This is a genomic window from Paenibacillus glacialis (assembly GCF_001637205.1).
Lineage (GTDB): Bacteria > Bacillota > Bacilli > Paenibacillales > Paenibacillaceae > Paenibacillus_AQ > Paenibacillus_AQ glacialis.
Genome location: NZ_LVJH01000007.1, coordinates 115,343 through 230,685 on the forward strand (window position 1 = coordinate 115,343; position 115,343 = coordinate 230,685).

General features: G+C 40.6%; 126 protein-coding genes, 5 pseudogenes, 2 riboswitches and 1 other annotated feature (2 of these 134 running past the window's edge). Of the genes and pseudogenes, 124 read left to right on the forward strand and 7 right to left on the reverse strand.

Translation table 11 applies throughout. The features are described 5' to 3' along the window. Positions 1–228 carry the 3' portion of an endonuclease Q family protein gene (locus PGLA_RS05910; RefSeq protein ID WP_068530174.1) on the forward strand. The gene continues 987 nt to the left of window position 1, outside the view, so only the last 228 of its 1,215 coding nucleotides appear in the window; the start codon falls outside the window, past its left edge; its stop codon occupies positions 226–228. Between the two features lie 72 nt (positions 229–300). Then, positions 301–927 carry a stage II sporulation protein M gene (gene spoIIM / locus PGLA_RS05915; protein WP_068530177.1) on the forward strand — a complete coding sequence of 209 codons (627 nt, stop codon included), beginning with the start codon at positions 301–303 and terminating at the stop codon, positions 925–927. Positions 928–1,185: 258 nt separating this feature from the next. Here spoIIM and PGLA_RS05920 read toward each other — a convergent pair. Further along, positions 1,186–1,623 (reverse strand): annotated as a pseudogene (locus tag PGLA_RS05920) (carboxymuconolactone decarboxylase family protein). A gap of 273 nt (positions 1,624–1,896) precedes the next feature. On the opposite strand from PGLA_RS05920, the gene PGLA_RS05925 reads away from it, so the two are divergent. The 5 genes and pseudogenes from PGLA_RS05925 to PGLA_RS29670 all read left to right on the forward strand — a co-directional run bounded on the left by PGLA_RS05925 (position 1,897) and on the right by PGLA_RS29670 (position 3,870). Further along, the gene (locus PGLA_RS05925) at positions 1,897–2,310 is read left to right on the forward strand and encodes a DUF6855 family protein (RefSeq protein ID WP_068530180.1); all 414 of its coding nucleotides are present in this window, start codon (positions 1,897–1,899) and stop codon (positions 2,308–2,310) included. A gap of 246 nt (positions 2,311–2,556) precedes the next feature. Beyond that, positions 2,557–2,785, forward strand: a pseudogene (locus PGLA_RS05930) (hypothetical protein). Further along, on the forward strand, positions 2,782–3,372 hold the full coding sequence (locus PGLA_RS05935; protein ID WP_245699734.1) for a TetR/AcrR family transcriptional regulator: 591 nt from the start codon (positions 2,782–2,784) through the stop codon (positions 3,370–3,372). The pseudogene PGLA_RS05930 and the gene PGLA_RS05935 overlap by 4 nt, the downstream one beginning before the upstream one ends. Continuing rightward, positions 3,372–3,743 carry a DMT family transporter gene (locus PGLA_RS05940; protein WP_068530186.1) on the forward strand — a complete coding sequence of 124 codons (372 nt, stop codon included), beginning with the start codon at positions 3,372–3,374 and terminating at the stop codon, positions 3,741–3,743. The genes PGLA_RS05935 and PGLA_RS05940 overlap by 1 nt, the downstream gene beginning before the upstream one ends. Positions 3,744–3,804: 61 nt before the next feature. Beyond that, positions 3,805–3,870, forward strand: coding sequence for a phage terminase small subunit-related protein (locus tag PGLA_RS29670; protein WP_084410833.1), 66 nt, complete (start codon positions 3,805–3,807; stop codon positions 3,868–3,870). 356 nt (positions 3,871–4,226) lie between these two features. On the opposite strand, the pseudogene PGLA_RS26590 reads toward PGLA_RS29670, so the two are convergent. Beyond that, positions 4,227–4,885 (reverse strand): annotated as a pseudogene (locus PGLA_RS26590) (IS110 family transposase); the annotation flags it as partial. 374 nt (positions 4,886–5,259) lie between these two features. Here PGLA_RS26590 and PGLA_RS05950 point away from each other — a divergent pair. Then, positions 5,260–5,793 (forward strand): hypothetical protein, encoded by a 534-nt coding sequence (locus PGLA_RS05950; protein WP_161487849.1) that lies wholly within the window; start codon positions 5,260–5,262, stop codon positions 5,791–5,793. Between the two features lie 324 nt (positions 5,794–6,117). On the opposite strand, the gene PGLA_RS05955 is transcribed toward PGLA_RS05950, so the two are convergent. Beyond that, on the reverse strand, positions 6,118–6,279 hold the full coding sequence (locus PGLA_RS05955) for an aspartyl-phosphate phosphatase Spo0E family protein (protein ID WP_145939493.1): 162 nt from the start codon (positions 6,277–6,279) through the stop codon (positions 6,118–6,120). A gap of 545 nt (positions 6,280–6,824) precedes the next feature. Between PGLA_RS05955 and PGLA_RS05960 the strand changes: the two genes are divergently transcribed. From PGLA_RS05960 to glpK, 39 genes and pseudogenes are all read left to right on the forward strand, one after another. Continuing rightward, entirely contained in the window at positions 6,825–7,031 is a 207-nt protein-coding gene (locus PGLA_RS05960; RefSeq protein ID WP_068530196.1) for a hypothetical protein, read from the forward strand. Further along, positions 7,031–7,315 carry a LexA family transcriptional regulator gene (locus tag PGLA_RS05965; RefSeq protein WP_068530199.1) on the forward strand — a complete coding sequence of 95 codons (285 nt, stop codon included), beginning with the start codon at positions 7,031–7,033 and terminating at the stop codon, positions 7,313–7,315. The genes PGLA_RS05960 and PGLA_RS05965 overlap by 1 nt, the downstream gene beginning before the upstream one ends. Positions 7,316–7,797: 482 nt before the next feature. After that, positions 7,798–8,262 (forward strand): ferric iron uptake transcriptional regulator, encoded by a 465-nt coding sequence (gene fur, locus PGLA_RS05970; protein ID WP_068530202.1) that lies wholly within the window; start codon positions 7,798–7,800, stop codon positions 8,260–8,262. A 169-nt stretch (positions 8,263–8,431) separates the two neighbouring features. Further along, on the forward strand, positions 8,432–8,668 hold the full coding sequence (locus tag PGLA_RS05975) for a DUF4227 family protein (protein WP_068530205.1): 237 nt from the start codon (positions 8,432–8,434) through the stop codon (positions 8,666–8,668). Between the two features lie 117 nt (positions 8,669–8,785). Continuing rightward, a complete protein-coding gene (gene xerD, locus PGLA_RS05980) occupies positions 8,786–9,694 on the forward strand; it encodes a site-specific tyrosine recombinase XerD (RefSeq protein ID WP_068530208.1) in 909 nt (302 codons plus the stop codon). Between the two features lie 111 nt (positions 9,695–9,805). Continuing rightward, positions 9,806–10,996 (forward strand): phosphopentomutase, encoded by a 1,191-nt coding sequence (gene deoB, locus PGLA_RS05985; RefSeq protein WP_068530211.1) that lies wholly within the window; start codon positions 9,806–9,808, stop codon positions 10,994–10,996. Between the two features lie 19 nt (positions 10,997–11,015). After that, positions 11,016–11,840 carry a purine-nucleoside phosphorylase gene (locus PGLA_RS05990; protein ID WP_068530214.1) on the forward strand — a complete coding sequence of 275 codons (825 nt, stop codon included), beginning with the start codon at positions 11,016–11,018 and terminating at the stop codon, positions 11,838–11,840. 318 nt (positions 11,841–12,158) lie between these two features. Beyond that, positions 12,159–13,340: a D-alanyl-D-alanine carboxypeptidase family protein gene (locus PGLA_RS05995; protein ID WP_145939506.1), complete on the forward strand. Its 1,182-nt coding sequence runs from the start codon at positions 12,159–12,161 to the stop codon at positions 13,338–13,340. A gap of 92 nt (positions 13,341–13,432) precedes the next feature. Further along, positions 13,433–13,786, forward strand: a complete 354-nt coding sequence (gene spoIIAA / locus PGLA_RS06000; protein ID WP_068530219.1) for an anti-sigma F factor antagonist — start codon at positions 13,433–13,435, stop codon at positions 13,784–13,786. After that, a complete protein-coding gene (gene spoIIAB / locus PGLA_RS06005) occupies positions 13,783–14,244 on the forward strand; it encodes an anti-sigma F factor (protein WP_068530221.1) in 462 nt (153 codons plus the stop codon). The genes spoIIAA and spoIIAB overlap by 4 nt, the downstream gene beginning before the upstream one ends. A gap of 11 nt (positions 14,245–14,255) precedes the next feature. Continuing rightward, positions 14,256–15,011, forward strand: coding sequence for an RNA polymerase sporulation sigma factor SigF (gene sigF, locus PGLA_RS06010; protein WP_068530224.1), 756 nt, complete (start codon positions 14,256–14,258; stop codon positions 15,009–15,011). A gap of 161 nt (positions 15,012–15,172) precedes the next feature. Next, positions 15,173–15,341, forward strand: a riboswitch (cyclic di-AMP (ydaO/yuaA leader). Between the two features lie 137 nt (positions 15,342–15,478). Further along, positions 15,479–16,414, forward strand: a pseudogene (locus tag PGLA_RS06015) (amino acid permease); the annotation flags it as partial. A gap of 222 nt (positions 16,415–16,636) precedes the next feature. Continuing rightward, positions 16,637–17,155 (forward strand): RNA polymerase sigma factor, encoded by a 519-nt coding sequence (locus tag PGLA_RS06020; protein WP_068530226.1) that lies wholly within the window; start codon positions 16,637–16,639, stop codon positions 17,153–17,155. Beyond that, positions 17,139–18,776 (forward strand): DUF4179 domain-containing protein, encoded by a 1,638-nt coding sequence (locus PGLA_RS06025; RefSeq protein WP_068530231.1) that lies wholly within the window; start codon positions 17,139–17,141, stop codon positions 18,774–18,776. The genes PGLA_RS06020 and PGLA_RS06025 overlap by 17 nt, the downstream gene beginning before the upstream one ends. 174 nt (positions 18,777–18,950) lie before the next feature. Next, positions 18,951–19,598 (forward strand): stage V sporulation protein AA, encoded by a 648-nt coding sequence (locus tag PGLA_RS06030; protein ID WP_068530235.1) that lies wholly within the window; start codon positions 18,951–18,953, stop codon positions 19,596–19,598. After that, positions 19,598–20,017 (forward strand): stage V sporulation protein AB, encoded by a 420-nt coding sequence (locus PGLA_RS06035; RefSeq protein ID WP_145939507.1) that lies wholly within the window; start codon positions 19,598–19,600, stop codon positions 20,015–20,017. Before PGLA_RS06030 ends, PGLA_RS06035 begins: the two co-directional genes overlap by 1 nt. Before the next feature lie 24 nt (positions 20,018–20,041). Continuing rightward, entirely contained in the window at positions 20,042–21,640 is a 1,599-nt protein-coding gene (locus tag PGLA_RS06040; protein WP_068530242.1) for a spore germination protein, read from the forward strand. Between the two features lie 125 nt (positions 21,641–21,765). Next, entirely contained in the window at positions 21,766–23,097 is a 1,332-nt protein-coding gene (gene lysA / locus PGLA_RS06045; RefSeq protein WP_068530245.1) for a diaminopimelate decarboxylase, read from the forward strand. Between the two features lie 226 nt (positions 23,098–23,323). Then, entirely contained in the window at positions 23,324–23,761 is a 438-nt protein-coding gene (locus tag PGLA_RS06050) for a peptidylprolyl isomerase (protein WP_068530251.1), read from the forward strand. Positions 23,762–24,021: 260 nt separating this feature from the next. After that, a riboswitch (FMN riboswitch) is annotated at positions 24,022–24,196 on the forward strand. 289 nt (positions 24,197–24,485) lie between these two features. After that, positions 24,486–25,583, forward strand: a complete 1,098-nt coding sequence (gene ribD / locus PGLA_RS06055; protein WP_068531309.1) for a bifunctional diaminohydroxyphosphoribosylaminopyrimidine deaminase/5-amino-6-(5-phosphoribosylamino)uracil reductase RibD — start codon at positions 24,486–24,488, stop codon at positions 25,581–25,583. A 29-nt stretch (positions 25,584–25,612) separates the two neighbouring features. Continuing rightward, positions 25,613–26,278: a riboflavin synthase gene (gene ribE / locus PGLA_RS06060; protein WP_068530255.1), complete on the forward strand. Its 666-nt coding sequence runs from the start codon at positions 25,613–25,615 to the stop codon at positions 26,276–26,278. Between the two features lie 301 nt (positions 26,279–26,579). Next, positions 26,580–27,821 carry a bifunctional 3,4-dihydroxy-2-butanone-4-phosphate synthase/GTP cyclohydrolase II gene (locus PGLA_RS06065; RefSeq protein WP_068530259.1) on the forward strand — a complete coding sequence of 414 codons (1,242 nt, stop codon included), beginning with the start codon at positions 26,580–26,582 and terminating at the stop codon, positions 27,819–27,821. 27 nt (positions 27,822–27,848) lie between these two features. Continuing rightward, positions 27,849–28,316 carry a 6,7-dimethyl-8-ribityllumazine synthase gene (ribH, locus tag PGLA_RS06070; RefSeq protein ID WP_068530261.1) on the forward strand — a complete coding sequence of 156 codons (468 nt, stop codon included), beginning with the start codon at positions 27,849–27,851 and terminating at the stop codon, positions 28,314–28,316. Positions 28,317–28,385: 69 nt separating this feature from the next. Then, a complete protein-coding gene (locus PGLA_RS06075; protein ID WP_068530264.1) occupies positions 28,386–29,177 on the forward strand; it encodes a segregation/condensation protein A in 792 nt (263 codons plus the stop codon). After that, positions 29,146–29,748 (forward strand): SMC-Scp complex subunit ScpB, encoded by a 603-nt coding sequence (scpB, locus tag PGLA_RS06080; RefSeq protein WP_068530266.1) that lies wholly within the window; start codon positions 29,146–29,148, stop codon positions 29,746–29,748. Before PGLA_RS06075 ends, scpB begins: the two co-directional genes overlap by 32 nt. Before the next feature lie 145 nt (positions 29,749–29,893). Continuing rightward, the gene (locus PGLA_RS06085) at positions 29,894–30,580 is read left to right on the forward strand and encodes a DUF2953 domain-containing protein (protein WP_084410786.1); all 687 of its coding nucleotides are present in this window, start codon (positions 29,894–29,896) and stop codon (positions 30,578–30,580) included. 340 nt (positions 30,581–30,920) lie between these two features. Next, the gene (locus PGLA_RS06090) at positions 30,921–32,075 is read left to right on the forward strand and encodes an S-layer homology domain-containing protein (protein WP_068530272.1); all 1,155 of its coding nucleotides are present in this window, start codon (positions 30,921–30,923) and stop codon (positions 32,073–32,075) included. A gap of 176 nt (positions 32,076–32,251) precedes the next feature. Further along, on the forward strand, positions 32,252–32,731 hold the full coding sequence (ytfJ, locus tag PGLA_RS06095; RefSeq protein ID WP_068530275.1) for a GerW family sporulation protein: 480 nt from the start codon (positions 32,252–32,254) through the stop codon (positions 32,729–32,731). Positions 32,732–32,876: 145 nt separating this feature from the next. Further along, entirely contained in the window at positions 32,877–34,049 is a 1,173-nt protein-coding gene (locus PGLA_RS06100; RefSeq protein WP_068530278.1) for a D-alanyl-D-alanine carboxypeptidase family protein, read from the forward strand. A 52-nt stretch (positions 34,050–34,101) separates the two neighbouring features. Beyond that, a complete protein-coding gene (locus tag PGLA_RS06105; RefSeq protein WP_068530281.1) occupies positions 34,102–34,737 on the forward strand; it encodes a nucleoside recognition domain-containing protein in 636 nt (211 codons plus the stop codon). A 6-nt stretch (positions 34,738–34,743) separates the two neighbouring features. Beyond that, positions 34,744–35,277 (forward strand): spore maturation protein, encoded by a 534-nt coding sequence (locus PGLA_RS06110; RefSeq protein ID WP_068530285.1) that lies wholly within the window; start codon positions 34,744–34,746, stop codon positions 35,275–35,277. A gap of 107 nt (positions 35,278–35,384) precedes the next feature. Further along, positions 35,385–35,726 carry a hypothetical protein gene (locus tag PGLA_RS06115; protein ID WP_068530288.1) on the forward strand — a complete coding sequence of 114 codons (342 nt, stop codon included), beginning with the start codon at positions 35,385–35,387 and terminating at the stop codon, positions 35,724–35,726. Positions 35,727–35,746: 20 nt separating this feature from the next. Continuing rightward, positions 35,747–36,487: a pseudouridine synthase gene (locus PGLA_RS06120; protein WP_068530291.1), complete on the forward strand. Its 741-nt coding sequence runs from the start codon at positions 35,747–35,749 to the stop codon at positions 36,485–36,487. 125 nt (positions 36,488–36,612) lie between these two features. Continuing rightward, complete coding sequence (locus PGLA_RS06125; RefSeq protein WP_068530293.1) at positions 36,613–37,140, forward strand: redoxin domain-containing protein; 528 nt, start codon at positions 36,613–36,615, stop codon at positions 37,138–37,140. Beyond that, the gene (gene resB / locus PGLA_RS06130; RefSeq protein ID WP_068530296.1) at positions 37,137–38,828 is read left to right on the forward strand and encodes a cytochrome c biogenesis protein ResB; all 1,692 of its coding nucleotides are present in this window, start codon (positions 37,137–37,139) and stop codon (positions 38,826–38,828) included. Before PGLA_RS06125 ends, resB begins: the two co-directional genes overlap by 4 nt. Next, a complete protein-coding gene (gene ccsA, locus PGLA_RS06135; protein ID WP_068530299.1) occupies positions 38,825–40,060 on the forward strand; it encodes a cytochrome c biogenesis protein CcsA in 1,236 nt (411 codons plus the stop codon). The genes resB and ccsA overlap by 4 nt, the downstream gene beginning before the upstream one ends. 178 nt (positions 40,061–40,238) lie before the next feature. Next, a complete protein-coding gene (locus PGLA_RS06140; protein ID WP_068530302.1) occupies positions 40,239–40,955 on the forward strand; it encodes a response regulator transcription factor in 717 nt (238 codons plus the stop codon). 1 nt (position 40,956) lies between these two features. Continuing rightward, the gene (locus tag PGLA_RS06145; protein ID WP_068530304.1) at positions 40,957–42,393 is read left to right on the forward strand and encodes an ATP-binding protein; all 1,437 of its coding nucleotides are present in this window, start codon (positions 40,957–40,959) and stop codon (positions 42,391–42,393) included. A 156-nt stretch (positions 42,394–42,549) separates the two neighbouring features. After that, positions 42,550–44,058, forward strand: coding sequence for a glycerol kinase GlpK (gene glpK / locus PGLA_RS06150; protein WP_068530308.1), 1,509 nt, complete (start codon positions 42,550–42,552; stop codon positions 44,056–44,058). 75 nt (positions 44,059–44,133) lie between these two features. Here the strand turns inward: glpK and serA are convergent, their stop codons facing one another. Then, positions 44,134–45,726, reverse strand: coding sequence for a phosphoglycerate dehydrogenase (gene serA, locus PGLA_RS06155; protein ID WP_068530311.1), 1,593 nt, complete (start codon positions 45,724–45,726; stop codon positions 44,134–44,136). Between the two features lie 199 nt (positions 45,727–45,925). Beyond that, positions 45,926–46,155: a binding site (T-box leader), on the reverse strand. Positions 46,156–46,306: 151 nt separating this feature from the next. Further along, positions 46,307–47,221 (reverse strand): hypothetical protein, encoded by a 915-nt coding sequence (locus PGLA_RS06160; protein WP_068530315.1) that lies wholly within the window; start codon positions 47,219–47,221, stop codon positions 46,307–46,309. 58 nt (positions 47,222–47,279) lie between these two features. Between PGLA_RS06160 and PGLA_RS06165 the strand changes: the two genes are divergently transcribed. Genes PGLA_RS06165 through PGLA_RS06175 form a run of 3 tightly spaced genes read left to right on the forward strand, consistent with a single transcriptional unit; the run spans position 47,280 to position 49,047 of the window. Beyond that, a complete protein-coding gene (locus PGLA_RS06165; protein ID WP_068530319.1) occupies positions 47,280–47,879 on the forward strand; it encodes a CPBP family intramembrane glutamic endopeptidase in 600 nt (199 codons plus the stop codon). Beyond that, entirely contained in the window at positions 47,876–48,214 is a 339-nt protein-coding gene (locus PGLA_RS06170; protein ID WP_068530323.1) for a hypothetical protein, read from the forward strand. The genes PGLA_RS06165 and PGLA_RS06170 overlap by 4 nt, the downstream gene beginning before the upstream one ends. Then, complete coding sequence (locus PGLA_RS06175) at positions 48,214–49,047, forward strand: metallophosphoesterase (RefSeq protein ID WP_068530326.1); 834 nt, start codon at positions 48,214–48,216, stop codon at positions 49,045–49,047. Before PGLA_RS06170 ends, PGLA_RS06175 begins: the two co-directional genes overlap by 1 nt. A gap of 332 nt (positions 49,048–49,379) precedes the next feature. On the opposite strand, the gene PGLA_RS06180 is transcribed toward PGLA_RS06175, so the two are convergent. Further along, the gene (locus PGLA_RS06180; RefSeq protein ID WP_425415356.1) at positions 49,380–50,267 is read right to left on the reverse strand and encodes a polysaccharide deacetylase family protein; all 888 of its coding nucleotides are present in this window, start codon (positions 50,265–50,267) and stop codon (positions 49,380–49,382) included. A 92-nt stretch (positions 50,268–50,359) separates the two neighbouring features. On the opposite strand from PGLA_RS06180, the gene PGLA_RS06185 reads away from it, so the two are divergent. From PGLA_RS06185 to PGLA_RS06460, 58 genes and pseudogenes are all read left to right on the forward strand, one after another. Next, complete coding sequence (locus tag PGLA_RS06185) at positions 50,360–50,713, forward strand: hypothetical protein (protein ID WP_145939494.1); 354 nt, start codon at positions 50,360–50,362, stop codon at positions 50,711–50,713. Between the two features lie 192 nt (positions 50,714–50,905). Continuing rightward, a complete protein-coding gene (locus PGLA_RS06190) occupies positions 50,906–51,520 on the forward strand; it encodes a genetic competence negative regulator (protein ID WP_068530332.1) in 615 nt (204 codons plus the stop codon). Between the two features lie 38 nt (positions 51,521–51,558). Next, positions 51,559–52,254, forward strand: coding sequence for a glutamic-type intramembrane protease PrsW (gene prsW, locus PGLA_RS06195; protein WP_068530335.1), 696 nt, complete (start codon positions 51,559–51,561; stop codon positions 52,252–52,254). A 166-nt stretch (positions 52,255–52,420) separates the two neighbouring features. Then, positions 52,421–52,570, forward strand: a complete 150-nt coding sequence (locus PGLA_RS28330) for a hypothetical protein (RefSeq protein WP_169810186.1) — start codon at positions 52,421–52,423, stop codon at positions 52,568–52,570. 230 nt (positions 52,571–52,800) lie between these two features. Next, complete coding sequence (gene ypeB, locus PGLA_RS06200; RefSeq protein ID WP_068530338.1) at positions 52,801–54,150, forward strand: germination protein YpeB; 1,350 nt, start codon at positions 52,801–52,803, stop codon at positions 54,148–54,150. 114 nt (positions 54,151–54,264) lie between these two features. Next, entirely contained in the window at positions 54,265–54,936 is a 672-nt protein-coding gene (locus PGLA_RS06205; RefSeq protein ID WP_245699736.1) for a flagellar brake protein, read from the forward strand. A 71-nt stretch (positions 54,937–55,007) separates the two neighbouring features. Then, complete coding sequence (locus PGLA_RS06210; RefSeq protein ID WP_068530342.1) at positions 55,008–55,226, forward strand: hypothetical protein; 219 nt, start codon at positions 55,008–55,010, stop codon at positions 55,224–55,226. Positions 55,227–55,336: 110 nt separating this feature from the next. Further along, entirely contained in the window at positions 55,337–56,044 is a 708-nt protein-coding gene (gene cmk / locus PGLA_RS06215) for a (d)CMP kinase (protein WP_068530345.1), read from the forward strand. Beyond that, positions 56,041–56,631, forward strand: a complete 591-nt coding sequence (locus PGLA_RS06220; RefSeq protein ID WP_068530348.1) for a lysophospholipid acyltransferase family protein — start codon at positions 56,041–56,043, stop codon at positions 56,629–56,631. The genes cmk and PGLA_RS06220 overlap by 4 nt, the downstream gene beginning before the upstream one ends. Positions 56,632–56,732: 101 nt before the next feature. Next, positions 56,733–57,770 (forward strand): annotated as a pseudogene (gene rpsA, locus PGLA_RS06225) (30S ribosomal protein S1); the annotation flags it as partial. A 210-nt stretch (positions 57,771–57,980) separates the two neighbouring features. After that, entirely contained in the window at positions 57,981–59,303 is a 1,323-nt protein-coding gene (gene der, locus PGLA_RS06230) for a ribosome biogenesis GTPase Der (protein ID WP_068530351.1), read from the forward strand. An 11-nt stretch (positions 59,304–59,314) separates the two neighbouring features. Next, positions 59,315–59,941 carry a glycerol-3-phosphate 1-O-acyltransferase PlsY gene (gene plsY / locus PGLA_RS06235; protein WP_068530355.1) on the forward strand — a complete coding sequence of 209 codons (627 nt, stop codon included), beginning with the start codon at positions 59,315–59,317 and terminating at the stop codon, positions 59,939–59,941. Continuing rightward, positions 59,934–60,974, forward strand: a complete 1,041-nt coding sequence (locus tag PGLA_RS06240; RefSeq protein ID WP_068530358.1) for an NAD(P)H-dependent glycerol-3-phosphate dehydrogenase — start codon at positions 59,934–59,936, stop codon at positions 60,972–60,974. Before plsY ends, PGLA_RS06240 begins: the two co-directional genes overlap by 8 nt. A 75-nt stretch (positions 60,975–61,049) precedes the next feature. Next, positions 61,050–61,325 (forward strand): stage VI sporulation protein F, encoded by a 276-nt coding sequence (locus PGLA_RS06245; RefSeq protein WP_068530360.1) that lies wholly within the window; start codon positions 61,050–61,052, stop codon positions 61,323–61,325. 83 nt (positions 61,326–61,408) lie between these two features. After that, complete coding sequence (locus tag PGLA_RS29675; RefSeq protein ID WP_425415344.1) at positions 61,409–61,711, forward strand: DUF2768 domain-containing protein; 303 nt, start codon at positions 61,409–61,411, stop codon at positions 61,709–61,711. Between the two features lie 47 nt (positions 61,712–61,758). Then, entirely contained in the window at positions 61,759–62,064 is a 306-nt protein-coding gene (locus PGLA_RS06255) for a 2Fe-2S iron-sulfur cluster-binding protein (RefSeq protein WP_068530362.1), read from the forward strand. Positions 62,065–62,307: 243 nt separating this feature from the next. Beyond that, the gene (locus tag PGLA_RS06260) at positions 62,308–62,904 is read left to right on the forward strand and encodes a nucleotidyltransferase family protein (RefSeq protein ID WP_211269505.1); all 597 of its coding nucleotides are present in this window, start codon (positions 62,308–62,310) and stop codon (positions 62,902–62,904) included. Positions 62,905–62,922: 18 nt separating this feature from the next. Then, positions 62,923–63,282 carry a 2Fe-2S iron-sulfur cluster-binding protein gene (locus PGLA_RS06265; RefSeq protein ID WP_068530369.1) on the forward strand — a complete coding sequence of 120 codons (360 nt, stop codon included), beginning with the start codon at positions 62,923–62,925 and terminating at the stop codon, positions 63,280–63,282. Positions 63,283–63,337: 55 nt separating this feature from the next. Further along, positions 63,338–64,057 carry a hypothetical protein gene (locus PGLA_RS06270; protein ID WP_068530372.1) on the forward strand — a complete coding sequence of 240 codons (720 nt, stop codon included), beginning with the start codon at positions 63,338–63,340 and terminating at the stop codon, positions 64,055–64,057. A 382-nt stretch (positions 64,058–64,439) separates the two neighbouring features. Beyond that, the gene (gene spoIVA / locus PGLA_RS06275) at positions 64,440–65,918 is read left to right on the forward strand and encodes a stage IV sporulation protein A (RefSeq protein WP_068530375.1); all 1,479 of its coding nucleotides are present in this window, start codon (positions 64,440–64,442) and stop codon (positions 65,916–65,918) included. Between the two features lie 211 nt (positions 65,919–66,129). Continuing rightward, positions 66,130–67,200 carry a sugar ABC transporter substrate-binding protein gene (locus tag PGLA_RS06280; protein ID WP_068530378.1) on the forward strand — a complete coding sequence of 357 codons (1,071 nt, stop codon included), beginning with the start codon at positions 66,130–66,132 and terminating at the stop codon, positions 67,198–67,200. 26 nt (positions 67,201–67,226) lie between these two features. Beyond that, positions 67,227–68,750, forward strand: a complete 1,524-nt coding sequence (locus tag PGLA_RS06285; RefSeq protein ID WP_068530381.1) for a sugar ABC transporter ATP-binding protein — start codon at positions 67,227–67,229, stop codon at positions 68,748–68,750. After that, complete coding sequence (locus PGLA_RS06290) at positions 68,740–69,726, forward strand: ABC transporter permease (RefSeq protein WP_068530383.1); 987 nt, start codon at positions 68,740–68,742, stop codon at positions 69,724–69,726. The genes PGLA_RS06285 and PGLA_RS06290 overlap by 11 nt, the downstream gene beginning before the upstream one ends. 172 nt (positions 69,727–69,898) lie before the next feature. Next, entirely contained in the window at positions 69,899–70,171 is a 273-nt protein-coding gene (locus tag PGLA_RS06295) for an HU family DNA-binding protein (RefSeq protein ID WP_068530386.1), read from the forward strand. A 109-nt stretch (positions 70,172–70,280) separates the two neighbouring features. Then, positions 70,281–70,505: a trp RNA-binding attenuation protein MtrB gene (mtrB, locus tag PGLA_RS06300; RefSeq protein ID WP_068530390.1), complete on the forward strand. Its 225-nt coding sequence runs from the start codon at positions 70,281–70,283 to the stop codon at positions 70,503–70,505. Positions 70,506–70,607: 102 nt separating this feature from the next. Next, positions 70,608–71,147, forward strand: coding sequence for a hypothetical protein (locus PGLA_RS06305; protein ID WP_068530391.1), 540 nt, complete (start codon positions 70,608–70,610; stop codon positions 71,145–71,147). A 115-nt stretch (positions 71,148–71,262) separates the two neighbouring features. Then, positions 71,263–72,132, forward strand: coding sequence for a heptaprenyl diphosphate synthase component 1 (locus PGLA_RS06310; RefSeq protein WP_068530394.1), 870 nt, complete (start codon positions 71,263–71,265; stop codon positions 72,130–72,132). 10 nt (positions 72,133–72,142) lie between these two features. Continuing rightward, entirely contained in the window at positions 72,143–72,901 is a 759-nt protein-coding gene (locus PGLA_RS06315; protein ID WP_068530397.1) for a demethylmenaquinone methyltransferase, read from the forward strand. A gap of 1 nt (position 72,902) precedes the next feature. After that, entirely contained in the window at positions 72,903–73,775 is an 873-nt protein-coding gene (locus PGLA_RS06320) for a UbiA-like polyprenyltransferase (RefSeq protein ID WP_068530399.1), read from the forward strand. Further along, positions 73,772–74,377, forward strand: a complete 606-nt coding sequence (locus tag PGLA_RS06325) for a UbiX family flavin prenyltransferase (protein WP_068530402.1) — start codon at positions 73,772–73,774, stop codon at positions 74,375–74,377. The genes PGLA_RS06320 and PGLA_RS06325 overlap by 4 nt, the downstream gene beginning before the upstream one ends. A 2-nt stretch (positions 74,378–74,379) precedes the next feature. Next, positions 74,380–75,246 carry a menaquinone biosynthesis protein gene (locus tag PGLA_RS06330; protein WP_068530405.1) on the forward strand — a complete coding sequence of 289 codons (867 nt, stop codon included), beginning with the start codon at positions 74,380–74,382 and terminating at the stop codon, positions 75,244–75,246. Beyond that, positions 75,243–76,214: a polyprenyl synthetase family protein gene (locus tag PGLA_RS06335; protein WP_068530408.1), complete on the forward strand. Its 972-nt coding sequence runs from the start codon at positions 75,243–75,245 to the stop codon at positions 76,212–76,214. The genes PGLA_RS06330 and PGLA_RS06335 overlap by 4 nt, the downstream gene beginning before the upstream one ends. Before the next feature lie 94 nt (positions 76,215–76,308). After that, positions 76,309–76,752: a nucleoside-diphosphate kinase gene (gene ndk / locus PGLA_RS06340; RefSeq protein WP_068531321.1), complete on the forward strand. Its 444-nt coding sequence runs from the start codon at positions 76,309–76,311 to the stop codon at positions 76,750–76,752. Continuing rightward, positions 76,749–77,576, forward strand: coding sequence for a CheR family methyltransferase (locus PGLA_RS06345; protein WP_425415357.1), 828 nt, complete (start codon positions 76,749–76,751; stop codon positions 77,574–77,576). Before ndk ends, PGLA_RS06345 begins: the two co-directional genes overlap by 4 nt. Before the next feature lie 94 nt (positions 77,577–77,670). Then, positions 77,671–77,835, forward strand: coding sequence for a hypothetical protein (locus PGLA_RS28335; RefSeq protein WP_169810187.1), 165 nt, complete (start codon positions 77,671–77,673; stop codon positions 77,833–77,835). Positions 77,836–78,011: 176 nt separating this feature from the next. Further along, complete coding sequence (aroC, locus tag PGLA_RS06350) at positions 78,012–79,181, forward strand: chorismate synthase (RefSeq protein ID WP_068530410.1); 1,170 nt, start codon at positions 78,012–78,014, stop codon at positions 79,179–79,181. 2 nt (positions 79,182–79,183) lie between these two features. Then, positions 79,184–80,290: a 3-dehydroquinate synthase gene (gene aroB / locus PGLA_RS06355; RefSeq protein ID WP_068530414.1), complete on the forward strand. Its 1,107-nt coding sequence runs from the start codon at positions 79,184–79,186 to the stop codon at positions 80,288–80,290. Continuing rightward, a complete protein-coding gene (aroH, locus tag PGLA_RS06360; RefSeq protein ID WP_068530416.1) occupies positions 80,283–80,657 on the forward strand; it encodes a chorismate mutase in 375 nt (124 codons plus the stop codon). The genes aroB and aroH overlap by 8 nt, the downstream gene beginning before the upstream one ends. 340 nt (positions 80,658–80,997) lie before the next feature. Beyond that, positions 80,998–82,551: an anthranilate synthase component I gene (gene trpE / locus PGLA_RS06365; RefSeq protein ID WP_068530419.1), complete on the forward strand. Its 1,554-nt coding sequence runs from the start codon at positions 80,998–81,000 to the stop codon at positions 82,549–82,551. A 245-nt stretch (positions 82,552–82,796) separates the two neighbouring features. After that, positions 82,797–83,879, forward strand: a complete 1,083-nt coding sequence (gene trpD, locus PGLA_RS06370; RefSeq protein ID WP_425415358.1) for an anthranilate phosphoribosyltransferase — start codon at positions 82,797–82,799, stop codon at positions 83,877–83,879. Next, positions 83,869–84,678 carry an indole-3-glycerol phosphate synthase TrpC gene (gene trpC / locus PGLA_RS06375; protein ID WP_068530423.1) on the forward strand — a complete coding sequence of 270 codons (810 nt, stop codon included), beginning with the start codon at positions 83,869–83,871 and terminating at the stop codon, positions 84,676–84,678. Before trpD ends, trpC begins: the two co-directional genes overlap by 11 nt. Position 84,679: 1 nt before the next feature. Next, positions 84,680–85,366, forward strand: coding sequence for a phosphoribosylanthranilate isomerase (locus PGLA_RS06380; RefSeq protein WP_068530427.1), 687 nt, complete (start codon positions 84,680–84,682; stop codon positions 85,364–85,366). Beyond that, positions 85,363–86,559, forward strand: a complete 1,197-nt coding sequence (gene trpB, locus PGLA_RS06385) for a tryptophan synthase subunit beta (RefSeq protein ID WP_068530429.1) — start codon at positions 85,363–85,365, stop codon at positions 86,557–86,559. Before PGLA_RS06380 ends, trpB begins: the two co-directional genes overlap by 4 nt. Continuing rightward, positions 86,556–87,362 carry a tryptophan synthase subunit alpha gene (gene trpA, locus PGLA_RS06390; protein WP_068530433.1) on the forward strand — a complete coding sequence of 269 codons (807 nt, stop codon included), beginning with the start codon at positions 86,556–86,558 and terminating at the stop codon, positions 87,360–87,362. The genes trpB and trpA overlap by 4 nt, the downstream gene beginning before the upstream one ends. 27 nt (positions 87,363–87,389) lie before the next feature. Then, positions 87,390–88,487, forward strand: a complete 1,098-nt coding sequence (gene hisC / locus PGLA_RS06395; RefSeq protein WP_068530436.1) for a histidinol-phosphate transaminase — start codon at positions 87,390–87,392, stop codon at positions 88,485–88,487. 31 nt (positions 88,488–88,518) lie between these two features. Next, complete coding sequence (locus PGLA_RS06400) at positions 88,519–89,616, forward strand: prephenate dehydrogenase (RefSeq protein WP_068530439.1); 1,098 nt, start codon at positions 88,519–88,521, stop codon at positions 89,614–89,616. 786 nt (positions 89,617–90,402) lie between these two features. Next, positions 90,403–90,996 carry an RNA polymerase sigma factor gene (locus PGLA_RS06405; RefSeq protein ID WP_068530442.1) on the forward strand — a complete coding sequence of 198 codons (594 nt, stop codon included), beginning with the start codon at positions 90,403–90,405 and terminating at the stop codon, positions 90,994–90,996. Continuing rightward, positions 90,993–91,595, forward strand: a complete 603-nt coding sequence (locus PGLA_RS06410; protein WP_068530446.1) for an anti-sigma factor family protein — start codon at positions 90,993–90,995, stop codon at positions 91,593–91,595. The genes PGLA_RS06405 and PGLA_RS06410 overlap by 4 nt, the downstream gene beginning before the upstream one ends. A 32-nt stretch (positions 91,596–91,627) precedes the next feature. Then, positions 91,628–92,221, forward strand: a complete 594-nt coding sequence (locus PGLA_RS06415; protein WP_068530449.1) for a histidine phosphatase family protein — start codon at positions 91,628–91,630, stop codon at positions 92,219–92,221. Between the two features lie 307 nt (positions 92,222–92,528). After that, on the forward strand, positions 92,529–93,659 hold the full coding sequence (locus PGLA_RS06420) for a hypothetical protein (RefSeq protein ID WP_068530452.1): 1,131 nt from the start codon (positions 92,529–92,531) through the stop codon (positions 93,657–93,659). Between the two features lie 59 nt (positions 93,660–93,718). Beyond that, complete coding sequence (locus tag PGLA_RS06425; RefSeq protein WP_068530455.1) at positions 93,719–94,225, forward strand: gamma carbonic anhydrase family protein; 507 nt, start codon at positions 93,719–93,721, stop codon at positions 94,223–94,225. Positions 94,226–94,249: 24 nt separating this feature from the next. Beyond that, complete coding sequence (locus tag PGLA_RS06430; protein WP_068530458.1) at positions 94,250–94,429, forward strand: IDEAL domain-containing protein; 180 nt, start codon at positions 94,250–94,252, stop codon at positions 94,427–94,429. A gap of 73 nt (positions 94,430–94,502) precedes the next feature. Next, positions 94,503–94,949, forward strand: a complete 447-nt coding sequence (locus PGLA_RS06435) for a DUF2487 family protein (protein WP_068530461.1) — start codon at positions 94,503–94,505, stop codon at positions 94,947–94,949. A 167-nt stretch (positions 94,950–95,116) separates the two neighbouring features. Continuing rightward, positions 95,117–95,662, forward strand: coding sequence for a Rieske (2Fe-2S) protein (locus PGLA_RS06440; protein ID WP_068530465.1), 546 nt, complete (start codon positions 95,117–95,119; stop codon positions 95,660–95,662). Between the two features lie 16 nt (positions 95,663–95,678). Further along, positions 95,679–96,350: a menaquinol-cytochrome c reductase cytochrome b subunit gene (qcrB, locus tag PGLA_RS06445; protein ID WP_068530469.1), complete on the forward strand. Its 672-nt coding sequence runs from the start codon at positions 95,679–95,681 to the stop codon at positions 96,348–96,350. A gap of 18 nt (positions 96,351–96,368) precedes the next feature. Next, positions 96,369–97,241: a menaquinol-cytochrome c reductase cytochrome b/c subunit gene (locus tag PGLA_RS06450; protein ID WP_068530473.1), complete on the forward strand. Its 873-nt coding sequence runs from the start codon at positions 96,369–96,371 to the stop codon at positions 97,239–97,241. A gap of 195 nt (positions 97,242–97,436) precedes the next feature. Then, a complete protein-coding gene (locus tag PGLA_RS06455) occupies positions 97,437–98,075 on the forward strand; it encodes a DUF1405 domain-containing protein (protein ID WP_068531326.1) in 639 nt (212 codons plus the stop codon). Positions 98,076–98,164: 89 nt separating this feature from the next. Then, positions 98,165–99,013 (forward strand): sporulation protein YpjB, encoded by an 849-nt coding sequence (locus PGLA_RS06460; protein ID WP_068530476.1) that lies wholly within the window; start codon positions 98,165–98,167, stop codon positions 99,011–99,013. Positions 99,014–99,071: 58 nt separating this feature from the next. Here the strand turns inward: PGLA_RS06460 and PGLA_RS06465 are convergent, their stop codons facing one another. Continuing rightward, complete coding sequence (locus PGLA_RS06465; protein WP_068530480.1) at positions 99,072–99,941, reverse strand: YitT family protein; 870 nt, start codon at positions 99,939–99,941, stop codon at positions 99,072–99,074. 185 nt (positions 99,942–100,126) lie between these two features. On the opposite strand from PGLA_RS06465, the gene PGLA_RS06470 reads away from it, so the two are divergent. The 16 genes from PGLA_RS06470 to PGLA_RS06545 all read left to right on the forward strand — a co-directional run. Further along, positions 100,127–100,456, forward strand: a complete 330-nt coding sequence (locus PGLA_RS06470) for a nucleotide pyrophosphohydrolase (protein WP_068530482.1) — start codon at positions 100,127–100,129, stop codon at positions 100,454–100,456. Between the two features lie 51 nt (positions 100,457–100,507). Then, positions 100,508–101,047: a tetratricopeptide repeat protein gene (locus PGLA_RS06475; protein WP_068530485.1), complete on the forward strand. Its 540-nt coding sequence runs from the start codon at positions 100,508–100,510 to the stop codon at positions 101,045–101,047. Positions 101,048–101,067: 20 nt separating this feature from the next. After that, positions 101,068–101,871: a 4-hydroxy-tetrahydrodipicolinate reductase gene (gene dapB, locus PGLA_RS06480; RefSeq protein WP_068530489.1), complete on the forward strand. Its 804-nt coding sequence runs from the start codon at positions 101,068–101,070 to the stop codon at positions 101,869–101,871. Between the two features lie 18 nt (positions 101,872–101,889). Next, complete coding sequence (locus PGLA_RS06485) at positions 101,890–102,312, forward strand: methylglyoxal synthase (RefSeq protein ID WP_068530491.1); 423 nt, start codon at positions 101,890–101,892, stop codon at positions 102,310–102,312. Continuing rightward, positions 102,309–103,001: a bacillithiol biosynthesis deacetylase BshB1 gene (bshB1, locus tag PGLA_RS06490; RefSeq protein WP_068530494.1), complete on the forward strand. Its 693-nt coding sequence runs from the start codon at positions 102,309–102,311 to the stop codon at positions 102,999–103,001. Before PGLA_RS06485 ends, bshB1 begins: the two co-directional genes overlap by 4 nt. A 104-nt stretch (positions 103,002–103,105) precedes the next feature. Next, positions 103,106–104,284: an N-acetyl-alpha-D-glucosaminyl L-malate synthase BshA gene (bshA, locus tag PGLA_RS06495; protein WP_068530497.1), complete on the forward strand. Its 1,179-nt coding sequence runs from the start codon at positions 103,106–103,108 to the stop codon at positions 104,282–104,284. Positions 104,285–104,358: 74 nt separating this feature from the next. Then, positions 104,359–105,642 carry a CCA tRNA nucleotidyltransferase gene (locus PGLA_RS06500; protein ID WP_245699738.1) on the forward strand — a complete coding sequence of 428 codons (1,284 nt, stop codon included), beginning with the start codon at positions 104,359–104,361 and terminating at the stop codon, positions 105,640–105,642. Continuing rightward, positions 105,632–106,606 (forward strand): biotin--[acetyl-CoA-carboxylase] ligase, encoded by a 975-nt coding sequence (locus PGLA_RS06505; RefSeq protein ID WP_145939495.1) that lies wholly within the window; start codon positions 105,632–105,634, stop codon positions 106,604–106,606. The genes PGLA_RS06500 and PGLA_RS06505 overlap by 11 nt, the downstream gene beginning before the upstream one ends. A gap of 324 nt (positions 106,607–106,930) precedes the next feature. Continuing rightward, the gene (gene panB, locus PGLA_RS06510; protein ID WP_068530504.1) at positions 106,931–107,803 is read left to right on the forward strand and encodes a 3-methyl-2-oxobutanoate hydroxymethyltransferase; all 873 of its coding nucleotides are present in this window, start codon (positions 106,931–106,933) and stop codon (positions 107,801–107,803) included. Beyond that, entirely contained in the window at positions 107,800–108,696 is an 897-nt protein-coding gene (gene panC / locus PGLA_RS06515; RefSeq protein WP_068530507.1) for a pantoate--beta-alanine ligase, read from the forward strand. Before panB ends, panC begins: the two co-directional genes overlap by 4 nt. Continuing rightward, the gene (gene panD / locus PGLA_RS06520; RefSeq protein WP_068530510.1) at positions 108,689–109,072 is read left to right on the forward strand and encodes an aspartate 1-decarboxylase; all 384 of its coding nucleotides are present in this window, start codon (positions 108,689–108,691) and stop codon (positions 109,070–109,072) included. The genes panC and panD overlap by 8 nt, the downstream gene beginning before the upstream one ends. Positions 109,073–109,200: 128 nt before the next feature. Continuing rightward, entirely contained in the window at positions 109,201–109,830 is a 630-nt protein-coding gene (locus PGLA_RS06525) for a tetratricopeptide repeat protein (RefSeq protein WP_068530513.1), read from the forward strand. Positions 109,831–109,962: 132 nt separating this feature from the next. Continuing rightward, positions 109,963–112,824 carry an ATP-dependent DNA helicase DinG gene (gene dinG / locus PGLA_RS06530; RefSeq protein WP_068531329.1) on the forward strand — a complete coding sequence of 954 codons (2,862 nt, stop codon included), beginning with the start codon at positions 109,963–109,965 and terminating at the stop codon, positions 112,822–112,824. Between the two features lie 37 nt (positions 112,825–112,861). Further along, positions 112,862–113,536 carry a redox-sensing transcriptional repressor Rex gene (locus tag PGLA_RS06535; RefSeq protein ID WP_068530516.1) on the forward strand — a complete coding sequence of 225 codons (675 nt, stop codon included), beginning with the start codon at positions 112,862–112,864 and terminating at the stop codon, positions 113,534–113,536. Then, a complete protein-coding gene (locus tag PGLA_RS06540) occupies positions 113,502–114,812 on the forward strand; it encodes an amidohydrolase (RefSeq protein WP_068530519.1) in 1,311 nt (436 codons plus the stop codon). Before PGLA_RS06535 ends, PGLA_RS06540 begins: the two co-directional genes overlap by 35 nt. A 23-nt stretch (positions 114,813–114,835) precedes the next feature. Beyond that, positions 114,836–115,343: the 5' portion of a cell wall elongation regulator TseB-like domain-containing protein gene (locus PGLA_RS06545; RefSeq protein ID WP_068530521.1), read on the forward strand. 5 nt of this gene lie beyond the right edge of the window; the window shows 508 of its 513 coding nt (coding positions 1–508); it begins with the start codon at positions 114,836–114,838; its stop codon lies off the right edge, out of view.

Consider the following 115,343-nt stretch of genomic DNA (forward strand, 5'->3'; position numbering starts at 1 on the left):
CATTACCAAGTTCCGTTAGAGTTCATCCCAAGACTTGGGAAAGCTAAAATGGCTTCGTTGCTACGTGTTTTCGGAACGGAAATGAACATTCTTCATCAAGCGAATGAACAATCGATAGCTGAAGTAGTAGGGTTAGAAATGGCCAAAGACATCATTATGGCGAGGAATGGTGAACTCAACCTCGTCTCTGGTGGCGGGGGCACTTACGGCAAAGTAAAACGGACTTGATTGGACAAGTCATAGTTTGTATACGTCTCTCATAACCTATACATATGTGATAGGAAGGGAGACTTCTGTAAGATGCAATCGCTACGCCATTCCTTTAAAGATCAGACCATGCTTTTTATTTTTGTAGGTGTTTTATTCCTCGTCGGGGTTATTTTTGGAGCCTTGATGGTTAATGCACTTTCTTTAGAACAGCAACAAGATCTGGCAAGATACTTAGGTAATTATTTTGTAACGGTGGACCAAGGTAGTAGTGAAATTGAACAGGTTACGTATTGGAACATCGCTTTACTTCATTTGAAGTGGGTCGGACTAATCTGGATATGTGGGTTATCTGTAATCGGTCTACCTGGCATATTAATATTGGATTTTCTAAAAGGCGTACTCATCGGTTTCACGGTCGGATATTTAGTGGGTCAGTTCTCATGGAAAGGTCTTCTATTTGCTCTCGTATCCGTTGCTCCTCACAATCTACTTGTGATTCCGGTCTTAGTCCTTTGTAGCGTGGCAGCGATTTCCTTTTCGCTCCATATTATTAAGAATAGGGTATTGATGCACCGGCACGGGAATCTCACACGTCCTTTTGCTAATTATGTCATGTTGACTGTAGTGATGGGGGCGTTAATGCTAGGGATAGCATCGTTTGAAACCTGGGTAACTCCGGCGATGATGAGATGGGTTACACCGATGTTGATTCAATAACATTGATATCATTGATATTAAAGAGTTTATTTGATGCTACCCATCATGGAACATCACGAGAAAATCACATTCTCTGCATTTATACGAGATTAAGGATGTTGCCGAAGTGTATTTTAACTTTCTCGGTGGCATTTTTTTTCATTTTATCAGTAACATGGGTGTAGAATTTTAGAGTAACATAAGTGTGTCTGAAATATGTGGAGTTGATTTGTTTTAAGTGCCTTTAACATTTCGATAATGCTCTTGGGTTCGGTTTAACTAATGTGTAGTAAAAGCTGTATTACCCATTGCAATAAAAATTCTATTCCAACTGTTGATTTGATTGATGATTAGAACAAGGTCAACATATTGTTTCTCGTAATATTGTTCACGTACTCGCTTATATAAGTCTTCAGGAACTCTTTTGGTAGGGATTAGAGTAATATGCTCAGATAGTTCGAGAGCAACCTTCTCTTCAGGTGTATAAAAAGTACATTCATTCCAAGCGTTTAAACAATAAATTCGTTGTTCGGGATCACCATTTTACGAGCATCGGATGTATGCGTATCTATGCAGAAGGCACAACCGTTAATTTGAGAGTTTGATAAGTTCTCTTGTAGTTCGATTAATTGTAGACTTCTTGGTGTACATCTCCATATCCATCATAATTTTCATACCATCAGGTGCAACATCATAGTAGGAAATTCTTTGACTCATAAGGCAAGACTCCTTTCACTTTAATTTACCACTATTATAGCTTTATACGAACGTGTGTACTAACTTTTTATTTGACATTCACAATGAAGAGAAATTTCACTTGCAAAGTGTAGTTAGTAGCTCCGCAGTACGAAGATATAGCACAATGCCAAGGGGATAAATTTATATAAGGTGTACTTCTTATGGAAATGACTATTGGATGGCGCTATATTAGTTAGGCGGAGTGCTATTGTATATTGTATATTGGACTTGGAAAGCCAAAGGAGAGATGGTATGTCAACATTAGAGGGAACAAGAGAAAATCCTTGGAAACTAAAAACACCTCCTCAAACATCTGATTATGAAATGTTTAAGGACGAAAAAGATGGAAAATTAATTTTAGTATGTACTGTAGGCAAAACTGTTTTACATTATGACTATAGTTGTGTTGATGACTTAAACACTATGCTCAAACTGCATGGTGACTGGATGGAACTAGCTAGTGCTGATGAGCAGAAATCTGTAAAAGAAGGTACGGTTGAAGCATGGGGACGTTCGCCTGAAAATCCAATTGGTGGTTGGTACGGCTTGAAAAAAGGTTTACGCGGTAGATTTGGAATGTATATACCACCTTTGATGGAAAAGTTAGGATTAGCAGAAGTAGAACACAACCCAAGGAATAATCGAATGAGGACAATAAAAAAGTAGTATAAATAAAATAGAGGAGCGATTCAAAGGTTGCTCTTCATTTTTAACGGGAAACCATAGTTTAGAATCAACGCCTGAGAATGGGCGGTTTTTCTTATGCCCAGACATATTAAAAGGAGGACGCGTTAACATCCTCCCAATCACCCAGGGTATCCCCCGGCTGAGATAGCGGGGCGCCACGCGTGGCATTTTGCAAACATCCGCTATCTCGTCTCCAATTCTACACGGAAGCCGAGGGATACGTAAATGGGAACACCAGATGAAAATAATTTAATGTTGCAGCATGAGCTTGAAATCATGGCCGGTATCCTGAAGTCAAAAGCACAGTATCGCAAGATCGTTAAAGCTGGAATAGCCAAGTGGGTCAAGGATTTTCAGGATGGTCATATTGAGTTTAGGACGGTGGATGACCTGAAAAAAACTCATAGAAATAGATATCGAATTGCAGAAGGATGATTGTAAATACTTCACTTGATTTTATACCGTCCAGACGGTATAGTGAATTCGGGTGGTGATAAGATGAGCGAAACGAATAAAACGCCAAAACGAATCCAAGTATTAATGGCAGCATCTAAAATTGTTAAAGAACTCGGGTTAGAACATTTAACGCTTGATGCAGTAGCAAAGGAAGCAGGTATTAGCAAAGGAGGTTTGCTGTATCATTTTCCAACCAAAGATGCATTAATCTTAGGTATGGTCCAAGAGTTGACAAATCGATTTTCAACTGAAGTGGATCAGAAGGTTAAGGAAGATCGAAAAGAAAAGGGCAAATGGAGCAGAGCCTATCTTGAGGCAACTGCTAATAGTTCTAATGATATGAATTCTGTATTAGCAGCAGTTCTTTTTACAGGACCTAGTGTAGTGGAAGGATTACACGAGCAATATAAAACATGGCAAAAGAATATTGAAAATGATGGTTTGAACCCTGTACACTCCACAATTATAAGACTTGTCGCGGACGGGTTATGGTTTACTGATATGTTTGGTCTTGCTCCACCTGACGATGATTTGAAGAAAAAAATAATCCATGAGTTAACAAACTGGACAGGGGAGGTGAAGTAATGGCATATTTCTTTTTGGCTATCTCAATTGCAAGTGAGCTTGTCGGGACTTCTATGCTGAAAGCTTCTCAAGGGTTTACTAAACTAACTCCCTCACTCTTAACGATTATCAGCTTTGTTTGTTCATTTTATTTTTTGTCTTTGTCACTTAAATCAATCCCTTTAAACACTGCTTATGCTATTTGGTCAGGGATCGGTGCGGTAGCGACGACTGTTATTTCAGTTATGATTTGGAAAGAAAAAATTAATTTAGGGAGTATTGCTGGCATTACATTGATTATTGTTGGAGTAGTTGTTCTTAATTTACTTGGTCCTGGTCATGGTCCTTCAAATGAAGATGCAACCAAATTAGAAACGTCGGTATCTAAATAAACATATAAGGAAAAGGCGAGCATATCTGGCTCGCTTTTTTTGCGGGTGGTGATGGTGTAACATGGCAAGAGAACGAAGTCCCGAACGAGACAAAGCTAAAAAGATGTGGCTGGAGAGCTTTTATTAGTATGGAAGCTTTTCCTGGGTAGCGAATAGTATTCATTTACAAATTAACCGCATCGCGGCCGGCTCCTATGGAGCCTTAAGTCGGTGGGACGTCGTGAACACGGAAACGTTATATGAAAGTCCAGAAAAATGAATAAAGATCTAATCGAAAGAAAGTGATTAATATGAGAATAAATAACTTTGATCTAATAACTTCAAAAATACATTCGTTTAGCTGGATTAGGTTTCAGTTCATAGTTGAAATTCACTTTTATAAAGTTCTATGAAGAAGTTCCTATCTTAGATTTATCTCTGGAGTATAAAGATGAAATAGATACATATCAGGTTAACATACGTTTTAGTGGTGTAGAGAACTTAGAGACTCGGATCGATACCTGCAAAGGCGACCAGTTTTTTAGGATGATCGAATCGGTCGACTTCTCCAATTTCCGATAAAATTGTTGCTGCAATTTTATGACCAATACCGGGGATCGACTGGATTAAATCATACTCTTCGATTTCTTCAGCCAGGGCATCTATGTTCTGTTCCAACTCAGCCAGATGCTCCTGGTACTGAAGAATGAGGGTTATCAGGACTTTTAGATTGATCAAGTGACTCGTATTGCCGCGTTAGATAGCGCAGGTTAAGCAGTTTCACACCTCTTTTCTTGAAAGGCTCAAACTCTTCTTTGTAGTACAGCTCTCCTAAAAGATAAGCATCAGCAGCATCTGTTTTAACCTTTCGAAGATTGGACTTCCTAAGACGATGAGAGATGAGCGGATTAATGACAATGTACAGGTAGTGGTGCTCTTCCAAGAACTGAACAACCGGGCTCTGGTAGTGCCCGGTTGCTTCTAGAATAAGCAAGGGACGTTGTCCAGACGCTTGTTCGACACCCTGAATAACTTAAAGTAGTGTCACTAGTCCCTCGAGTATGTTCGAATTGGAACGTTCCTCTGTAAGGTTTTCTACGATCTAAAAAGGCTTGACCATGGCTTTCTTCTTTGGAAATATCTAGACAGATAACTGGGTTCATTCGACTTCTCCTAACGTGTAGATTAACCGGTAGCCCCTAAGGTTCTTCTTGTCGTTCCATAGCATCGCTTGTTATATGAGATCTAGCGTCCCAACCAGCCTCAAACATGGTGATGACAAGTAGGGGTGAACATTATAGCGCTCGGGATCAAGTCCCACGGGCAGTTACGTTCGACCCGGCTACCTTAATCCTCAATGCAAATGAAAAAAGGATCAACCAGAAAGAACTGGTTGATCACATAATACGAAAGGGCAGTTTAGCGTATAAGGACAGTGCTAATAATTTGTGAAAAGATGGAACTTTTCTCATGTGCTAACGTCAAAATACATGCAACATTCAGGAGTTGTTGTTTCAATGGAATTCTAAGAAAAGTGTTGTTGATTTTGGTGAGAAGGATATCTTCCATTATTATTTTAATATTTTTTATTACAGGATGCTCAATTTCGAGAGAGGATAAAGTTGACAAGTTATTAGAGAAAACACAGCCTAAAACGTTTGAGTTACTTTATCAAGAAGAAGTGGAAAAGGGAATGGTTGTCCTGTATAAAGATGAATCGGGATTTCGCCATGCATTCTTCTCTAATAAAGCAGAATACTGGAATACTAGTGGGAATGCCGAACTAAATCCAAAAGTTGGTTTTACTTGGGGAATGACTAATGATCCTAACATTCCAATACTGACGTTTGCAGGGTTAATTACCGTTGACGAAATACAAAATGTGATGGTAAGACAAAACACATTAAATCAACAAGCAAAAATTATTTCAACAGAGCAAGGACGATATTGGTTTACCTATTTCGATTATTTGGAAGAAGCCTCTGGACAACCAGATCCCCTCAAAATTGAGGCTTTATTAGATGATGGCGAGATAGTATGGAAAGATGGTATATATGATGGAAAATTATAAAGAGGCCCCTACATTCTAATATAGGAGACCGCACCCTTAGAATGAGAGAAATATAAAACAAATCAAGAATAAAAAATTCAAGGGGAAGCCCCTTGGATTATCCCTTTTAAGTAGACACTCAAAAAAAGCCTCATGTTATCATGGGAAAGAGTGAACTTGGAGGGGATATTTTCATGGCGAAAAGGAGGAGCGCAGACCTGCAGCTCTTTCTCCAGTTATAAAGGGGAACACCAACTACTGGATGGAACATAATAAGATTCGGGATTTACTCTGAACAAGACTGAACTAAATTCAAGAAGGAGCCGCTTTCGCGACTCCCGTATATCAATTTTCAGATTTCTGCTTAAGCAACATGTTGTATTGTTTCAGTACTTCATCTAGTTGTTGGCTAGTCTCGATGAGTTCCCGGTCAGCTAGTTGTTTAATCAATGATAGTTTATTTAATTCTAACCGGAGTGCTTCAATTTTTCCGATTATTCTATCCAAATTGAACAGCTCCCAAGATCGAATATCTATATAATACGTTCGCCGTGCACTGCGACCGTGGGGCGGATTTCCGCGACCATTCTGGGATGACCAGTAGGTTTCGTCTATTCCGCTGTAGACTCATCAGGCGATTATGATAGATACTATTATGGAAACGATAAGAAAGGCAATGACCACAGAGGTATGGCGCCAATGCGGTCATTATTTTAATGCAACAAATTTATAATTCGAGACACATTCTCTATATCTGCGTAAGGCACCCATTACAGGACCCACAACCGTTCGAATTTTGGCACGTTGAGGTCGGTTGATACTTCTGCTACCCCGGTTAATCTCGCACCCTCATAAAGACATATATCCACCCTTTGATTAATAATTGTAGCTATATGTAATTCGCTCACCATATTCATCAACACACCTCCAATATCTCCTAATATTCTACAAAAATTATGGAAAACCTCTAAAGTTGGTTATTTATTTCACTTGAATAAAGAACGCATGTTCGCATATAATGCAAACAAACGTTCTTATTAGGAGTGAATAACATGCCAGTGAAGTATGTTGGGAAAATCATCGAAATCATGTATATGGACCAATCAGGAAAGATCACGCAGCGGCGCATTGAAGTGAATAGTATCCGTAACGGATTGATCAGAGCTATCTGTCTAATGACTGGATCGCCACGCACATTCCGTATCGATAACATATTAGCGTGGCAAGCCCCAAGAACAGCAGTACGGGAGGCGGTCTAATGCTTGCCGATGCGGAGCGTAAGCTATTAAGGGTGCTATATAACTATTCTAGACGGCACAATGTAATTCCGACCATGGGAGATTTGGAACGACTAACAGGTAGGAATATGGACAGCGTACGGGAAAGCCTGGCAGAGTTGGAGAGTCTGAACTACATCCTTTGGGAAAACAAAGCTTCAATGAGTTCAATTCAAATCATTGAAGGATGGGAGAGAGAGGAGAGCAGACCCGTAGCTCCATCTCCATCTTCAAATGTGAACAACAACTATTGGATGGAATATTAAAACCCGTGGTCTCCATGTTACGGAACTGGATACGCCAACGATCCAACTGGAGCAATTATTAAAAAGACTTTTACCGCTATATAAATTAGGAAGGAAAAATAAGTCCCTTCGCATAATCATGAAAGTAATCTGACATATTGCTGATTAAAGATAGAAGTATATAATGATGGTAGAAGAATATAGAATTGTAGCAGGTTATAGTGGCGAGATTTTATCATAAAAAAATCACATTCTCTGCATTCAAACTTGAATATGTCTGATACTTATAATTGGGAATATACCCTAAGAAAGATATTTTCTTAGGGTAGTGAATACAAGCGGATAGTGCTGAATGATAATGGATGATGCGATGGGTAACACCGATGCTAGTAAATCCAACAACACTCTCATTTTTATATTAGAAATGCGTTTGACATTATTTATAGACTCCCCCTATAATGAAAGAAGTGAATAATAAGGCAGTATTTCCTAGGGGGGAGAGTATGCAGGCTCGGATCGATAAAATCAAACAACAGCTACAATCCCAGGGCTATAAGCTGACACCCCAGCGAGAAGCCACCGTCAGAATTCTTTTAGAGAATGAAGAAGATCATCTCAGTGCGGAAGATGTATTTATGTTAGTAAAGGGAATAGCACCTGAGATTGGTTTAGCGACAGTGTACCGTACACTTGAATTGTTGAGTGAACTTCATGTTGTGGAGAAAATCAACTTTGGTGACGGTGTTGCTCGATATGACTTGCGCACAGATACCGCTAAGCATCATCATCATCATCTCATTTGTGTCCAATGTGGACGTATGGATGAGATTCGTGAAGATTGGCTTGGTCCTTTGGAGGAGCGTTTGGACAGGGAATATAATTTCACTGTGTCAGATCATAGACTTGACTTCCATGGTACTTGTAGTCGTTGCAACGAAAAAAACAACGGTAATAACAAGGAATCTTAATGTATGTATTCGTAAATATATGAATAGGTAGACCAAGCTCTCGCCAGCACAAGATTTGTTTGGGGGGAGCTTTTTGCTGTATACTTATACTTCCTGATAGTCCGAATCTAGGACCTAGTCATAATGGTAAACACTTTATCATATGTTCTTGGTAAAGAGGAGGGTTTCCATGGTTATTTCTTTGCGTAAGTGCCTTGCTTTTATCCGATCTGTAATTGTATTTATAGCATTGACCTATTTGGTATATCATCTGTTGGGTGTTTTTAGAGAATGGATTACGCCTGTAGACCAATATAGAATCCCTAAAGGGTACGCTGTCAAAGCATTTCAGGCAGAAGATGGGCATAGAATCGTAGATACGAGTATGGGCGAGCGGCTCCGTTTCTATTACTGGTATGGGGAATAGAGATGGCAAGAGAACGAAAAGCAGGAGTTTGATGAATATTGTCGAATTCTAAGTTATCATTTATGAAGGCAAAGACGTGTGTCAGCTTCATGTACCAAAAAAGGAGTGCAATGACCCATGAAGCACCATTTAGCACCCTATATTCGCTATATGGACGTAGAAAAAGGACTATCTAAGAATACGTTAGAAAGTTACGAAAGGGATTTGGCTCAATTTCTGGACTTTGTACAGGAACGAGGCATCAACTTACTCGAACAGATCAATAGAAGTCACATCATTCTTTTCTTGGGAGTTGTCAAACAAGAAGGTCGTACGGCTGCCACTGTTACACGTAAGACGGTCTCGATTCGCTCCTTTTTTCAATATTTACAAAGAGAATCCTTGGTGGGACAAGATCCCTCTCTTCAAATGGAGACACCAAAGATTGTAAAGACAGCGCCTCAAGTGCTTACTGTTGAAGAAGTTGAGCTTTTGTTATCAGCACCGGTTGTATCCACTGCTCAAGGAATGAGAGATAAGGCGATGCTAGAACTTTTGTATGGGACAGGCATGAAGGTCTCCGAAATCGTATCACTGGATACTCAGCATATTCATACAGATCTAAGATACCTACATTGCATGGGTGCTTCTGGTAAGGAAAGAATACTTCCGATGAATAGGGTATCTGCTAATTATTTGGATATCTATATGAAGGAAAGCCGGGACAAGCTCCTGAAGAAGAAGGAAGAATCCGCGCTTTTCCTAAATACGCTAGGAAGTCGACTGACGCGTCAAGGATTCTGGAAAATCCTTAAGAAGTATGCTAAAGAGACAGGTATACAGATGGATATTACCCCATATACGTTACGCCATTCTTTTGCTACCCACTTGCTAGATAATGGAGCAGATCTAAGATCTGTTCAAGAGATGCTCGGACATTCTGATATCTCAACCACACAAATATACAGTACTTTGGTTAAGAAGAATCTGAAGGAACAATATGACGATCATCATCCCCGGTCTATGATGACACCACCACCTCTGTAAAGGTGACTGAAGCTGTCTATCTTGTGGGTAAGGCATAATTAAAGGTCATAAGTGAAATTGTAAATGTAGTTCTCAACGAGACATTTAAGATATAAGAAGGAGTGATTTCTAATGGTTAATGTTAAGAATGAAGCTTTTAAAAGAGTATGTTTCATCGTATTAGATAGCGTGGGTATTGGTGAAGCACCGGATGCTTCGGAATTCGGAGATGTTGGTTCCCATACCCTAGGACATATATTGGATAGAGTGGATATCAAGTTACCTCACTTACAACAGATGGGACTAGGCAATATTGCACCAATACCTCCGCTAAGTCCGGTAGAGAGTCCAACAGCTTATTATGGGAAGATGCAGGAAGTGTCTGTTGGGAAAGATACCATGACGGGTCATTGGGAACTGATGGGTCTCAAGATAAATATCCCTTTCAATACATATCCGGATGGGTTCCCTGATGAATTGATAAAGAAATTCGAGGAAGAAACAGGACGTAAGGTCATTGGGAATAAACCGGCGTCTGGTACGGATATTCTTGTGGAGTATGGTGAGGAGCAGATGAAGACAGGAGCTTGGATTGTCTATACATCTGCAGATAGCGTATTTCAGATCGCTGCACATGAAGGTATTATACCGCTAGAAGAACTATATGAAGCTTGTAAAATTGCACGTAGGTTAACGATGGCACCAGAATTTTCAGTAGGTAGAGTTATTGCTCGTCCATACGTTGGTGAACCAGGAAACTTCGTTCGTACTCCGAATCGTCATGATTACGCTGTGAAGCCTCCAGAAGCCACTGTGATGAACGCTGTGCAAGAAACCGGTAAGGATGTTATTTCAGTAGGAAAGATACATGATATCTTTACAGGTGAAGGTATAACGGATTCCTATCCAACGAAAAGCAATGAACATGGAATTCAAGTAACGATTGATCAATTATCTAAAGATTTCAACGGGTTCATGTTTGTTAATCTTGTTGATTTCGATTCCTTGTATGGACATCGTCGTGATCCTGAAGGATATGGTCGAGCGCTTGAAGAATTCGATCAAGCCCTACCAGAATTACTTTCAAAGTTGAATGAAGATGACCTATTAATTATTTCCGCCGATCATGGAAATGACCCTATTCATAGCGGAACGGATCACACACGGGAATATGTACCTTTACTTGTATACAGCCCTCGTCTGAGTGCAACATCAAGTCTAGGTATTCGGGGAACTTTCTCCGATGTGGGAGCAACGATCGCTGATATTTTCGGAGCAGAGTTACCTAAGTATGGTACAAGCTTTTTACACGAATTAGTATAAGTTAAGGGGGAGCTGTGTAATGAGCCATTTCAATCAAGTAACGATTCAAGAGGCTGCACAATATATTTCTAGTAAGAGTAATATTCAACCTGAGATAGGACTCATTCTTGGTTCTGGGCTTGGGATATTGGCAGATCTGATCGAGGATGGTGTAGCAATCCCTTATCAAGACATTCCACACTTTCCTGTGTCTACTGTAGAAGGACATGAAGGGGAACTACTGTTAGGAACGATTAAGGGTCGTCCGGTTGTGATGATGAAAGGCCGCTTCCATATGTATGAAGGTTATGGACCAGAGGTAACGGCTTTTCCTGTACGTGTAATGAAAGAGTTAGGTGTTAAAAGCCTGCTCGTAACGAATGCAGCTGGAGGCGTGAACAAGGAGTTCGAACCAGGAGATTTGATGATCATTTCTGATCATTTGAATATGACAGGTACTAATCCATTAATAGGACCGAACGATGCGGCATTGGGTGTACGTTTCCCAGATATGTCGGAAGCTTATAGTCTTCGTCTTCGTACAATAGCTAAGAAAACGGCGAAGGCAAGAGGTTTTAAAGCGAAGAAGGGCGTTTATGCTGGATTGTTAGGTCCAACCTACGAGACGCCTGCTGAAATTGTTATGTTACGTACATTGGGTGCTGATGCCGTGGGGATGTCTACCGTGTCTGAGGTTATCGTTGCACGCCATTCGGGAATGGAAGTACTCGGTATTTCTTGTATTAGTAATATGGCAGCTGGCATTCTGAATCAACCATTATCTCATGATGAAGTGATGGAGACGACCGAACGAGTTCGTGAGAAGTTCCTAGGGTTAGTACTGGATATTATTCCTCAAATGTAATAAAGACATAGGTGCTTATTATCGCTGTGACAGTGGATAATAGGCATCTTGTTATGAGGGGGGGCTTCGCTAATTAATGCCATTGTTACGTTAGATGTGTCCAGCGCCTCTAACAGCAACTATCGAATAGTTAAGATCCACAGGGAATATTTCTCTGTGGTTTTTTGCTGTCTCTAAAAAATATTCACAACAAAAAGGATGTTAATGGAATATTTTATGGTGAACCTGACGACACTGAATGGAAGGTACGTTATTACAATGTTTATATTTCTGTGTAATAACCAATCTCACGTCAGGAGGGGACTAATTTTGAAAAAAATGCTACTAATCGTTGTAACGGTGTTGTGTCTCGTTTCTCTTAGTTATCCGGTGAATGGATACGCTGCTGAGGAAAAGAAGAAGGCCACGAGTCAGACGCAACCAGATCTTGCTCCGAGTGCTTTGTCAGCAGTATTGATGGATGCGGACACCGGTACGATTATTTATGAAAAGAATAGTCATGATAAGCTTCCGCCTGCTAGTATTACTAAAATTATGACCATGCTGTTAACGCTTGAGGCAATAGATTCAGGAAAACTTAAACTTACGGATAAAGTTCGGACAAGCGAGTATGCTGCTTCTATGGGTGGATCACAAATATTTCTTGAGCCTGGCGAAGAGATGTCTGTTGATGAAATGCTCAAAGGTATAGCTATGGCGTCTGGTAACGATGCATCTGTAGCTATAGCGGAGCACATTGCAGGGTCTGAAGAGGCCTTTGTACAAATGATGAATAATCGCGTGGCAGAGCTTGGATTGAAAGATAGTCATTTCGTCAATTGTAATGGACTTCCGGCGGATAACCATTATTCTTCGGCCCATGACATTGCTGTCATCAGTCGTGAGCTGTTGAAGCATAAAGAGGTTACAAAATATACGGGTGCATATCAGGATTATTTACGAAAAGAATCGAAGAGTCCTTTCTGGTTAGTGAATACGAATAAACTGGTGAGATTCTATACAGGTGCAGATGGATTGAAGACTGGATATACTTCAGAAGCTAAATTTTGCTTATCTGCTACAGCGGTTAGAGATGGTTTAAGAGCCATATCGGTCGTCATGGGTGAACCTAATACGAAGACTCGTAATAGTGAAGTATCTAAGATGTTTGATTTCATGTTCTCTCAATATACGAAACATACCATCTATAAGCAGGGCGACGTGATAGGTAAAGTAGAGATTAAAAAAGGTAAGAGCAAAGAGATCGAACTTGTCGCGGGACAACAATATAGTGTTCTCATGAAGAAAATCGGCAATACTTCAAACCTTAAACATGAACTGCAATTAGAACCAGAACTCAAAGCTCCAATTGAGCAAGGTCAGGTTCTAGGGAATCTAGTTGTATATCAAGGAGATCAAGTCATTAAGAAGTTTGAATTAAAATCTCCATCCAAGGTTGATAAGGCTGGTTGGTGGACAATGTTCAAACGTACGACAGCTAAATTATTTTTTGTTGATTGATAGCAGATTTCTTCTAGTTTTGTCGTGATGCAGGAATATGATTTTCATTTCTAGAACTCTTTGTTTATGACAAGGAGGAGAGTGAGCAATATATGAATCTTCAAATGGAAATGGAACATCATCGTCAAGTACTCATCGTCCGTTTCATAGGGGAACTTGACCATCATACTGCGGATCAAGTTCGTATGAAGCTAGATGAAGCTATTCATAGTCAGCAGACCAATCATATTGTTCTAAGTCTGAAAGATCTACAATTTATGGATAGTTCAGGTATAGGTGTGATTCTTGGTAGGTATAAGCTTATTAAGAGTAAGGGCGGAAAAATGGCCGTATGTGATGCAACTCCACCCGTCTTCCGTCTATTGGAGATGTCGGGATTGTTCAAAATTATGCCTATTTATGAAAGTGAGAGCGATGCACTCTCAAGTCTGGAGGTTGTGTCATGAGTGAAGAACAGGTCTTAGCTCACAATTTCATGACGCTTACGTTTGCGGCCAAATCGGAGAATGAATCTTTTGCTCGAATCACTGTCGCTGCATTTATCTCACAGCTAGATCCTACAATGGATGAGCTTAGTGATCTGAAGACGGTTGTGTCGGAAGCAGTAACCAATTCCATTATTCATGGATATGATTCTGATTCCACAGGAACGGTCACCATTACAGCTAAGATCGAAAGAGAGACGGTCACCATAACCGTGGAGGATCGTGGACAGGGGATAGAAGATCTGGATCTTGCAAAAGAACCGTTGTATACTTCTAAGCCTGAGTTAGAAAGATCAGGGATGGGATTTACCATCATGGAGAATTTCATGGACGAATTTGAAGTTACAAGCGAACCGGGAGTTGGCACGTCGATTAGGATGAAGAAGAGGATTGAATCCAAGAAAGCTTTATATAAATAGGGGTTGGACGTATGGATGCTGATGTGAAGAAAGCTTCGCAAACCTACTTGGAAGATTCAGAAGTCAAACGTCTTATTGCACTTAGTCAATCGGGTGATAACGGAGCCCGGGATACACTGGTACACTGTAATATTCGTCTCGTCTGGTCAGTTGTGCAACGGTTCATGAACCGAGGATATGAGCCAGAGGACTTGTTTCAAATCGGTTGTATCGGACTCTTGAAATCCGTTGACAAATTTGATCTGAGCTATGACGTTAAATTTTCTACTTATGCCGTTCCTATGATCATTGGTGAAATTCAGCGTTTCTTACGTGATGACGGAACACTCAAAGTGAGCCGCTCGTTGAAGGAAATGGCTAATAAGGTTCGTAAGAAGAAGGATGAGCTCTCCAAGGTACTAAATCGACTGCCGACGATAAAAGAGGTAGCGGATGAACTTGGAGTTACGCCAGAAGAAGTTGTGTTTGCGCAGGAAGCGAACAAACCTCCAACTTCAATTCATGAGACCGTCTATGAGAATGATGGAGATCCCATTACTTTAATGGATCAGATCGCGGATGAATCTCAAGATAAATGGTTTGATAAACTCGCACTAAATGAAGCGATAGAAGGATTGTCTGAACGAGAGAAGCTTATTGTCTATCTTCGATATTATCGAGATCAGACACAATCTGAGGTAGCCAACAGGCTTGGAATCTCTCAGGTACAGGTATCTCGATTGGAAAAGAAGATCCTTCAGCTTATCCGTGAACAAATTGCACAATAACACATCAAAAAAATCTGGGGAATTAATCTCAGGTTTTTTTGATGTGGTTAATATATACAAAGTTAAAATTTTCAGGAATTTTCACAAAAAATCCATCCATTTTCAGGTGATTTCATATATACAGTTTCTTTCGCGCGCATTATAATTAGCTCTCGTGATAAGTTGTATATGCGCTGAATTTTCTTAAAAAGGAAAAGCGGGGGAACCAAACTCTGGCTTTCATGCCAAATGGGGTGAATCGTAAATCAAGTGGTAGGTGACTTGATTATGTAGGGCTATTCCACAGTCCGAATCCGACAGCTAACCTCGTAAGCTTTGGTGGGTTTTTGACCATATCTTTAACTGTGCGGAATTCCTCCGTATGGGCTTTATGTGGAAAAATCCGCAAGCTACCTTCCCCGAAGTGGCGCACAGCATAGCTATTACAAGTTGTATGAAAAGGGGATATTTTAAAATGGTTAGCAAGTGGCTTTCTTTATTACGCTTTACAAGGCGTTACAGCACTCATTCTCTTTCTAGCCGCTAATACTGCGTATTCTGCATTTCCTTTGCTCTCATTTATGTTAGCTAAGGATAAGTTCATGCCTCATATGTTTATGGTTCGAGGTGATCGTCTGGGCTTCTCTAATGGGATTATCATTCTAGGAGTTCTAGCATCTGTCCTTGTTGCGGCATTCCATGGAGATACGGGTAGCTTAATTCCGCTATATGCGGTCGGTGTATTTATTCCGTTCACACTTTCTCAACTTGGGATGATGATTCATTGGTACAAAACAAAACCATCAGCATGGATACAACGTTTTGTTGTGAATACCATTGGTATGATCACGACATTATCTATAACGCTTATTTTTATTTTCACGAAATTCTCGCATATCTGGATGGTATTTATATTCCTACCGTTAGTTATGCTTCTCTTTTTAAGGATTCACCGCCATTATGTCAATACAGCAGATCAATTACGTATTCAGCTTGATATGGATAAACCGACAATCAAAGGCAGTACATTTTTAGTGCCGGTCTCCGGGATTACTCGAGTCGTACTTAATTCTATAAGTTATGCTCGTTCATTATCGGATAATGTGGTAGCGGTGTATATTGGTTTTGATGAAGAAGAGATTCATAAGATGGAACAGAAATGGGCGGAATGGAATCCAGGTGTACGTCTAATCGTTCTTCGTTCACGTTATAGAAGTGTAGTCAAACCACTACTGAGATTTATTGAAACCGTTGAATGGAAAACAGCTGCAAGCGATCATATTACCATCGTTATTCCACAGTTCATTACGAAGCATTGGTGGCAAAATATTTTACACAACCAGTCGAGTTTACTTATTCGTACTTTTCTGGTTAATCATAAGGATATTGTTATTACAACCGTACCGTATCACCTTAATAAATAGAGTACTCTTACAGAAGGGCTGTCCTATTAGTCATAAATGGCTAGGGATAGCTCTTTTTTTATATGAGTAAGGAGCGGGTAAGTTGTGACGAATGAGGACAAGTATCTTCGCTCACATGCTTGTAACAATGCAGCTATAACGGTATCTTAGAATAAAAATGAACGATTTATTGGTGTTATCGGTCATAGAGTCGAGTCTATTACGAGGGAGGTGTGTTTCAGAGTGAACGACCGCGAACTGTTCGAGACGTACAAGGAACAAGTATACCGTCTCTGCTATTTCATGATGCAAAACCGCTCAGATGCGGAGGACATTTGCCAGGAAGTGTTCGTCAAAGCAATACTAACCGACAGGTCAGAAATAAGGGAGATCAAAGCGTGGCTTTTGAGAATCGCCTCAAATGAGTGCAATAGTGTGCTCAGAAGGCGTAAAAACGGCTGGACCAAAGAATTAAGTGCTTATTTACGCTCACGTCCACGCTTATCCAATCCGGTAGAGGAGAGTTATGATCAGAGGGAAACCAAAGTGGAGTTCTATAAGCTATACAGCATGCTCCCTAACAAAGTTCGGATGGTATTTACACTACGTTATGTAAATGAACTGACAGTACCGGAGATTTCTAACGTGATTAACGTACCTGAAGGAACGGTAAAATCTAGATTAAATCGGGGATTAAAGCTACTTCAAAATAAGGCGGCATCCCAAGTGAAGGAGATGGTTGGAAATGAGTCGACGCTTTGAAAGTGAAGTGAATGAAGAAAACTCGCAACCGGATTATGATGCGATGTGGAACGCAATTGAACAGGAATCGTCCAAGCGGAAATCGGTGATGGAGCAGACGAACTCTATACGGCGAAGAAAGAAGTTCGTTCCTGCGGCTATTGTTTTCTCTTGTTTTATGGTCATTGCTGTTCCCACGTTCGCTGGTGTGGCGATGAATTGGGACAGCCTCATTGGTGGCAAAAATGTAACTACTGCACTTAATAACGGATTTGGTCAGCGATATGACCTAAGCGTATCCAGTACGGGTGTCACGATGAGTCTTAATGGTGTCGTAACCGATGGAGATAAGATGAAAATGATTGTCTCACTCGACTCTGAAGAGGACCCTACGCTTTATGATGCGAGTGTGCTAGAGGAAACCTCCATTACAGATGAATCGGGTAGAACCGAGACAGTCAACGGGTATCTAAAATACGATAAAGCAAGTGAAAAACTACTCGGTATTTATGAATCCAAGGATGAAATACAACATAATAAGGAAAAGTATACGCTTGAGGCAAAGAATCTTGTTTTTTATAAATATAAAGAAGTTCCTCTGAAATCACGCCATCAAGCGGGGGATGTTATTTCTACCGGATCTAAGCAATACCCCAATATTCGCATTCAATCGGTAACACAGTCCAAAAATCAGCTCATGGTCCGCTACAATATTTCAGCGTCCATGTTAGATGGGGGCAAGGGGAATCCACACCTGAGCATTAAGACAAACACTAACGAAAACAATGTGAGCGTTCCAACCCAACTCCATCACGAGGGCTCAGATTTACTCATCGAGCAGATATTCAATCTAACCGAAGAAGAATGGGAAACGGTAGATCTTTATTTCAATTATATTGAGGAAGCAAAGCGGATTACGGGTACGTGGAATTTTGATTTCACAGTGGATGGTAAAAAGGCAAGCGAAGCGATCTATTCACGAAAACTGCAAGCAAACGTCGAATTCCAACAAAAGGCGGGAATTACGCTGGAACAGCTCATCATTACGCCGCTGAAAATTAATGTTAATATTCAGCAAGACAAATCGATGAGACGTATAAAAGAAGAAGGAGAAGTATTCTATAAAACGGTTCAGCTAGCTATTGGTGACAAAGAGATAAAAGGAGAGCTCAACTTGAAGGGATCTGACCCGAAAAAGTATCAATATGTATACCAATTCGAATCACCGGAATGGTACAAAGACTGGTCTCCAGTACCGATGAAGTTAATGTTGAAGGATGCTGTAGTTACGAAACGTGATAAGACCACAAATTGGATCACGCTCAGCCAACCGGGTAAGAAGAAACAGTCTGCTGAACTAAAACTGGAGGGTTTTGAGATCCATTTCACTTACTATATGGATGGCGAAGATCTGATTGTCCAATCAGAGTCTGATTCATCCCAATTCAAAGGCATCAGCCAAACCATGATGCGTGTTGACGGCAACGAGGTCTATCCTAATTCAGCCGTGAGAGGAATGGTAACTACTAGCACAAGAACGGATCGTTACAAAATCGATGCCATGGAAGGAATACTTGAGCTGAATCCAGGGTTTTACAGCTACAGTGATCCAGGCCGGGACATGGTAGTAAATCTTGATTAGATTTCATAACAACAATGTTTGAACGAAAAGGAGTACGCCAGTAATTCATGGTGTGCTTTTTTTTTGTTGAGACGAAGTTGATTATAAAGTATGCACATTATCCTTTTGTCTTGACTAAAAAACACAGTTATTTACCATACTAACGATAATTTAGCAGAATAGGAGTGATTCGTTATGGCACAGGTTTCCACTCCCACGGTTTATCTTCAACTCAAAAAGCGTGTCCAAATACCTCGGGGTAAGATGATAAAACTTGGAGATATCGCTCATATTTTGAGTGAACCAGAGTGGGAAGAGGAGTTATTCAGCCTAGAATTAGCTCTTCCTCTTCAAAAAGATGGAAACATGCTTGTGATGGATTTGATGCAAATCATTCCACAGATTAAGAAAGTAATACCGAAAGTGTTTATCGAATCGATTGGACTTCAACAGGTCATTGTTGAAATTGTTGGAAATCCAAAGAAACCTTCCATTCCTCTGTTCTTACTTGTGTGGTTATTGTTGTTTTTTGGTTCCGCACTTACGATTATGAATTTTCATGCGGACGTGAACATGATGGAAGTACAAATTAGGGTTGTCGAGATGATCACTGGTAAACGAGATGAACATCCATATCTTTTTCAAACCGCCTATTCGATAGGGATAGGATTCGGTATGGTTGTGTTTTTCAATCATCTTTTTAAGAAGAAATGGAATGAGGAACCTACGCCACTAGAAGTTGAAATGTTTCTGTATCAGGAGAACATTGATCAATTCGTAGTTGCTGAAGAGTATAAAAGAATCGGAACGAAACATCAGAAACAAGATGACAGTCCATTATGATGATAATGACTTGGACTGTAGAAATACTATTAGGTATCGCGGGAGGAATCGCTGTCGGAAGTGGAGTCATTGCATTTATTCTGGTCCTTGATATCGTACCTAGGCTCGCGCAACTTACCAATTCGTATAACAAAGTACATTGGTATGAAGGGGCAATGATCGTAGGGTCTTTAGTAGGAACGGTATGTGATTTCTGGAATTGGAAAGGTTCATTTAATCCGCTTATTGGGTTAATTATTGGATTGTTTTTTGGTGTATTCGTAGGTCTTCTTGCAGCGGCGTTAACAGAAGTGTTGAATGTGCTCCCTATCCTTGCTAAACGTCTCCATATGAAGAACTACTTGGTAGGTCTGTTAATGGCAATGATTTTTGGGAAAGTGGCGGGTTCACTTTTTGATTGGTATGTGTTTCGGAGATAGCTAGTATAGAAGGAGTGAGTCCATATGTCGATAGAAGCACCAACGGATCACGAAAATGAAAAAAAGGACGATGCAAGTCAACAACAACTTCAGGATAAGAGAGATAGTGAAATGTCTGATTCGATTGAAGAATCGATCATTTATTGGCAGGATGATGATAAATTCTCGGGGGAACTCAATCAAGTTAAAAAGGTGTTAAACGAGGTCATGGGGTTAGGCTCTTCTTTTGACGTTGTGTTTCGGGAAATGAACTTTGGTGGAATTGAAACTGGGATACTATTTATTAGTGGTTTTACATCCAGTCATATAATGACGGAAATTCTCATCAGATTGACCTTGCTTGATAAAGGCGAAGTCAGCTCAGATGCCATGAAGTCTTTCTTTGATAAATACATACCTCATATTCAAGTGGAAAAAGTGACGACATTAAGTGAAGGTATCAACAAGGTTCTTACAGGTATGAGTGCTTTCTTTATTGAAGGTGATAGCACTATAGTCATGATAGATACACGTGCGTATCCCTCACGTAACCCTGAAGAATCGTCCATCGAACGTGTGGTTAGGGGATCTAGAGATGGGTTTACAGAGACGTTGCTTACGAACGTGTCATTGGTACGACGTCGTATTAGAGACCCTGGACTGAAATACGAGATTGTTCAGGTAGGTAAAAGAACGCGGACGGATGTGTGTATTGCTTATATTGATGATATTGTCGATAAGATACAAGTAGATACCATTAGAGAGAAAATTAAAGCAGTGAATCTTGACGGTATACCTCTTGGAGATAAACAACTTGAGGAAGCCATAATTAATAAGGGATGGCACCCTTATCCATTGGTAAGATATTCAGAACGTCCAGATGTTGTTGCATCGCATATACTGGAGGGTAGAATTGTTTTATTCGTTGATACCTCACCAAGTGTCATGATTATGCCAACAACATTTTTTGATCTATGTCAGCATGCAGAAGAGAATCGACAAACTCCTTTTATCGGCACTTATTTGCGGTGGGTAAGGTTTCTAGGTATCTTATTCTCCATGTTCCTACTTCCACTATGGATGTTACTTGTTCTGAACCCCGAACTGAAACCGGCTGCTTTGGGGTTTATTGGTCCAGATAAGATAGGGAAAATCCCTCTAATTGGCCAGTTTCTTATGGTGGAATTTGGTGTGGATTTGCTCCGACTTGCTGCCGTTCATACCCCAACTTCAATCGCATCAGCCATGGGTTTGATTGCAGCTATTCTAGTAGGGGATACTGCAGTTAAAGCAGGTCTATTTGTCAATGAAGTCGTGTTATATATGGCAATTGCTGCGATTGGAATGTTTGCTACACCAAGTTATGAACTGGGTCTCGCTAATCGGATCGTTCGGCTTGTTTTACTTGTTGCAGTGGCCATTTTTCATGTACCGGGATTTGTGATTGGTACGACGTTGCTTGTTCTCTTATTGACGTTGCATAGATCGTACAACTCTTCATATTTATGGCCATTTATACCTTTTAATGCAAAGGCAATGGCCGAAATTTTGTTCCGTATGCCAGTGTTGGCGAATAAGAAACGCCCTTCTTTCAATAAACCGAGGGATAATACACGAATGCCACCCCAAGAAGGTAATGAATAATCCACGGAGATTAATACAAATGATCTGCAAATTAATCCATTTACTCTTATTTCAGGAGTCTGATATACTGATGAAAACTCAGATGGAAAAATTTATTATTCCATAAAAAGTGGAGGATTGCAGAAATGTTCTTACATGGTACAAGTAAAATAAATGCAAATGGACATTTGGAAATTGGTGGTTGTGATGTTGTAAATCTTAAAGCAAAATTTGGTACACCACTTTATATCGTTGATGAGCAATTGGTCCGGAATCGCTGTAAAGAATATGTTGAAGCATTTAAGGCATCGGGTCTTCAATTTCAGGTGGCTTATGCAAGTAAGGCGTTTTGTGTGATGGCAATGTGTATGGTAGTAGAGCAAGAAGGAATGTCTTTGGATGTCGTATCTGAGGGTGAATTATTTACAGCACTACAGGCAAGATTTCCTGCTGATCGTATTCATTTCCATGGAAATAACAAAACACCGGAAGAGATCGAAATGGCGATCGATGCAGGAATTGGCTGCTTTGTAGTCGATAATTTGATTGAGTTGCACTTGTTGCAAGCCATTGCACTTGAGAAGAACGCGCGTGTTAAAGTTCTCCTTCGTGTTACTCCAGGTGTTGAAGCACATACACATGAATATATTTCTACAGGACAGACGGATTCCAAGTTCGGGTTCGATATTGGAAATGGTTCAGCTTTTGTAGGTGTAGAGACAGCTTCTAAACAATCGAATATTGAATTACTTGGTGTTCATTCCCATATTGGATCTCAAATCTTTGAGGTAGAAGGATTCCAAATGGCTGTTCAAAAAGTAGCTGAATTTGCTAAGGGTGTAAAACAACAACTTGGGGTTGAATTTAAAGTAGTCAATCTTGGCGGTGGATTTGGTATCCGTTATGTTAATGGTGATACACCACTACAAGTCTCCCAATATGTTAAAGCAATCACAGACGCGGTTAAAGAACACTTTGCAGGTATCTCTAATCAGTTGCCTGAGATTTGGGTAGAACCAGGGCGTAGTATCGTTGGGGACGCGGGAACAACCTTGTATACCGTCGGTACTCAAAAGAATATTCCAGGGGTTCGCAAATATGTTGCTGTTGATGGTGGAATGACGGATAATCCTCGTCCAGCTTTGTACCAATCACAATATGAAGCTGTACTAGCTAATCGGGCAAATGATGCTGAGGAAGAGATCGTCTCCATTGCAGGTAAATGTTGCGAAAGTGGTGACATGTTGATCTGGGATGTTAAACTTCCTGAAGTTGAAAGTGGAGATTTATTAGCCGTGTCTTGTACTGGAGCGTATAACTATTCAATGGCGAACAATTATAATCGTATTCGTCGTCCAGGTGTTGTTTTCGTTAAGGACGGAGAAAGTGACCTGGTCGTGAAGCGTGAAAGCTTCCAGAATATTGTTGGGAACGATCTTATTCCTGAGCGTATTCGTAAGCAAGCGGTGTTGAAATAAATTTGAGAATGAATTGTTGTACATGACAGAGATAGTTAAAGATAAGGGATTAATCCTTGTATATTAACACAAGGATTGATCCCTTTGTTTAGGATGTCCTTGTTTCTTTTGCTTTAAGGTAATGTTTCATAGTAAACTATAGGATGTCTGTAACGATTGCAAGGAATGATTTACCTAGCCTTGAGTTTAAATGTAATCACATCATATTTGAAGGAGATGGATAATTATGAAAAAAGGTACAATTGAATTGGAAAATGGTGGCGTAGTTGAAATCGAGTTTTTACCAGAAGAAGCACCAAACACAGTAGCTAACTTTGAAAAATTGGCTAATAGCGGATACTATAACGGTCTAAGTTTTCACCGTGTAATCCCTAACTTTGTTGCACAGGGTGGATGCCCAACTGGAAATGGTACGGGTGGACCAGGATATACGATCAAATGTGAAGCGTCTAGCAACACAACAAAACACGCTAGAGGCGTATTGTCTATGGCTCATGCAGGTAGAGATACTGGTGGTAGCCAATTCTTTATCGTGTATGCTCCACAACCACACTTAGATGGTGTTCATACTGTATTTGGTAAAGTGACAAGTGGAATTGAACTTGTAGACAGTATCAAAGCAAATGATAAAATGAAAGAAGTAAAAGTTTGGGACGAAGCGTAAGAATATCATATTTCATAAAAAAGCTAATCTCTTAGGGGATTAGCTTTTTTTGAAATATAAGAAAGTATAAGTTTAACTTGATACTCTACTTCTTATATTTCCGAAGAAACGGATACCCGGTCCTTAAGAGACGGTGTAGCCGTTTCTCCTTGTGGCGTTTAATGTATTGGAACAAGTTATGATGATCTCAATAATTTACTACTCTTGTTTTTTTGATTTTTTGATGTTAATATTCGTACATAAATACAATTTCATATTGATTTATCCTTCGGGGTTGGGTGAAATTCCCTACCGGCGGTGATGTCTTTTCGTTAATAGCATACCTATGCACACGATTAGACTTAGTCCGTGACCCGGACGCTTATGTATGTAGCGTACGGTGGACCTGGTGCAATTCCGGGACCGACAGTAAAGTCTGGATGGGAGAAGGAGAGCAGCTTACGTAAATCACTTTAAGTGATCGCGAAAGCGTTCAAAGATAAAACACAAAAGTATGTGATGGCTTTCACAATATTTCCGCAAGCAAATTTTTATACATTTGCAGTGGTCTATTTGGGTAATTATCCATTGACTTTTTCTTTGTGTATTCTTATGTGACTCTCAATATTCCAACCCCTTAACGGATGAGTATCTATCATCAGGTAAGGGGTTTTTCTGTATGCTGTGTATTCATGGCAAAGGTTCGCGAAAAAAAGGTTCGTTGAAGGCGGAGGTGAATGAGATATTGGAAATCATGAACGATGAGTTTTATATGGCGCTCGCGCTAGATATGGCTGAACGAGCTCAGGGGCAGACGCATATCAATCCTGTTGTAGGATGTGTAGTCGTAAAGGATGGAGTCTTAGTCGGTCTGGGAACGCATTTAGAGCGTGGTACCGCACATGCAGAAGTTCATGCCTTAAATATGGCCAGTGAGAAGTCCTTTGGAAGCACTGTCTATGTTACCTTGGAACCTTGCAGTCATTATGGTACGACACCACCCTGTAGTGAACGTCTGATTAAAGAAGGAGTCAAGCGGGTTGTGGTTGCATGCGAAGACCCTAATTCCCAAGTTGCTGGTAAGGGGATTGCGATGCTACGAGAGCAAGGGATTGAAGTTGATGTCGGATTACTACAAGAGCGAGCGTTGAAGCTCAATGAGAAATTCATCAAGTATATCACGACAGGAATTCCATACGTCACATTGAAGACTGCCAGTACGTTGGATGGCAAAATAGCATCCAAAACAGGAGATAGTCAATGGGTTTCTAACGAATTGGCACGTGAACAGGTGCATACATTGCGACACCGTCATCAAGGAATTATGGTTGGGGTGGAGACGGTTGTGATGGATAATCCACATTTGACTACGCGTCTTTCAGTGGAAGGATTGAGTCCAATTCGCATTATTGTGGATTCCAAACTACGCATCCCATTAGAGTCCAATGTTGTACGTGATGGATTAGCTCAGTCTATTATCTTGACTACAGAACAGATGGATGTTTCTAAGAAAGAGCAGCTTCATGAAGCTGGTGTGACCGTGATATCTTGCGGCGATGGGCCGCGTGTAAATCTATCACTAGCTCTGAAAAAGTTGGGTGCCATGCAAATAGGTTCGATTCTTCTAGAGGGCGGCGGAACTTTAAATGGATCGATGTTAGAAGCTAAGCTTATTGATCGAATCTTGATTTATTTAGCACCCAAAATTATAGGAGGCATTAACGCACCGAGTAGTTTCTCTTTTGAGGGAAGTGAATGGATGAAGGATGCGGTTAGATTAGAATCGTTGGAAGTAGAGCAATTGGGAGATAATCTGTGCATTAGTGGCATACCTGTGTGGTGACCTAATTTACTTGAAATGCGGTGATATTGATGTTTACAGGGTTAGTTGAGGAAATAGGCACGCTACGAGGGATTACTCGGAATGGTGAAGCGATGGTACTGCACATCACAGCGTCAACCATTATGAGTGATTTGAAGATAGGAGATAGTGTTGCAATTAATGGTGTATGCCTCACAGCAACCTCATTAGATTCACACTCCTTTGCAGCTGACGTCATGCCAGAAACTTTTCGAAAATCGAATCTGAAGGATCTTCAGACGGGTAGTAAAGTGAATCTAGAGCGGGCAATGATCGCTAATGGACGTTTTGGTGGACACATCGTGCAAGGACATGTGGATGGGATCGGTCGAATACAACATGTCACTAGGAATCAGAATGCTGTAGTGTATGAAATTAAACCTATAAGCCAGAATATATTCAAATATATTATTCCCAAGGGCTCGATAACACTGGATGGAATAAGCCTGACAGTGGTTCAAGTCAAAGAAAGTACATTCGAAGTATCCGTCATACCACATACGCTAGAACAGACAGTTCTTAATCATAAACGTGCAGGCGACACCGTGAATATTGAATGCGATGTGCTTGGAAAATACGTAGAGCATTTGCTCCAGTATGGTTCGACTAAACAGCAAGATAGTGGGAAGCCTTCGGGTATAGATATGGAATATCTAGCCCGAAACGGATTTGCGTGACGCTTGATAACTGGCATTACACCATAGTGAGTATTTGCAGAAAATAATGGGTTAAATGCGAAGTAGCGAAGAGGACGGAATTGTCGTGGAGAAGCGATAGCGCTCGCCTACAAGTTTTCCGTAGGAAAGCTACGTCGAAAGCATATGCTTGCCCTCGGATTTCAACCGCGATACGCGGTATATAATCAAGAAATCGGAGGGCAACAGCGATCGAAAGGACAATCCGTTATCGTAGCGGTGAAGTAACGCTTCAAAGTAACGCTTCAAAGTAACTCTTCAAAACTTTTAGGAGGAAACGATCATGGAGAAAGAAATCAATTTTGATCCTATTGAAGAAGCCATATATGATCTGATGCGAGGTAAGGTGATTATCGTCGTAGATGATGAGGATCGTGAGAATGAAGGGGATTTTATAGCGCTAGCTGAAAAGGCCAGCCCAGATGTTATTAACTTTATGATTACTCAAGGCCGAGGATTGGTTTGTTTACCAATCACCCAAGAACGAGCGGATGAACTTGATCTGAGACCGATGGTTGCTCATAATACCGATAACCACGGAACTGCTTTTACGGTATCGATTGATCATAAAGATACAACAACGGGTATTTCTGCATATGAACGCTCCTTGACCATTAAGGCTATCATGGACCCGAATGCAACGAGTAGTGACTTTCGTAGACCGGGGCACATGTTCCCACTGATTGCGAAGAAGGGGGGGGCCCTTCGCCGAGCAGGCCATACGGAAGCAGCTGTAGATTTAGCTCGGATGTGTGGTTCTTATCCAGCAGCAGTCATTTGTGAGATCATTAAGGAAGACGGAACGATGGCACGACTGCCTGATCTATACGAGATTGCTCGTAAACAGGAATTAAAATTAATCAGCATTAAAGATTTGATCCATTATCGTAATGAAAAAGAAAGATTGGTTAGTCGAGAAGTCTCAGTGCGTATGCCAACGGATTATGGGGAGTTTCAAGTGATTGCTTACACGAATGAAGTGGATGATAAAGAGCATCTTGCATTGGTTAAAGGAGAGATTGATCCCAGTAAACCGTTACTCGTACGTGTACACTCTGAATGTTTGACAGGGGATGTATTTCACTCCCACCGTTGTGATTGTGGACCGCAATTTGCAGCAGCACTTCGACAGATTGATGAAGCTGGTAGTGGTGTTCTGCTCTATATGCGTCAAGAGGGCCGCGGTATTGGTCTTATTAACAAATTGAAAGCTTATAAACTACAAGAAGAGGGTCTGGACACGGTAGATGCAAATTTAAAACTGGGTTTTGCGGCAGACCTGCGAGATTACGGCATTGGAGCTCAGATTCTGAAAGATCTAGGTATACGTCATATTAGGCTGCTCACGAACAACCCGCGCAAGATTAAGGGGCTAGAAGGTTACGGATTAGAAGTTGTAGAGCGGGTACCTATTCAAATGCAAGAGAACGTAGATAACAGTCGCTATTTGCATACCAAGCAAGCTAAGCTTGGGCATTTAATGGAATTTGATGATATGGAACAGAACGAAGATTCAAACCAATAATATAATGAGAAGGGTAGATGATTTAGTATGACACAATATTTTGAAGGTAATTTAGTATCCGTAGGATTGAAATATGGGATTGTAGTAGGCCGCTTTAATGAATTTATCACAAGTAAATTACTTAACGGAGCGATTGATGCCCTGAAGCGTCATGGAGTACAAGAGGAAGAAATCGCTGTAGCATGGGTGCCGGGAGCTTTTGAAATTCCTCTTATTGCACAAAAGATGGCGGAAAGTGGTAAGTATGATGCTGTAATTACCTTGGGTACGGTTATTCGAGGTTCAACTTCCCATTATGACTACGTATGTAATGAAGTAGCTAAAGGAGTTGCAGCGATTAACCTGAAGAGTGGCATACCTATCATATTTGGTGTCGTCACGACAGAGAACATTGAACAGGCCATAGAACGCGCGGGAACGAAGGCTGGGAATAAAGGATATGATTCAGCAATCTCTGCAATTGAAATGGCAAACTTGACGAAACTGCTTAAATAGTGCTTATTTAATGTAGTACCCTTTTTATTGGGTACTACATTTTTATTATTTCTGGCGGGAGGATTTATCGTGTCTGTACAATATAAGCTGGAAACATTTGAAGGACCGCTGGATCTGCTGCTACACTTAATAGATAAAGCGGAAATCAACATCCAGGATATCCCCGTCACTGAGATTACGGAACAGTATATGGTTTATTTGCAGAATATGCAGGAACTCGAACTGGAAGTTACGAGTGAATTTCTTGTGATGGCAGCTACTTTATTATCTATTAAGAGCAAATTGTTGCTCCCTAAACCACCGATCATTGAGATGGATGATTTCGATTTCTATGAGGAGGATGATTATGATCCTCGGATGGATTTGGTGCAAAAGCTCATAGAATACCGTAAATACAAAGGGATTGCTCAACATCTCCATGAACGCGAATGGGAAAGAAGTCTTATTTTTTCGAAAGAACCGGAAGATTTGGCTTCATGGATGCCTACTGTAGCGGATAATCCTGTTCAGGGACTGCACACCGTAGATTTGGTTGCGGCTTTTCAGAAGGCATTACGTAAAGTGGTCAAGCGAAATTCCTATGCTCGAATCCATAGAGATGAAATATCTGTAAAAGATCGTATAAGGGATGTTGTGGAAGCTTTGAAACGTGGAGGAAAAGGCGGGAAAGTGCTGTTCTCTAAGTTACTACATGAGGATATGGTTCGCCATGAGATTGTGGTGACATTTCTGGCAATTCTAGAGCTAATGAAAATGAAACAAATTTTGTGTTATCAAGAAAGGCTGTTCGATGACATCGTCATGGAATGGAGAGGAGAAGAAGAATTACATGGAATACCCGATGTTGAAATCGATTATTGAAGGCCTGTTATTTCTAGCAGGAGATGAAGGACTAAGTGTTAAACAGATTGCAGAAATTGTAGAACAACGTAACGAGTTAGTCAGTGATGCATTGGAAGAGATGAAAGAAGATTTCATAAGTCAACAACGTGGACTTCAAATTATTCAGATTGCAGGGAGCTACCAGTTAGCTACACACCAAGAGCATGCTATGTATTTCGAACGATTAGCATATTCACCTTCTCGTGCCACATTATCTCAGGCAGCGCTTGAGACGTTGTCTATTGTAGCCTATCGGCAACCTATCACTCGTGTAGAGATCGAAGAGATTCGTGGAGTGAAATCAGAACGTGCCATTCATACTTTAGTTAATAAAGATCTTATAGAAGAGAAAGGCCGTGCAGAAGCGATTGGCCGCCCTATCCTTTATGGTACAACGAAAGCATTCTTAGATCATTTCGGATTGGCAGCACTTAAGGATTTACCTGAACCTTCTCTTTTCGAGAATAAGGACAACCTTGAAGAAGAGACTCAAATGTTATTTGATCGTTTGGATGGTCGTCAACTGACATTCGATGATGTCAAAGATTAGTTAATGCTATCATTCATAACACAACCGTCATTTCGTTTAGAAATGGCGGTTTTTGTTGTGTTTATCTTATTTGCCGAATTTTTTCCAAGTATAGTTGCCATACTAAGGACAGACGTTAATTTCAAACAGGCATGGGGGTTTACATGTGTGGATTTCAATAATAATTGTATTTGTTCTCGTGCTGCTCATTATTACTGTTCTTCTCTCTAAGATTAATATGGACATTAGGCTGAGTAAACAAGGGAAGAACGAAGAAGTTGTATTCAATGTTACGATGTTATATGGTTTGATTCGTTATCACTATGAGTTACCCATGTTGAAATTTGAGAATATGAAAAAAGGGTTAATCGTCAAAGTTGAAAAGAAAAAAAATGTCGGTATGGGTGCATCGAGAACGGATGACAGTGAAACACAAGTGAATAAACGTAAAATTGACTTTTGGATAAGAGAGATTCATGAAATTCTTGCAGCGACGGAATCATTTAAGATATGGATGAAACGTACGTTATCTCGACTCTCTATCGTAAAGTTTATGTGGTCTACGCATTTTAGTGTTGGCGATGCTGCAAGCACTGCAACCGCTACAGGCCTAGTATGGAGTGCGAAGGCATTCATTGTTGGTTGGTTATCACATCAGGTACAAATGAAGACTTATCCTCAATTGTTTGTCGTTCCTGTATTTGAAGACAGGCCTCAATTTACAAGTGAGATCTCTTGTAACGCACAGATATCATTTGGATACGCCTTATATGCAGGACTGGTTCTAATGATACGCGTGTTGAAGGTTAAGGGAGGCGTGAAGAAATGGAAGAACATCTTGTTTAAACGTTAATGGCAGATGGGAAGGTAGAATGGATAGGGGAATAGTGGTTACTGAATGTTATTTTGAAAAATATACATAAATAGGTTGTTTATTCGATTGAATCGTTGTTTAGACTTCAGAATGGTACTAAATCCTGTAACTTATAGTAAAGACACTGTTTATCATAACCAGTGTCTTTTTATATATCAAATGTGAACACATTAATCCTTCTCCCCCTCATAAAAGGTTAACTTTGCTTTCCTTTCAATATATAGATCGGATATAATACAAAATATGACTATTATCGACAACAAGAGAAGAATTATGAATTATTTATGATAGCATACAAATACATATGAGAAAGATGGTAATGAAAATGAAGAAAATCATGTTAGCTTTCACACTGGTCATGGCCTTAGCATTCAACGCTACTGCCGCTAATGCCCAAAGTACCAAATTCACGGACGTAACTGACGCTAAACATGCGTGGGCTGTTGAATCAATCAACTATATGACAGGCCAAGGTATCATCAAAGGCTACTCAGATGGAACCTTCAAGCCTGATCAAGGAGTCACTAAAGCGGAGTTCGTAAGTATGTACGCTCGACTGTTTGACAAGTACATGCCAAACAAATCCGGGAGTGACTGGGATATAAAAAAATTTGAAGACGTTCCCTCTAGCAACTTTGCTTACAAATATATAAATAATGTTGTTTCTACTGGATTATGGGGTACTTACACCCAATCTTATAAAAATAAAGTGACTACGTACAAGTTCTTCCCCAACACCAAGTTAACTAGAATCGGTGCGGTTAAGCTCTTACCGACAATCTACGAAGAAGCTAGGGACGACGAAGCATACCGTATTATAAAAGAGAATATAGACGATATTAGGATCATTGAAGCAGAACAAGGCTATGCAGATGATGATCGCTATGACCATACAGTCGATCAAACAAACGCTTTATACCCTCTCTTCGCTGATAACGGATTTTTCGATGGTGATAACTCAGCTATATTGGGACCTCAGATCGCAGGCCTGCATAATTCAGGGGTGTTGACAGCTTATCAGGGGAAATTTCACCCAAAACAAATCCTGACAAGAGCTGAAGCCGCAACCACACTATACCGCTTATTTAACCAATTGAAAGATAAAGGAACGCTGCCAGAATATTCTTCTCGGCACGTAAACACAGCTGAACAAAATGCAGAGCTTGCAACGAAAAAAGAGAATTTGAAAAACATGAAATCTGAAAGGATTGTTTTAAACAGCAAGTGGTCAAAAGTAGATGTGAAAAAAAGATTTATAGCGGAGGACCCTCAATACAGGGAAATTCAAGGGAAAATAAAAATATTGGAAAGATTAAAAAGGGAATTTCCTGATCATGACATAGCAGAGGAACTTATGAGGTACAAAAAAGAACTTGCTGCAATGGAGGAAGAGGTAGATAAGGAAATACTTCTAATTACTACCGAACTAGAGGAGATTAATTCAAAGATAAGTGAATTGAGTTATATCAAATAGACAGAAGTGTCGAATGATTCATCAATACTAAAAAGGACTCTCTATTGAGGGTCCTTTTACTTGTTGTCCTTTATCTCCTTACTTTATGGGGACCGTACATACTCCTCCTCCATAATGCGCATAATACAAAAAGCGAAGGAAAGTCCTTATTATTATCGCACTAAGGAGGAAATAACATGTCTGATCATCCTATTCAAGGGTTAATGCAGACGGCAATGGAGAACATTAAAGGAATGGTGGATGTGAACACGATTGTGGGTGATCCTGTTCAGACACCTGATGGTAGTGTGATTCTGCCGATTAGCAAAGTTGCTTTCGGATTTGCTGCTGGTGGTAGTGATTTTCGCATTGAGGGTTCAACCAAGAATTCTGGTACAAATGATCAACAAGATAAAAAAATTCTCCCATTTGGAGGAGGTACGGGTGGTGGAGTATCCATTCGTCCTATCGCTTTTCTTGTAGTAGGTAAAGATGGCGTGTATATCTTACCACTTGATTGTCAGACACATATTTATGAAAAAATGATTGATACCGTACCGTATGTGATGGAGAAGATTCAAGAAATGTGTCAGAAAAATTCAAATAAACAAAATAAAGCAAATGGTTTCTCTACTACTGCATCTGCCGGGGATAAATCAGATAACATTGTGTTTTAAAGAAGAAGACGCCCCCTTCCGATTGACAACGGAAGGGGTTTTTCGTTTTACGTAAATGTTATGAATTAATGAAGGACATACCTGTTTATAGCCAAGCATATACTTGTACTAGAACCCCAAGAATTCGCTGGAGGACAAGAACAACATGAACAATAAGATTAAATTCGGAAATCTTCTAATGATATGTCTATGTGTATCCATTGGCTATGTGGTGCCTACTCATGCGAGACAAATGCAAAACGGTGTATCCACGCATGCTCAAGCAGCATCATTAATGGATGTTACCTCGGGTCGTGTGCTCTTCTCCAAACATGGTGATGATGAACTTCGTATCGCTAGCTTGACTAAAATTATGACAGCTATTGTGGCTATTGAACATGGACAGATGAATCAGCCAGTTAAAGTAAGTAAAAATGCCTATGCCAAAGAAGGCTCCTCTATATATTTGAAGTTGGGTGAGCAAATGGGTCTGGAGAATATGCTTTATGGACTCATGTTACGCTCGGGAAATGATGCAGCTACAGCCATAGCTGAACATGTAGGAGGTTCAGAAGAGGGATTTGTCTATTTAATGAATGCCAAAGCAGAGGAATTAGGACTGAAGCATACTCACTTCATGAATCCTCATGGATTGGATGCAGAGGGACATTATTCTTCTGCAAATGACTTAGCAACATTGACCGCGTATGCCATGCATAATCCGATGTTCAAGGAAATTGTTAAGACTCCTGTAAAGAAAGTCCCTAACCCTAATGAAGCATGGGATTACAAATGGGATAATAAAAATAAGATGTTACGCTTTTATGATGGAGCGGATGGAGTGAAGACAGGTTATACAAAAAAGGCGTTTCGTTGCCTTGTTAGTTCAGCCACTAGAAATAATCAACAGCTTGTTAGTGTCACTATAAATGATGGTGATGACTGGAATGATCATGGGAAAATGCTTGATTACGGTTTTGCGTATTTTCCTCTTGTGAACTTGATACAACGAGGACAGAAGATTGAAGGACAGGAACTTGTTACAAGCCAGTCATTCTCTTATCCCGTAGCAGAAGGAGAAGAGGATGCGATTACGAAGCGACTTGTTTTACTGAAACCAGTGTCTAAGGATGTGGATATCTCTTTTGGATTAAAGGGTAGGATTGAATTTATATTTGAGGGGAAAAAGATTGGCAAAGTACCTGTTTATTCTCAGGGGAGCTTCCTTCCAGAGAACTCAAATCCGACTAAAGATGTCATGCAACAAGGGGCGAACAACCAGAGCAGTACATGGGTGTCTGTTATTGGTAAATTGTTAAAAGAAATGTTGGTCATTTAGATAAGAGAAATAGAATGGTATTTATCGAACGAAAAGTTGGGAGGTAACGGGGATGATCAACGCGATCTGGCTTGCATTAATAGTCATTGGTTTTGTATTTGCGGCCGTTTCAGGAAATATAGAGTCGGTAACGACAGCAGCATTTGATGGTGCAAAGACAGGAGTTACGGTCTGTTTTGGTCTCATCAGTGTCCTTGTATTCTGGATGGGCATGATGCGAATTGCGGAGGACTCTGGTCTTCTGAAAAAAATTGCAAAAGCATTAAATCCTATCGTCAGATTCTTATTTCCCGATGTCCCCCGTGATCATCCCGCAATTGGATATATTCTTTCGAATATGAGTGCTAATCTGCTTGGTCTAGGGAATGCAGCAACACCAATGGGCATTAAAGCGATGCAGGAACTTCAGACCCTTAATCCCGATAAAGAAGTTGCAAGCCCAGCCATGTGTACGTTACTTGCTCTAAATACCGCTAGTGTTACCCTGATTCCAACAACGCTTATCGCTATTCGAATTAATTACAATTCAGCTAGCCCAACTGAGATTGTCGGCACTACCTTGGTAGCTACAGCCATTGCTACAATGGCTGCTATCTTGGCCGATCGTTGGTGTAGAAGATGGAATCTTCATAGAGATCGTACACCACCGCGCAAAAGTATCTCTTCTAAGCCGAGCCTGAAAGGATGATTCTTTGTGTATGCACTCATTAATCTAATTTCTACTTGGGCAATACCAATCATTATTGTATTTATCCCCTTATTTGCGTTTACTAAAAAAGTACCTGTCTACGAATCCTTTATTGATGGAGCCAAAGACGGATTCTCGACAGCGGTTCAGATTATTCCTCATCTTGTTGGAATGATGGTGGCAATTAGTATATTTCGTGCATCAGGTGCACTTGATTTCTTTGTGGGTTGGACAGGTTCCTTTCTTACTTCTATAGGCGTTCCTAGCGAAATTCTGCCGTTAGGTCTTCTCCGTCCATTAACCGGAACGGGGTCGCTTGCGTTTGCTACAGATTTAATTCGAGTGTATGGACCCGATTCAATGATTGGGAGAATGGCATCTACAATACAAGGAAGTACTGATACGACGTTATATGTTCTTACTGTATATATGGGGGCTGTTGGTATTCGTAATGGACGGTATGCTCTTAAGGTAGGGCTATTCTCAGATGCGGTTGGTTTTGTCGCAGCAATAGCGGTATGTCTCATTTTCTTTGGATAACATCAAATTAATTATAAAAATACATAGTTAATGAAATTGCCTATACCAATAGGAAATATCCTTCATATTCTATACAAGCCAAGCGTCCCTTAGAATGAGGTGAGTATATGCCATATGAAGGTTTTATGATTCATCACTCTGCATGTTCATCGATGTACGAAAAAAGATATGATTTCTGGATAAGTTCCGACTCCTCCATCATTGTCTCTCCAGTACTAACTGATCTTGAATATATTCATATCTGTCTTGAAGGTCATTTCAATCAAGCCTATGAGTTGATGTCCCTTAGGGCGAAACAACAACTTTTCACGGCTAGTAAGCTGATTATGGAACTCTCCAGACAGTATGAAATTTCCCCTTTATATCTCCATCCTCATTCACAAATCTGTCCAGGTTCTCATTTTCCATGGAATGAACTTGTGATTTATCCTGCTGATGGGTATCATTAGCATGAGGTGAATTATCGAATATGGAAAGATTACAGAAAATATTAGCACAAGCTGGGATTGCTTCTCGACGTAAATGCGAGGATTTAATCGTAGCCGGTAAGGTGGAAGTTAACGGGGAAGTCGTAACTACACTAGGAACAAAGGCTGACCCCGACCAAGATATCATTACGGTAAGCGGTAGACCTATTCGTAATGAGAAGAAGGTTTATCTAGTTATGAACAAACCTAAGGGTGTTATTACTAGTGCATCTGACCCTGAAGGCCGTAAGATTGTTTCTGATTATTTAAGAGATATTAAAGAAAGAGTATATCCAGTGGGAAGACTTGATTATGACACTGAAGGTCTACTTCTACTCACAAATGATGGAGAGTTTGCTAATCTTCTTACGCATCCCAAACACCATGTGCCAAAAACATATATGGCGACAGTGAAAGGGGTGCCTCATGGTACTGAACTGGACAAGCTGAAGCAAGGAATTATGCTTGATGATGGGATGACATCTCCTGCTGATGTAGAGTACAAGGACATCGATACGGCGAAGAATGAAGCAACGATCTCTATTACGATTTATGAAGGGCGTAATCGCCAAGTTCGTAGAATGTTTGAAGCTATTTCACATCCAGTAATTAAATTGAAGAGAATCTCTTTTGGTGATCTGTTGCTTCAGAACCTTAAGCGAGGATTATTCCGCCATTTAACGAAAAATGAAATAGAAGATCTAATTAAATTGGCTAAATCTCCTAAATTACCGAAAAAATAAATAGCAAGACACATAAATTTCAAAATCTCTCGCCACATTTGTGACAATAATCGTTATAATTGTTCATAGGATGTTCACACTGCGTGAATTTATTATGATTATTGTCATAGAGGGAGGCTTTGAAATTGGGGAAATCCAGAAAAAAAGTCCAGATCGTTATTTTGCTTATGATTGTCATTCTAGGAGGGTATGCCATTATCTCTAACGTAAATGGATCGGGAGGCAAACCTGAGGTTGGAGATAAAGCACCCTCCTTTAATTTGTTAGGATTGGACGGTAGCGTTCATAACCTTGATGAATACAAGGGGAAGGCAATGGTTATTAATTTCTGGGGTACATGGTGTAAACCATGTGTCAAAGAGATGCCTGCACTTCAAGCGCAATCGGAGAAGTGGAAGGACAAGGATGTGGTTGTTATAGGTATTAATGCCGGTGAAGATGTTATGTCAGTTGATAATTTCGTGAAACAGGCCAATATTAGTTTTCCAATCCTGTTAGATCCCAACAAAGAAGCCATTCAGAGTTATGGGATTTCACCGTTACCTACAACGTTATTCGTAGCAGCAGATGGTAGAATAAAGAAAATTCATTTAGGGGAACTTGATTTAAGTACCTTGGATTATGAAATTGAACAGCTGGTGAGTAACCAATGATCCCAGATATATTGTCATTTAAGAATACAAAGTGTGAATGTGGCCATCAAAACCCAGTGGGAACGGTGCTTTGTGAAGCTTGTGGTAAACCCATAAGTAAGGAAGATCAAGAGTCTGACAAATTATTAGAGATGAGATATGACGGGATGGCCCGTCGCTCACAACGTAGCACCCCTAACATGATTGATCGTATTTGGAACTTTTTCAGCTCAGTAAAGATTGCCGTATATATGATTGTACTCACGTTGCTTGGTTCTATGTTCGGAACGATCTTTCCTCAAGAAAGTACGTTCTTAAACATTGATGCTGCAACATATTATCCTGAGACTTATGGGACCGCGGGTTTAATTTATTATAAGCTAGGCTTGTCACACACGTATGAGTCATGGTGGTTTGTCTTGCTTCTTGTGATGATTGGAGCTTCGCTTGTGATTTGTAGTCTGGATCGTGTATTGCCCTTATATAAGGCACTCTCGAAACGAAAGATTCGCAAACATATGCAATTCCTGACGCGTCAAAAAGTCGTATATCAGACACGGTTAGATGAAGATGAGGAAGTTTGGATTAACAACATAGTACCAGCGCTTAAAAAAAGGGGATACCGTGTACATACAGATGGAAGTGCATTACTTGCCGAGAAATATCGCTTCAGTCGTTGGGGGCCTTATATCCTTCATATTGGATTGATCATTTTCTTATTGGCAGTACTTGCACGAGGGCTTCCAGGTTTAAATATGGATCAACATTTAGCCTTTCCTGAAGGGGAAATCAAGCCTATTCCCAATACGTCTTTCTATTTAAAAAATGAGAAATTTACCGTAGAGTACTATACGGAAGATGACCTCCCTGAGGAATTTAAGGGAAAAGGGAAGATGCTTCCTAAGCTATTTCAGACTCAAGCAACGCTCTATGAATGTACTGCAGATTGTAAGGATCCTTCCAAGGAACCTCAGTTAGTTGAAGTAGACAGTCACCCGATTGAAGTCAATGATCCTTTAAATTATAAGGGACTTAAGGCATATCAATTTGATTTTGATACAAACCCGATATTGAGATCGGTTACACCTTCTTTAATTGAGAAGAAGACCGGTAAGGATATAGGGCAGTTCAAGCTGGATATTCGAAATCCTGAGCGCACTTATCAAGTGGGAGAGTACACACTTAATCTGGTAGAGAAGTATATGGATTTTGGAATGAATGATCTAGGTGAGCCTGTTTCTATATCACCTAATCCGAATGCGCCATCATTTCTTTTTTTGATCAAGGGTCCGAATCTACCGGCGGAAGGTGTTCAATACTTTTATTTTCCTAAGCAGATTGATAAACAACGATTTCAACAGGACATCATCAATGAAAAGTTAGCTGGCGCATATAATTTGTTCGAACTGGATGTAGATGGGATGAGTAACGTGGACTTTTCGATGTCCACAACCTATTTAAACATTCGGGTAGATAAAGTTATGCCATTTGTATGGCTGGGTTCAGCCATTGGTATGCTTGGTCTTGTCATGGGGTTCTACTGGCAACATCGTCGTATATGGATACGCATCGATGAAGGTGATTTGACTCTTGCTGCCCACACTAACAAGAATTGGTTCGGCATCCGGAAGGAAATTACTGTAGTACTACAAAAGGTGAATATGGAAGTGGACGAAAAGTCTCTAGATAACGGAGGAAACCAAGTATGAAATTATTAGATTTTAGTAGCATGTTTTTTACTATTGCGTTCTTGGTCTACTGTGTGGCTTTTATCTTGTATGGAGTTGCCGTTATGGGACGTGTTTGGAGAAATCGTGATCCCGAGCAACATATGAAGAAATGGGGAAGGCTCTCCTTCTTGGTGTCCACGTTAGGACTTGTCGCTCATTTGATCTACTTCTTCACCCGCTGGGCTGGTGCAGGGCATATTCCAGTTAGTAATATGTTTGAGTTTATGAGCACGCTGTCTATGATGATTATCATCGCATTCACCGTTATATTTATCATATATAGAAAGACACTTTTGGGACTCTTCGCTGTTCCAATTGCTATTATTATTATGGCGTATGCAGCTGTTTTCCCTCAGGAAGCTCAACCGCTGATTCCTTCATTACAGTCTTGGTGGTTGCAAGTTCATGTAACGATGGCAGCATTGGGTGAATCATTTTTTGCCATTGGTTTTGCTGCTGGATTTATGTATCTGCTACGTACGGTAGATTTCAATAGCAAGGAAAAAAGTGATCGACGACAACAACGTGGCGTGGAGTTTACACTACTTTCCATCGTAGTTGTTATTGGATTTATTGCTTCAGTGTATGCTTTCCGTGTAGGTGGATATGAATCCGTATTCACACAAGAACAAGAATCAAAGGTTTCACGAGTCGAGTATAAATTACCGCCAATCGTTGCACCTTATCAAAGTAAGGTGGAAAGCTTCCAATCCTTCTTGGGAATGAAAGAACCATTATTTGAGGCACCATCATGGATGGTTGGTATTAATGCAGGTAGAAAATTGAATACCATTATATGGTCAGTATTAGCAGGTCTCATTCTTTATGCACTCATTCGTCTTATCCTTCGCAAACCGCTTGGTCGGGCAATACATCCTTTGTTAAAAGGGCTTGATGCCGACGATCTTGACGAAATTACTTATCGGTCTATCGCCATAGGTTTTCCCATTTTCACTTTAGGAGCACTTATTTTTGCAATGATGTGGGCTCAAATCGCTTGGGGTCGCTTCTGGGGATGGGATCCGAAAGAAGTATGGGCACTTATCACGTGGTTATTCTATAGTGTATATTTACATTTGAGATTATCTCGTGGATGGCAAGGAAAGAAATCTGCTTGGCTTGCAGTTCTAGGATTTATGATCGTTATGTTTACATTGGTAGGTGTTAATTTAGTTATAGCGGGTCTACACTCATATGCAGGCACGAATTAAGTTGAAGTTACAAATTATGTCTAATTCGACAATCCGTTTCACATTTGATGTTGAATGTTGAAACGGATTTTCGTTATAATTGATCTTTAGGAGAACAATTTTTTGTATTACATAGTCTATCTATCCGAGAATCGGGCTTTCACTGGTCCTACGTAGGATAATTAAGGGGTTGTTGATGATGTCAGAGGAATTGAATCGGATATTGATAGTTGATGATGAAGAACGAATCAGACGGTTACTTAAAATGTATTTAGAAAAAGAAGGTTATGTGATTGATGAAGCTGAAGATGGAGAGATTGCACTTCAGAAAGCGACATCGAATGATTACGGTTTAGTTATTTTGGATCTTATGCTTCCGGGTATGGATGGCGTTGAAGTATGCACTCGTCTTAGACAAGTGAAATCGACTCCGATCCTGATGCTTACGGCAAAAGGAGAAGAAATTAACCGAGTGCAAGGCTTTGAGGTTGGAGCAGATGATTATGTGGTAAAACCATTTAGTCCGCGAGAAGTCATTTATCGGGTTAAAGCAATTTTGCGACGATCTTCAACGACTTCCTATTTATCTAAGGAAGGGAACTCTAGTAACGATATTGTATTTCCCCACTTGGTTATCGAACATGATGCTCATCGCGTTACAGCCAGTGGTGAAGAGGTCAGTCTCACGCCTAAGGAATATGAGCTGTTACACTATTTGGCCACTTCTCCAGACAAAGTATTTTCAAGAGAAGAGCTTTTAAAAGATGTATGGAATTATGAGTTTTTCGGAGATTTACGTACCGTAGATACGCATGTTAAACGTTTAAGAGAGAAATTAAATAAAGTATCTCCAGAGTCAGCGACGATGATTACGACGGTATGGGGTGTAGGTTACAAGTTAGAGGTCTCGAAATAACGTGAATTTCTGGAAAACACTTGTCGGTAAAATATGGCTAACAATTATTTGTCTAGTCGCTGTAGTCCTAATTACGCTGGGGCTATTCTTGTTACCCTATATTGACACGAACTTTGCAAATTCAGGAGACATCAAACGCTTATTTACTTACACATCCATTATCGGTTTCTCCATGACTACTTTTTTTGGATTGTTCCTTCTCTCGAGGATTACACAGCCGATGCAAAAGTTAATTCAAGCTGCGGAGGCTATTCGTAAAGGAGAGTATGGAACCCGTCTATCCGTAGTAACAAGTGATGAGATCGGTGCATTAGCGAATACCTTTAATCACATGGCTGCAGAGCTTGAAGACAACATTCGTAATCTGAACCAAGAGAAAGAGCATTTAGCAAGTGTTCTGCGGAGTATGAGTGACGCGGTTATTACATTCGATAATTCTGGTAAAGTCATCCTTACCAATCCTCCTGGCGAACGTGTTCTTGAAATGTGGCAGGCGATTGATTGGGATTACGAATCTACGGATCTTCAAGGAGAACGGACGTTAGAAGTACCTGAACCGTTACATGAGCTATTTAATATGACGCTTAACGGTGGTGGGGATTCAAGTACTACGGTACATGTGAAACAAGATGTATGGTCCGTAATTATGACACCTTTGTATTCGGATGATGATATCCGTGGAGCTGTGGTTGTGATGCGTGATGTGACTGAGGAAGCACGTTTGGAGAAAATGCGTACTGATTTTGTAGCCAATGTGTCACATGAGATCAGAACGCCGCTTTCGATGATGCAGGGTTATAGCGAAGCATTATTAGATGGCATGGCAGCCTCTCCTGAGGAAAGCCGAGAATTGATCCAAGTGATCCATGATGAGTCGCTTCGTATGGGTAGACTTGTGAAGGACTTGTTAGTTCTTGCTCGCATGGAAGCTGGCCATCCTGATATGAATATGGGTTACGTAGATATTCGTGAACTGCTTGAACGGATCTATAGAAAGTTCTCAGTTCGTTCTAAAGATTGCGGTTTACACCTTCATTATGAGAAGCATTCGGATCAATTACTCATTCAAACGGGAGATGAGGATAAGTTAGAGCAAGTCATGACTAATTTACTTGATAATGCTTTCCGTCATACACCATCGAGCAAAAATGTATACATTATAGCGGAACGAGTTATAGTTGAACAACAACCTCCTTTTTTGCAAATACAGGTTAAAGATGAAGGTGTAGGAATTCCGAAAGAAGACGTACCTTTTATTTTTGAACGTTTCTATAAGGCCGATAAGGCTCGTGTTCGTGGGGAATCTGCAGGTACTGGACTTGGGCTTGCCATCGTTACAAGCATTGTTGAAGCACATCATGGTAGTGTTAAAGTGTCAAGTGAGTTGGGGAAGGGTACTATTTTTACTATAAAACTTCCTGTCGAATACCGCAAATAATGAAATAAGATTAATAAACACCTCTTTTGGAGGTGTTTTTTGTAGAAGAAGAAAGATTAATCTTGTTCATCGTGGAACAAATAAAAATAGAAATAGAAATCATTCATATGGATACTCCTTAGGATGTCCCATAGGAAGTTAAGGAGGCTTGTAAGTATGAGTAACCAATATATATTAGCTCTTGATCAAGGAACTACAAGTTCTAGGGCCATTGTATTTGATAATCAGGCGCGACCGGTAGCGCAGGGTCAAAAGATAATTAGACAAAGTTATCCAGAACCAGGTTGGGTAGAACACGATGGAGAGGAAATCTGGGAATCACAACTCGCTGCAGTCAATGAAGCATTGAGTAATGGCCAAATTAATCCAGAGGATATATGTTCTATTGGTATTACTAACCAAAGAGAGACTGTACTCGTCTGGGACCGTACAAGCGGCAAGCCTATTCATCCGGCGATCGTATGGCAGGATCGGCGTACGGCACCGCTTTGTGAGGAGTTGAAAGAGCGGGGACTTGCGAAGTTAGTAACGGATACAACAGGACTTCTCATTGATGCTTATTTCTCAGCAACCAAAATAGCTTGGATTCTAGACCACGTTGAGGGTGCGAGGGAGAAGGCGAACAAAGGTGAGCTGCTCGCAGGTACTATGGATACATGGTTGATATGGAAGCTTACAAGTGGACAAGTGCATGCAACGGATGTCACGAATGCTTCAAGAACGATGTTATTCAATCTAAATACAAGAAGCTGGGATGAGGAACTGTTAAGTGAATTACAAATTCCACGGTGTATTCTTCCTTCGATATGTATGTCGGGCCATTACTACGGGATGACTGACCCTAAATGGCTAAATGGCGTCGCTGTTCCTATACATTCGGTACTCGGTGATCAGCAAGCTGCCCTTTTTGGTCACACCTGCCTTGAGGCAGGAAGTGCCAAAAACACCTATGGTACAGGCTGTTTCATTCTGATGAATACAGGATGTGAACGGGTTACCTCCTCACATGGTTTACTCACCACGGTAGCATGGGGTATGGCAGATGAAATGTATTATGCTCTTGAAGGTAGTGTGTTTGTTGCTGGGGCAGCTGTACAATGGCTAGAAGAAGGTCTAGGATGGATTGATGAACCAGCCCAGTCAGAATGGATGGCTAGTCAAGTACCTACAAGCGATGGTGTCGTAGTTGTTCCTGCATTCACGGGGTTAGGAGCACCTTATTGGGATATGTATGCTCGTGGTGCTATATTTGGCCTCACTCGAGGTACGACATCTAATCATATTGTACGGGCAACGTTAGAGTCGTTAGCTTATCAATCAAGGGATGTTATTAATGCGATGGAGAAAGATGCAGGGATGCCTCTGCGAGAGCTTCGTGTGGACGGTGGGGCTGTCTCTAACGATCTGTTAATGCAATTCCAAGCAGATATCCTTGGGGCAGTAGTGACGCGAACAGAGAATGAAGAAACAACGGCACTTGGAGCTGCATTGTTGGCAGGTTTAATCAGTGAGGTATGGAGTAAAGATCAACTGAAACAATTTAATCCTGCGCAAAGAATGTTCCAGCCCTTAATGGATGAAGTGAAAAAAGAGAAATTATATCATGTGTGGCAGGATGCGGTAAGGCGGACAATGGGTTGGGAACAACATCAATTCGATTCATAAGTTATGGGCAGATAGTGATATCAACAAAACCGTCGATCGAGGATCGACGGTTTTGTGATATTTGTAGAGTTGTAATTAATTAAGAATAATTTCTTGAGCTGTATTAATTTCTTGAAGTGCTACAAGTTGAACTAATACATCTTTTGGTACAGCTTTATCAACTGTTAATATCATAAGGGCAGATCCACCAACAAGCGTACGCCCAACCTGCATGGAAGCGATATTGACATCAATCTTACCGATAAGGGTACCTACGAGTCCAATGATACCTGGTTTATCGTTGTGAGAGATCAATATTTGATGTCCTTCAGGAGCGATATCAACTGGGAATTTATCAAGCAATACGATGCGTTCACCATAACCTTGAAGTAGTGTACCTGCTACAAGGCGATCTTGATCGCTTTGCGTTTTGAGGGTAACTGAAATGAGATTAGTGAAACCTTTCGTTCTAGGTGCTTTAGATACGACAATGTTAACGTCGCGGGATTTAGCTAGATGCATACAGTTAACAATATTCACATCGTTACCTAGATGATAGGAAAGAACACCCTTTACGATATAACGTGTTAGAGGTAATGTATCTACATCAGAGAGATCTCCTGCATAGTCGATATGAATTTCGCTTACAGCTTTTGTTGTGATTTGTGCTGCAAAGCTTCCTAATTTCTCACCAAGAGAGAAGTAAGGTTGAAGTTTCTTCATAACAGTTGGTGCAACTGGTGGAATGTTTACCGCATTCTTGAAAGGCTCATTACGTAGAATGTGCAATACTTCCTCAGATACATCAATGGCAACATTCTCTTGGGCTTCGATTGTCGATGCACCCAAGTGAGGTGTAACAATAATTAGAGGATGATTTAAGAAAGGATGATCACTTTGTGGTGGTTCATGCTCAAATACGTCAAAGGCTGCACCTGCAACAATACCTTGATCAATAGCTTCCACTAATGCCAATTCATCAATAACACCGCCACGGGCACAGTTGATGATACGCATTCCTTTTTTCATCACTTCGAATTGTGGACGTGAAATCATATTACGAGTTTCAGGAGTTAAAGGTGTGTGTACAGTCATGAAATCTGCATTAAGAATAATATCGTTGACAGAAGCTAAGGTCACTTCCATTTTCTCTGCACGTTCTTGTGTCAAGAATGGATCATATGCAAGGATATTCATTCCAAAAGCTTTAGCGCGTTTAGCAACTTCACTACCGATACGTCCCATACCGAGTACGCCCAATGTTTTGTTGTTAAGTTCTACGCCAAGGAAAGTCTTACGATCCCATGTTCCAGCAATAGTCTTAGCATAAGCCTGTGGAATATGACGAGCAAGTGCCATCAACATTGCGAATGTGTGCTCACAAGTTGTGATGGTATTTCCATCAGGAGCATTTATGACTACGACTCCACGTTTCGTTGCAGCTTCCAAATCGATATTATCAACACCAACCCCTGCACGTCCCACAGCTTTCAAATTCGTTCCAGCAGTCAAAATACGTTCTGTTACACGAGTCTGGCTACGAACTAGCAAGGCATCATACTCACCGATGATCGCTACTAATTCATCTTCACTAAGCCCGGTTTGCTTCACAACGGTTACATCTTCTGCGTCCATTAATTTCTGAATTCCTAAATCACTAATTGGATCCGATACCAACACTTTAAACATGGTTTCTTTCCTCCTTAATAATCTATAACTTTTATATTGTAGGTACGTATCTTTAGGTAGACACATGACCGAAAAACCATTTTCGCTGAATTAACGCGTTGTCGCAACAGAGGCGATGAATGTAACAAAGTGGCCACTTTAAAGATATGATGGTGAAAGCGTAACAAAAAAAACTCTCAATCCTCATACTACTTGCGTAGTAAGGGACGAAAGTTGTTTCGTGGTACCACCCTAATTCACTGCATCATATCAGCAGCCTCAAATGGTCATCGTAATGACCATATCTTATAACGGAGATTATCCGATTGCACCTACTTAACTTCAATGCAATTTCTCAGGAATGCTAAGACAAATTCTCGCCATCGGTTTACACCAGCCACCGACTCTCTGAAGACTATTGATCTGTCTTTTTTCCATCATCGACTTATTCGTACTTAATTTTTTCATAATGTATCATGGTCGCGCAAGAGATGTCAATAGGATGATGCATTAATTCTTAACGACAATAGTGGTGAACTTGAATTTCCTCTTATAATTCGCTATGATTCTTATACTGTAGAGGACCTGAGAACCAAATGTTTTATTCATAAAAGAAGGGTAACTGAGGGAGAAGTTCGTTACCGTAATATTTGCTTTTCCACTTTTTGAAGTCATTCTCTTTTACAGCATCGGTAGTGTTCAATAGATTAATAACTGCTTTTACGGAATGGAGATTCATAGATTTGGTCTTGCCTGAGTTGATCAGATTGTCAATTCTTGCTGTCATATCTTGCGGGTCGTATGCACCATAGATTGAATCTTTTGTCAAAAATGAGGATACAGCAGAATTTTTAACAATTAATGAATATTTTTTCCATGTTGTGAAAGTAATATCTTTTGTGAAATCATATTTTAGGGTTAAAGATGGGTCTACTTTAGCATTCCATTTTAGCATTGAATTGTAATATTTTTTTTGAGCTATAAGGCCATAATTAATTCCTTTCTTGTATAAATCATTTTGTTGAAATTCTTTCATTAATTTCTCACCGCTATTAGAAATCGAAGACGAAGAGATGTTATCTGCTGCTTCACGAAACAGACGAATACTCTTCAGGAATTCTGTCTGGGACTCCTGTAGCAATGGTGATGTGGAATACATGGTTGTATTCGTAATTGCGTTATACTTCTCATCGGCAAGAATCCGCAGTTGTTTGAGTATCTTTTTGACTTGTGCAGGATCTTCGGTTCGATTGATTGTGTCTGTCTTAGCAACCCAAGCTGATTTGAATTCTCGATAAGGTAAAAATACGGTATGATAGAAAGTAACCAAATCTTGTTGCTGATAAGAATCGTTGAATTCAGGTTCAGCAGGTGTAATCTTCAAGTAACTATACTTGGCTTCTATCTTGTTTGCACCTACTTTGACACCTGAAAAGAAGGCAGCAGCCGTTAAGATGAGGACGGATACTAAAGTTAGGCTGAAATACAATTCAACGCGAGAGTTACCTTTTTTCATAATTAATATCTCCTTCAAATTTCAATTAAAACTAAATTAAGAACAGGCAGGACACTTAATGAAAAAAATTAAATTTAAAGTTCCGAAATTAAGACTTAAACAAGTGTCTGCAGACCAATTAACGCCTCGGCTACTTCTAATCAATTTATATTTTACACAAGGTCTTACTGTACTTATCGGCATATTATGGATTTATTTTCAGAAGAGAAGTCCAATCGAACTCTTTTCTTTACATCAAAATGTCAATTTTGTGGCATGGGGTCTTGGATTGGCTGGAGTCATGCTTATTATTGACTTCCTTGTATCCAGAATTATGCCAGAAGATGTCATGGATGACGGTGGAATAAATCACATGTTATTTAGTGATCGTCCAGTATGGCACATCGTTTGTATAGCTGCTTTGGTAGCTATTTGTGAAGAGTTATTATTTCGCGGAGCAATTCAGTATGCTATAGGTCCTTATTGGACAAGTATTATATTTGCACTAATTCATATTCGCTATTTGAAACATTGGATTCCTACGGGATGGGTTTTTCTCAGTAGTTACGGACTGGGGTTTATTTACATCCAAACGGGATCGTTATGGGCTCCAATTGTCTGCCATTTCGTTATAGATTTGATATCTGGATTAGTGATTCGATTTCGGAGGGAAACATGAGTAGTGGATTAAGCAGGGTAGAATCTCAGAAGAAGCGTCGGCTTAAGGAGAAGAAGCCTTTACGTAGAGGATTAAGAATAGATAAGGCTTCAAAAACATATGAACAGAAAGAACTTTCTGGTAAGAACGAGCCCTTAAGAAGATCGAGTATATCTGACAATGAAACGGATAGCGGGAGCGAACTAGTCCCTTCCCGCACGGATACTTATTCAAGCTATAATATTAAAGTTAGCAAAATTTTTCTGAATACATTAATCTCTCTATTCGTAATTCTGACTGTGGCATTAGTGTGGTGGGGGCTAATCGGTGCACCGCCATTGAAGGAGATTTGGTGATGACTGCGGTGATCTTGGCTTCAGGCTGTGTTGCTGTAGCAGGAATTTCTCTAATAGGTAAGATGATCCATGAGGCATTACGTAATAAAGTGAGTCCGATAGAAATTGAACTGGATAGACTTCCTATCTCTTTTGATGGAAGTCGTATTCTATTGATCACTGATATTCATCGGAGGAAGTTACCTAAACATTTATTAATGTCTCTAAAAGGACAGGTGGACTGGGTGTTTCTTGCCGGAGATATTATGGAGAAGAATGTTCCGTTTAGCCGTGTAGAGAGAAATATGAGGATTCTAAAGAATATAGCCCCTGTGTTTGCAGTGCATGGGAATCATGACTACGAAGCTAAGACGGTATCTCTAGATAACATTCTTGAACAATCTGATGTTGAATTGTTAATGAACAGTAATGTTAGATTGAACAAAAATGGAGATCATGTGTGGTTGACGGGAATGGATTACCCTCCATATCGCAAACGTTCGTACCCGATGTTACCGAAGCTTCCGTCAAGTGAAATGGAGATGTGTCGCATTGTATTGGTTCATGATCCGGCTTGGATTAATCGATATTCCATTAAACCCGCAGACCTTACCCTAGCTGGGCATACGCATGGAGGTCAGATCGACCTTCCGTTCTTTGGACTTATTCAATTAGATAAGGAATATCACAATATCGCATGTGGTTTGTTTCAATGGAAACAGCCGCATGCATTAGTGAAAACGGCTACAATGCTTGTCAGTCGAGGATTTGGATATCGGCATCTTCCGCTGAGATTACGTTGTCCTGCAGAAATGCATCTTATTACGTTACGAGCGAGCAAGGTGAATGGATAAAGGATGATATAACCATCACTTAAAAAAGGAATTACCCTACAAAGGTGTATTGACAGAGCCTTTGTGGGGTAATTCCTTTTATTTTACTGCCCATTATGGTTCCACATCATAATCAGTATCTTAGAAAAATATTTCGTTTATCTTCGAAGTAGCGAAGATGACGGAATTGTCCTGAAGAAGCGCTAGCGTACGCATTTGCAATCTGATTTCCACCGCTTTAGTGGTATATAATCAAGAAATCAGATTGGAATAGCGGGCGGAAGGACAATCCATCATCGTAGCGGCATCCTACAGAATTTTTTTATTCAACTAATTATGGTGAGGAGCCACTCCTACCTCATCTCCAACTCAATACTTCGTGGATCTACGAAAGTATAACCTCTGCCTTCAAGTTCGGTTAATAAAGCTTCCAAAGCTTCAACTGTCCAAGGTAATTCGTGCATAAGAATGTTGCTTCCCGAATGAAGTTGATCCGTCACGTTCTTAATGAGAGCTGTCGTTTTATTGGCATCGGATGCTTTCATTTCCCAGTCCAATGATCCATTTGACCAAGTCATATATAACATGCCATTGTCTTTGGCAACTTTCTTACCTACATCACCACCTGCACCATGAGGCGGACGAAAGAATACAGGTGCTTGTCCGGTAATATCTTTAACTGCCTTTTGAACGTCTTCAATTTGTTTTTTTACTTCTGTTTCTGACTTCGACTTCAATACGATATGATCCCAACTATGATTGCCAATGATTTGCTCGCGATCATGTATGAGCTTGAGGAGATCCGGATTTTCTTTTACTTTGTAGCCATTGACGAAGAAAATCGCTTTCGCATGATGCTTGTCTAACGTGTCGATCATGCGATTGATCATATCTGCTTCTTTAGGTCCATCGTCGAAGGTAAGCAGAACGACCTTTTTAGGTGTTCCTTCATCATTAGGAATAATGTCATAATTTTTGTTCATGTGGTATTTCAATTCAATTGTAGCCTCTTCAGCCGTCTCAGGTTTAGTCGTTGCTGGGTCTTGTTCTGTTACTACCGGTTCTTTCGTTGGCACGTTGGTTGGATTACTTACCTCGGTATTTGGATCGATGATTTCTTCTTTAGATTGCTGTAATTGATTTGTGGTCACAGAAGAATTGGAGCTCCCTGTTGTCGAATTTCCGCAGGAACTAAGCAAAAAAGCGCAAATCAGGAATAGTACTGTTGTTTGTTTTGTCATCATTCCATCTCACTTTCCTGTAATTAACCGTATGAGTCCTTAAATTAATGCAAATACTAGCGATGATTCTATCACATAAGGAGGTTTTACATGTGAATATTTCGTCACTTTTAACCGGAATCGTTATTGGCGCAGCAGCTACCAATATGATGTCCAAAAACAGCCAAAATGGTTCTGTAGGTCAGATCGCAGACATAGCTAAAGGTAAAATGATGGATTTCGCAACACTCGGAATGAACCTTGTTGGGGATAATATAAGTCCCACGAGTAGCTCCACACACAATTCGACACATGAATCACCTGCAACTTCCGGTTCTCAGACACAGACCCATTCGAAGGAATCAAGTATGAAGATGGTAAAGGATTTCATTAAACAAAATCCAGATGTCAAATATGAAGTGGATATGATTCTGAAAGAAACAAATACGGTTATACCTGGTTTGTAAACTCAAATGCCTACCTTAGAATCATTGATCAGGCAAGTTTGTCTGATTGAATGATTCTTTTTTTGTCTTTATTATTACGTGCATTTATGAATAGAAAATGATACGATACTTACATAAGAACCATTTTTAGCACATTTAAAATGAGACATCATAACTTGTAATATCTCATTGCTTGCAAAGGAGGATCCTGTCATGAAAATAGAACGTTTAAGTCCAGATAAGATACGGATTTTCCTTACGTTTGATGATTTAAGCGAGCGTGGCATCCAAAAGGAAGACATGTGGCAAGAAATACCAAAGGTGCATGACCTGTTCACTGACATGATGGATCAAGCCTATAATGAAGTTGGATTCGATGCAACAGGACCTTTGGCTGTCGAAGTGTTTGCCTTACCTGCTCAAGGTATGGTCGTCATCGTGACAAGAGGGAAATACGATCAACATCAATACGCCAGTATGGGCGAAGATGAAATTCCAGAGGAAGTTTATGAGATGGAAGTCACGCTTGAACAAAGTGATTCCATTGTATATGCCTTTAATGATTTTGAGGTGCTAATAGAAGCGGCTCATGTACTTCGAGGAAATATTACAGAGGCTGGAAAGCTGTATAACTATAAAGATAAATGGATTTTGTATTTGGATCCAGAAGATTTAGACGAATCGAAACATCCATCATTGATTGCTGTTTTAGCGGAATTTGGAGAATCTATCTCAACGACTGAAGCTGTACTTGAAGAGTATGGAAAAATCATTATCCCAGTAGACGCAATTCAAGTCATTTGTCATTATTTCTCTCGACAGCAATAACGGCACATCATTTGTATTTGGAGACGGAGGAGTAAACGGTGCTACTATTTTCAGTAATTGCGTCTGCAGTGGCGCCGGGAATTGCTTTATTGACGTTTTTTTATCTAAAAGACAAATATGATGCAGAACCTATTCATATGGTTTTACGAATATTTCTACTTGGATTGTTGATCGTCATCCCTGTTATGATTATACAGAGAGGGCTGACATTGGGGCTGGGTGATTCACCTTTTGTACAATCATTTTTTATCTCAGCTGGTGTTGAGGAATTGTTGAAGTGGATTGTCCTCTATTACATCATTTATAACCATGTGGAGTTCGATGAACCTTATGATGGTATTGTATATGCTGTCACCGTTTCTCTTGGCTTTGCAACCGTAGAGAATGTCATGTACGCATGGTACAGTCACGCATCAATTGGGACCATGTTCATAAGAGCTCTACTTCCTGTTTCGGGTCATGCCTTATTCGGGGTTATTATGGGCTATTATTTTGGACGTGCTCGCTTTTCTAAAGGGGTTCGAACCAAGCGATTTCTCGTGTATTCACTTTTGATTCCATTATTATTTCATGGAACATATGATCTTATATTAACAACCGTAACTGATTACTGGCTATTGCTTATGATCCCACTCATGACTATATTATGGTACGGAGGAATGGGCAAAGTAACAAGGGCAAATAGTCGTTCTCCTTTTCGTTTTCTGAAACGGGAAGAAGAGGTTAATACGTAAACATGTTGGACACACTTGATTAATGAAATGACGATAGATATATAGATTGAACTAAAGACGAACCCTTAAATTCATGATTTTCTTATAAAATCAATGAACTTGTGAGCGTAAACTTTAGTTCAATATATAGAGCTACACGTCATTCAAAGATGGAGGTGTCTTTTTTTTGCGTGTAAAAGTTAAAATTATATGTCAAGAATGTGGCGAACGTTTTATATTAAGTGGCAAAAAAGAACAGGGGAAAATTGAAACAGGCTTTAAACAATGTCTGTGTGATAACCAACAGCACTTTGAAATTGAAGAGCATTATTTCTGAAATATTAAGAAAGTATATGATTTACTCTTATTCTAACCCTTATATTTCAACGTAAACGTCGCTATGCTGCCAAAGACGGCACAGCCGTTTATGCTTGATAGGACAGATTGTGAGGCTCTGTTGGACTTAGATTGACAATAAGTTTTAAAAGAAAGAGTAGCTCATGCATAAGACGTCTTCCTTCTTGTCACACTAACGGCAAGGATTACAAGAAAGGAGACTTGAAGCATATGTATAAAAGGTTAAGTGCTGTACTATTTCCAGTCATGACGATATTGTTGATTGGGGCTCTAGTGTGGGGGTATCAAGAGAATCATGAGAAGAATGCTATCCTCATCAAAGCAGAGAACCAATATCAACGTGCGTTTCATGATTTATCTTTTCATATGGATAAACTTCATGCTGAAATTGGAAATACATTAGCCGTAAACTCGACTTCACGTTCAATGCATCGCAAAGGATTAGTTAATGTATGGCGTATGACAAGTGAAGCACAGAATGAAATAAACCAATTGCCACTCACGATGTTACCATTTAACAAAACAGAAGAGTTTTTATCTAAAATATCTAAATTAGCATATCAGACCTCGATACGCGATCTAGATAAAGAACCATTGAGCGATAAGGAATTTAAGACGTTGCAGGTGTTGTATAGAGATTCAGGTCAAATTGCTAAGGATTTGCAAGGTGTGCAAAACAAAGTTATTGATAGTCGGCTACGTTGGATGGATGTAGAAACCGCGTTAGCCAATCAATCCACGGGTGAGAATAGTATTATTGACGGATTTAGGACAGTAGATAAAACTGTGGGAGAATATCCAGATCTTGATTGGGGTCCTTCTGTAGCATCGATGAAGGACAAACGCGCGGTGAAGAAATTAGATGGCGTACCCGTAACTCAAGAAGATATTCATCGAAAATCGATTAAATTTGCTGATTTAGGATCAAATCCAGAAGTCCAAATTACCGAGAACGGGAAAGGAACAGAGTGGGCGTCCTTTACTGCTAAAGTGAAGAAAAACAAAGATTCTGCCGCTATTGCTATGGATTTCACTCAAAAAGGAGGAATATTAATCTCCTACACGGACGAACGGACCATAGGGGATAAAAAAGTGGATATGGAACGCTCCAGAGAAAAAGTTGATAAATTCCTTGAACACAAAGGATATAGTAACATGACTCCGGTCATGGCTGATGAGTATGGGAATATGGGAAATTTCACGTATGTTCGTAAACAAGACGACGTTCTCATTTACCCAGAGAAAATGACGATCCGTGTAGGTCTTGATAATGGAGAGGTTACTGGATTTCAAGCTAGTGATTTCGTATATGAACATCATGCTCAAAGACCGATACCAAAAGCGAAGCTTAGCCTGAATGAAGCTAGAAAAAAACTGAATCAAACCTTTAAAGAGGACTATAGTCGTAAGGCTCTAATCGAAAATGAACTCTCGAACGAAGTGTTGTGCTATGAGTTCGGAGGTAAGGTAAATGGAGCTAATTATCGAATCTACATTAGTGCTGAAGATGGCTCTGAAGTAACCGTAGAAGAGATAAAAACACCCATTAAATCTAAATAATGTTGAACTGAAAAATGGCATTCGAGATGTTGAAACACTCGAATGCCATTTTTTTCGTGAATGCACTTTCACAAAACGATAGGCATGATATAATTACAAGTAGATGATACTACTATGATGGCGGTGAACAGCTTGTATCCAAAAATAAATGAACTATTATTTATCAATATTGACTCAGCTAACGAGATAGAAGCGAACATTGAATACAAATCTAGAATCTCAGATTTTGAAGAACAGTCTATCTTGATAGAGATTCCAATACAGGAGTCTACAGGGCGATTGAAGAGAATGAATGTAGGTGATGAGTTATCTGTATATTATGTAAATGAGCACGGAGTTAAACATTATTTCAATACATATGTTTTAGGGTTTAAGGAAGACATCATTCGAATGTTTAGAATTCGCAAGCCGGAAGCAGATAGCATTTCAAAAATTCAACGGCGAACGTTCTTACGTGTGAATGCAGAGGTAGAGATTGCTGTGAAAACGAAAGATATGACGCGATTCATTACCACAAGTGTAGATATCAGTGGGGGCGGAATGTCATTTTATTCAGAATCTAAATATAATCTTAAAGAAGGCGATTCGTTATCTTGTTGGGTTCTTGTCAATTATAAGAACGGATCTGTGGAGCATGTTCCACTGAATGCAGAAATTGTACGTATTCAAGACCACGAACACCATCGTAGCATTGCTATGCTTAAATTCATGAAAATATCAGATGTGGAACGGCAGAAATTGATTCGGTATTGCTTTGAGAGACAATTTGATTTCCGCGATCGATAATTTTGGAGTGAGTATGAATGCAACTTCTCTAAATAAGGTACACTAACGGAAAAATTCCGGGAGATTAGAGAATGAAAGAGGATAAAGAAAACATAGATTGCTACGTTAAGCTTTTTGAGGATTTCTTTCGAGGATGTACTAAAGGTATCAAACTTCTGTTCTGGATGTTATTATGTATGTTGGTTTGTTTTCAGATCTGCCTGCATATTCCGCAATTACGAATTTACTTGTCTTTTGTGTATAGAACGGATGGCATACCTATGGTTGAACGGAATGTAAAGGATTGGTAATGGAAAATAGACAGTTCTTTTTGCAAGAATATCTTATGTGTGGTATAATTCTTACGTCGCAGGCAATGCCTGCTTTTTTCTTGAGTTGATGTTATGGGAGGAATACCCCATTGGTTAGGCAAGAGACAGAATTTAACGACAGAATTAACATTGCAATTGATGGTCCTGCTGGGGCAGGAAAGAGTACAGTTGCACGCTTAGTAGCAAACGAATTGTCATATATCTATGTCGACACGGGTTCTATGTATCGAGCCGTCACATGGTTTATGACGAAACTTGGAGTAGGACCGGAGTTACAAGACGAGGTGCTTCAACACACACTTAACATGGTTCTTGAATTAAGACCAGGATCTGATGGTCAAAAGGTCTATGTGGATGGTGAAGATGTTACGCCGTACATCCGTTCTACGCAAGTAAACAGTATGGTGTCCCGATATGCGCAAATCGAGGGGCTGCGTACTCATTTAGTACATTTACAGCGGCAAATGGCTTTGCGTAAAGGCGTCGTGATGGATGGACGAGATATCGGTACTACAGTGCTTCCTGATGCAGAGGTTAAGGTTTTCTTAACAGCTAGCGTTAAGGAGCGAGCACTCCGTCGATTTAGTGAACTGAGTGATGCTGATGATATGTCACTGGAACAACTTGAGAAGGATATTGCGAAGCGAGATGCTCTGGATGAACAAAGGGAGATTTCTCCACTTCGTTGTGCAGAGGATGCTACTATTCTCGATACTACGAATATGAATATTCAGCAAGTAGTGACCGCTATTGTTTCATTTTGCAGAAGTCAGAGGGATGGAGAGAAAATTCAATGATTTATGTTTTTTGCAGAGGATTATTACGTCTCATATTTTCAGTTCTTTATCGTTTGGAGACCGTAGGTAAGGATCATGTTCCTACTGAAGGTGGCGTGTTACTCTGCGCGAACCATATCAGTGTGATGGACCCTATTACGGTAGGGATTAAGTTGAAGCGACAAGTGAAATATATGGCTAAGGCGGAATTGTTTGACATTCCGGTGTTTGGCTGGTTACTTCGACAATTAGGTGCTTTTCCTGTTAAACGTGGCGGAGTCAGTAAAGAGTCGATTCGTATGTCCATAAACATCTTACGAGATGGTGAACTGATGGGGATTTTTCCAGAGGGAACTCGTAATTCTACATCGGGTGTTGCCAAAAAAGGAGCTGCAAGTTTCGCACTTCGCTCAAAAGCAACGGTTATTCCTGCCGCTATCATTGGTGAATATAAGCTTTTTCGTAAAATGAAAGTTATATATGGTGCCCCTGTAGACCTAACTGAGTTTATGGGAGAAGGTTCAGGTGACCAACTTGAAGCGGTTACAGAACGAATTATGTCTCGTATTTATGAAATGCAAAAGACAGGTAAGCCTTCATTGGATTAGGATCGATGCATGAAGGGGATTCCTTTATGGGAAGATACTACAGCATAATGTGTTTTGAACACTGCTTTAGCAGGTTTAAATAAATGGGGTTTTGAATTGAGGAGGCTATTGTTATGTCGGAAGAAATTAAGAATGAAGAAGTAGTAGAAGAATTAAACCAAGAGGAATTGGAACAAGCCATATTGAAAAGTGGTGCAGAAGAAATCGAGAAAGCTTGGGATGTCTTGGTGAAGAATTTTGAAAGCCAAGAAATCGTTGAAGTTATCGTTTCTGATGTCGTTAAGGGTGGTCTAGTAGCAGATGTAGGCGTACGTGGATTTATCCCTGCTTCTATGGTTGAACGCCACTTCGTTGAAGATTTCAGCGAATACAAAGGTCGTACATTGCGCGTGAAAGTGAAAGAACTTGATCGTGAGAACAATAAAGTGATCTTGTCAGCTAAAGATGTTCTTGATGGTGAGTTTGAAGCGAAGAAACTTGAAATCATGGGTAACCTTAAAGAAGGTCAAGTGATTGAAGGTACAGTTCAACGCCTTACTCAATTCGGAGCATTTGTTGATATCGGTGGTGTAGATGGTCTTGTACACGTATCTGAGATCGCATGGAGCCGTGTTGAGAAACCTTCTGATGTCGTTTCTGAAGGTGAGCAAGTTAAAGTTAAAGTGCTAAAAGTTGATTCCGAAAAAGGTAAAATCAGCCTTAGCATTAAAGCTGCACAACCAGGACCTTGGGAAGCAGCAGCAAGTCAGTTCAATACTGGTGACGTAGTAACTGGTGAAGTTAAACGTCTTGTAGCATTTGGAGCATTCGTAGAGCTTGTTCCAGGCGTGGAAGGTTTGGTTCATATTTCCCAAATTTCACACAATCATATTGCTACACCACAGGAAGTATTGCAAGAAGGCCAACAAGTACAAGTTAAAATTCTGGAAATGAATCCAGTTGAGAAACGTGTTAGCTTAAGTATTAAAGAAACAGAAGAAGCTCCAGCTCAAGAACAAAGATCTGATAAACCAAGAGCGCCTAGAAATTCTAGAGAGCCTAAAGTGGAATTCAACAACCCTAACGTATCACTTTCTAATGAGGGTCTAAGTTTTACACTAGGTGATCTATTCGGCGACAAGCTCGATAAATTTAAATGATCGTGATCTGATGCTCCATGAAATCGGCGAACCCTCCCGTGGGGTTCGCCGATATTTTTTTTATGAATGCACATAATAATAGGTAATAGATCACAATCCTCTAACCTATGACATATAAAATCAAGAAATTTAAGAGTTAGTAAATCGTTAGCCAAAACAGTTGTTTTTTGCTATGATGATATTCGTAAGAATTGACAGGAGGAGTGCTTTATGGCAAGACCCGTAGTTGCGATCGTAGGTAGACCTAATGTGGGTAAATCAACGATATTTAACCGGTTAATTGGCGATCGTTTGGCAATTGTAGAAGACAAGCCAGGGATTACACGTGATCGGATATATGGTATATCAGATTGGAATGGTAAAAGTTTCAGTGTTATTGACACTGGAGGGATCGAAATAGACGGTGACGATCTTATGATGAAATCGATCCGTATGCAAGCTGAACTTGCGATAGAAGAAGCAGATGTTATCGTGTTTATGTGTGATGCGAAATCGGGTATTACATTAGCGGATGAGGAAGTTGCTCAAATGTTGTTCCGTTCAGGTAAACCAATCGTACTAGCTATAAATAAAGTGGATAATCTCAAAAAAATCGAAGATACGTATGAATTCTACAGTCTTGGATTCGGTGACCCTATCGGTATCTCAGGAAGTCATGGAACGGGTATTGGTGATTTACTTGACGCTGTCGTCAACAATCTACCTGAGCTTGTAGAAGAAGAATACGATGACGACGTCATTAAGGTAGCCTTAATCGGACGTCCGAACGTGGGTAAATCATCGTTAGTTAACGCTATTTTAGGTGAAGAACGAGTTATTGTTAGTGACGTTCCAGGGACGACTCGTGATGCGATTGATACCCCATTTGAGCGCGAGGGACAACGTTATGTTATCATCGACACTGCAGGTATGCGTAAACGTGGAAAAGTATATGAGAACACTGAAAAATATAGCGTGATGAGAGCCATGAAAGCGATTGAAAGAGCTGACGTGGTCCTTATGGTTCTGAATATTGAAGAGGGTATAATCGAGCAGGATAAACATATCGCTGGTTATGCATATGAAGCAGGAAAAGCTTCGGTTTTTGTCGTAAATAAATGGGATGTTGTTGAAAAAGACGATAAAACCATGAAGAATTTCGAAACGAAGATTAGAGATCACTTCTTGTTTATGACTTATGCGCCAATCGTCTTTCTTTCGGCAAAAACTAAACAGCGTCTTCAAAAATTACTACCTGTTGTTCAGCATGTAGCTCAACAACACTCTTTACGTGTGCCAACACATGTGTTGAATGATGTGGTATCGGATGCAGTGGTTTCAAATGCTCCTCCGACAGATAAGGGACGTAGACTACGGATCAATTATGCAACACAAGTTGCAACGAAACCACCAACCTTCGTTATTTTTGCGAATGATCCTGATTTGATGCATTTCTCTTATGAAAGGTATTTGGAGAATAAGATCCGCGGTGCATTTAATTTTGAAGGAACGCCGATAAGAATATTCACCCGCCGTAAGTCAGATGAAAGCTAGGTGATGACGGTTTGTTAATGCAAATGATTTCACTCATCATGAGTTACTTACTAGGTTCCATTAGTTTTAGTGTACTTTTGGCTAAGATGCTGAAGGGGATTGATATTCGTCAACATGGTAGTGGGAATGCAGGGGCAACCAATACATTACGGATATTGGGCAAAGGACCAGCAATCGTTGTACTTTGTTTAGACGTACTAAAAGGGATCATTGCAGTATGGCTTGGCAAATGGCTTGGTGGAGACGCAGCATGGATTCCAGCCCTTTGTGGGATCGCTGCTATCATCGGTCATAACTGGCCACTTTATTTTCATTTTCGTGGAGGTAAGGGCGTTGCGACAACGATAGGTGTCGTGGTTACTTTAAGTTTCTTACCTGCTCTAATCGCTGGAATAATAGCAATATTGTCCATTGTGAAAACTAGATATGTTTCGTTAGGTTCTTTGATTTTCGTAGCACTAACCCCTGCGGTGATGTTACTGTTGGGTGGCTATCCTTGGCCTACTTTTTGGAGTAGTCTTATCATCGCTGTATTTGTCTTCTTTCGGCATAGAACGAATATCGTGAAAATGGTTCAACACCGAGAGAATAAAATTGGTTCAGGGGGATCCAGCAAAGGAGGAAAACGCGTTGTCTAACAAAGTTTCCGTACTTGTCGCAGGAAGCTGGGGGACTGCACTTGCTAGTGTACTCGCGGCTAATAACCTAGATGTTTCATTATGGAGCCGTAACTTGGAACAGGTTAATGAAATCAATGAGTTGCATACGAACAGTCGTTATCTACCAGGTATTACGTTAGCATCGAATATCATAGCTACATCTAGCATGAAAGATGCTGTTGAGAATTCAAGCGCAGTAGTCATCGTCGCACCTTCTTCTGCCATGAGGGAAGTCTCTCGTGAACTTAAAAAGTATTGGAAGAATGATATGATATGTATTCATGCTACCAAAGGATTTGAGACAGAGACTCTGCACCGGATGTCTTCAGTCATCTCTGAAGAACTAGGTTGTGATGAAGGCGACATCGTTGTATTATCTGGCCCAAGCCATGCAGAGGAAGTCATTCGTCACTGTCCTACGACTGTGGTGGTAGCCTCACTTAATAAAGAAAAAGCCGAAGCTGCTCAGGAACTATTCATGAATTCCTATTTCCGCGTATACACGAATCGGGATATGGTTGGTGTAGAGCTTTCTGGCGCGCTAAAAAATATTATCGCTCTTGGGGCTGGGATGTCGGATGGGTTAGGATTTGGGGACAATGCGAAGGCTGCTCTATTAACAAGAGGCCTTGCTGAAATCTCGCGTATAGGTGTAGAACTCGGAGCCAATCCGCTAACATTCTCTGGATTAGCTGGCATAGGTGACCTTGTTGTAACCGCTACGAGCCAGCACAGCCGTAATTGGCGAGCAGGTTCATTAATCGGTAAAGGAACGAAGCTGAATGACGTTCTAGAGTCTATGGGTATGGTTGTAGAGGGGATTCGAACTACGCAAGCTGCTCACAAGCTTTCGATTAAGCATGGTGTACAGATGCCTATTACCGATCAGATCTATCACGTACTGTTCAAAGAACGAGACACCCGTACTGCGGTTGAGACTCTTATGGGACGCGATCCAAAGACTGAAATGGAGAATATGCGCTTGGATACTTGGGAGCAATGGCATACCTAAGTTCAAGTTACATTCACCTTTTGCGGCCTATCCTCATATTATATTGTGAGGATATTGCCGGAGGAGGGATAACATTTGAGCAGGAATATACCCAAGGATGCACTGAATGCCATTAACAAAAAAACAGGTAAAAACATTACTGAAAGTGCAGTTAAAAAACTCGCAAGTACTGTCAAACCAACGACTATGCAGAATGAGGATCAGCTCCGTCAATTGATCAAGCAAGTCTCTGCCATGGCGAATGTGCCTGTTAGTGAAAGTACGATAAAAGATATTGTAAGTGCCGTTAAGAAAAGTGGCATGAATACCCAAAGTATGGAAAGCTTAATGCAAATGATGATGAAGAAATAGGGTATCTAGATAGAATGAACTAAAGACGAGAGCGGAATACTTTAGCTCATTCTATCTAGCTAAATCATAGGAACAACTTTTATATGGGACATGACATTATTGAAGCCACTGGCTACAAGGTGTTCTGCCCTATTTTTGCGAAATGGGACAAGTTTCATGTTATAATAACGAAATATGACCTTAGAGAGAATGGAGATTTAAATTCTATGGATCCAATGACAAAAATGTGGGTATCTCTCATCGGAATATTATTGATGGGACTTTCTGTTTTTTTAATTACGTTTGCCCGTAGTAAAACCAAGGGAATACTTAGAGGATTGTTGTCTATTATTGCCTTTGGATTTATGCTTGTCGGGTTTCTGGGTGGCGTAGTCTCTCTGATTTAACTTAGAACTCTTTATAACCATACAAGGTTAGGTTGGTGAATTTAGTGATGGTATCATCATCTGTGGAGCTTATTGGCAGAAAAATAACTAAAAGTGTAGAATCGAAGCCGGGTGTATCCCTCCTTCAGCATGCTATTCAACATGGTGTTGATTGGCAACATCTGTGTACGCGTGGGACTTGTGCTCGCTGTCGTTGCATCATTGAAGAAGGTGCTGAACACTTGGAGGAGCCAACAAAGGCAGAACATGCACGTCTTGACCCTGAAGAAATTGAAGAAGGTTACCGATTGGGTTGCCAAGCTATTGTTAAAAATTCAGGTCAGATTACAGCGAGAAATAAAACATATTTCTGAAATTAAGTGTTCAAAAATTCAGATTTTCAGCACCGAGAAGATTGGATGAAGCAAGGGAATGAGGAGTGGAGCGTAGGCAGTACCTACGTGAGCACCGGAAGGACCGGCTGAATTCAATATTCGATGTCGAATAAGCTTCTTGGTATACTTCGTGATCAAAAGATGATTTTTTGAACAACCTCTAAATAGAAGGTAGTATTCGAACAAGGGAAGTGACAAACAATGCATCATCTCATAACCGAAATGCAGTACGCACTACAAATGGCTGCTAGATGCTTGAATTCAACTGGCCGAGTCTGGTTGGTCGGGGGGAGCTGCAGCTTGCTACTGCAGGGAGTGGAAGTCTTCAGTCCTCCACGGGATATTGATTTGTATGCTGATATGAATTCAGTGAAAACGCTACATACGAGGATGGAACAATGGTCCACAGATAAGCAAGTGTTAAATAAAAGTGGTCTGTATTCATCCATTCTTAGTCATTATCAATTAAATGATACACAGATAGAGCTGGTTGGTGATTTCAGAGTCACTGCGAAAGGCTCCCAGTATACGGTTGAAGTGGAAGGCAGGCTTCATCCTTATGCTCCTGAGATCGAACTTGATGGTATCCCAATGAAGCTGATGCCTCTTAGTCACGAGCTATTATTTAATTTGCTAAGAGAACGCGCAGATAGATATGAAGCAATAGCTACAGTCATGAGACAGAAACCTGAACATCATGTACCTCTACTGGTACAATTATTAGACAATAATAGGTTGGAAGACAACCATATACGGCATATCGCCGAACTGTTGGAGCTTCCAAGTATACTCCAATATAATGCTTATGATCGTAATTGAGCATAGGAGGTGACCGCTGTGGATCATACCATAACGTTTAAACCAGCAGGCAAACATATTAAAGTTAGACAGGGTACAAGTGTACTGAATGCTGCTCGTAATTGTGGAGTATATATTCCAACGCGATGTGGAGGTAAAGCAGGATGTTTGATGTGTAAGGTAGAAGTTAGTGGATCAGATTCACATGCTCTATCTCCGATTCATGATGTCGAGAAACGTAAGTTAGGGTCTTTGGTGAATGAAGGAATTCGTCTATCTTGTCAAGCTTTGATACAGAGTGATGTAGCGGTGAATATTCCTGAAGATCGTCTGAAGGCTGCTATCCGTAAACAACTTGAAGCTGCACGAAATAGAGACTTCGATGATGAGCTGTGGTAATAGCTGTATAAATCTAATGTGTTCGTTATAACCTCTCAAAGGATGATGTGGCTTGATGAAGTTCAAAATAGTATCTTTATTAATGATGGTCACGCTACTCATGTTAGCAACAACAGGTTGTTTATATCCTGATGAGAACAACCCCACGAAAGTCTCATATCGAGAAAGTGTCAATCGGATTCAAATGGCCATGGAAGATTTTCAGAAAGAAAATGCTGTGTTGCCTATGATAAATGCTGGTCAAGATACCCCACGCTATGAGAAATTCAGAGTGGACTTAGTGAAATTGAAGAATATGGGCTTTATTGATGAAATTCCGAATACTGCATTTGAAATGGGCGGTAGCGGGTATTTCCTTATTCAAAATGAAGAGACTGATCCGACCATTAAAGTGATGGATCTGGTAACCGTTCAGAAGGTGAATGATGTTCAACTTGCTGTGGATAAGTATAAGCGAGGACATGCCAATCAACTACCTAAAGCGAAAGAAATATACCCTAATATTTATAGTGTAGATCTTTCAAAGGTTGGTGTTCCTTCGATAACGCTTAGTAGTGTATATTCAGGCGAGGACATGGCTTTTGTGATGGATAGTGGTGGACAGGTCTATGTTGATTATGCGTATGATATCATGCAGGCAATTGATAAAAGTGAACAGAAGCCGCTGGCGGATGAGGATTTAAGAGGATACCTTGTGAACAATTCGTACTATGTACCAGCCAAATCTTTACCCTATACATGGAATAATGGAGCGCCTGTGGCGGTTCTACCATAGAGAGAAACGTTAAAGTTCAGACCCGACCCGTTATTTGGTTGGGTCTTTTTTTGTGTGCGTGTCATGAAGTTCGGTCATAACTTGAACATTCGTCGCATATAACTGATTGGGATGAAGAAGTGAGTGTAAATATTGTTGTCCATGTTTATAAAATACCCGTCATATTGTTTTGTTAAGGTACATAATATGATACTAGTCCAAATGCCCGAACGAGTAACGTCGCTTTGCCGTTCTGACCTAATTCTTAAACGACCGGCGGCGGACTACTAACGACATGGAAAGGCTGCTCATCCGTTGCAATGGTTGAGGCCTCAGATGGAACACGAAGCGGATGCTCTTAAAAGCATTTTTCCTTCGGAGTATTATGAGGAGGGGATCTCTCTTGGAAAAGGTAGATATTTTTAAGGATATTGCCGAGCGAACAGGTGGTGATATATACCTGGGTGTCGTCGGTGCGGTTCGCACAGGAAAATCAACATTCATCAAACGATTTATGGAAACTATTGTACTTCCGAACATCTCTAGTGAAGCGGATCGAATTCGAGCAGTAGACGAACTTCCACAGAGTGCTGCTGGAAAAACAATCATGACAACAGAACCCAAGTTTGTCCCAAACAATGCGGTACAAATTAATGTAGCTGAGGGTTTGGAAGTGAATGTTCGTCTTGTAGATTGTGTGGGATATGCTGTTGAGGGTGCCAAAGGCTATGAAGATGAGAATGGTCCACGTATGATCTCCACGCCTTGGTTCGAAGAACCGATTCCTTTCCAGGAAGCGGCTGAGATCGGAACAAGAAAGGTTATTCAGGAGCATTCAACATTGGGTGTAGTCGTGACAACCGACGGATCTATCTCAGAAATTGCCAGAAGTTCTTATGTAGAAGCAGAGGAAAGAGTCATAGCAGAACTGAAAGAAGTGGGCAAACCATTTGTCCTCGTCATTAACTCGACACGTCCTCGTAGCGAAGAAGTACTTCAATTACGAAGTGAACTCGCTGCGAAATATGACATTCCAGTTATGTCTTTGAGTGCTGCTACGATGACTGAAGATGATGTTACAGGTGTGTTACGAGAAGTTCTTTATGAATTTCCAGTACATGAAGTGAATGTGAACCTTCCAAGCTGGGTTATGGTGTTGAATGAGAAGCATTGGTTACGTACGAATTACGAGAACTCAGTGCGCGATACAGTGAAGGATATACGTCGATTACGCGATGTGGATCGCGTGGTATCCCAGTTTATGGATTATGAATTCATTGATAGGGCCGCCCTCAGCGGGATGAATATGGGTCAGGGTGTTGCTGAAATTGACTTATTCGCGCCAGATGAGATGTATGATCAGATTCTGATGGAAGTTGTAGGTGTGGAGATCCGCGGTAAAGATCATTTACTACAATTGATGCAGGATTTCTCTCATGCAAAACGTGAGTATGATCGATTTGCTGAAGCATTGGAAATGGTTAAGACGACAGGGTACGGAATTGCTGCGCCTTCACTCGCTGAAATGACACTTGATGAACCAGAATTGATCCGTCAAGGATCTAGATTTGGTGTTCGATTGAAAGCGACAGCACCTTCGATCCATATGATACGTGTAGATGTAGAATCTGAGTTCTCACCAATCATTGGAACGGAGAAACAAAGTGAAGAACTTGTTCGCTACCTCATCCAAGACTTCGAGAATGATCCGATAAAGATTTGGGATTCAGATATCTTTGGTCGCTCGCTCCATTCCATTGTGCGTGAGGGCATTCAAGGGAAAATTGCAATGATGCCAGACAACGCACGATATAAGCTTCAAGAAACGTTAGGCAGGATTATTAATGAAGGATCTGGTGGGCTCATTGCCATCATTCTCTAACTAATATATTCATCCTTTTGTGGAAAAACCGTAAGCAGGGATCACTCCCTGTTTATGGTTTTTTTTGTATTGATTAACTTATAAAAATTCATATTTGTGTATATTATTAAATTATTTTTATAAAACCGATTTACATACTCGGAATTAATGTTTATATTAGATAAATAATCTATATTAAATATCACAAAAGACTCGAAGGGGGAAATAAATCATGGTTTTCAAATGGAGAAAAAAACAATTAGTACTGATTACACTACTCATCGCATTCGCAATGCTTACTAGTGCATGTGGATCAAATTCAGCAAGTTCAGGGGACACAACAGGTGCTCCCTTAGATAAGCCTTTGAATGGAAAAAGAATTGCACTCATCATGGAATTTAATACAGGGACTTTTTCTCAACAATATGTACAGGGTGTAACTGAAGAGGTTGAAAAGTTTGGAGGACAGTTGACCAAATTTGTAGCGAATAATGATAAATCTAGAATGGCTTCTCTCCTAGAATCAGCTGTCACTCAAAAATTTGATGCGATCTTAACAGATCATGGAGACGCAGATATTCTCCAAGCTGGAATTAAGAAAGCATTAGCACAAAATATACCCGTTGTTGTATTTGACGCTGATGTTAAGGAGGCTGGCGTAACGGTACTTTCTCAGGACGATCAACAAATGGCAAAGCTTACATTAGATCAATTGAAGAAGGATATTGGAGGGAAAGGAAACATCGTTAAAGTATGGGTTGCTGGGTTTGCACCTATGGAACGCCGTCAAATCTCTTATGCCAAGTTCATCAGTGAGAATCCGGATATTAAGGAAATTGCAGCTTTTGGTAATGCACAGAACCCGGCTCTGGATACACAGACTCAGATGGAAGCGATCTTGAAGCAATATCCAAAAGGTGAGATATCTGCAGTATGGACAGCTTGGGATGAATTTGCTAAAGGCGCATCACGTGCGATTCAACAAGCAGGTCGTACTGAGATCAAAGTATATGGGATAGATATGAGCGATGAAGATTTACAAATGATACAAGATCCTAATAATCCTTGGATTGCATCTGCTGCTGTAGATCCGAAAGATATTGGACGAATCCAAGTTAGATATGCTTATCAAAAATTACATGGTGACAAGACGGAGGATGATGTTATTTTGAGTCCGGTCTATGTATCGAGAGAACATTTGCCAACAGAGCAAATTTCAACAACGGAACTCTCCAAGTATGTTAAGGAATGGGGAGGTAGTAAACAAGGTCTTCAAGATTGGATGAATGAGTATAGAAAATAATAATGAATAGGGTGAGGGGTGACACCATGACAGTATCACCATTTCTTCTTGAAATGAAGGGAATCAACAAGGATTTCGCTGGTGTACCTGCTTTGCAATCGGTTGACTTTACAGTAAGTGGTGGACAAATTCATGCGCTTCTCGGAGCGAATGGTGCAGGGAAAAGTACATTAATGAAAATACTATCTGGGGCGTATCGTCCTGATGGTGGAGCGATTGTAGGAAATGGTATTCCATATCATGGGTCCTCTCCAGCTGATGCCAAGGCGAGTGGTATTCATTGCGTATATCAGGAAGTTGACGCAGCACTTGTGCCACAGTTAAGTGTTGCAGAGAATGTCATGTTAGATCGTCTAGCTTCGCCAGAATCGAAGGTATGGATCAGACCGAGTCAAATGGCCGCTATGTCAGAGCAAGTCCTTTTGCGGCTTGGTGTTGAAATCGACGTACAACAGAGAGTAAGTGATCTGAGTTTAGCAGAAAAGCAAATGGTTCTATTAGCTCGGATTTTGGCTCAAGATGCTAAATTGATCATATTTGACGAACCTACAGCACCGCTTAGTCAAAGCGAGAGTGAAACTTTCTTTCGAATCTTGCATGCTCTCAAAACGAGTGGAGTAGCATGTGTATTTATAACTCATCGATTGTCGGAAGTTCTATCACATTGTGATCTTGTTACAGTGATGAGAGATGGTCGGAATGTGTACACAGGTTCAACAGCAGATACGGATACAAATTGTATTATTCAGCATATGCTAGGTAGAACATTTACAGAGGAATTCCCAAAAGTCGAAGTCCCTATTGGAGAAATCATGTTAGAAGCGACTGGCCTCCGAAGGGGGACAAAAGTCCGGTCCGTTGATGTACAAGTAAGGAGTGGAGAAATTGTTGTTGTCGTTGGGTTGGTAGGAGCGGGAAAGACAGAAACAGCTCGTATATTAACAGGTACTGATGATTTGGAAGCGGGCAGGATTCTTATGCATGGAAAACCATTATTTATGAAGGAACCTGCTGATGCGATCCAATCGGGCATCGTATCGATACCTGAGGAACGACGTAAAGAAGGTATATTTATACATGAATCCGTTGATCATAATCTTAGCTTGCCTATCCTAAGTAAGCTAAGTAATCTGGGTTTTATATCAAGAAAAAGAGAACAAACCCTTGGGAGTCGTATCGTTGACAAGCTCGGGATTAAAACTTCTTCTGGTAAACAACTCGTACAAAATTTAAGTGGAGGAAATCAGCAGAAAATCGCAATTGGCAAGTGGCTAGAAAGTGATGCAAGATTATTTATATTTGATGAACCTACCAAAGGAGTAGACATCGGAGCAAAGAGTGATATATTTCGTATCATTGGAACTTTAGCCTCTCAAGGAAAAGGGATTCTCTATTTCACATGTGAATTAACAGAAGGAATAGGTATTGGTGACCGTATTGTCGTATTGTGTGGTGGAGAAATTACCAAAGAGTTCAAGCGTGGTGAAGCTACGCCTGAGCAGCTCTTATATTATGCCAGCGGGGGTCGGGAGGTAGAACATGAAAGATAAATTAATGAACTTGACGTTCCGTTATGGTGCAGTTGTGGTAATTATAGGCGTAATCGCATTCTTTTCCTTCAAATTGCCCTATTTCCTTACGTATAGTAATTTTGCGGATATTCTTGGTTCCATTACGATTGTAACTTTTGTGGCGATCGGTGTTACACTATCTCTTATTGTGGATGGTTTTGATCTATCTGTTGGATCGACAGTATCGATTACAACGGTGGTAGCTGCCTCTCTAATGATCTGGTATGAGCAACCCGTAATTGTAGTTATAACTATTTCTTTATTGGTAGGAGTAATTATAGGCTTGCTAAATGCTCTTCTCATTGTTAAGCTAAGAATCCCTGATCTGCTAGCTACCTTGGCTGTTATGTACATTGTCAGTGGTTTACATAAAACCTACACTCAAGGTTACAACATTTATAATCATATGGAATTTCCAAATGGAACGAAAGCACCTGGTGAAATGGATTCTACTTTTCTATTTTTGGGTCAAGGAAAGTGGTTGGGCATTCCCTTTTCGGCTATTTTGTTACTGATTGCGGTAATTCTTGTTCATGTGTTCTTAACCCGAACGAAGTATGGTCGACAAATGTATGTGACGGGTGGAAATGCTGAAGCAGCACGATTATCAGGAATCAGAGTGAAGAAAGTTCGAACCTTGGCTTATGTGGCCTCTGGATTGTTTGCAGCTATTGGTGGCATTCTGTTCGCTTCACGCGTAGGATCTGGACAGATTGATGCGGGGTCACCTCTTTTAATGGAAGCTGTAGCCGCCGTATTTGTGGGTTTCTCTGTGTTAGGTGCTGGCAAACCTAATGTCATTGGGACATTCGTAGGATCAGTTTTGATAGGCGTACTTGTCAACGGTTTGACCATGATGAATTTGCAGTATTTTACACATGATATTGTTAAAGGAGTGGTTCTTGTGCTCGCATTGGCGGTCACATTTTACGTTTTAAACCGCTCAAAGACCTAAAACGCTTGATATTATAGGTACACTGTATTACTATAAATTTGTTCCGCGCTCACTGTTCTACGTTAAAATGGGCGATTATGTCTGTAAAAAGCTATTTTAAAGTATATTTTGCGACAAAACGGAAACAAAGAATAACATTCGATCTCATTTCTGAATGAGGAGGTGAAATGATATGAATAAATCGGAACTGATTTCCCAAGTAGCTGAAACATCGGAATTGTCCAAGAAGGACGCTACAAAAGCAGTTGATGCTGTATTTGAAGCAATTGCTGGGGCACTACAAAATGGTGATAAAGTGCAATTAGTAGGATTTGGTAACTTTGAAGTTCGTGAACGTTCTGCTCGTAAAGGACGTAATCCACAAACAGGTGAAGAAATCGAAATCGCTGCTAGCAAAATTCCTGCGTTCAAACCAGGAAAAGCGCTTAAAGACGGAATTAAATAAGATGTCTACAAAATCCATAGAACAAGTATCATTTTCAAAAAAGAGGTCCGTGACGTTTGTTCACGGTCTTTTCTTTTCTATAATTTCTTAGATGGGAGGGATACAACTGATGGAGAACAATAAAGATGACGACTATATCGTTGTAAAGGCAAAAGAGAATGGTGTACAGGTGATCGGGCTAACTCGTGGACAGGATACGAAGTTCCATCACACCGAGAAATTGGACAAAGGTGAAGTGCTTATTGCCCAATTCACAAGTCATACATCAGCTGTAAAGATCCGTGGGAAGGCAGAAGTTCTAACCAAACATGGAAAAGTTGAGAGCGAGAGTTAAAAAGCAGGCATAGCCTGCTTTTTTTAATTGTACAATGAGGTATGGACTCTAATGGTTAGACGAACATTATTTAGGGTTTAAAAGGTGAGAGGGGCACAATAGATGAATCGATGGATTCTTATAGGATGCACAATGTTGCTTTGTATAGGGGCCGTGATATTTCTTCCCAAATTATTCTCTTTCCAAACCTCATATCCGCAATTGAAAGGAATCGTAACCGTATTTGATTCTCACCCAAGTACGACACTTAGCGATGAAAATTTAGTAGACACCCTCCATTCGCGGCCTTTTACACTACCTATTAGCAAAGTGGATTGGAAGAATTCAACGCTTGTATTGGATTTGAAAGTCGTGACACCGGACAGTACGATTACAGATATTTATGAGAATATGGCAGAAGCTATTTCTTTTAGCTTTGAGAGTACGTCCAATGTGAATCGACTGATGTTAAGGCTTGTTGCTGAGGATAAATGGGTAAATACGCGTCATTTGCTGTTGGCTGCGGATATAAGTCGGCAAGCGTGGAACGAGGAGTCAACCCATGAGTTACGAAATAATGGTGAGGCACCACTGCCAGACCATTTGAAACAAACTTTCCGTATGACTGAAACGAAACTTTGGCTGAATCAGTTTAATAGGTGAATTTTGTGTGAAAAAGATAGTAGAACCACAGTGCGTGGTGATTTAACATGTGCTATAATAGTCGAGATTGTGACAATATATTAAAGTGTTAACGTTATAAGCTCGGAGGCTAACGATGAAATCTTACTGCATACCCCAACTTGCAAGTGGCTATATCGAGTATGACATGATTAAACAATACACGGAATTGCCAATGTTCCCGAATTCCCGTGTCCATTTATTATATATTTTCTTAAATAGTTGTGGTCGTATATCTTTTGATCAGGCTGAGCTCTATTCTCTTGTGACCTCTTTGGTACAGATTGGGATCGATACTCATGAGACGATTGATACGCAGCAAGGTAGCCAGACTGAAGATCTTATGCGTTCGCGCCAATTGAAAGTGCTAGCTGGAGATTATTACAGTAGCATATTCTATCAGCTGCTGTCCGATCGAGGACAAATAGAGGTTATTACGTTATTGAGTAGAGCCATATGTGATTTGAATATGATGAAGATGAGCTTGTATGGTTTAATGAAGAGTGCACAATTGTCAGCAGAACAATATTTGGTGCAAAAAGTGCAGCTGAATATGCAGCTGTTTCTTTCTTTTACCCCCATGTTAGAAGAATCATTAAGGGATATATGGAAGACTTTGCTTCATGAAATCAGTCTATGTGAGATGCTTATGCAAGAACTCAATCTTTCCAAAGGGGGTCAACCTCTTAAATACGGGTATAGCTATTGGGAAATGATGGAGTTAGCTAACGAGGAAGACAAGCTAATGCTAAATGAGATAGAGATAAGCCCTATTGAATGGAATAAAATGATGCATAAATATAAATGTATGGAAAGCGTGACGAATAGTCTTCGCGAATCTGTTGATCGTGTTCAACACCTCCTTAAGAGTTTAAAAGGAGATGTGCGATTTTTAGATATAGGACAAGTATTAGAACCATTTCTAGTGTTTGTAAATTCTTCTGGTACAGTTCTAAGAGAGGGATAGGGTGATATGAATGGAGCGAAACACCTCACAGCAACACGTCGATCAGACGAGTAAAGTTGGCGAAGATAAGCCGAAGGAACAATTCGTACAATCCGTATTCGAGAGTATTGCTACGAAATATGATCTTATGAATGACATTCTGAGCTTCAGAAGACATAAAGCATGGCGTAAATTTACGATGGCTAAGATGAATGTGAGGCCGGGACAGAATGCCCTTGATTTATGCTGCGGTACATGTGATTGGACACTTAGTATAGCTGAGGCTAGTGGCACAGGAGACATCGTTGGACTTGACTTCAGTCCTGGGATGCTTGAAGTAGGACGAAACAAGATTAAGAGTCATCAACTTGAGGATATTATTACTTTAGTTGAAGGAAATGCCATGAGTCTTCCTTTCGAAGATCATAGGTTTGACTATGTGACGATTGGATTCGGATTGCGCAATGTTCCAGATCTTGTACAAGTGCTCCATGAAATGAAGCGCGTTGTTAAGCCAGGTGGAATGGTCGTCTGTTTAGAGTTGTCCAAGCCTACATGGCAGCCGTTCAAAGGGATTTATTATTTCTATTTCCAAAAAGTGTTGCCTAGCCTAGGCAAATTATTTGCTTCGAGATATGAACAATACAAATGGTTACCGGATTCACTTGCTATGTTCCCGGGAAGAGATGAACTAGCAGCGATCTTTCAGCAAGTAGGACTGCAACAAGTCGAAGCTCATTCCTTAACGGGCGGCATTGCAGCATTACATATAGGGATTAAGGAGAGTTAAGATGTTTAAGAAAATGGGTATTTATCTTGAAATGATTAAAATTGAACATACCTTATTTACGCTTCCTTTTGCATTTATGGGTGCATTAGTTGGGTCGGTTTCGGTACACGGAGTTCTACCTTCATGGGCACAGATTGGTTGGATTGTGATGGCATTGTTTGGTGCACGAAGTGCAGCATTCGGATTAAATCGTATGATTGATCAGGTGATTGATAAGAAGAATCCACGTACAGCGAACCGTGCAATCCCAGCAGGGTTATTGAAGACGATTGAGGTTGTTGTGTTTACGATTATTTCTTTTATTCTTCTATTCTGGGCAGCAATAGAGTTGTCGCCGCTTGCAGTCAAATTATTGCCAATTGCAGTGTTTATGCTCGTGATTTACTCCTATACCAAACGATTTACATGGCTTTGTCATGTTATCCTCGGAATGACAACGTCATTGGCTGCACTTGGAGGTTGGGTAGCGGTTACGAATAGTGCAGACTTAAGCGCAATGATATTCTACATTACGCTTTCATTCTGGACAGCAGGTTTTGATATCATTTATGCGATTCAAGATATGGAGTTTGATAAAAAAGAAGGTTTGTATTCCATTCCAGCACGATTTGGGATTTATTCATCCTTAAAGATAGCTCGTGTCTTTCATATGATCACAGCAATCGGATTTATCGCACTTTTCTTTACATCATCGCTAAGTTGGTGGTATTTCGCAGGGATGTTAATTTCTTTGGGTATCCTATTCTATGAACATTTTATTCTTTCGCCGAAGGACATGAGTAAGCTTCAAATGGCATTTTTTACGATGAACAGTGTACTAAGTATTATTGTGTTCTCATTTACGCTGGTTGATTTGGTGGTGCAGACAGCTTGAGTGAACTCAGAAAGAAGCAAAGATGGGTTGTTGGCATTACAGGAGCAAGTGGTTCCATATACGGGATTAGACTCATCGAAACATTATTGAATGCTGATATTGATGTACATATCGTTATTTCAAACGCTGGTTGGCGTGTGCTTCATGAAGAATTAGGTTGGAGTAGTACAGACCGCGAAGGTATTCTGAAAGAGAAATTTGGAAGTTATCCAGGAGCATGTATCTATCACCCTGTTGCGGATATCGGAGCCTCCATTGCGAGTGGCTCTTTTCAGGTGGAAGGGATGATCATTGCTCCTTGTTCGATGGGAACCTTATCTTCTGTAGCGAATGGTGCTTCAAGTAATTTGATGACTCGTGCAGCGGATGTCATGTTAAAAGAAGGACGTCCTTTAGTATTAGTACCTCGGGAGACCCCTTTACATGCCATTCATTTGGAGAACATGTTGAAGCTTTCGAGACTTGGTGTAAAGATGATACCGGCTATGCCGGCTTTTTATTTCCTTCCACAAACGATGGATGATTTGATAAACTTCGTTGTAGGTAAAATACTTGACTCGATTCGGATTAACCACCATTTATTTAAAAGATGGGAGGGATGATGATGGGAGCATATGGAAACAATAAGACTATTATTGGTAAAATTAAATATACGAATGCTTGGCCTATTTTTTATTACTTTGATCCAGACGCATTATGTGAGCCTACAGAAATGATCACAGCAGTCCCATCTTTATTAAATAAAGGCATGAACGATGGTAGTATTGACATCGGGGCGTTATCTTCGTTTGCATACGGTTTATCGTCTAACAAGTTACTCTTATTACCGAATCTATCTGTTAGTGCAGATGGACCTGTACAATCCATTTTGCTGTTTTCAAGGCAACCCATTGAATCATTAATTCGTGGTACGATCGCAGTGACGAATACATCTGCAACTTCCATTAATTTACTCAAGATACTCATGAATAAAGCGTTGGATGGAAATCCGACATATATTGCGTTAGAACCGGATCTGAAGACTATGATGGAAGTGGCTGATGCCGCGCTATTAATTGGGGATAACGCAATTAAGGCTTCGTGGGAAGATCACGGACTGTATGTGACTGATCTAAGCGAGTGGTGGAAAGAGTGGACAGGATATAGTATGACTTTTGCCGTGTGGGCTGTTCATCGTGACGCTGTGGAGAACAAACCTGAGATTATTCAGGAGATTGTACAAGCTTTACAGGCAAGTAAACGCCATAGCTTGTCAGATCTGACTCCTATTGTGAATGAAGCGATGACTACTTTTGGTGGAACACAGGATTATTGGAAGAGATACTTTGAGAATCTGTGTTATGACTACGGCGAATCACAGAGCCAAGGATTAGAACTTTATTTACGATATGCTCATGAGCTTGGACTTATCCAGCACGAAGTTCGAATGGAAATGTGGGAAGAGAATACGCGGATACGGGTGAAAGAATGAAGAGAATGGACATGTTCGGATTATTGAAAAAGGATATGGATTTCATAGAACGGGAACTCTATCGCAGTATTAGTGGTGATGATTTACTCAATGAAACATCATTACATCTCCTCAAAGCGGGAGGAAAGAGACTCCGTCCTGTCTTTGTATTGATGGGGGGCAAATTCGGAGAATATGATCTGGAGAAGCTGATGCGTGTGGCAGTTCCGTTAGAACTCATTCACATGGCTTCGCTGGTTCATGATGATGTCATTGATGATGCAGATACACGACGCGGTCAATTAACGGTTAAATCGAAATGGGATAACAAAATCGCCATGTATACCGGTGATTTCATATATGCTAAAGCTTTGGAAATCGTGACGCAGCTTCCTAATCCTGAGATTCATCAGATCCTCTCTAAAGCGATGGTGGAGATGTCGATCGGAGAGATGGAGCAGATCCGCGATTTCTTTAATACGGGACAAAGTGTTCGCAGGTATATGTTGCGTATTCGTCGCAAGACGGCTTTACTGATCGCTATTAGTTGTCAGCTTGGTGCCGTTGCCGTAGACGCGAACCCTAACTTCAGTCGCCAACTTTATCGATACGGATATAATGTGGGGATGGCTTTTCAAATACAGGATGATCTACTTGATCTTTGTGGAACAGAGAAGCAAATTGGTAAGCCCCCTGGAAGTGATATTCGTCAAGGGAACATAACCTTACCGGTTATTTTTGCTCTTCAGGAAAAGGAAATTCGTGAACCGCTTCTTCATGAATTGACGCGAATCCATGAATTGAATGGACAATGTGATGTATCAACAGCCATTTCGCTAATTAAAGCAAGTTCAGGCATTCGACGAGCAGAACATCTGGCAACACGTTATATTAACAAGGCGTTAGATGCTTTGAGTGAACTGCCAGATTACAAAACAAAACGGAATTTAAAAGACATTGCTCACTTTGTAACGAGACGGTCATATTAGGTATTCACGATACTCCTATTTTTCTGTTAAACTACAGATATTGGTAAGGAAATACTTGCATATGATAGATTCATTAAAAATGGAGAGTGAGCTTATGGAACGTACTTTTTTGATGGTAAAACCTGACGGTGTACAACGTGGATTAATCGGTCGTATTATTTCTAGGTTTGAGGACAAAGGGTTTACCTTAGTAGCGAGTAAGTTAGTTCAAGTGACTGAGAATCAAGCGAAAATTCATTATGCAGAACATGAGGGGAAAGATTTTTTTCCTAATTTAGTGAATTTCATCACATCAGGTCCAGTTATGGCGATGGTGTGGGAGGGTGACGATATCGTTGCGTTGTCTCGTATAGTCATAGGTAAGACGAATGTGAAAGAGTCTCTACCAGGTAGCATTCGGGGTGACTTCGCCGCACATACACCTAAAAATTTAATTCATGGTTCGGATTCTCCAGAGAGTAGTAAGCGTGAAATCGCTAATTTTTTTGAAGATCATGAGCTAGTGAATTACGATAAAAGCATATCGTCATGGATATGAAAACTATGGGATTAACAGTAGATCACAATGCAGACTCGACATCCATTGATCCCGACTATACTCATTTTATTGAAATGATAAAGAAAGAAACCGGAATCGATCTTTCGCAATATAAAGAAGGACAGATGAAGCGTCGATTGACGACACTCCGTGTAAAGAACGGGTATAACTCTTTTGACTTATTTTTTAAGGCAATGATGCAGAATAAGAATTTGTTTAATGAATTTCTGGACCGAATGACCATCAATGTATCAGAGTTCTGGCGTAATCCCAATCGTTGGGAAGTATTGAGGGATTCCATCGTACCAGAGCTGCTTCGTCATAATAAGGGGCGCCTTAAAGTATGGAGTGCGGCTTGTTCTACGGGTGAAGAGCCTTATACATTAGCTATGATCCTCGCCGATAAAGGGATTCTTTCGAATACAACACTTATGGCTACGGATATCGATAGTGGTGCTTTAGAAAAGGCTCAGCAGGGCCAGTATCTCGAACGCTCCTTGAAGGATGTACCTAAGGACGTAGCGGCAAGACACTTCACCTCGGAGGGTATGCATTATAACATCAATGATTCCTTGAAGAAAGCTGTTCAATTTAAGAAGCAGAACCTGTTATTGGATACCTTTGACGCTTCCTGCGATCTTATTGTGTGCCGTAACGTGATGATCTACTTTACAGAAGAGGCGAAGAATACACTGTATCGTAAATTTGCAAACAGTCTTCGTCCGGGGGGATACTTGTTCGTGGGTAGTACAGAACAGATCTTTTCACCAGGGCAATATGATCTCGAGTCAACAGAAACATTTTTCTATCGAAAAAAGGTATAAACTAATCTGTCGCAAAAATGTATATTATCCTTTCCTCTTTGCGATACTACTATTCATAGAACATTATGGAGATAAGTGGAGGGATTAGTCGCGCATGGATAAACGAAAGGTCATCAGTGCCTATCACCGTGGTTTCATTACGATTCAAGAATGTGGACAGATTTTAGGGCTGGAACAGGTACAACTTAATCGATTGATTCATGATTCTTTGGATGAGCATCCAAGTCAGACACCTAAGGTTCAACCCATTAATAGCTGAATAATCAACGTCCCGTTAGCGCCGAATCCTGTGAAAATGAGGATCGGCGCTTTTTTGATATGTGATGATGAAGGGATAACCCTTTCTTGTCAAAGTGTATGACCTATAATATAATAAGCAAAGATATTATCGGGTTTTAGCCATTTACAGTATGAAAGTATAAGGGGGAAAGTAACATGAGTTTACGCTATTTAACTGCAGGGGAGACTCACGGTCCCCAACTCACAGCAATTATTGAAGGACTACCAAGTAATTTAACATTGGATTTCGAAGAACTTAACTTCCAATTACACCGTCGTCAAAAAGGGTATGGACGTGGACGACGTATGCAAATTGAAAAAGATACTGCTCAAATTGTGGGTGGCGTTCGACACGGAAATACGACGGGAGCTCCTGTCGCTGTGGTTGTAGAGAACAAGGATTGGACGCATTGGCGGAATATTATGAATGTTGAGCCAATTGAAGGAACAGATGAAGAGAAACGACGTGTACATCGCCCTCGGCCTGGACATGCGGATCTTAATGGTGGACTTAAGTACAATTTGAAAGATTTACGTAATGTTCTTGAACGATCTAGTGCAAGAGAGACAACCGTTCGTGTGGCATGTGGAGCGATAGCTCGCCAATTTCTTGCTGAATTCGGCATAAAGGTTGCTGGACAAGTTATTCGAATTGGTGAGATTGAAGCACCAGTACATAACTTATCTATTGATGAATTGATCGAACAGACGGAAGCTTCTTCTGTACGTGTAGTCGATGCGGAAACAGAGAAGAAGATGGAAGCCTATATTGATCAAATTAAAGAAGATGGAGATTCCATCGGTGGGATTGTTGAATGTATTGTAGAAGGCGTTCCTATTGGTCTAGGTAGTTATGTACAATATGACCGGAAGCTAGATGCTCGTATTGCGCAAGGCGTAATGTCGATTAATGCATTCAAAGGTGTAGAGATCGGAATTGGATTCGAAGCAGGTATTCTGAGAGGTTCCCAGGTACATGATGAGATTCTATATAGCGAAGAACAAGGATACTATCGTGCTAGCAATCGTTTAGGTGGATTTGAAGGTGGTATCACGAATGGTATGCCTGTTGTCGTTCGCGGCGTGATGAAACCTATTCCAACACTATATAAACCGCTACAAAGTGTCGATATCGATACGAAAGAAGCATTTACTGCTCAAGTTGAGCGTTCAGATGCATGTGCTGTTCCAGCAGCAAGTGTCGTGATGGAACATGTCGTAGCTTGGGAAATAGCTAAGGCATTCTTAGAGAAATTCGGCGGAGATTCAATGGACGAGATTAAGGCGAATTATAATAATTATCTTGCTCAATTGGAGAAATATTAATTATGAGAACGGTGAATGTGGATTTGGGTGAGCGTTCATATCCTATCTATATTGGATCTGGTCTTCTAAGTCATATAGGTCAATATTTCAAGGATCATGGGATATCTTTAAATAGCCCATTAATGATTGTTACGGATGATCATGTAGCGCCACACTATTTAACTTTACTAGAAAAGTTATTATTGGAGGCTGGGTATGATACGGTCTCCAAAGTAGTCAAGGCTGGAGAGACATCCAAGTCGTTATCGGTACTTGAAGAAGTCATGACGACAGCGATCGAAGGGAAACTCGATCGTAACTCAACGGTGATTGCACTGGGAGGCGGAGTAGTCGGCGATTTAGCAGGATTTGCAGCAGCTACATATATGAGAGGAATCAAGTTTGTTCAGATTCCGACAACCATTCTTGCGCATGATAGTAGCGTGGGTGGTAAGGTAGCTGTGAATCATCCTCTTGCGAAGAATATGATCGGGGCCTTTCATCAACCTGAGATGGTTCTCTATGATCTAGACACTTTGCAGACGTTACCTCCACGAGATGTTGCTTCAGGTCTATCTGAAATGGTGAAACATGGTCTGATTCGAGATGGCGATTTCGCAAGATGGTGCAGAGAACATGCGAGTGAATTATTAGCACTCGACCCTGAAGCACTAGAATATGGACTTGCGCTGGGATGCTCGATCAAAGCGGATGTTGTATCCCGTGATGAAAGAGAAAATGATTTGCGCGCGATTCTTAATTTGGGACATACGATCGGACATGCGATTGAGGCTGTTGCAGGTTATGGTGAATATATGCATGGTGAAGCCATTGCGATCGGTATGGCAGGATCAGCACGACTAGCAGTCCGACTTGGCCGCGATGCTAGTATTTATGATGAAACGGTGAGTATGCTTCAGTCATTACGATTGCCTGTTACGATGTCATCGCATCTATCAACGGACGACATCATGGATGCAATGAAACACGACAAGAAATTTAGAGAAGGTCATATGCTCTTTATCATTCCAGATTCCATTGGATCTGTAAGTATTGTGAAGGATATACCGGAACAGCTTGTGCGTGAAACAATTGATCAACTTAGAGAAGGAGGAGAAACTCATGTATAATCGCGGAATACGTGGAGCAACAAGTGTCACACAGAATGACGAGCAAGAGATATTGCAAGAGACAGTGACACTGCTTAAAGAAATTGTCATTCGTAATGAGATTGAGCCAGAAGATATCTGTAGTGTATGGATTACGATGACAGCTGATTTGGACGCCACTTTCCCTGCTAGAGCGATTCGTCAACTAGAAGGTTGGGACTTAGTTCCGCTCATGTGCTCGGTAGAAATACCCGTTCAGGGTAGCTTACCTCAATGCATTCGGCTCATGATTCAGGTGAATACTGAGAAGAGTCAACGTGAAATGAAACATGTATATTTAAATGATGCACGTAAGCTAAGACCTGATCTTTCTACACCAACCAAGTAGAAACGGCGGTGTCGTCCTTTTTCAAGGATAGAATATTTGAACTAATACATTCATTCTGCGGGTTGTCAAAAGCTACTGTAATCATGTATAGTTGAGTTAGTTGAGTAGAGCACAGTTTAGTTGAGATGAGTATAGTTGAGCAGAGTCCATATGTATTTCTAATTCGGAACAGAATCACATCTGATTCTTGATCCTAATCCTTTAGCGTAAGCTATATCAGGGTTATGATCTTGGATTGAGGGATGGATTTGTGACCGGACTCTTTCATATACTTCATGACCAGTAAACCTCTACTTTTGTAGAGGTTTTTTTGTTTATTTTAAATCAGGGAGGGATGGTCATGATGACCCCCAGTTTGGAACAGGTAATCACACTTTCAAGTCAATTTAATCTTATTCCAGTGGTCAAACGTCTATTATCTGATATGGAAACGCCAATCCGTGTTTTTCAGAGGTATGCTCAGCGTGATCGTGCATTTCTACTGGAAAGTGTAGAGGGTGGGGTCCAGTGGGCTAGATATTCCTTTATTGGAACAGATCCATTTCTCATGGTATCAGGTAAACAAGGGCGAATTGTTCTTGAAAAGGATGGCGTAGAAGAGATTATGAAGGGTAAACCGGTAGAGGAACTTAAGGCGTTATTACGTTCTTACCGTAGTCCTAAGCTAGAGGAGATGCCTCCATTTACGGGTGGTGCCATTGGATTCTTTGGTTATGATCTACTACAATATTATGAGAATTTACCAGCACACGCTGTGGATGATCTTCATATGGATGACATTCGGTTCATGTTCTGTGATTCCATTATCGTGTTCGATCATGTGAAGCAACAAATTCTATTAGTAGGGAATGTACATGTTAAGGACGGTGATACGGATCTTGATATTGCGCGAGAATATGAAGCCGTCAGTCGTAAGTTAGAGACAATCGCTGAGCAGCTACAAGAACAGGGTCCCCGTGAAAATGTGAATCGTCACAGTATCCCTCAGGATGTGGAACTTGGAGACATTAAGTCTAACATGACCAAAGAACAGTACATTTCGAACGTGGAGCAAGCGAAAGAATATATCCGAGCTGGAGACATCTTTCAGGTTGTATTGTCCCAGCGGTTTCATATAGAAACAGAAGTATCACCCCTTCATGTGTACCGTGTACTTAGAACATTAAATCCATCACCCTATATGTATTATTTGAAAATGGATGATGAGATCATTGTTGGTACATCGCCTGAAGCACTAGTGAAGGTGAATGAAGGGCGAGTTGAGACTCGACCTATTGCTGGAACAAGACCCCGTGGATTGAGTGAAAGCGAAGATCGCGCCTTGGCTGAGGAATTAATGGCAGACGAGAAAGAACGTGCAGAGCATCTGATGCTCGTCGATCTTGGACGTAACGATCTGGGTAGAGTATCTAAATTCGGAACCGTTAAATGTGATTCATTTATGGAGATCGAAAAGTACTCTCACGTGATGCATATCGTTTCGAATGTAACAGGTACGCTCGATGAAGACAAAGATTTCTTCGATGCATTTCTATCCTGTTTACCTGCAGGAACCGTATCAGGAGCTCCTAAGCTCCGAGCAATGCAAATTATAGCAGAGTTAGAGAAGGAAGCACGTGGGGCATATGCTGGAGCTATCGGATACTTAGGTTTCTCCGGAAATATGGATTCTTGTATCACGATTCGTACATTGATATTCCGTAAAGGCAAAGCGTTTATACAAGCAGGTGCAGGAATTGTGTGGGATTCAGTTCCAGAGAAAGAGTATGATGAAACGGTTAATAAAGCAAAAGCGTTACTAAAAGCGATTCGTACGGCAGAGATCATGTTTCCGCCAACAAAGCGAGATATCGATATGATAAATCAAGATTATTTATATGAATATACACCATAAGATCGTGTTCAAAAAGTTGGATTTTCAGCACCAAGAAGATTGGATGAAGCAAGGGAGTGAGGAGCGTAGCGTAGGCAGTACCTACGTGAGCACCGGAAGGACCGGCTGAATTCAATCTTCGATGTCGAATAAGCTTCTTGGTATACTTCGTGATCAAAATATGACTTTTTGAACAACCTCTAAAAGTGTTCGAGTATTGGATAGGGGTTTAGAGAGCTGAACCCATGCAAATGAATATAATGGAGATGAGCATAGTGGAGAATAGTGTAGAAAAGTTGAGTAACGAATTGAATCAAACAGATATGATTCAATCTAGCCTATCTAATCTGATCTTAGGTAATGATCTTTCAAGAGTGGAAGCGCGTCAGGTTATGCAGAGCATCATGGATGGAACAACAACACAGGCTCAGATCGGTGGATTATTAACTGCACTTCGGATCAAAGGTGAGACCGTTGAAGAGATCACTGGTTTTGCTGAAGCAATGCGAGGATCAGGCACTCGAATGTTGACGGAAAGTGCTCACTTGCTGGACACATGTGGTACAGGTGGATCAGGAATACACAAATTCAATATATCGACAACCTCTGCCATTATTTCATCATCTGTTTCTGTACGTGTAGCTAAGCATGGTAATCGCTCAGCGTCCGGTCGTGCAGGAAGTGCAGATGTATTAGAAGCACTTGGAGTGAACATTAACATTACAGCTGAACAAGCGAAACGTTGTTTGGATGAGATCGGGATTTGTTTCTTGTTCGCTCAAATTTACCACCCATCTATGCGACATGCAGCAGCACCACGTAAAGAACTTGGTGTGCGAACAGTCTTTAACATGCTAGGACCACTAACGAATCCTGCTGGAGCTGACCGTCAGCTCCTAGGCGTCTATGATCGAAAGATGACGGAGACGATTGCACATGTTCTGAAGGAGCTGGGACTGAAGCGTGCTTTGGTCGTCTCAAGCTTAGATGGATTAGACGAGATTAGTATCTCTGCACCAACGCAAGTGTCTGAATTACGTGGAGGTCAAGTAACGACTTATGAAATCAATCCACATGATTTAGGACTTGAGATGCATCCTCTAGAGAAAGTACTAGGTGGCGATGCAGCAGAGAACGCCCGAATCATACAGGCTGTTCTACAAGGAGAGAAGAGTCCGTATCGTGATGTTGTATTAGCTAATGCGGGTGCTTGTATTTATGTATCTGGACTTTCTGATAGTATCTTAGAAGGCGTGAAACTTGCGGCAGACGCTATAGATAACGGTAATGCGTACGCTAAATTAAATCAATTAATTCAAATGACAGGAGAAGAGTCCTATGTATCTTGATAAAATCGTAGCAACCAAGGTAAAAGAGGTAGAGGAACTTGCAAAGAACTTTGATTTATCAACAACAGAACGAATCATTGCTAACTTACCTCCGACTAGAGGGTTTCTAAGAGCAGTATCCTCAGATCGCCATAGAGATATGGGATTAATTGCGGAGGTCAAGAAAGCTTCGCCATCCAAAGGGTTAATTCGTCCGGATTTCAATCCTGTAGAGATCGCACTTGCGTATGAACAAGCTGGAGCCGATTGTCTGTCTGTATTGACTGATGTGGATTATTTCCAGGGTAGCGGTGAATACTTAAAAGCCGTCCAAGCGGCAGTGAACCTCCCTCTTCTTCGCAAAGATTTCATTATAGATGAACGTCAAATCTATGAGGCTCGATTGTTAGGAGCTGACGCTGTACTTCTGATTGCGAGCATATTAGAGCCTGCACAAATATCATCATTCATTAAGGCAGCTTCATCAATTGGACTAGATGCGTTAATTGAAGTTCACAATGCGGGAGAGCTTGAGGATGTATTACATTTAGATCAGGCATCGTTAATAGGGATTAACAATCGTAATTTGCATACGTTTGAGACATCGTTAGAGACAACTGCTAAACTTATTCAAATGATTCCAGCAGGAATTACGATCATTAGTGAGAGTGGTATTGCCAGCACCGAAGATATGTCGTTCCTTAAGCAAGCAAGTGCAGATGGTGTACTCATTGGCGAATACTTCATGCGCCAAAAGGATGTTGGTGTGGCTGTAAACGAGCTGATGGGACCTCTTCATGAACTTAAAGGAAAATTATAGAATGAAAAATACTGTCGTAAAAATCTGTGGACTTCAGGACGTTGAAGTGCTAAAATCTATGTTAAACTTACCGGTGGATTATATCGGATTCGTATTTGCTAAAAGTCGTAGACAAGTGACAGCGGAGGGTGCAAATATACTTTTACAACAGCTTCAGGCTTGGCAACATGAGACTCGTCCAGAGAGTGTAGGCGTATTTGTGAATCCAGATATGTCGTTATTATCTTACGTAATGGAACATGCTCGACTTGATGTCATTCAGTTGCATGGACAAGAAGATGCTGTGTTCTGTGAAGAAGTGAAGCGTAAGTTCGGGGTGAAGGTATTTAAAGCTATTTCGGTGCATAGCAAGGGAACCGAGAATGTTTCAGACGCGATGGAACAACAAGTGATTTCAAAAGATTATATCGGTGTTATTGATGCCTTGTTACTGGACACGTTCGACCCTGTTTATGGGGGTGGTTCTGGGCAGACCTTTGCGTGGGAGCGAATTCCACACTATCAAGAGTGGAGTCATGAACACAACATTCCACTTTTCGTGGCAGGTGGCCTTGAACCCAATAATGTTGGTGAATTGATTACGAAATATCATCCTTATGGGGTAGATGTTTCAAGCGGCGTAGAATCTAATGGCTTGAAAGATATAGAGAAAGTTAAAGCTTTTATCGAAAGGGTGAAACAGATATGACGCAAATGCCAGATCAGAATGGCCGTTTCGGTCTATTCGGGGGTCGTTTCGTACCAGAAACATTAATGAACGCACTGATAGAATTAGAGGATTCTTATAAACAAAATACAGCAGATCCAAGTTTCCAAGAGGAAATAGATTATTTGTTGAAGCGATATTCAGGTCGTGAGACACCACTATATTATGCGGAGCGACTCAGCCAACATTTGGGTGAAGCGAAGATTTATTTGAAACGTGAAGATTTAAACCATACAGGAGCTCACAAAATCAATAATGCGATCGCTCAAGGTCTTCTTGCTAAACGTATGGGTAAGAAGAAGGTCATCGCTGAGACGGGAGCGGGACAGCACGGCGTAGCTACAGCTACAGTTGCTGCACTTCTTGGCATGGAATGTAAGGTGTTCATGGGTGAAGAAGATACGAAACGCCAAGCGTTGAACGTCTTCCGTATGAAGTTACTCGGTGCAGAAGTAATTCCAGTCATTTCAGGTTCACGCACGCTGAAGGATGCAGGTAATGAAGCCCTTCGATACTGGGTTAGTAATGTAGATGATACGTTCTATATTCTAGGTTCTGCTGTAGGACCACATCCATACCCTATGATGGTCCGTAACTTCCAAAGAGTGATCGGAGATGAGACGAGACGCCAAATTCTTGAAACTGAAGGTCGTCTTCCAAACATACTTGTAGCCCCTGTTGGTGGTGGTAGTAATGCAATTGGGATGTTCTATCCTTTCATCGAAGATAAGGAAGTTGCTATGGTTGGCGTGGAAGCAGCAGGAAAAGGTGTTGATACGGATTTCCATGCGGCCACGATGAGTAAGGGAACACATGGTGTGTTCCAAGGATCTATGAGTTATCTTTTGCAAGATCAACATGGTCAGGTACAAGAAGCTCATTCCATATCTGCAGGGCTTGATTACCCAGGTGTTGGACCAGAGCACTCCTACCTTAAGGATATTGAACGTGTTAAATATGTTCCGATCACCGATCAAGAAGCACTTGATGCACTACAGTTACTCTGTCGGACGGAAGGGATCATCCCTGCACTTGAATCGGCGCATGCTGTAGCTGAGGTTATTAAGATAGCTCCTAAGCTAACAAAGGATGATATAGTAGTTATTTGCTTATCTGGTCGTGGAGACAAAGACGTTGAATCCATCATGGCATACACAGGGGGTGTTCAGTCATGAATTTAATGGATCAGACATTTGAAGTGTTGAAGAGTCAGAATCGTACCGCGCTCATTCCATTTTTGACAGTAGGAGATCCAGATATTGAGACGACGGTAGAAATCATAGTACAATTAGAGGCAGCTGGCGCAGATATACTTGAGTTAGGTGTACCATATTCCGATCCACTAGCGGATGGGCCAGTTATTCAACGGGCATCTCAACGGGCATTAAAGCATGGAGTTACGATTCGTACGTGTATGGAAACGGCCGTAAAAGCTCGTGAGTCAGGCGTCCAAATGCCTTTTATTCTATTCACGTATTTCAATCCAGTGTTACAGATGGGGCTGGATCTTTTCTTTAAAGAAGTTCAGACTCATGAAATAAGTGGACTCATTATCCCTGATCTTCCAATAGAAGAATCTGGAGATATACGCCGGCGTGCCGAAGAAGCGGGAGTAAGTCTTATTCCATTGGTGGCACCAACTTCGAATGAACGAATTGAGAAGATTGTAAGTAATGCAAGCGGATTTGTGTATTGTGTATCTTCCTTAGGCGTAACAGGGGAACGTTCCACCTTTCACCAAGGGGTTGAAGAATTTATTCAAACCGTTAAGAAGTATACAAACATTCCTGTTGCCGTTGGGTTCGGCATTTCTACACATGAACAGGTGACGCACTTCTCACAAATATGTGATGGTGTAGTTGTCGGCAGTGCCATTGTTCGTGAGATTGAATCCGCGATTCCTTTATTAAATGATGCTAATACTAGACAAGAGGGACTATTACAAATTCGTGAGTTTGTGGCACAATTAAAAGCATAAATAAATAGAAAGCGAGTGGATATTATTATGCAACCTAAATCCCAAATTGTTAACCTACCGGTATATCAACCGGGAAAACCAACGGAAGAAGTAAAACGAGAATTTGGATTAACTGAAGTCATTAAGCTAGCTTCTAATGAGAATCCCTATGGGGCATCTCCTCGCATTAAAGATGCGGTTCTTTCTGAACTTGAGAATATTAGTATTTATCCAGATGGTAGTGCTGCAAATTTGACGACGGCATTAAGTCATCATTTAGGTGTGAATAGTAAGCAGATCATTTTTGGATGTGGATCGGATGAAGTGATTGCAATGATTACTCGAGCATTTTTTGTTCCAGGTGACGAGACGATCATGGCTGATCAGACGTTCTCAGTGTATAAGAGTAACGCGGACATAGAAGGTGCGCTAAGCATCGAAGTGCCACTAAAGAATGGAATCCATGACCTAGATGCAATGTTGGCTGCTATCACTGAGCGTACTAAGATAGTATGGGTATGTAATCCGAACAATCCAACAGGAACTATCGTATCGGAAAATGCGTTAGTTTCTTTCTTAGATGCTGTTCCTTCACATGTATTGGTTGTGCTTGATGAGGCTTATTGTGAATTTGTAACAGACCCATCTTATACGGATGGCATAACATTGCTAAGCAAATACCCTAATATAGTCGTTCTACGTACATTCTCCAAAATATATGGTCTAGCTTCTCTACGTATTGGTTATGGCGTAGGAAGTGCTGAAGTGATCAAATTAATTAATCAAGTTCGTGAGCCATTTAATACGTCACGGCTCGCACAAGTTGCCGCAATTGCTGCACTGGAAGATCAAGCGTTTGTAGATCAATGCCGTACGCTGAATGCACAAGGAATCGTGTATTTACAAGCAGAATTTGACCGTATAGGATTGTCCTATTTGCCTGCACATGGGAATTTCATTATGGTTGATGTTCGCAAGCCATCAGGTGACATATTTCAAGCGTTGTTACGAAAAGGTATAATTATCCGCGCTGGGCATCAGCGGTACCCGAGCTATATCAGAGTGAGTGTTGGTACACCAGAACAAAATAAGGTATTCATACAATCACTAGAAGAAGTGCTTCATCAAATATCAGCTCAAGTGTAAATAATAAATTTAAGAATAGAAATGAGATATCATGAACACAACAAAAATTGCTATCTTTGGAGTAGGTTTAATCGGGGGTTCATTGGCACTATGCTTTAAAGATAAGCCTGGAATCAGGGTGGTGGGTCATGCCCACCGCCCTGATTTAATGGATAAATACATCAGTAGAGAAGTTGTGGACAATGCTACACTCTCGATAGAAGAAGCGGCATGTGATGCTGATTTTATTTTTCTGTGTGTACCTGTGGGCAAATTAGAAGAATATTTAGAAAAATTAAGTGCGTTGCCATTGAAAAAGGGTTGTATTATTACGGATGTGGGAAGTACCAAAGCAAGCATATCTGAAGCAGCTGATGCATTAAAACTGAAAGATGTTTATTTCATTGGTGGACATCCTATGGCTGGATCAGAACGATCGGGTGTAGAAGCGGCTTCAGTTCTACTATTCGAGAATGCTTATTATGTATTATGTCCTTCATCACATGTTCCAGATGAGGCAGTAGGCTCCCTAGAACGCCTATTATCTTTTACGCGTGCTCAAATTGTAAAGGTTGAGCCAAGGCTTCACGACGAGATCGTAGGTGCGATTAGCCATTTACCGCATGTTATCGCCGTAGCATTGGTTAACCAAGTCTGTAACTATAATGAATCCAATTCGTTATACCGAAGGTTGGCAGCGGGAGGATTTAGAGACATTACACGTATCGCATCTAGCGACCCTGTGATATGGCGGGACATTCTTCTGAATAACAATGAAGTCATGCTTCGATTGCTTCGAGATTGGAACTTGGGTATTTCATCTTTTATTGAAATGCTTACGACCAGCAATGGACAGGGGATAGAAGAAGCTTTTCAGAAAGCCAATGCGTTCCGTAATGAACTTCCAGAAGGCCGCAAAGGAATGATTGCGCCTTTATTTGATCTGTATTTGAATGTACCAGATCATCCCGGCATTATTGGTAAGATTGCTACTGAGCTTGGTGCAGACCAGATCAATCTTAGTAATATTCAAATTATTGAGAGCAGAGAAGATGTTCCAGGTGTAATGCGCCTTTCATTCCGTCAGGAAGAGGATATGGAACGGGCAAGAATCGTGCTGCAAGAGTTACAATATACTGTATTTATGTAATTTATAAAAATGGTTAGATTAACTTTTAAAACAATTATTGACATATGTAAACGGATACATTACAATGAACTTACAGTATGGTTTCTCTCCACTCCTATCCAATATCTTCTGCTCTAACTTGAGCAGGGACCACTTTGAAAAAAGTGGTCTTTTTTTTTTGTCCTATGATAGAAATAAGCGTATGTACAGATGTTAAATAAAATTGAGTATGGTCGCGCTGAAGAGTTTACAATTATTTTTAATTATTATTTTTATCAAACTTGAGCATTGGCCACTTTGTAAATAAAGTGGGGAATCTGGGGAATCTGGGGAATCACATGATTTTGGAGCCTTGAAGAAGCGGAAACATATAAAATGAGAATGTATGACAATTGAAATAGAGTCAGGATTAGAATGATGGTTGAAGTAAAAAAATAGCGTCGGTACCGGAATATTCCGAAAATTCCTGAATATCAGATGTAAATGTAGCATATAAGAAAGAGATGATAATACGAGTAAAAATATGAGGATCAATGACTGCATAGTGGGGAATTTGATGAATGTTGTCACATTTGGTTAAAAAAGGGATGTGTAATCTATCAATCTACCTGACTATCATTTCAATTTATGTTATAATGAATAAGTAACTTTATTGGTTTGAAGTGGAATTTTTCAGTACATAGCGTATGTTTTTTGGAATTATATGATTATAAAGCGGTTTAACCGTAATCTTTTTATGCCAGTTCTGCTCGAATTTTGTTTGATTTAGAGCGAGGAACAAATGGTTTGCGAGGAGGTCGCACTCATATGACGGACTCCCAGATGGTTCGCGAGATAAAAGAGGGAAATGTCGAACTATATTCTGTATTAATGCGTCGTTATCAGCGTAAAATATTAGCGTTTGTATATCATATGCTTAAGAGTTCCAATATGGAGCTTCAAGCGGAAGATCTTTGTTCTGAAACTTTTTACAAAGCCTACCGCAGTCTGAATACGTTCAGGGAAGTGGATGCGAGCTTTTCCACGTGGCTTTACACGATTGCTCGGAATACTGTTCTTAGTGAATTGCGTAAACATCGTAATGGAAACATACCATTAGAAGAATGCGGGATTGTTCCGATTGCACCTCTTGAGGTGGCACCAGAACAAACGATTCTTCGCAATGAAAAGGTTAATCTAGTAAGGATTGCGATCAATAATTTGCCGGAGAAACAGCGCTCTGCTCTGATCTTGAGAGAATACGACCAGCTAGATTATCAGGAAATAGCTAATATTTTGGAACAAAGCGTGAGTTCTGTGAAATCACTTATATTTCGTGCACGTTCTAGTGTGAAATTACAACTTGAACCTTACTATTATGACCACATTAATGATGAGTATGAAGGGATGACTAGCAGATGAAATGCTGTGAGGCTCAGGAGTTATTCGGGTTAATTTGGGATGCCCCAATTGAAGACCCGAAGAGGCGTATGTTAGAACAACATATTGCAACCTGTAGCGAATGTTCAGCTGAATTTGAGTTTTGGGAAGAGAGTCAATTGTTGATTCATGGTTTAAGTGTAGAAGTTACGGATATGCAATTAGAGTCTGTGAATCGTCAAGTGATGGATCGAATATATAGTGAATCTCCTTGGCTGATACAGGATAAGGGTAAGCCATTTGCAGTATCTGGAGCAACTCGGCGTAGACTATCACTGTGGATTACGGCCTGCCTGATGTTGTTTTTTGTTAGTTTTTTCTATTTAGTCATGATGGATCGATCAACTCCACCAATGAATTCTGCACCTACGAATGGCATTTTGCCTACTGGAGTTGCAGGAACTCCTAATGTTTTACCGAAAAATGGGAGTTACATCATTCCTGAGTTAAATAGCGGTATTGTTGAACCTTTGGTGGTTAGTATGGGGCCGTCGCACCCTATTTATTGGATGGTTTTATCAATATTGAGTGTAGCATTGGCGCTATTTTCATTAAGAAGATTAAGCCAGATTCGTCGCTAAAGAGATCACTACTTACTTGGAGGTCAAAAAGGATGAGATTAGGTCTAATTCGTCACGGGCTTACTGACTGGAACATGATTGGTAAAATTCAAGGACAAAGTGACATTCCCTTGAATGACGATGGACGATGGCAAGCCAGAGCATTAGGTGAACGACTACGTGAGGAATCTTTTAAGTGGGATTATATCATCAGTAGTGGTCTATCGCGTGCGGAGGAGACGGGATCTATTATTTCTTCTATCTTGAATATTCCACTTTTAGAACCTGATGTGCGATTATTAGAGCGTTCCTTTGGGCAAGTGGAAGGTATTTCAGCTGAAGAGCGTGAAAAAAAGTGGGGTAAGGAATGGGATCAACAGGACCTTGGACAAGAGAAGAAGGAAGCTATTCAAAGTCGAGGCCTTGAATTTATGGAAGATATCTGGAGTAGATATCCAGATAAGAACATACTTGTAATTAGCCACGGTGGCTTTTTAGCCATATTATATACAGCTTTGTTTGACGATCGATATACGGAGAGAATTGGGAATTTGTCGCTTACGATCCTCGAGAAAGAGGACTTGGACTGGACACCACTTCTATACAATTGCACACGTCATTTACTTGGAAAACAACTTGAGTCCTAATTTTAGGGCTTTTTTTTGTGAAAAAAATGAGTATCTGTTTTTATTAATAAACTATGATGCATTAGGTTTAAAATTAGAAAAAAACGTCAATTATGTAATCAAATGATTTATCTTGAGATCCTGCGAAACTGCTAGAGCGATATTGGAATGGGTTTACCTATATAGATTGAACTAAAGACGAACCCCTATATTCATGATCTTCTTTAGAAATGATTGAATTTGTGAGCGCAAACTTTAGTTCAATCTATATAGTATCAAATTATGAAAACATACCAATAATGGAACTAAAACGGCGAGGCGATCAACGATGAATCTAGCGGATATGCTCACGTTTGCTGACATTGGTCAGTTGACTACTATTGCAAGTCACTATGAATGCGAGTGCAAGCGTAATTCAAAACACGAGTTAATTCAGAGCATCTTAGTGACTTTGAATCGCAGGGAATTTATAGGGCAACAAATTCGTTGTCTCTCTGTTGATGATTTGCGGTTTCTTAACGCCATCTTGTTTGACAGTCGAAGTTACTTCAACGTCGAAGAGTTGATTGCCATCATTAGGCAAACTTCATTTCAAATCGCTGAGAGTGAACGATCGAAGGACCAACCCAAGATTCAAAGTCCTCGCGAGGTCATTGCACGCTTCAAAAGTAGTGGCTGGTTATTTAATGGTATGACTCAGCACACAAGGTACTTATTTCAGATTCCTGAGGATCTTAAAGAAAGGTTCCGAAAGGAACTAGGTTCTTATGTGAAAAGTAAAATGAATTATACGGAAGAGCCTTCAGTCTACCGAGAAGAACAAGGTCTAATGGCAGAAGATCTACTTTTCTTTCTCCGTTATGTTCATCAGCAAGAGATTGAAATGAATCAGGAAGGTACCATGTATCGAAGAACGCAACAACAGATCATGGAAAGTTTCCATATTACAGAATCTCTTCTTTCAAAAGGGGGATGGCGCTTCGGTTATGGCAGAACTTTCACTACCTATCCTAGCAGGCTAGCTTTGATATATGATTATGCATTTCATATGAATTATATTGAAGAGATGGGTCATAGACTAAAGATAACCAGCATGGGAATGGAAAAGTTGGATCAAGGGATGCGCGATAGTATGGTGCAAGTATTCCGCTATTGGTTAAGGTTGTATAAACAACCTATTCCGAATTTGTCGTCACTTGTTTATTGGATTGGACATTGCGCACGTGATTGGGTAGCGCTTTCTTCGTTACATGAGGCATTAGGGTGGCTGATTAAACCATATTATTATGACACGTCGCAATCGATTATGGAGCAACGCGTACTGCAAATGATGATGCATCTTGGACTTGTCCGTATCGGGGGTACCGAAGAGCAAGGTACCGTTGTGAAGATGACCGTGTGGGGGAATAAAATGGTTGAGAAGTGTACTCTTCATGCGAAAGATGACGATTGGATCTGACGATTGACAAGGCGCAATTCAATTGATACAATCACTCCCAAGTTAAGGAGTGATGAGAGATGTTGATCGCATATGGTAGTAAGCTACCTAAGTTACATAGATCCGTCTTTGTCGGTGAAGGTGCCAAGATTATTGGCGAAGTTGAAGTTGGTGAGGATTCAAGTATATGGTTTAATGCCGTACTCCGCGGTGACATGGCTCCCATTATCATTGGAAGCCGCTGTAATATTCAAGATGGTACAGTTGGCCATGTTAACACATCACAACCCCTCATTCTGGCTGATGACGTTTCTGTAGGACATGCCGCTATTATCCATGGTTGCAGTATAGGTAAAGGCACATTAATTGGGATGGGGGCCATAGTTCTGAACGGAGCAGATATTGGTGAATATGCTTTAATAGGAGCGGGTTCAGTCGTGACTGAGAACACAATCATTCCACCCTATACCCTTTCCTTGGGAACGCCTGCTAAAGTGGTACGCGAGCTAACAGAGAAAGATTTGCAACGTATGGCGATGACTATGACTAACTATGTAACCAAAGGAAGGGAATATAGGTTCTCTTAACCATTCGTTTGGAGGTGCATCCAATTGGATAAGTTGAAAGTTACTTACGAAGTCATGTTGGGATTAGCTGCTGAAATGGTCTGGGACGAATGTATACGCAAACATCGTAGTGAAGAGTTATATAAGGAAATTGACAGAGCATTAGCTACAAGAGATAAGTTGGCGTTTACTGAACTTACGGATGAACTTAAATCTTTAGAATGAGGAAATGCATCTATGCATTTCTTCTTTTTTAGTTTAAATTGAATGTTATGTAGAAATAGAGAGGATGACGAATGTGAAGTTCAGTGAGATATCTCGAGAGTCTTGGCCGGAGTTACAACCCTATTTAGATACCTGTATAATTCCATTCACAGGTTTGAGTGGCGATGAATCTCCCGTGGAAGCAACGACTGCATTAGAAAGATTACGTGATTTTATGGATTTAGTTGAAACACGTTATAAAGGTAGGGTCGTGACGTACCCAGCTTTTCATTATGGAAATGAAGATATTTCCAAATTATTGAATGAAATATGTCACAAAGTTAAAGATAGTGGATTCAAGTATGTTATTATTATGACAGCGGATACAATTATAGATGAATCGGAATGTTTAAGCTGTGATTTAATATTGTCACAGAAACAACTAGCTCCATTATACGAGAACGATCAGAGTGTGTTATCATCTATCATTCAAAACAAGGTTGAGAGCCTTTGGAAGATTAACCGCTTACATCAAATGTGACAAAAAACCAACAATTGTTTTATGTGAATCTTTCTAGTCGATATGAAAATGTGTATATTTCTTGACGGTCTTAAGAGGCTAATATATTATTAATATGTCCTGGTAATTTGTGTGATTAATATCATTGAAAATGAAGTGTGAATGGGTTGAAAAAGGGGGTTGAAGACATGGAAAACAACCGAAATGATCATCATGAAGAAGAGCACCAACCCAATAGTCGTAAAGAAATGTCCCGTCGACAATTTCTAACGTATACTTTGGGAGGAGCAACTGCATATATGGCCGCTGGTGCAATCTTGCCAATGATACGTTTTGCAGCTGATCCGATTTTGCATAAGAAAACTGATGGTGATTATGTAAAAGTAGCGGAAGTAAGCAAGATTACCAATGAACCACAAGAATTCTCCTTTGAACTTAAGCAACAAGATGGCTGGTATCCTAGTACAGCTAACTTAATCGCATGGATTCGTAAGGATGAAACAGGTAACATTTATGCGTTGTCTCCGATCTGTAAGCATTTGGGATGTACAGTGGGATGGAATAACAATAGTAATTTCCCAGATGAGTACCACTGTCCTTGCCACGGAGCTAGGTATACCAACGTAGGTAAGAATTTGGCGGTCTCTCCTAAACCACTCGATACGTATAAGGTTAAGATTGAGAATGGTTGGGTATATTTAGGGGCTACTGAGCCAAATACGGAAGTGAAATAGGAGGCGAAAATTTCGGATGTTTAAGAATATCTATAACTGGATTGACGAACGTCTCGATGTCACGCCGATATGGAGAGACGTTGCTGATCATGAAGTTCCGGAACACGTAAACCCGGCTCATCATTTCTCTGCATTTGTTTACTGCTTCGGTGGATTGACATTTTTCATTACGGTCATTCAGATTTTGTCAGGTATGTTCCTGACGATGTATTATGTGCCGGATATCATTAATGCATACAACAGTGTTGAGTATTTACAGACACAGGTTGCATTTGGTCAAATCGTACGTGGTATGCACCATTGGGGTGCGAGTTTAGTTATTGTCATGATGTTCCTACATACGATGCGTGTTTTCTTTACAGGCTCCTACAAAGCCCCTCGTGAAATGAACTGGGTTGTAGGTATGCTCATATTCTTCGTAATGCTTGGTTTGGGATTAACAGGTTATTTACTTCCATGGGATAACAAGGCATATTTTGCAACGAAAGTTACGATGGAAATTGCAAACTCTGTTCCATACTTAGGGCCTGTTTTGAAAGAATTGATGCAAGGCGGTACAATTGTTGGCGCACAGACGTTAACACGGTTCTTTGCCTTACATGTATTTTTCCTCCCGGCTGTACTGTTAACTCTGTTGGTTGGACATTTCATCATGATCCGCAGACAAGGGATTTCCGGTCCACTATAATAGAAGGGAGGTATTTTAATGGCGCACGGGAAAAATTCGGAAGAAAAAATTGTCTATGTTGGTGATTCACGTGTTAAGAAGGCTAAAGGTTTTGTTGTGCCACCTGATTACACGGCTTATCCTGGTAAATCAGAAGCGTTCATCCCTAACTTTTTGTTGAAAGAATGGATGGTTGGGGTTGTGTTTCTAGTAGGATTTTTAGTGCTAACGATTGCTGAACCTGCTCCTTTGGGTTTTCCAGCAAATCCAAGTGCAACGATTATTCCGATGCCTGACTGGTATTTCTTATTTCTTTATGAATATTTGAAATTACCTTATGCTTCGGGAGATTATGTGGTCCTAGGAGTTATTGGTGTCACGGGGGTTGCCTTTAGTGCACTATTACTCGCTCCTTTCCTAGATACAGGTAAAGAAAGACGTTTCTATCGTAGACCTATTACATCTTCACTTATGATCCTTTCGATTATGGCGATTGTATATCTGACTAATGGTGCATGGACCCATTACACTAGTGAAATGGAGAAATCTGGTCAGAAGCCTGAGCATATCCAACGTCATGAAGAAGCGGAAGAGAAACGTGCTAAGGGTCTTCCGACTTCGAATGCAGTTGTAACGAAAGAGGTTGCGATTGTAGAAAAAGAAGATGTAGCTATGGAATCTTACAAATTAGCAGGTTGTATTACCTGTCATGCTGCGGATATGAAGGGTGCAGCTGGACCGTCATTACGTGGTATCGGAGATGTGCATGACAAAGATGCTATCCTAACGATCATTAAAGAAGGATATAATGGTAAGATGGGGCCGCAATACGATAATGCTATTGCAGCAGGTCTAACAGATCAAGATGTAGATCATCTTGCCGAGTGGCTTGCGAAACAAAAAGCAGAATAGTAGGATATAGTTAGATGGAAACCTGATCGGGTTAAACGATCAGGTTTTTTTTGAAAATATAAGTTTCACTAGATACTCTATTCCTTTTATTTCTACAGAGGCGGATACCACCTTGAAAGAGGATAACCCAGCCAGTTCTACCTGAATGATATGATCAATGATGCGCTTAACTTACTGCTTAAGGAGGAACAAATGGTGTCGATTTCTTATTTGTGGAGCCGCTCTTTTCTGTGTAATCGTAAATTTCTATGGCTCTTGTTTATTTGTAATTTAATTGGAACGGTGTACGGATACATATGGTATGGCAATCAAATGGAATACACGTTAGAAAATTATGCTTCATGGTTAATTGTATTTGTACCAGATAGTCCAACGGCAAGCTTGTTCTTTACGATAGGGATAGGATGTTTATTGTACAAGCCTCGTTCTATGTGGGGGAATCAAATACGTTATTTATTTGAAGCGTTAGCCGTGGTCACATCAGTGAAGTATGGGTTATGGGCTAGTAGTATGATCTTTGCGGGTCAATATCAGGGTGACATACTCCAATGGCAAGATTGGATGTTAGTTGTTTCTCACACAGCTATGGTTGTTGAGGCACTGTTGTATGTGCGCTTCTTCGGGTTCAATACGAGTGTGTTGATCGGAGCTGCTGCGTGGACACTATTGAATGATTTTATCGATTATTCATATGGGATCTATCCATGGCTTCCAAGTGTGTTAGGTGATAATTTATCGGCAGTCCAGAATTTCACGATTCTACTTACGATATTTAGTGTTGTTGTATCTTGGATAACATTAAGATTTGCTAGACGAGATGCTCGTAGAGCTTAGGTGAATTGCTAAAGTGAATAATCGAATATGAGCCTGTTTGTTCTATATACATCCCTCTTACCATACATTTACGGTAGGAGGGATGTCCCATGTCTTGTAAATCTATATCTCATCCGATATTATCGATGCTTGTGTTCTTCATCATCGTCTTTATTCCTGATTATCATGTGATCTGGGCGGATGAATCGTCAACACTGCCTACTAAGCAGGCTGAACAGCTGAGTAAGGCTGTAGAGACGTTATATCGTGATGTTGTAGCTGGAAATATAACGAAGGTTCGCGAAGAAACAGTACAGATTGAAAGATTATTTACATCGTCATCGTTCCAGGGACTAACGGAAGTAGAGGGCATTCACGCTCTCGCAGAGTGTATTGTAGAAGTGAAAGTAGCGACGTCTCAAGCCTTACTTCAACCTGAGTTGTGGTTACAAGCGACAGCGAAACTACGGTTAGCCGCAGATAGTCTGAATAATAGAACCCAACCCTTATGGCATCAGTATTATAAAGTGGTGCGTGAGGATTTGAGCACGATGCAGAGTCAACTGAATTTGAATAATAAAGAGGGTTTGAAACAAGCCTATGACAGCCTTCAAACCCATTATGAATTAATTCGTCCTGCCATTGTTATTCAAAAGAAACCTTTTGAAGTGAATATGATGGATTCATGGATTTCATACGCTGGAGGTATAACTACATCGACTTCATCGAAGTCGGACGCGATACAGAGTATGATTTCGCAAGGAGAAGAGCAATTTAACACGTTGTTTGGTAAGAAGAAGGATGAACCTGCGTTTGCGCCACAAATTCAATTTAACACATCGCAGAAGGGGATCTGGATTGGGGCGTTGTTTATAGTCACTATCTTATCCTATGTTGGGTTTCGCAAATATCGTGGAGAAGAGCGCAGTATGAAGACTCTTCCACCACCTAAACTATAAAAAAGGGTCGCTTCACGGCATGAGTTACGGATGCTGTTGAAGCGACCTTTTTTTTATATTATTCCTCCCTAAACCCTTCTCCATGTACATCCCGTACATCGCTAATGATCACAAAAGCCTTGGGATCAATTGACTTTACAATAAGACTTAAACGTCGAATTTCTTGTCTTGAGATGACGCAGTAGACCATATATTTGGCTTGCTTAGAATAGGCTCCAATAGCTGGAATTAAGGTTACGCCTCGATCCATTTCTTTCGTAATCAAATCTGCGATCTCCGGCGCTTGGTCACTAATAATCGTAAATGCTTTGGCGGCGTAGGCCCCTTCTTGAATGAAATCAATAACCTTAGAAGCGATAAATACGGTAACGAAGGTATACAATATTTTCTCTTTAGGAATAAAGAACAGGGATGCACCGATAATCATAATATCCAATGCTAGAATAACTTGACCCATGCTCCAACCGAATTTACGGTTACATATTCTTGCGACGATGTCTGATCCTCCCGTAGTGCCCCCGAAGCGGAATACAATTCCAAGACCAGCTCCAAGTGTTACTCCCGCATAAAGAGCGGCTAGAATGTAATCGTATTGGGTCTCAAAGGGAGATATAAAACCTCTCCGAATTAATATCTCGAAAAACCATAGAAAAAAAGTCAAAGATAAGATACCGACGCCAGAATAGATCATCTGTTTCTTTCCTAATACGATCCACCCTAATATAAAGAGTGGGATATTTAGAAGGAGTGTTGATAATGAAGGAGGAATCTGGAACGCGTAATTAAGTAAGATCGTAACCCCTGTGATTCCCCCCTCCATTAATTGGTTAGGTATAATGAAATAGAGAAGTCCAAACGCGTAAACGGCGGTACCTGCAATGATGGGGATGATCATTTTAAGTTGTGAAATAAGTTTAGTTGATTTCATGGACGCCTCACTTTTTCATATTTAGGAAATACTTTGATTTATTTGTCATTAATAGTATACCTATTTAGGATCCCTATTAAAAATATTTGTTTCAAAATAGCTTTAATATGACATTTGGAGTAAAATGAATATCGAGAAAATCCAATGAAGAAACAAGTATTTCACTAAAGGGGATTGGTTTGAATATGGAGAAATCATTGGCGGAAATGCAACGAGAAGTGGACCTCTATATATCACAATTTCAAGAGGGATATTTCAGTCCATTATCCATGTTAGCGCGAATGTCGGAAGAAGTTGGCGAATTAGCGCGTGAAGTGAACCATCAATTTGGTGAAAAACCTAAGAAGCCAAGTGAAGAAGATAATTCGATTGAGCTTGAGCTGGGAGATATCCTTTTCATAACAATGTGTTTTGCGAATTCCCTAGGTATTGATCTAAGTAAGGCGCATGATTCTGTCATGCATAAATTTAATACGCGTGATGCTAACCGTTGGACCCCAAAAAACACCGATTAGTGATCTTGACATATGCTGTAGTAAAACCAATTTTGAAGGTGTGAACAGCATATGAAATCGGAAGACTTTGTCCAACAGGCATATCATTGTATTTTACAAAATGACTTCATGGAAGCCATTCGTCTTTTTGAAGAAGCCCTTGCAATAAACCCAGACAACGCTGAGATTCATTATAAATGTTCAATTACCTATGCTCGGAATAACAGGATTGATAAAGGAATTGAGCATGCTGAAAAAGCACTTGAACTTGCGCCTGGGAAGGTGATCTATCAATATTATTTACAGCATCTTAAAGCTATGCAACTTGTTCACGAGTCGAAGAAGCAAATGGATCAGATGAACAGTACTTCTGTTGTGAATCTTTATCGGGTGGTGTTTCTGTTAAAAGAAGCCATAGAACTGGATCCGCTGAATGGTGAAGCGTATGTATGGTTAGCTCTAACCTATAGTGAGTTGAATGAACATGCGGCAGCGATCTCGACGTTAAAAGAAGGACTTTATTTAATGCCGGAGGAACAGGGACTCGATAAATTGTTAGAACAATTAAAAAAGAGATTTAGAAAGTATATAAACGATACATTAATTGAGTAAGAAGATGAGGAGATGGGAAAATGTCAAATCCAATTAGAGTTGCAGTTGTAGGTGCTGGCGGACGGATGGGAAGAGAAGTAGTGAAGTTGGTGCTTGAGGATCAAGAACTCGAATTAGCTACAGCATTAGATCGTTCTGCGGGTGGTATAGATGCTGGTATCCTTGTGGGACTACCAGCAAGTGGAGTTATAATTACTGAAGATATTGAACTTGCTTTTGTAGAACATAAACCTGATGTTATGGTTGATTTCACTACGCCACAATCTGCGTATGCAAATACATTATTGGCGATTAAACATGGGGTACGTCCAGTGATTGGAACGACAGGGTTTACACCGGAACAAATCAAGGAACTGGACAAGCTTTGTATTGAGAAAGAGATCGGTGGATTGATCGCTCCGAATTTCTCGATAGGGGCTATCTTAATGATGAAATTTGCTGCACAAGCTAGCAAGTACTTTCCTCATGTTGAGATTATTGAGACTCACGGTGACCAAAAGTTAGATGCACCTTCGGGAACGGCTATCAAAACAGCAGAGATGATTGTTGAGAATCGTGAGGAGCTTCGCCAAGGTAATCCGAATGAAGAAGAAACGATTGAAGGCGCACGCGGGGGCTACTATAATGGATTCCGAATTCATAGTGTTCGACTTCCTGGTGTCTTTGCTCAACAAGAAGTGATCTTCGGTGGATACGGTCAAACACTTAAAATTCGCCATGATTCATATGAACGTGCTGCATATATGCCAGGTGTAAAAGTGGGCATTCAAAAAGTGATGGAGTACACCGGACTAGTATACGGATTTGATCAATTCATTGAATAACTAGGAGTGATAAAAACGATGAAAATTGCATTTATAGCACATGATCGTAAAAAAGAAGAAATGGTTAATTTCGTTATTGCCTATGAACCTGTGTTTGAAGGCCACGAAATGTTCTCTACGGGTACCACGGGACTAAGAATCATGGAAAACACGAGTTTGAAAATTCATCGATTTATGTCTGGTCCACTTGGTGGCGATCAACAAATTGGTGCAATGGTTGCAGAAAATGAAATGGATCTAATTATATTCTTAAGAGATCCCCTTATGGCACAACCACATGAACCGGATATTAATGCGCTTCTGCGTCTTTGTGATGTTCAGGGCATACCGCTTGCAACAAATATTGCAACAGCGGAAATTCTCGTCAAGGCATTAGACCGCGGTGATTTCGCATGGCGTGACCTCGTACATAAGTACAAGCCGATTAGTGAAGAGCTATGACACAACAACTTGATATCCTCGTGTTCGGTGCACATGCAGATGACGCAGAGATTGGGATGGCAGGTACGATTTACAAACATGTTGAAGCTGGTTATCGTGTAGGAATTTGTGATCTGACTTTTGCGGAGATGTCCTCCAATGGTACAGTGGAGACTCGCAAGTTGGAAGCTGAAGAAGCGGGTAAAGTCTTGAAATTGGCTTCACGGAGTAATCTGGGACTTCCAGACCGGGGGTTATACATGACTCCAGACAACGTGAAGGCCGTAACAGAAGAAATTCGTAAGTATGCGCCTCGAATGATATTCGCTCCCTATTGGGAGGATAGACATCCAGACCATGTCGCTTGTAGTAAGCTAGTAGAAGAGGCAGTGTTTAATGCAAAACTTCGGCGGTATATGCCGGAGCGTCCTTATGTGAATGTGGACCAATTGTATTTCTATTTCATTAACGACTTAGGTAAAGCGGATCTTATTGTGGATGTTTCGAAGCAATATGACATCAAGGAGAAGGCTCTTTTGTGCTATCGCTCACAATTCGAAAAGTCTGCTACAGAAACGGTAGTTACACCTCTCAACCAAGGATATATTGAACGGGTGAAATCAAGAGACAGATTGGTGGGTCAACGCAGGTTGGTACCATTTGCTGAAGGCTTTGCAACCAAGAGCCCATTCTTAGTCGAGCGCTTTTAAAGTCATTATTAACTTAACCATTCAAGCAGTTCATTTATATATATTCGTCTCCTACCATGCATAATATAGGTAAGTGAGTGTGAAAAGGAAAGGGGGCGGTCGTTATGGAGCAAGGTCAATCATTAAAAATAGGAATTACATGTTATCCATCTCTTGGTGGTTCAGGTGTAGTGGCGACAGAACTTGGTAAGATATTGGCTGAAAAGGGTCATCAAGTACACTTCATTACGCATAGCATTCCATTTCGGTTAGGTACGACGTTTCAAAAAAATATATTCTATCACGAAGTCGAAGTCAGCGATTATTATGTATTTCGTTATCCTCCTTATGATTTATCATTAGCTACCAAGATGGCACAAGTTGCTAAAATGCAGAATCTTGATATTCTCCATGTACATTATGCTGTTCCTCATGCGGTTTGTGCATTTCTTGCCAAACAAATGGTAGGAGAGAAGTTGAAAGTAGTCACAACTCTCCATGGGACAGATATAACTGTCTTAGCACAGGATGAATCGCTTAAGGATCTTATTCGGTTAGCTATAAATGAAAGTGATGCTGTAACAGCGGTATCAAATGACCTAATTAAGGAAACTAGAGATGTTTTGGATATTAGCCGAGATATTGATTTGACATACAATTTCGTGGATAAACGAGTGTATTATCCTCGCGATACTTCTACGCTACGTGAAGACTTTGCGAATCCGGATGAGAAAATACTGATGCATATTTCTAATTTTCGTCCAGTCAAACGAGTGTCGGATGTTGTGGATATTTTTGCAAAAGTGAATAAAATGGTTCCTTCTAAATTATTATTCGTTGGAGAAGGACCAGAATTGCCCAAAATTCAATGCAAAATTAATGAATTAGGACTCGGTGATAAAGTTCACTTTCTCGGTAAACAAGATGAGATTGCACAGGTGATATCACTAGCAGATGTATTACTACTTCCTTCTGAGAAGGAAAGTTTCGGTCTGGTTGCGTTGGAAGCGATGGCCTGTGGAGTACCTACGGTAGGTTCTGAAGCTGGTGGGATTCCAGAACTTGTTATTCATGGTGAAACAGGGTTCCTCGCACCGATTGGAGCTGTTGATCAGATGGCGGATTATACGATTCGTCTGTTAAGTGACCCTGCTTTGTCTGAAAAATTCATAAATGCATCGCTTAAGCGTGCACGTGAGAATTTCTGCGATGAGTTGATTACGAAACAGTATGAGGAAATTTATTACCGTGTTCTCGGGAGAGAAGTACCGAGTTTCGATCATTTGGATAAGCTATGTAGATAGGCTATCTCGTAAAATTTCCTGAGGGCAGATACGAGTAAGTAAGGCTGTTGTTCTATAGTGTGGGGGCGTTGGAAGTGGTGAAATGGAATTATGCGGAAGATGGAATGGCCGAGCAAAGTGAAAAGCTACTGAGAACGTTATTGGGACAAGGATTCGAAGCCTATTGGGTCGGAGGTTGTGTTCGAGATGAATTGATCGGTCGTCCCGTCCATGATATGGATATGACGACATCCGCTCTCCCGGAAGAAATGATAGGTTTGTTCCAGCATACGATTCCAACAGGAATTCAGCATGGAACCATAACGGTTATGTTACAAGGGCACGCTTTTGAAGTCACCACCTATCGCGTAGAGAGTACATACGAGAATCATCGACGACCCGATGAGGTTACCTTTGTTAAAGAAATTACAGAGGATCTTAAGCGGCGAGATTTCACGATGAATGCTATTGCCAGAGCTGTGGACGGTACATATATAGATCCTTTTGGCGGTCAACAAGATACGGCTAAAAAGATCATTCGATGCGTAGGGAATCCTCTTGAACGGTTTAACGAGGATGCTCTGCGCATGGTTCGTTGTGTACGTTTTGCATCCGTATTTGGGTATTCGATCGCGAAGGATACTTGGAAGGGACTATTGTCTCAGCGTGCTAACTTGGAATACATAGCGTTGGAAAGAATTCGAGTTGAGTTGGAAAAGGTTATAAGTGGAAATAATCCACTTAGAGGACTTGAGTTGCTAAGTCGTAGTCAGCTATTGGATTTCGCAAAAATTCCCGTATTAAGTACGCGGTTCGATCGGGATATCGTTATGGGGATAAATAAAGTATCTCTTGAACCAATCTGTCTGAGGTGGGCTGTACTTCTTTACGCAGGTAGATTTACTTCCGAAGAAGCGGGTCAACAGTTGCGGAAATGGACATTTAGCAATCAGGATAAAGATGAGATTTGCAGTATTCTGCGCTTGGATGAACAGGTAAAGAAGCGTATTCAAATTCAAGATATTGGGATTGCTCAAGAAGAAAGACGCTTATCCTGGATAAGATTGGTGCTGGATAGTGGGAGATCAACGGCACTGAATTGGCTTAAGTTACAAAGAACTCTTCCAGAACATAGACAGTCCTTCCCTATAGAATGGTTGGATTTATTTTCAACATGGGAACAACAAATGAATATTTATCAACTTAAAGATTTGGGGATTACAGGTAGAGAAGTGATGAAGGTTAATAACATTCCAGCTGGTTCTTGGCTTGGAGATTTGCTACAACACTTACTGTTATCTGTGGCAGCAGGTATTGTAGATAACGATAAAAATGGTTTAATTGAGGAAATAAAGCGGGTGAACATGAATCATGGCTGAGGAAACATTGCTGAATATTTTACTTGAGAATCCCAATGGGTTTGTATCGGGTGAAGAAATGAGTCGGAGACTTTCGATCAGCCGCACGGCGGTATGGAAGCAGATCAATAAGCTAAGAACGCTAGGATATGAATTTGAGGCAGTGCCTAACAAAGGTTATCGTATTCTCATGAAGCCTGATACATTGGACAAGTTAACTTTGACAAATGCACTAAACACTGTCGTGATGGGTTCCAATCTTGAGATCATCAAGAGTACAGTCTCTACGCAGGAGGAAGCTAGACAGAGAGCAGAATTAGGTGCACCTGAAGGTAGCGTTATCATCGCCGAAGAACAGACGAGTGGCAAAGGAAGATTAGGCCGAAAGTGGTTTTCTCCATACGGAAAAGGAATCTGGATGAGTCTAATTCTTCGACCGCAGCAATCACTTGAATATACATCGCAACTCACTCTTCTTACAGGTGTGGCTGTCTGCAGAGCTATTAGAAAGACGACAGGTCTACAAGCTGGTATCAAATGGCCAAATGATATTCTGCTGGATCATCGCAAAATATGTGGTATTTTGCTTGAATCAACGATAGAGGACAAAGTTGTTCGATATTGTATTGCTGGAATAGGGATTAGTGTAAATGTAGATTTGGAAGAATACCCCGAAGAGTTACGAGATATTGCTACTTCCTTAAAGATAGTGAGTGGAAGTTCAGTGGATCGTACCGTATTGATTGCAGCTGTTCTAGATGAGTTCGAAACGATGTACCAACTATATAATCAGGAAGGTTTCCTTCCTATCGCATCACTGTGGGAGGCACTGTCGGTTACGATTAATCAAGAGGTTGTATGTCATACACCTGAAGGGCTCAAAGAAGGCATTGCTGTTGGATTAGATCCAAGTGGAGCGCTACTAGTAGATATGGGAATGGGCGATATCGTGCCAGTTATCTCTGGAGATGTCAAACTTAAATGATGAAATATATAATCTGATTTGCTATAATGTATCTGAGGCGGCATCGATCTTGAATCGGACTGCACTTGATCTGTTAGGTTGAACTTTTAATGACGGACTACACTTACTACATGAATAATATAGTGAGTGCGTTGGATTCTGCTCTGAGCCGAAAGGACCGAGACAGAAGGGACGATCGAAAGTGACTCTTTTTTGACTATCGGACCTTTTTAGTGGAAATTGCTAAAAGGTTTTTTTGTTGTGTTAAATATAAAATGCTATATCTCTAACACAACAACGGTGAATACCGAATTGTTCTTCAAAAAAGAAAGGGGCACAAACAACATGACTAAGAAATCAGCACTAAACATCGTGAAAATGAAAAAAATGAAGGCGGAAGGTACGCCATTAAGCATGGTTACTGCCTACGATTACCCTACGGCCAAATTAGCCGAGGAAGCTGGCGTGGATCTCATTCTTGTGGGAGATTCCCTTGGTAACGTGGTGCTTGGATTTAACTCTACAATTCCAGTTACATTGGATGATATGGTCTATCATACTCGTGCGGTTGCTAGAGGGGCAGATCATACTTTCATCGTAGCTGATATGCCTTTTATGACGTATCACGGTAACATAGATGAAACCTTACGAGGTGTGAGAAGGCTTATGCAGGAAGGACATGCACAAGCAGTTAAGATGGAGGGCGGCAAGGAAATATGCGCTGCAGTAGAAGCTGTCGTTAAATCGGGTGTCCCTGTACTTGGACATATTGGTCTAACACCTCAATCCGTGAACCAAATGGGTGGATATCGGATTCAGGGTAAAGATACTGCAGATGCTCAACGATTAATGGAAGAAGCAAAAGCATTAGAAGCAGCAGGTGCCTTTGGAATTGTGTTGGAGTTAGTAACGGAGCAGGTGGCTGAAGCGATCTCGAAGGAATTATCTATTCCGACGATTGGTATTGGAGCTGGACGTTATTGTGACGGACAAGTGCTTGTATTCCATGATATTTTTCAATATGCATCACCTTATATAAATAAACGATTTGTCAAAACTTACGGCGATGTAGGTTCGTTAATCCGTGAAGGATTAGAGAATTATGTTAAAGAAGTGAAGGACCGCTCATTTCCGGCTGAGAATCATGTGTTTGTAGCCGATGATCATGTACTCGATTCTCTTTATGGGAATGGTACAGCAAAGGTGGAGAAATCATGAAGATCATTCGCAATATTGTTGAACTCCGACAAGAAGTGAAGCAATATAGAGTAACAAGTACGGGCAATGGTAAAGTAGGATTTGTTCCTACCATGGGTTTTCTACACGAAGGTCATGCGAGCCTGATGAGTCGTGCCCACGATTTAAGTGACTTGGTGGTCCTCAGCATATTTGTAAATCCAATTCAATTTGGACCTGGGGAAGATTATGAGACATACCCACGTCATGAAGAACAAGATCTAGCTTTGGCTGAGCGACAAGGTGTGGATATTGTATTTATACCCACAGTGGAAGAAATGTATCCTACACAAACGTTGACCAAAATTATGGTTAGTGAAGTCACTCAATTGCTGTGTGGAGCATCACGTCCTGGACACTTTGACGGTGTGACTACGGTTGTAAGTAAGCTGATTAACATCGTACAACCTGATCAAGCCTATTTCGGCTTGAAAGATGCACAGCAAATCGCTGTGCTTCAACAGATGGTGCACGATTTAAATATGAATGTTGAGATTGTACCTTGTCCTATTGTAAGAGAAGCAGATGGCCTAGCGCTCAGTTCACGGAATGTGTATCTTAGCTCAGAAGAACGTAAACAGGCTTTGGTGCTCTCCCGTTCTCTTCTTGAAGTAAAGGGGACCTTCGATTCTGGGGAGTCTGTGAACGTGTCTGAGATTCGAAAGATGCTGATAGCTTTGATTAATAGCTCTCCGATAGCTGTCATTGATTATGTTGAAGTATTGACATTTCCAGAATTAGATCGTATAAACGATGATGTCCTACTTCATGATATTACAGGAAAATTAATTATGGCCGTGGCTGTTAAATTTGGCAAAACACGACTTATAGATAATATGTTAATCACGCCAAAGGAGGCGGTATCTCTTGTTTAGACATATCATGAAATCCAAAATTCACCGTGCAACGGTTACAGAAGCGAACTTAAATTATGTGGGCAGTATCACCATAGATGAGAATCTTATGGAGGCTTCCGATTTACTTGAGAACGAAAAGGTTCAAATCGTTAATAATTATAATGGGGCTCGGCTAGAAACTTATGTGATTCCTGGCCCACGTGGAAGTGGCGTTATTTGTCTTAATGGAGCAGCAGCTCGCTTAGTTCAACCTGGCGATGTTGTCATTATTATTTCTTATGCGGTCATTTCGCAAGAAGAGCTCAGTTCTCACAAGCCTACAGTCGTATTTGTAGATGAGAAGAATCAACCCGTCGAATTTATGGATAAAGAAGTTCATGCGACGATTCGCTAATCAATAGTTCAAGGAAATCATCATAATATGTAATGTATGGGATGGCGCATGAAAAGGGGCACTTCAACAAAAAATGAAGTCAGGTAGACCGCACTGATTTCATTATTGTTAAGGGTGGGATGCAGGCCATGTTTCAACATGTATTCGCTGAAATGAACCACATGTTAGAGGAAATTGTCAAGCATTACCCAACTGCGCAAGAGACACAGAAGCAGATTCTGATTCAGAGATGGAACATGCTTAAGGCCATGAGTGATGGGATTATTGAAGAATGGCTATCGTTTGAAGATAAGATGAGTTCTTTCCGAGAACATACGGTGTTACCCCCTATGTTTCCTTTAGGTGATACACCTGAAATGGGAATGGAGTCATTTGTCAGAGGCCAGGGGTACTTTAAGTTGCTGATGTACCGTCAATCCATACAGCAATTTTCCCAAATCGTTTATGATTATCCTGACAGCTTACTTGCACGAATGTATATTGCGATGGCTCACCTCCATTTGGAGGAAACGTCGGAAGCTTTAGAACATTTCCAATGGATTCTTCCTTTGGCAGAGCATAAGAAGCTGAAAGCCATGATCTATAATGCATTAGGCTGTATTCAGGCTAAACTTGCGGACACGGGTAAAGCTCAGGAATACTTTACTTTGTCATTGCAAAATGATCCAACGCTTCCTGACCCACTTATTAATCTGCAAGTATGCAACCAAAACCGCGGTCAACTCCAGTATGGCAGTCAGCTTATTTCATTGATCTAGCATGATGACTCAAATAAAGGCGATGCCCGTTCCTGCGAAAGCAACGAGTATCGTCTTTTCCTTACGCTTAATGAATAAATTCTGATCTTCTGTTATGCTATTGGAGAGACTGGATTGAAGGGAATACTTAATATGAAATTTGCTGTACTGGACTTTGAAACGACAGGCAACCAGTCCGCCGATGAAATAATTCAAGTTGGACTTGCCATTATTGAAGAAGATCAATCGATATCCCGAGTTTATGGGTCATATGTTAATCCAGGGATTCCAATCCCACCTTTTATATCGAATTTAACGGGGATCACGAACAGTGATGTTGAGAACGCTCCTTCCTTAGAAGAAATGATGATGGAGTTAGTTCCTATGCTGGATGATGTTGTATTGGTAGGTCATAATGTTTCTTTTGACTTTAATTTTTTGCAGAATGCACTTGATCGGTGCGGTTATTTACCATACAGCGGACGGATACTGGATACCATAGATTTCTTGAAAATATGTTTCCCATCGTTAACCACATATCAATTAGGTCAAGTATCTACACAATTTGGTATTGTGCACGATCGACCACATCAAGCCGATAGCGATGCATTGGCAACAGCACATGTTCTATTGAAATGTCTTGATGAATTGATTGGGTTACCGCTAATTACGCTCCAAAGGCTTAGTGAGCTATTTGCTGAAGAGGATAGTGATTTGGCTTGGTATTTCGATGGTTTATGTAGAGAGAAGGAAAAAGAGCCTGCGCAAGACCTTGAGAGTCACAACTTTTATCGTCAATTAGCTTTGGCTGTTGAAGATTGGTCGGACATCTCGACACCGCGTAATGATGCAGATGATAACCCTCTTAAATCCATGGATTTCCCGCAATTCCTTGCAGAGATCGAAGAACGGCTTCGTGCAATTATGCCACAATATGAGGCGCGTGAATCACAGAGCATGATGTTCGGTGAGGTCATGAATGCACTTGAGAATGACAAACATCTTCTTATTGAAGCGGGAACAGGTACTGGGAAATCATTGGGATACTTAATTCCTGCTATTTATCAGAGTGTGAAACGTGAGTCAAAAGTGATGGTAAGTACACATACGATTAATCTTCAGGAACAGTTACGAGAACGTGATATTCCATTACTGACTCAGGTCGTTCCTTTCCTATTTAAAGCTGCAATTTTTAAGGGAAGACAGCATTATTTGTGTTTGAGAAAATTTGAACATAAAATAAACAAAAGAGACTTCGTCAATCCTAAAGAAGATGTGATCTTAGCTGCACAAATGATTGTTTGGTTAGCGCAGACGGAGACAGGCGATGATGAAGAACTGAATCTGGGTGGACGTGGTGGTGATTTCTGGGAAACAGTTTCAAGCGACTCGGATTCTTGCCTTGGACGTGCCTGTCCATGGTTTCGTAAATGTTATTATCATCGTGCGAAGCATGAAGCGGGAATTGCGGACGTGGTGATTACTAATCACTCGAAGCTATTTACGGATGTAAAAGCGGGACACCAACTATTACCAGCTTACGAACACTTAGTTATTGATGAAGCGCATCACTTGGAGGAAGTTGCCGGTAAACATTTGGGACTTCATATGAAGTACTTCACCGTGGTGCATACCCTTACACGACTTTACAAAGATAATCGTAATGGTCAATTCCCGGCACTAATAAATCAATTGCGTTCTTCCAGTGATGAGAAAGCTTCCGATTGGGCGATTGTAATTGACAAATTATGTGGTGAATTGGTTGACGTGAAGGAACATTGGGACAGACTAAATGATATGCTATTTGCTCTTCTTCCTGAGCGAAGTGATGCGGCTCCTGGGGATACAGGGCAATTCGTTCTTCGCTTGCAACCTACAAAGAAACCGAAGGATTGGGATGTATTAGTTGCGATAGAGAATCAGATTTACGTGAGTTTAGGTGAAGTGATTCGTAAATCAGAGAAAATGTTAAACGACATTAAAGAAAATCTAGATGATTTCAGCTCAGACAGCCTGATTACAGATATAAGCGGTCTAATTAAAGACTTATCAAATGAACGTGAAGATCTTCACATGTTCATGGCGCTAAGCGATATAGGCAATGTATACTGGATGGAGGCAAATGGTCACTTCCGTAGTAAATCTTTACAGATGTATGCTGTTCCTGTAGATGTGAGCAAGCTACTGAAAGAAATATTCTTCGATAAAAAGAAGAGCATTATTTTAACTTCGGCTACATTATCTGTCGAGAAATCTTTCCAGTATATGATTGAAAATCTGGGACTTCAGGAATCATCGGATAACGGTCGATTAATGACGGTTCAACTTCCATCTCCTTTCCGTTACCGTGATCAAGCTTTACTTGTTATTCCACGTGATTTTCCAAGTGTTAAAGGGAGTATTGGTGATGCACTCTTCGTAGAGACACTTGTGAAGTCATTGGCTGACACGGCTATCGTTACACAAGGTCGAATGTTAGTGTTGTTCACATCTTATCGTATGCTTCGTCAAGTGTATGAACCACTACGTAATGCCTTATCCTCTAGTGATATAACGATATTAGGACAGGGTGTAGATAGTGGGAGTCGAAGTAAGCTGATTCGTCGGTTCCAAGATAGTAGCGCCTCGGTATTGCTAGGAACAAGTAGTTTTTGGGAAGGGATAGATATCCCGGGTGAAGCATTGACTTGCTTAGCGATTGTTCGCTTACCTTTTCAACCACCGAACCATCCACTTGTGGAAGCAAAGAGTGAACTTCTTAAGCAGCAAAAGAAAAATCCATTCATGAAACTGTCTGTACCGCAGGCAGTGATTCGGTTCAAACAGGGATTTGGTCGATTGGTACGAACAGCAAGTGACAGAGGAATTGTTATTGTTTATGACACACGTGTGATAGAATCATACTATGGTAAACATTTCCTTTATTCACTTCCTGGTCCGAAGATGGAGCATATGCCGACCAATCAAATGGTTCCAAGGATCTCAGAGTGGTTACATGAAGGTGATAAATCCTAAAAGCGGATGTTATAGCTAATTATTAGGGGGAGCAAGAATGAAATCCGAGAAAATTTCAGAAGCTGTCGTCCGGAGATTACCCATTTATTTGCGGTATCTTTCGGGGCTGCAGCGACGAGAAGTGAATACAGTTTCTTCTCAGGAACTAGGTCAAAAGCTTGATTTGAACCCTGCACAAATTCGCAAAGATCTTGCTTATTTTGGTGATTTCGGACGCAAAGGCATCGGGTACGATGTGGCTTATCTCATAGAAAAGATTCGTCATATCCTCAATCTTGATCAACAAATTAATGTTGTTCTAGTTGGTGCAGGTAATCTAGGTCAAGCGTTATCAAATTATAATACGTATTTGAAAGAGAATTTAAAGATAGTTGCAGTATTTGATGCTTACCTTCCTAAGGTGGGAACGCTCATTAATTCTTTAAAGGTTCAACCTATGGATGAACTTTCTGATACCATTAAAGAACAGAACATACGGATCGGTATTATTACTGTTCCTGAACAAGAAGCGCAACAAGTTGCAGATAAACTCATAGAAGCGGGCATTGGGGCTATTTTGAATTTTGCTCCGATTGTATTGAAAACACCAGCGAATATTCGCGTGCACGCTGCTGATTTCACAACAGATATGATTAGCCTTGCTTATTATTTGGATAATGGAAAGGAAGATTTGGAAGATGATAAACAACCAATCGGGGAATTGGATTATTAAGAATGGTACGTTTGTTGTTCTGAATAATGAACAAGCCGTATTAAAGGGATATATGCTTGTCGAAGATGATCTTATAACATATATTGGTGAAGAGAAACCTGAATGCTCTGATGATATTCCAGTAGTGGATGGGAGCCATCTATTGTTCTTACCGGGTCTTGTCAATACACATGGACATGCAGGAATGTCATTGTTAAGAGGCTACGGGGATGATTTAGCTCTTCAAGTATGGTTGCAGGAAAAGATGTGGCCTATGGAAGAGAAATTTACTTCTGAAGATGTCTATTGGGGAGCGTCATTATCTGCCTTAGAAATGCTAAAAGGCGGAACAACGACTTTTCTAGATATGTATGATCACATGGATCAAGTCGCTAAAGTCGTTCAAGAATCGGGTATTCGTGCTGTTCTCACAAGGGGCGTAATCGGTTTTTGTTCTGAAGAGATGCAACAACATAAACTTAATGAAGCAATTAACTTCGCTAAAGACTGGAACGGACAGGCCGATGGACGGATTACGACGATGATGTCTCCTCACGCTCCTTATACATGCCCTCCAGCCTTTTTCGAGAAATTTGTACAGGCGGCTCACGATCTAGACCTTCCCATGCATACACACATGTCAGAGACGCTGAGTGAAGTGGCACAGAATGTGGCTGACTATGGTCTTCGTCCTACGCAACATTTAGAGAAGCTTGGCATGTTCACTCGTCCATCGATTGTTGCGCACGGTGTGCACTTGACCGATGAAGAGATTGAAATATTAGCGACTCATGATGTCGGCGTATCTCACAATCCGGGAAGTAACTTGAAACTTGCGAGCGGTATAGCGCGTGTAACAGATCTTCTGAAAGCTGGAGTAACGGTATCGCTTGGAACAGATAGTGCAGCTAGTAATAATAATCTTGATATGTTTGAAGAGATGAGACTTGCAGCACTGATTCACAAAGGGATTTCGGGTGATCCGACAGCTATACCTGCGGCTGTTGCACTTCGGATGGGCACAACATATGGCGCTAAATCATTGTTTCTAGACAACGTAGGAAGATTGGCACCGGGAATGAAGGCTGATTTCATTGCACTAAATACCGATCAGGCACATTTCTTACCTCATACGGACTTCATCTCGCATTCAATCTACTCTGCTAGTGCTAAAGACGTAGAGCATGTATGGGTCGATGGCAAGCAAGTAGTCAAGAACGGAGCTTGTCTCACATTAGACGAAGAACGAATTCGCCGTGAAGCTCAATCGGCTTTCGAGGGCTTACTAAATCGGTAAGAGTATAGGAAAGGAAGTTCAGGTTGAAGAACAAGAAGAATTTTATATTACTAGGAATTGCAATCTTCGTCGTCATAGTATTCGGACTCTATCGCTACTACATATACACTATGCAAGATCAGTGGAGCCAAGAAGAAATGGCAATTATTGCAGCGAAACAACATAGTGATTTAATAAAAGTGACTCGAACTGAGAAATCGGTCTGGGATAAAGTGGTTTGGGTGATTGAAGGCAAAGATAAGAATGATCAGAGTCTTCTGGTCTGGGTTCCGTTCACGAAAGATTATAAAGTGGATGAAACATCGGGAGCCATTCACAGTGAATTATTACAGAATGGATTGTCAGAGAGTCAGATGAAGGCTAAAGTTCAAAATGAACTCCCAAACATAAAAGAGATTCGTTTGCAACTGGGTATGTTCAATGGGAATGATGTGTGGCAACTTTTTTATAGAGACCAAAATCATTATTATTACCGTTTCTATAAATTTAGCGATGGAAGACAACTGGGCGAACAGTATACTTTGCCAAATC

Bases quoted from the DNA above. Each gene is read 5' to 3' on its own strand.
- spoIIM (WP_068530177.1), top strand. From the start codon at position 301: ATGCAATCGCTACGCCATTCCTTTAAAGATCAGACCATGCTTTTTATT.
- PGLA_RS05925 (WP_068530180.1), top strand. From the start codon at position 1,897: ATGTCAACATTAGAGGGAACAAGAGAAAATCCTTGGAAACTAAAAACA.
- PGLA_RS05940 (WP_068530186.1), top strand. From the start codon at position 3,372: ATGGCATATTTCTTTTTGGCTATCTCAATTGCAAGTGAGCTTGTCGGG.
- PGLA_RS05960 (WP_068530196.1), top strand. From the start codon at position 6,825: ATGCCAGTGAAGTATGTTGGGAAAATCATCGAAATCATGTATATGGAC.
- PGLA_RS05965 (WP_068530199.1), top strand. From the start codon at position 7,031: ATGCTTGCCGATGCGGAGCGTAAGCTATTAAGGGTGCTATATAACTAT.
- fur (WP_068530202.1), top strand. From the start codon at position 7,798: ATGCAGGCTCGGATCGATAAAATCAAACAACAGCTACAATCCCAGGGC.
- PGLA_RS05975 (WP_068530205.1), top strand. From the start codon at position 8,432: ATGGTTATTTCTTTGCGTAAGTGCCTTGCTTTTATCCGATCTGTAATT.
- xerD (WP_068530208.1), top strand. From the start codon at position 8,786: ATGAAGCACCATTTAGCACCCTATATTCGCTATATGGACGTAGAAAAA.
- deoB (WP_068530211.1), top strand. From the start codon at position 9,806: ATGGTTAATGTTAAGAATGAAGCTTTTAAAAGAGTATGTTTCATCGTA.
- PGLA_RS05990 (WP_068530214.1), top strand. From the start codon at position 11,016: ATGAGCCATTTCAATCAAGTAACGATTCAAGAGGCTGCACAATATATT.
- PGLA_RS05995 (WP_145939506.1), top strand. From the start codon at position 12,159: ATGCTACTAATCGTTGTAACGGTGTTGTGTCTCGTTTCTCTTAGTTAT.
- spoIIAA (WP_068530219.1), top strand. From the start codon at position 13,433: ATGAATCTTCAAATGGAAATGGAACATCATCGTCAAGTACTCATCGTC.
- spoIIAB (WP_068530221.1), top strand. From the start codon at position 13,783: ATGAGTGAAGAACAGGTCTTAGCTCACAATTTCATGACGCTTACGTTT.
- sigF (WP_068530224.1), top strand. From the start codon at position 14,256: ATGGATGCTGATGTGAAGAAAGCTTCGCAAACCTACTTGGAAGATTCA.
- PGLA_RS06025 (WP_068530231.1), top strand. From the start codon at position 17,139: ATGAGTCGACGCTTTGAAAGTGAAGTGAATGAAGAAAACTCGCAACCG.
- PGLA_RS06030 (WP_068530235.1), top strand. From the start codon at position 18,951: ATGGCACAGGTTTCCACTCCCACGGTTTATCTTCAACTCAAAAAGCGT.
- PGLA_RS06035 (WP_145939507.1), top strand. From the start codon at position 19,598: ATGATAATGACTTGGACTGTAGAAATACTATTAGGTATCGCGGGAGGA.
- PGLA_RS06040 (WP_068530242.1), top strand. From the start codon at position 20,042: ATGTCGATAGAAGCACCAACGGATCACGAAAATGAAAAAAAGGACGAT.
- lysA (WP_068530245.1), top strand. From the start codon at position 21,766: ATGTTCTTACATGGTACAAGTAAAATAAATGCAAATGGACATTTGGAA.
- PGLA_RS06050 (WP_068530251.1), top strand. From the start codon at position 23,324: ATGAAAAAAGGTACAATTGAATTGGAAAATGGTGGCGTAGTTGAAATC.
- ribE (WP_068530255.1), top strand. From the start codon at position 25,613: ATGTTTACAGGGTTAGTTGAGGAAATAGGCACGCTACGAGGGATTACT.
- PGLA_RS06065 (WP_068530259.1), top strand. From the start codon at position 26,580: ATGGAGAAAGAAATCAATTTTGATCCTATTGAAGAAGCCATATATGAT.
- ribH (WP_068530261.1), top strand. From the start codon at position 27,849: ATGACACAATATTTTGAAGGTAATTTAGTATCCGTAGGATTGAAATAT.
- scpB (WP_068530266.1), top strand. From the start codon at position 29,146: ATGGAATACCCGATGTTGAAATCGATTATTGAAGGCCTGTTATTTCTA.
- PGLA_RS06090 (WP_068530272.1), top strand. From the start codon at position 30,921: ATGAAAATGAAGAAAATCATGTTAGCTTTCACACTGGTCATGGCCTTA.
- ytfJ (WP_068530275.1), top strand. From the start codon at position 32,252: ATGTCTGATCATCCTATTCAAGGGTTAATGCAGACGGCAATGGAGAAC.
- PGLA_RS06100 (WP_068530278.1), top strand. From the start codon at position 32,877: ATGAACAATAAGATTAAATTCGGAAATCTTCTAATGATATGTCTATGT.
- PGLA_RS06105 (WP_068530281.1), top strand. From the start codon at position 34,102: ATGATCAACGCGATCTGGCTTGCATTAATAGTCATTGGTTTTGTATTT.
- PGLA_RS06115 (WP_068530288.1), top strand. From the start codon at position 35,385: ATGCCATATGAAGGTTTTATGATTCATCACTCTGCATGTTCATCGATG.
- PGLA_RS06120 (WP_068530291.1), top strand. From the start codon at position 35,747: ATGGAAAGATTACAGAAAATATTAGCACAAGCTGGGATTGCTTCTCGA.
- resB (WP_068530296.1), top strand. From the start codon at position 37,137: ATGATCCCAGATATATTGTCATTTAAGAATACAAAGTGTGAATGTGGC.
- ccsA (WP_068530299.1), top strand. From the start codon at position 38,825: ATGAAATTATTAGATTTTAGTAGCATGTTTTTTACTATTGCGTTCTTG.
- PGLA_RS06140 (WP_068530302.1), top strand. From the start codon at position 40,239: ATGTCAGAGGAATTGAATCGGATATTGATAGTTGATGATGAAGAACGA.
- glpK (WP_068530308.1), top strand. From the start codon at position 42,550: ATGAGTAACCAATATATATTAGCTCTTGATCAAGGAACTACAAGTTCT.
- serA (WP_068530311.1), bottom strand. From the start codon at position 45,726: ATGTTTAAAGTGTTGGTATCGGATCCAATTAGTGATTTAGGAATTCAG.
- PGLA_RS06160 (WP_068530315.1), bottom strand. From the start codon at position 47,221: ATGAAAAAAGGTAACTCTCGCGTTGAATTGTATTTCAGCCTAACTTTA.
- PGLA_RS06165 (WP_068530319.1), top strand. From the start codon at position 47,280: ATGAAAAAAATTAAATTTAAAGTTCCGAAATTAAGACTTAAACAAGTG.
- PGLA_RS06170 (WP_068530323.1), top strand. From the start codon at position 47,876: ATGAGTAGTGGATTAAGCAGGGTAGAATCTCAGAAGAAGCGTCGGCTT.
- PGLA_RS06175 (WP_068530326.1), top strand. From the start codon at position 48,214: ATGACTGCGGTGATCTTGGCTTCAGGCTGTGTTGCTGTAGCAGGAATT.
- PGLA_RS06180 (WP_425415356.1), bottom strand. From the start codon at position 50,267: ATGACAAAACAAACAACAGTACTATTCCTGATTTGCGCTTTTTTGCTT.
- PGLA_RS06190 (WP_068530332.1), top strand. From the start codon at position 50,906: ATGAAAATAGAACGTTTAAGTCCAGATAAGATACGGATTTTCCTTACG.
- ypeB (WP_068530338.1), top strand. From the start codon at position 52,801: ATGTATAAAAGGTTAAGTGCTGTACTATTTCCAGTCATGACGATATTG.
- PGLA_RS06205 (WP_245699736.1), top strand. From the start codon at position 54,265: ATGATGGCGGTGAACAGCTTGTATCCAAAAATAAATGAACTATTATTT.
- PGLA_RS06210 (WP_068530342.1), top strand. From the start codon at position 55,008: ATGAAAGAGGATAAAGAAAACATAGATTGCTACGTTAAGCTTTTTGAG.
- PGLA_RS06220 (WP_068530348.1), top strand. From the start codon at position 56,041: ATGATTTATGTTTTTTGCAGAGGATTATTACGTCTCATATTTTCAGTT.
- der (WP_068530351.1), top strand. From the start codon at position 57,981: ATGGCAAGACCCGTAGTTGCGATCGTAGGTAGACCTAATGTGGGTAAA.
- PGLA_RS29675 (WP_425415344.1), top strand. From the start codon at position 61,409: ATGGGACATGACATTATTGAAGCCACTGGCTACAAGGTGTTCTGCCCT.
- PGLA_RS06255 (WP_068530362.1), top strand. From the start codon at position 61,759: ATGGTATCATCATCTGTGGAGCTTATTGGCAGAAAAATAACTAAAAGT.
- PGLA_RS06260 (WP_211269505.1), top strand. From the start codon at position 62,308: ATGCAGTACGCACTACAAATGGCTGCTAGATGCTTGAATTCAACTGGC.
- PGLA_RS06270 (WP_068530372.1), top strand. From the start codon at position 63,338: ATGAAGTTCAAAATAGTATCTTTATTAATGATGGTCACGCTACTCATG.
- PGLA_RS06280 (WP_068530378.1), top strand. From the start codon at position 66,130: ATGGTTTTCAAATGGAGAAAAAAACAATTAGTACTGATTACACTACTC.
- PGLA_RS06285 (WP_068530381.1), top strand. From the start codon at position 67,227: ATGACAGTATCACCATTTCTTCTTGAAATGAAGGGAATCAACAAGGAT.
- PGLA_RS06290 (WP_068530383.1), top strand. From the start codon at position 68,740: ATGAAAGATAAATTAATGAACTTGACGTTCCGTTATGGTGCAGTTGTG.
- PGLA_RS06295 (WP_068530386.1), top strand. From the start codon at position 69,899: ATGAATAAATCGGAACTGATTTCCCAAGTAGCTGAAACATCGGAATTG.
- mtrB (WP_068530390.1), top strand. From the start codon at position 70,281: ATGGAGAACAATAAAGATGACGACTATATCGTTGTAAAGGCAAAAGAG.
- PGLA_RS06305 (WP_068530391.1), top strand. From the start codon at position 70,608: ATGAATCGATGGATTCTTATAGGATGCACAATGTTGCTTTGTATAGGG.
- PGLA_RS06310 (WP_068530394.1), top strand. From the start codon at position 71,263: ATGAAATCTTACTGCATACCCCAACTTGCAAGTGGCTATATCGAGTAT.
- PGLA_RS06315 (WP_068530397.1), top strand. From the start codon at position 72,143: ATGGAGCGAAACACCTCACAGCAACACGTCGATCAGACGAGTAAAGTT.
- PGLA_RS06320 (WP_068530399.1), top strand. From the start codon at position 72,903: ATGTTTAAGAAAATGGGTATTTATCTTGAAATGATTAAAATTGAACAT.
- PGLA_RS06330 (WP_068530405.1), top strand. From the start codon at position 74,380: ATGGGAGCATATGGAAACAATAAGACTATTATTGGTAAAATTAAATAT.
- PGLA_RS06335 (WP_068530408.1), top strand. From the start codon at position 75,243: ATGAAGAGAATGGACATGTTCGGATTATTGAAAAAGGATATGGATTTC.
- ndk (WP_068531321.1), top strand. From the start codon at position 76,309: ATGGAACGTACTTTTTTGATGGTAAAACCTGACGGTGTACAACGTGGA.
- PGLA_RS06345 (WP_425415357.1), top strand. From the start codon at position 76,749: ATGAAAACTATGGGATTAACAGTAGATCACAATGCAGACTCGACATCC.
- PGLA_RS28335 (WP_169810187.1), top strand. From the start codon at position 77,671: ATGGATAAACGAAAGGTCATCAGTGCCTATCACCGTGGTTTCATTACG.
- aroC (WP_068530410.1), top strand. From the start codon at position 78,012: ATGAGTTTACGCTATTTAACTGCAGGGGAGACTCACGGTCCCCAACTC.
- aroB (WP_068530414.1), top strand. From the start codon at position 79,184: ATGAGAACGGTGAATGTGGATTTGGGTGAGCGTTCATATCCTATCTAT.
- aroH (WP_068530416.1), top strand. From the start codon at position 80,283: ATGTATAATCGCGGAATACGTGGAGCAACAAGTGTCACACAGAATGAC.
- trpE (WP_068530419.1), top strand. From the start codon at position 80,998: ATGATGACCCCCAGTTTGGAACAGGTAATCACACTTTCAAGTCAATTT.
- trpD (WP_425415358.1), top strand. From the start codon at position 82,797: ATGAGCATAGTGGAGAATAGTGTAGAAAAGTTGAGTAACGAATTGAAT.
- trpC (WP_068530423.1), top strand. From the start codon at position 83,869: ATGTATCTTGATAAAATCGTAGCAACCAAGGTAAAAGAGGTAGAGGAA.
- PGLA_RS06380 (WP_068530427.1), top strand. From the start codon at position 84,680: ATGAAAAATACTGTCGTAAAAATCTGTGGACTTCAGGACGTTGAAGTG.
- trpB (WP_068530429.1), top strand. From the start codon at position 85,363: ATGACGCAAATGCCAGATCAGAATGGCCGTTTCGGTCTATTCGGGGGT.
- trpA (WP_068530433.1), top strand. From the start codon at position 86,556: ATGAATTTAATGGATCAGACATTTGAAGTGTTGAAGAGTCAGAATCGT.
- hisC (WP_068530436.1), top strand. From the start codon at position 87,390: ATGCAACCTAAATCCCAAATTGTTAACCTACCGGTATATCAACCGGGA.
- PGLA_RS06400 (WP_068530439.1), top strand. From the start codon at position 88,519: ATGAACACAACAAAAATTGCTATCTTTGGAGTAGGTTTAATCGGGGGT.
- PGLA_RS06405 (WP_068530442.1), top strand. From the start codon at position 90,403: ATGACGGACTCCCAGATGGTTCGCGAGATAAAAGAGGGAAATGTCGAA.
- PGLA_RS06410 (WP_068530446.1), top strand. From the start codon at position 90,993: ATGAAATGCTGTGAGGCTCAGGAGTTATTCGGGTTAATTTGGGATGCC.
- PGLA_RS06415 (WP_068530449.1), top strand. From the start codon at position 91,628: ATGAGATTAGGTCTAATTCGTCACGGGCTTACTGACTGGAACATGATT.
- PGLA_RS06420 (WP_068530452.1), top strand. From the start codon at position 92,529: ATGAATCTAGCGGATATGCTCACGTTTGCTGACATTGGTCAGTTGACT.
- PGLA_RS06425 (WP_068530455.1), top strand. From the start codon at position 93,719: ATGTTGATCGCATATGGTAGTAAGCTACCTAAGTTACATAGATCCGTC.
- PGLA_RS06440 (WP_068530465.1), top strand. From the start codon at position 95,117: ATGGAAAACAACCGAAATGATCATCATGAAGAAGAGCACCAACCCAAT.
- qcrB (WP_068530469.1), top strand. From the start codon at position 95,679: ATGTTTAAGAATATCTATAACTGGATTGACGAACGTCTCGATGTCACG.
- PGLA_RS06450 (WP_068530473.1), top strand. From the start codon at position 96,369: ATGGCGCACGGGAAAAATTCGGAAGAAAAAATTGTCTATGTTGGTGAT.
- PGLA_RS06460 (WP_068530476.1), top strand. From the start codon at position 98,165: ATGTCTTGTAAATCTATATCTCATCCGATATTATCGATGCTTGTGTTC.
- PGLA_RS06465 (WP_068530480.1), bottom strand. From the start codon at position 99,941: ATGAAATCAACTAAACTTATTTCACAACTTAAAATGATCATCCCCATC.
- PGLA_RS06470 (WP_068530482.1), top strand. From the start codon at position 100,127: ATGGAGAAATCATTGGCGGAAATGCAACGAGAAGTGGACCTCTATATA.
- PGLA_RS06475 (WP_068530485.1), top strand. From the start codon at position 100,508: ATGAAATCGGAAGACTTTGTCCAACAGGCATATCATTGTATTTTACAA.
- dapB (WP_068530489.1), top strand. From the start codon at position 101,068: ATGTCAAATCCAATTAGAGTTGCAGTTGTAGGTGCTGGCGGACGGATG.
- PGLA_RS06485 (WP_068530491.1), top strand. From the start codon at position 101,890: ATGAAAATTGCATTTATAGCACATGATCGTAAAAAAGAAGAAATGGTT.
- bshB1 (WP_068530494.1), top strand. From the start codon at position 102,309: ATGACACAACAACTTGATATCCTCGTGTTCGGTGCACATGCAGATGAC.
- bshA (WP_068530497.1), top strand. From the start codon at position 103,106: ATGGAGCAAGGTCAATCATTAAAAATAGGAATTACATGTTATCCATCT.
- panB (WP_068530504.1), top strand. From the start codon at position 106,931: ATGACTAAGAAATCAGCACTAAACATCGTGAAAATGAAAAAAATGAAG.
- panC (WP_068530507.1), top strand. From the start codon at position 107,800: ATGAAGATCATTCGCAATATTGTTGAACTCCGACAAGAAGTGAAGCAA.
- PGLA_RS06525 (WP_068530513.1), top strand. From the start codon at position 109,201: ATGTTTCAACATGTATTCGCTGAAATGAACCACATGTTAGAGGAAATT.
- dinG (WP_068531329.1), top strand. From the start codon at position 109,963: ATGAAATTTGCTGTACTGGACTTTGAAACGACAGGCAACCAGTCCGCC.
- PGLA_RS06535 (WP_068530516.1), top strand. From the start codon at position 112,862: ATGAAATCCGAGAAAATTTCAGAAGCTGTCGTCCGGAGATTACCCATT.
- PGLA_RS06540 (WP_068530519.1), top strand. From the start codon at position 113,502: ATGATAAACAACCAATCGGGGAATTGGATTATTAAGAATGGTACGTTT.